Here is a 115,343-nt window from a genome sequence, read left to right on the forward strand (position 1 = left end):
TGAACTCGGTGTTCGCGTCGTGCACCTGGCCGGGCCGGCTGAACGGCTCGCCCTGCCCCAGGTCGCCCACCGACCGCTGGTGGCGGGCCTCCGGCGCGGTGCCGTCCACCGCGTTCTGCGGGTGGCCGGCCGCGTCGGTGGTGAACTCCTGGTGCAGCGGGCCTCGGTCGATGTTGTAGTTCGCGCCGCCGACCGGGTGCGTGACCTCGGGGTTGCGGGTGTCGCCGAGGTGGTCCGGTGCGGCGATCCACTTCGGCCGGCCGTCCGCGTCGGTCTGCACCGTGCCGCGGTAGTCGCCGGCCGTGTCGTAGACCTCCAGCCGGGTGTCCGGCGGCAGGTCCGCGCGGGCGGTGAACGCCTCCCCCGGCCTCGGGGCCAGCGGGTGGCCCCGGTCGACCACGACGCGGCCGTTCGCCGGGGTCGGCGGCGTCTCGACGAGCACGGTCCGCTGGATCGGGACCTCCCGGCCACCGACCCTGATCGTGTCGCCGGTGGTCTGCCGGGTGCCGTCGGCGTTGGCCACGAACGCGTCCTGCCGGTGGCCGGTCTCCACGCGGTAGTGGGCGTCCGGCGCGGGGTGCCGGACCTCCGGGTTGTCGCCGTGCCGGGTGTTCGGCGCGATCGCGTCGACGTGGACCCCGCCGTCCGCGTCGACGTGCACGACCGTGCGGACCTCGCCGTGCGGGTCCCGCACCTCGATGCGGGTGTCGCGGGGCAGCTCGCGGCCGTCGAACAGCGACTGGTCCGCGCCCAGCCGCACGGTCTCGCGGTGCCGCGTCTCCGGCTCCTGCCACGGGGTCTGCACCTGCGGTTCGACGTCCTGCCGACCGCGGTGCGCCTGGTCGTCGGTCACCAGGTCGCCCTTCGGCTCGTGGCCGGGCGGCATGCCGTGCTCGCCGGCCGGCGCGCTGGTGCCGTCCGGGTCGAACGTGTGCCAGCCGCCGTCCGGCGGGATCCTCGGGCCGCCGGTTCCGGTCGGCGAGCTCGCGTAGAGGTTGCCGTGCCGGTCGGACCAGGCCAGGGTGTCCGGCGCGGTCACCGGCTGACCGGTCTCCCGGGCCACGTAGGAGGCCAGGCTGTCCGCGCCGCCCGCGCCCGCGTCGCAGCCGACGAACGTGATCGGCCGGTTCGCGAGGTCCGGGTGGTTGTCGATCAGGTCGACCAGCTCGGCCCGCGTGTAGTGGGTGTCGCCGATCCGGACGCCGTCGCCGTCGGTGTGGACGTCGAGCAGCGCGTGCCCGTCCGTGCCCGGGATGCGGCCGGACAGGTCGCGCAACCGGTCCTCGGTGTGCAGGGCCACGCCCGCGTCCGTGACCTGGCTGTTCCGGATCGCCTGGTCGACCCGCTGGGACACCTCGCCCAGCGGGACCGGACCCTGGTGGGAGACCGGGCCGAGGTCCGGGTTCGGGGTGTGCGACGCCGGGCCGTCGGCCGGGGTGTAGTCGTCGAACGCACCGCGCCGGGCGTCCGCGACGGTCGCCGCGTCGGGGCGCAGGACGTTGCCGTCGCGGTCGAACGTGCCGAAGTCCGGGGCGAGCACGCGGCCGTCCGCCGGGGGCACGTCCACCTCGTGCAGCACGCCCAGGTCGAGCAGGCGTTGCACGCTCATCTGACCGGTGGCGGGGTCGATCAGCGACGGGTCCACGACGGGCTGGAGCTGGCGCGCGCCGCCGGGCTGGTCGAACGCCGGGGCGACCTGCGCGAGCTCGACGGTGAGCGGGGCGTCCAGGACGTAGACGTGGTAGCCCTTGCCCAGGCTGTCGGGGAGGATCGCGCGCTCCCCGAAGCCGTACGGCCGACCGTCCGGGCGCAGCGGCGAGAGGAAGTCGCCGTTCGGGCTGCCGAACCGGTCCAGGACCGTGCCGGCGGGGAGTTCCACGACCACGCGGGGACCGTCCGCGCCCTGGTTCACGGGCCACGCGATCGAGCCGTCCGGGTGGGAGTGGGCGTCGATGAACGGCTGGTAGCTGCCGTGCGGGCCGTAGGGCTGGTAGGTCGGCTCGATGATCGCGGCGGCGCGCTGGTCGTAGGTGCCGACCTCGCGGTCCGCCGGGCCGGTGCTGTCGTGGACGGAGTGGAACGGGCCGTCGTGGGAGAAGCCCGGCACGACACCGGCCGGGTTGCCCCAGACCCCCTTGTGCGGGAACGGGTCCGTGGCGGGGGCCGGGGTGGTGGCGGGGGCCGGGTCGGTGTCGGCGGGCCACTCGTGGCTGGAGGCGGGCGAATGCTCGTCACCGGGCGCGCCGACCGTGTCCGGGGTGGGGCTGTCGGGGTTGGAGCTGTCCGGGGTGGCGTCGGGGGTGGGGCTGTCCGGTGCCGTGGCCTGGGTGTCGGTTGCCGGGGTGTCGGTGACCGGGGACGTTTCGGGCGTCGGGGCCGGGCGGTCGGTGGTCGGCGTGGTGTCGGTCGGAGGCGTGTCGGTGCCGCGCGAGGCGGGGGCTTCCGGGCCGCGCGAAGCCGGCGAGTCGGTGCCGCGCGAGGCGGGTGCGTCGGTGCGCGGGGCGGTGCCCAGGTCTGCGCGCGGGGTCGTCGGGGCGGACCCCGGCGCGGGGCGCTGTGCCGGTGCGGAGGCGTCGGGGCGGGCCGGTGGCGCGCCCGCGCCGGGCTGCGGAGGTGCGCCCGCACCCGGCTGGGGACCGGTGGGGCCGAAGCCGCCCGGCTGGGGACCGAAACCACCGGGCTGGGGACCGAACCCCCCGGCGGGCGGTCCGGACGGGCCGCGCTGTTCGGGCATGACCGGCGCGCTGTGCTGCGGCGCGGGGCCGGTCTCGCGGAACGGCTGGACCGGCGCTCCGGTCATCGAGCTGGCGCTGACCGCGTCCGTGCCGTGCACGGTCTGGTCGTGGCCGCCGGGGTTCGGGTCCGAGAAGAAGCCGGACGACGTCGGCGCGGAAGGTCCGCGCCCACCGCCACCGCCTGCCCCGCCACCTGCGGGAGGAGGCGCGAAGCCGGCACCACCGGCCATGGGCGCACCCATGCCGGCCGCCGAGCCCACACCCGGACCGGCCGGAGCCGGACCGGACGTACCCGGCCCACCGGGCACGGGACCGCCGGCCGCCCCGCCTGCGGGAGGAGCCAGCGGAGCCACGCCGCTGGTCGGAGCCGCCCCGGGAGTCGGACCACCGGTGATACCGGGAACCGGACCGGTACCAGGCACCGAGCCACCAGGCACCGGGCCACCAGGCACCGAGCCACCGGGAACCGGGCCGGCACCGGGCACCGCGCCGCCGGGAGTGGTGGGGATGCCAGGGGTCGCGGGAGCGCCGGGAACCTGTCCGCCGGGAGTGGCACCGCCTGGCGCGCCGGGGGTTGTCCCGCCGGGTGCCGGAGTCGTGCCACCCGGAGTCGAGCCTCCGGGAGTCGTGCTCAGGCCCGAACCGCCGGGAGTGCTGTGGCCGGGGGTGGAGCCGGGGTTGAACGACGAGCCTCCGGGCACGCCCGTGCCGCCGGGCAGTCCGCCCGGGAGTCCGCCGGGAACGCGTCCCCCGGCCGTACTGCCAGGAGACGTGCCCGGAGCCGTGCCGTGCGCCGTGCTGCCCGGCGCGCCGGGGGTCGCGCCGCCGGGGGTCGCGCCGAGGCCCGGACCGCCGGGGGTGAGGTGCGGGGTCGCGCCGGGAACACCTGCGGCACCGGGGAGGCGGGGCGTGCCGCCGGGCGCACCACCACCAGGAGCGGCACCTCCGGGAGCGGCACCTCCGGGCGTCGCGCCGGCGGGGGTGGGGCCGCCGGCTCCCAGGCGGTTGCTGATCGAGGGTGTGCCGCCGGTGCCGGGCGCGGTGGGCAGGGAACCGCCGCCGGGGCGGGAGATCGGGGCGGTCGCCGGCGCTCCGGAGAAGCCGGCCGGGGTGGACGTGCCGCCGGGGGCGGGTGCGGTGTCGCCGCCGATCCTGGGCGGTGCGCCCACCGTCGCCGCCGGCGCGGGCGGGGCCGTCACGGACGACGCGGTCGTCGAGTCGCCGCCGGCGGGGCGGTTCAGGCCGTCGCGGTTCACGGTCGGGCCGCCCGGCGTGCCACCGGGTGCGCCGCCGGGGGTCGGTGCGCCGCCGGGGGTGGCCGAGGGGTTGCCGATCGTGGGCGGCGGGGACACCGGGCCCAGGTCGGGCGGGCCGCCCGGACCGCCGGGCTGCACCCTCGGCGCTTCCACGGTGATGCCATCCTTGGCACCGCCGATCCCGCCCGAGACCGCACCGGCCGACGCGCCCATCAGCACGTCGCGGGCGCTGATGTCCTGGCCCAGCACGGCGGCGGTGCCGACCGTGGACACCGCGCCCTCGACCGCGCCGCGCGTCGCCCCGGCCGCCACCTGGCCGGGCAGGCCGCCGCCCTCGAACTTGAGCCCGCCGGACACGCCGCCGACCAGGCCGGAGACCGCGCCGGACACGGCGGCCTCGCCGGTCTTGCCCCAGTCCCAGTTCTCGCGGTCGCCGTTGAGCACCTGGATGCCCTGGATGGCCGCGTCGATGCCGACCGAGATCGCGACCTCCTTGAGGATCGCGAGGATGAGCTGGCGGAAGGTGAACTGCACGATCAGGCGGGTCGCCTGCTGGGCGATGGGGATGCCCGCCGTGGTCGCGCCGAACGTGCCGAACGCGGCGGCGACGAGGGCGGCGATCTCGATGGCCAGCGCGATCAGCGACGCGATGATCGAGAGCTTGGTGTACTCGACTTCGAGCGCGGTGTTGTCGCAGCTCTCCGCGAGCTGCTCGCAGATCTTCTGCAACTTCGGGAGGTAGGACTCGTCGCCGTCGGCGAACTTCTTCCAGTACTCCTCGAACCGCTGGACGGCTTCGCCGGTCTGGCTGCCCATCACCGTCGACGCCGCGCCGTTCGCCTCGTCGATCACCGACTTCACGCCCTGTGCGGCGGTGCGGTAGGCGTCGGCCATGCGCCGCAACGCCGTCTCGTCACCCTCCGGCCAGCTCTGCCCGACCACGATCGGGAAGAGCCAGGTGACCTCGCTCGGGATCTCGATGCCCACCGCAGTGCCCCTCAGTAAGTCCGTCAGTAGGTCCGGGAGATCCCGGTCGCGTTGCCCTGGTCGACGCCCTCGTAGGTGTCGGCCGACTGGTCGACACCCGTCCGGATGTCCTGCAACGCCTTCGCGAGGTTCTTGAACGCGTCGAGCGTGGCCGTCGAGTTGGGCACGTAGTTCTTGGCGAAGGCCTGCCCCGACTCGTCACCGCCCCAGCACTGCCCCTCGGCCCGCAACGCGCCGTCGAGCTGCTGGAACACGCTGTCGAGCGAGTCACCCGACCCGCTGAACTGGGCCGCGCCCCGGCGCATCCCGGGAACGTCGACCTGGAATCCGCCGCCGGTCACCAGCCACTCCTGTCCATGAAGCTGTCGCCGTCCTCGTCGTCCGGCTGCTGCGCGGGCTGTTCCTGGCGGTCCAAGGCCGGCTCAACGGGCAGCTCGGGTACGAGTTCGGTGACGGCGTGCTCGCGGCGCTCGTGTCGTTCGTCGGCGGGCTGGTGCTGCTGCTGGCCGTGGTGCCCGCGACGCGCGCCGGCCGGGTGGGGCTGGTGCGGCTGCGCGACGTGCTGCGGCAGGGCGGTATCCGCTGGTGGCAGTGCCTCGGCGGGGCGTGCGGGGCGTTCTTCGTGTCCACCCAGGGGTTCACCGTCCCGGTGCTGGGCGTCGCGACGTTCACCGTGGCCGTGGTCGCGGCGCAGGTGGTGAGCAGCCTCCTGGTCGACCGGGCGGGGCTGGGGCCCGCCGGGGTGCGGCGGTTCACCGCGCCCCGGGTCTTCGGCGCGGCGCTCGCGGTGGTCGCGGTCGGGGTCTCGGTGGCCGAGGAGTTCGGTCGGCCGGAGGCGCTGTGGCCCGCGCTGCTGCCCGCGCTGGCCGGGTTCGGGCTCGGCTGGCAGCAGGCGGTGAACGGGCTGGTGCGGGAGGCCGCGCGGAGCACGCGGGTGACGACGCTGGTCAACTTCGCCACCGGCACGGCGGTGCTGGTCGTCGTGTGCGCGGTGGACGTCGCGGTGCGCGGCCTGCCCGCCGCCGCGCCGGCCGAGCCGTGGCTGTACGCGGGTGGCGCGCTGGGGATCGTGGTCATCGGCACGGCGGTGCTCGCGGTGCGCTGGAGCGGGGTGCTGCTGGTCGGCCTGGGTCAGGTGGCCGGGCAACTGGTGGGCGCGCTCGCGGTGGACGCGGTGGTGCCGACGGGGGTGTCGTTGTCCGTGACGACGGTCGTCGGCACGGCGTTGACGCTGGTGGCGGTCGGCATCGCCGCGCTGCCGGCCCGGCGGCGCGACCGGGCGCGGGCGGGGGTGGGAGGATGGGGCACGTGACGGCGACGATCCTCAACGGCAGGACCACCCGGGACTCGATCTTCGAAGACCTCCGCGCGCGGGTCGCGGCGCTGGCCGAGCGGGGGGTGACGCCGGGGTTGGCCACCGTGCTGGTCGGCGACGACCCCGGATCGCACTCGTACGTCAAGGGCAAGCACACCGCGTGCGCGAAGGTCGGCATCACGTCGATCCGCCGCGACCTGCCCGCCGACACCACGCAGGAGCGGCTGGAAGCCGTCATCGACGAGCTCAACGCCGACCCGGCCTGCACCGCCTACATCGTGCAGCTCCCGCTGCCGAAGCACCTGGACGCGAACGCGGTCCTGGAGCGCATCGACCCGCGCAAGGACGGCGACGGCCTGCACCCGGTCAACCTGGGCAAGCTGGTGCTCGGCGACGAGGCCCCGCTCCCCGCCACGCCGCGCGGCGTGGTCGAGCTGCTGCGCCGGTACGAGGTGCCGATCGCGGGCGCGAACGTGACCGTCGTGGGTCGCGGCGTGACGGTCGGCCGGCCGATCGGCCTGCTGCTGACCCGGCGCAGCGAGAACGCCACGGTCACCCTGTGCCACACCGGCACGAAGGACCTGGCGGCCGAGGTGCGGCGGGCGGACATCGTGGTGGCGGGCGCGGGCAGCCCCGGACTGATCACCGCGGACATGGTCAAGCCCGGCGCGGCCGTGGTCGACGTCGGCATCACCCGCACCGAGTCGGGCCTGGTCGGCGACGTGCACCCGGACGTGGCCGAGGTCGCCGGGTTCCTCGCGCCGATCCCCGGTGGCGCGGGACCCATGACCATCGCCATGCTGTTGACCAACACGGTCGAGGCCGCGGAGCGCGACCTCGTGACGGGCTGAGGGCGGAAGCGGTGGAGCTCATGCCGGAGCAGCGCTGGCGGTCCGCGGCGGGGCAGCACCTGCCGTTCGCGCTGGTGCTGGGCGTGGTCGGGCTGGGGCTCCTGCGGGTGGTGCAGTACCACTGGCGGCAGGGCGCGGTGCTGATCGGCGTGGCGCTGCTGCTCGCGGCGCTGCTGCGGGTCCTGGTGACCGACGAGCAGGCGGGCCTGATCGCGATCCGCGGTCGGGGCGTGGACGCGCTGCTGTACTCGGGCCTGGGCATCGCGGTGATCGGTGTCGCGATGACCATCATCGGCGGCCCGCTGAGCCGCTAGTCCGCTTGCGGCCCGTCGCGGGGCTGGAGCCGGTCGACCAGCGCGCCGATCAGGTCGTCCAGGGTGTCCGGCGGCAGGATGTCGGGCAGGGTCAGGTGTTCGACCACGAGACCCGTCATCGCCAGGTAGAGCGCGACGACGGTGGTCCGGTCGCCCGGCAGGCCCAGTTCGTGGTGGTGGCGGAGGTTGTCCTCCAGGTCGCGGCTGATCGTGGCGGTCAGCTCCGCCCTCAAGCCGGGCCGCCGGGTCGCCTCCAGGCGCAGTTCCAGCAGGGCCAGGTAGCCCGCGCGGTCGTGGGAGAGCCGGGCGAGGACGTCCTTCATCAGCTCGACCACCAGCGCCTTGTCCCGGTGCCCCCGCAGGGTGGCGGCGAGCCGCTCGGGGTCGGGCCGGAGCCGGACGTGGATGTGCTCGCCGGCCTGGCGCAGCAGGTCGTCCCGGTTGGCGAAGTAGTTGGACGCGGTACCGGCCGGCACGCCCGCCGCCGCGTCCACGGCGCGGAACGTCAAGCCCCGCGCACCCTCCAGCGCCAGCACCCCGATCGCCGCGTCGACCAGCGCCGTCCGCCGGGCCGCGTTCCTGACCACGTCTCCTCCTTGACAACCACTACAGACAGAGTACTACAGTCGGAGTGGTTAGGAGAGGGAGCACATGCGAAACCTGATCTACCTGGTCGCCACCACCCTCGACGGTTTCATCGCCGCCGAGGACGGGGGCTTCGGCGACTTCCTGTTCGAGGGCGACCACATGGCGGCGCTGGTCGAGGAGCACCCGGACGCCCTGCCCGCCCAGCTCCGCGAGGCGCTCGGCATCGACGTGCCGAACCCGAACTTCGACACCGTGCTCCTGGGCCGGTCCACCTACCAGGTGCCGGGCGGACTGCCCAGCCCGTACCCGCACCTGCGGCAGTACGTCGTGTCCACCACGCTCCGCGACACGCCGCCCGACGTCGAGGTCGTGTCCGGCGACGTGCTCGCGAAGGTCCGCGAGCTCAAGGCCGAGGACGGGCTGGACATCTGGCTGTGCGGCGGCGGCAAGCTGGCCGCCGCGCTGCTGCCGGAGATCGACCGGCTGGTGCTCAAGGTCCACCCCGTCGTCCTCGGACGCGGCATCCCGCTGTTCGACGGCGGGTTCCCGGCGGCGCGGTTCGCCCTGACCGGCACGCGGTCGTTCGCCTCCGGCGTCCTGTTCACGACCTACGCGGCGGCGTAACCACACAGGACGTGCGATTGGCAAGGCCGGCGGACTGTGACGGTGGACGCCCCCGGACGGCGGTAGGAGTTCCACCGCGCGCCGGCCATCCTCAAGAGGTCCAGACCAATCTCGCAATGGGGGCATTGTGCGGAAATCCATCGGCAAGAGCGTCGTCCGGACCGTCGCGGCGGTGGCCGTGGCGGCCGGCGCGCTCACCGCCTCGACCGGCACCTCGGTCGCGGCCACCGGCACCGCGACCGCGTTGTCCGGCTGCACCACCACGAACATCTCGATCAACCCTTCGGCGCGCTCCGCCGACTGGACGGTCGACTGCACCGACACCCGGTACGTGTACGTCGACGTCACCGTGTTCGCGGGCAGCGTGGCGGACAGCAACCCCTGGGAGGCCCGGTGGGTCGACGGCGGGGACACCTGGCAGGACTTCAACGTCTACCCGCAGACCACCCCGGCCATCGACCACATCTGCGTGCACATCGTCACCTACGTCGACCCCACCGACCCGCTGGAGCAGCCGCAGGTGATCGGGCACTCCTGCGTGTGACCCGGTGACCGCCGGCGTGGCCCGGCGAAGGGGCCGCGCTCCGCAGAACACCGCGTCGCGGTCGTCCCGGTGGGCCCGCCGGGACGACCGCGCCGCCGTCGGCGGCCGACCGCCTACCGCTCCAGCCACCCCACCAGCGCCCGGTTCGTCTCCTCCGGCTTCTCCTGCTGGATCCAATGACCGCAATCGAGGCTGACCACCTCCACGTCGGGCACGAACTCGGCCAGGTTGTCCGCCCGCGCGACCACGTCCCGGTCGCCGTAGATCATGAGCGTGGGCTGCCGGACGATCGGGTCCACGTCCGCCAACAAGCGCCAGTTGCGGTCGAGGTTCCGGTACCAGTTGATACCGCCGGTGAACCCCGAGGATTCGAAAGCGGAGACGAAGACGGCCAGTTCGCGGTCGCTCATCACCGGCTCGCCGAGGGGGGTTTCCGCTTTGGCCAGGTCGAGCAACCACATACCCGGCTTCGGCTCGGCCGGGGACTCGTTCTTCCGGTACAGGTTGCGCAGGAAGCGGGCGGTGTTCTGGTCGAGCACGGCATCCGCGACGCCCGGCTGCCGGTTGAAGTGGACGAAGTAGAAGTCGTCGCCGAGCACGTCCTCCATCACCTCGACCCACGGCCTCTCCCCGCGTTCGAGGTAGGGCAGGCTCAGGTTGACCACCTTGTCCACCCGGCTCGGGTGCAGCAGGGTCATTCCCCAGACGACCATCGCACCCCAGTCGTGACCGACGAAAGTCGCATCCTCGTATCTGTGGTGATCGAGGAGTGCGACCAGATCACCCGTCAGGTGCTCGATGTCGTAATCGGTCACCTCGGTCGGCCGGGACGAGTTCCCGTAGCCCCGCTGGTTCGGGACGATGACGTGGTAGCCCGCGGCGACCAGGGCAGGTACCTGGTGACGCCAGGAAAAGGCGAGCTCCGGCCAGCCGTGGCAGAGCACGACGGGTTTTCCGGCGTTGTGCCGGCCGGCCTCGAAGACTTCGAGTTCCACCCCGTTGACGGGCACGGTGGTGGGCTCGGGAAAATCGGCTGGATCGAACATCGAATTTTTCTCCTCGGCTGTCGGGCCGCACCGGCGAACGCCGGAATCGAGTCCTGCGGCGGATCACCGAGTGGGGTGCGGCCCGATCGGTTGACGGCACCGTAGGACGAATCGCGGACAAGACCGGCCCTCGGCAGGCGGCGCACCGGAAAAAGCGGAGACATTTCCTCCGGGACGCCGACGCGGTGCGCGCCGACCTGCGCGGGGACGTGCCGGACCGCTCAGCGGAAGTCCCGCGAGCGCGAGGGAATCCGCAGGGCCAAGGCCTGCAAGCGCTCGGCCCGCAAGCTGACCACGCCCTCCACGTTCTCCAGCACGCCCCGGACCAGCAGCGCCGCGCTGGACCGGGCGATCCGGCGGTACCGGGCCCACAGGCCGGCGGTGCACACCACGTTGACCATGCCGGTCTCGTCCTCCAGGTTCAGGAACGTGACGCCGCCGGCGGTCGCCGGGCGCTGGCGGTGCGTCACGGCCCCGCCCACCAGGACCCGGGCCCGGTCCGGCGCGTCCGCCAGCGCGGCGGTCGTCAGCGCGCCCAGACCGGTCAGGTGCTCCCGGACGAACTGGGTCGGGAAGCTGTCCGGGGACAGGTTCATCGCCCACACGTCGGCCACCGCCAGCTCCACCTCGTCCATGCCGGGCAGCGGCGGGGCCTCGGTGCCCACGGTGGTGCCCGGCAGCCGGTCGGGGCGGATGCCGGCGATCGCGCCCGCCGCCCACAGCGCCGACCGCCGGTCCAGGTCGAAGCACCCGAACGCGCCCGCGGTGGCCAGCGCCTCGGCCTGCGGCGCGGACAGCCGGACCCGGCCGCCGAAGTCCGCCACGTCCCGGTACGGCCCGGCCCGGCGCTCCGCGACGATCGACTCGGCCACCCGCTGCCCCACCGTGCGGACGCCGGCCAGGCCGATGCGGACGGCCTGCTCCCCGTCGACGCGCTCCAGCGCGGCGTGCGGGAGGCTCGCGTTCACGTCCGGGCCGAGCACCCGGACGCCGTGCCGCCGGGCGTCCGCGACCAGTGACTGCGGCGAGTAGAACCCCATCGGCTGCGCCCGGAGCAGCGCCGCGCAGAACGCCGCCGGGTGGTAGAGCTTGAACCACGCGCTGACGAACACCAGGTGCGCGAAGCTCAGCGCGTGGCTCTCCGGGAAGCCGAAGTCGGCGAACGCCACCAGCTTCGCGTAGATCCGGTCGGCCAGTTCCGCGTCCAGGCCGTTCGCCCGCGCACCCCGGTGGAACCGCTCGCGCAGGCGTTCCATCCGGTGCGTGGAGCGCTTCGCGCCCATCGCCCGGCGCAGCTCGTCGGCTTCCGCCGGGGTGAAGTCCGCGACGTCCACCGCGATCTGCATGAGCTGCTCCTGGAACAGCGGCACGCCGAGGGTCTTCTCCAGCGCGTTGGCCAGCAGCGGGTGGTCGTGCTCCCACTCCTCGACCCCGTTGCGGCGGCGGATGTAGGGGTGCACCGAGCCGCCCTGGATGGGCCCCGGCCGGATCAGCGCCACCTCGACCACCAGGTCGTAGAACTCCCGGGGCTTGAGCCGGGGCAGGGTGGCCATCTGGGCGCGGCTCTCGACCTGGAACACGCCGACGGCATCGGCGCGCCGCAGCATCCGGTAGACGTTCTGGTCCGCCAGGTCCAGCCCGCCCACGTCGACCTCGACGCCCTCGTTCTCGCGCACCAGGTCGATCGCGTGGTGCAGCGCCGACAGCATCCCCAGGCCCAGCAGGTCGAACTTCACCAGGCCGATGGACGCGCAGTCGTCCTTGTCCCACTGCAACACCGTGCGGTCCGCCAGCCGGCCGCGCTCGACCGGGCACACCTCGCTCACCGGGCGGTCGCAGATCACCATCCCGCCGGAGTGGATGCCCAGGTGGCGCGGGACGTTCTCCAGTTGCGCGGCCAGCTCCAGCACCGGACCGGGGACACCGCCCCCCTCCACGGCGGTCCGCAGCGGCCCCCACCGGTCGACCTGCCCGCTCCACGCGTCCTGCTGCCCCGCCGAGTGGCCCAACGCCCGTGCCACGTCCCGGATCGCCGAGCGCGCGCGGTAGCTGATGACGTTCGCGACCTGCGCGGCGTGCCGGCGGCCGTACTTCCGGTAGACGTACTGGATCGCCTCCTCGCGGCGGCCGGACTCGATGTCCAGGTCGATGTCCGGCGGGCCGTCGCGGGCCGGGGCGAGGAAGCGCTCGAAGAGCAGGTCGAAGCGGACCGCGTCGACGTTGGTGATGCCCAGGGCGTAGCAGACGGCGGAGTTCGCCGCCGAACCCCGGCCCTGGCAGAGGATGTCGTGCTCCCGGCAGAACCGGACGATGTCGTGCACCACCAGGAAGTAGCCCGGGAAGCCCAGCTCCTCGATGATCCGGAGCTCGTGCTCCACCTGCCGGTACGCCTTCGGGTTCCGCTCGGGCGAGCCGTAGCGGCGGGCCGCGCCCGCGTACGCGAGCGCGCGCAGGTGGCTGTTCTCGTCCTCGCCCGCCGGCACGTCGAACGGCGGCAGCTCCGGCGCGATCAGCTTCAGGTCGAACTGGCACCGCAACCCCAGCACGGCGGCGCGGTGCACCGCGCCGGGGAACCGGGCGAACCGGCGGGCCATCTCCTCGCCCGACCGCAGGCACGCCGTGCGCCCCGGCGGCAGCCAGCCCGCGATCTCGTCCAGGCTCCGCCGCGCCCGCACCGCCGCCATCACCGCCGCCAGCCGCCCGCGCGCGGGCACCGCGTAGTGCACGGCGTTCGTCGCCACGGTCGGCAACCCCAGTTCGTGCGCCATCCCCCACAGCAGGTCGTTGCGCGGCCCGTCCTCGGGGTAGCCGTGGTCGGTCAGCTCCACGAAAACCCGGTCCGCGCCGTACAGCCCGACCAGCCGGCGCAACTGCCCGTACGCCGCCTCCGGCCCGTCTTCGGCCAGCGCCCGGCGCACCGCGCCCTTGCGGCACCCGGTGAGCACCACGCACTCGTCGCGGGTGTCCGCGACGACCTCCTCCAGCGAGTAGACCGGGCGGCCCTTCTCGCCGCCCTCCGCGAGGTGGCCGGTGGTGATGGTGCGGCACAGCGCGTGGTAGCCGTCCCGACCGGTCGCCAGCAGCAGGAGGTGTTCGCCCTCCGGGTCCGGGACGCCGTTCTGCGGCGCGGAGAGCCCCAGGCTCAGCTCGGTGCCGAACACGGTCCGCACGCCGAGCTCCCGGGCCGCCTCGGCGAACCGCACCACGCCGTACAAGCCGTCGTGGTCGGTGATCGCGATGCCGTCCAGGCCGAGCTGCTGCGCCGCCTCCACCAGCTCCTCGGGGTGGCTCGCGCCGTCCAGGAAGCTGAAGTTGGAGTGGCAGTGCAGCTCCACGTACGGCACGCGAGGCCGGGTCGCGCCCAGCTCGTCGACCTTGACCGCGAACTCCGGCGGGGCCTCGTACCGCTCCCGCCGGCGCGTCCACGCCGGGCCGTCGCCGCCGTCCGGCCGTTGGCGGGGCGTGCCGGACGGTGCGCGTTCCAGCTCCGGCCGGCGGACCGGCGGGTTGTTCCGGCCCACCTCAGAACAGCTCGTCGGGCGCGCGGCGCGGCAGCGGCACCAGCGGCGGCCGGCCGAAGCCCGCCGGGCCGGCGGGTTCACCCGCCTCGGGCCGGCCGGGTTCGCCGCCGTGCAGCAGCCAGTCCGCCAGGCCCCGGTAGTCGTCGGGAAGATCTCCGGACATCAGTCGTACACCCCTTCCACCGCCCACTTCCCGCCCGTGCGGATCAGCAGGAACGCCAGCTCTGCCCCGTCCGGCGCGGCACCGAGCACCTGGAGCCGGGCCGCGCGCACCGCGTGCTCGTCGTCCCACCACCGCTCGTCCACCGGCCACGGTCCCGCCCACGCCACGACCTTCCGCGCCCGGCCGCCGTGCACCAGGCGGTGCGGCCGGACGACCAGCTCGGCGTAGCCGGTGACCACGACGTCCGCGCCGGCCTCGTCCACCAGCGTCACCGGCTCCGGGGAGGCGAAGACAGTGGCCGGTGCCGGTGCGGGCAACTGCCCCGGCCACGGCCGGGCCGGATCGGTCGCGGGCACGCGCTCGTCACCCCACGGCACCAGCCGGATCCGCTCCACCGGGCCGCGACCCCCTTGCGGCACGGGGGTGACCACGGCGTCCGGCCCGAGCAGCCCCTGGACGTGGACCATGGCGCGGGCGGCCCGCTCGGCGGCCTCCCCCTGGTCCCGGCCCGCGCCCGACCACAGGCCGAGCTGGAGCGCGTCGGCGTCCACGACCTCCTCCGGGTCGAGCCGGAGGAGGTGCAGGCCGGAGGTGAGCCGCTCGTGGGACAGCCAGCCGTCGAGCTGCCAGCGCACCCGGTCCGCGATGCCCTGCGGCGTCAGGGGTTCCGCGCACCGCCACACCCGGCGCAACCGCTCGCCGGTCTCGGTGACGGCCTGGATGCCGAGCCGGGTGCAGGCCAGCCCGCGATCGGCCAGCACCCGGTGCAGGCGCTCGGCGAGGGCCTTCGCGGCGAACGCGGCGGCGTCGACCCGCTCGACCGGCGGGTCCAGCTCCCGGGTGACGGACAGCTCGGCGGGCGGGCGGCGGCGGACCCTCGGGCGTTCCACCACGCCCGCCGCCAACCGGTGCGCCCGCACGGCGGGCCTGCCGAACCGGCTCGCCACGGCGCGTTCCGGCACGGCGGCGAACGCGCCCAGCGTGCGCAGGCCGAGCCGGCGCAGCAGGTCGACCAGCTCGGCGCGGTCCGCACGGCGCTCGGCGACCGGGTCGAGCTCGCGGATGTCCAGCGGGGCCAGGAAGTCCGGCGTGCCACCGGGCGGCACGACCAGGCCGCGCCGGGCGGCGATCGTCGCGGCGAACAGGCCGTCGGCCAAGCCCACCTGCGCCTCGACGCCCGCGTGCCCGGCGATGTGGTCGACGAGCCGCTCCGCCGCCCGTTCCGGCGATCCGCAGTACCCCACCGGGCCCTGGGCGGCGACCGTGACCAGGCCGGGGCGGACCACCTCGATGCCCGGCGCGAACTCCTCGACGGCCGCCGCGACCGGTTCGAACAACCGGGCGTCGCGGGCGTCGTCGTGGTCGAAGACCACCAGGTCGGGGCACTCGCCCTGGGCGGTGCGCCTGCGCCGACCGCGCCGCACGCCGGCCGCGCGGGCCACCGCCGAGCACGCCACCACCTCATTCGCCCGGACCACGGCGGCCGGGACGTGCGGCGGCAGGGCGGCGTCCGCCGACGCCGCCACCACCGGCCAGTCCGGGCACCACACAGCGAGCGTGTACACGGCCGTCACCTCGTTCCTCGGGTCTGGGTTCGGGGATCGGCCGCGCTCACGAGGGCGGGGCACAGCGGGACCAGGCGCGGTGAGGCCGGGCGTGGTGAGGCCGGGCGCACCGGGTCAGTCCACCGGGACGCCACGGGGCCAGTTGCGGGGCCGGGTCCGGATGCGGGGCGCGGAGCCAGGAGAGGAGCGCGGTCAGCACCCGGCCACCACCGCCGGAACCGGGCGGAGGACCGGACGCGGCGCAGAGGTCGGCCGGCCCGGCAGGGGCAGGGTCGTCGTCCTCTCCCGCGCGGCAGCGCCGCGTCCGGTGGCGTGCACGGTCACCGTGCGGCCGGCGAGCAGCCCGTGACCTTCGGCCAGGCCCTGCCACGGGCCGCAGGAGACCCGCAGCTCGACGTCCGCCCCGGGCCACGGGCCGCCGAACGGCAGCAGGACCGCTTTGCGGTGCCGGGCGCGGGCGGAGAGCTTGCGCGCGGTCGCGGGCGTCACCGGAGTCGCCAGCGACACCACGTCGAACCCGTCCAGCAGGGCCGCGACGGTCCGTTCGACCTCGTTCCGGTCCCCGCCGGGGCGGGGGACGAGGGCGAGGCGGTGGACGGCCACCCCCAACTCGGCCGCCGCGAGTGCCCCACACCGCGGCAGACCGGCAACGGCCGCCCAACACCCTTCCGCTGTCGCCTGGGCCATCAGCGTGAGCAGCAACGATGTTGATTCGCGCACCAACACCGTGCTGCCCCGCCGCAGGCCGCCCCACGGGAGGACGTCCGCCAGTTCCCCGTGAACCGGCAGGACTCCGGCCGGTGCCGTGGCCGACTCGCCTGCCGCGCCTACCCCGAGCGCGACCGACGTCGCCGTTGCCGACCTGGACACCAACCCTCCTCCCACTGATCCGCGCGCACCCCTGTGCGCGGACCGCCGTGGGAAGCCGGCGACCTGTCTGTCGAACAAACGTTCGAACGACACGGTGATCTTATCCCCTCCCGACCACCCGGTGTCAATGGGCACGACCGGGTGACTGGCACACTGCTCGGCGCAGCTTTCCGCGACGCACGGGGGGAACCGTGAACGCCCGACAGAACTGGCCGCACCAGCCCGGTCGAACAGGCCCCGGGCCGACACCGCCGCCCGGACCGCCGGGCTACGGGCCACCTGGACACGGTGCGCCCCAAGGACCTCCGGGGTACGGACCGCCGCCGGGCGCGCCGGGCCACGGACCGCCCGGCGGGTACGGGCCGCCGCCGAAGAAGAAGCGCACCGGCCTGGTCGTCGGACTGGCGGTGGGGGCCGTCGTGCTGATCGTGGGCGGCGTGTTCGGCAAGTTGTACCTGGACTACAGCGGGGAACCCGGCGGCGGACCCGGCGAGCAGCCGATCGCCGGCTGCGAGCTGAGCGCGGAGCTGCGGTCGGCGGCGCACGTGAGCAGCTTCCGGCTGGTGCAGGCCCCGCACGAGGGCGAGAAGGGCCTGAAGCAGACGCACTGCGCGTGGGAGCAGACCAAGGGCCGGGACGGGCGCGACCCGCGCGTGCTGAGCTTCCTGGTCTACGACTTCGCCAAGTTCTCCGACAAGCAGGACCGGAACCTGGAGCAGGCCAAGGGCAACTACTCCGGTTTCACCGGCTACGCCTCCGGCCAGCAGGCCAAGCCGGTGCCCGACCTCGGTGACGAGGCGATCCTAGTCGCGCCGTCCGCGAAGGCGGACCTGACCGAGGTGAACCTGGTGGTGCGCAAGGGCGCGGTGGTGTGGAACATCCGCTACTCGGGACGGGACAAGGGTTTCTTCAGCGACACCGGGTTCCCGGTCGAGGACGCCGAAGCCGTCGTCCGCAAGACCGGCGAGGAGCTCACCCGGCGCTGACCCGGCGGCGGGGGCCGAACACGGCGGTGTGGGGCCCTCCCGGCGAACCGGGAGGGCCCCACCGCGAAGCACGTCAGTGCGCGAAGTGCCGCGTGCCGGTCAGGTACACGGTCGCGCCGGCCGCCTCGGCCGCCGCGATCACCTCCGCGTCCCGCACCGAGCCGCCGGGCTGCACGACGGCCCGCACGCCGGCCGCCAGCAGCACCTCCAGCCCGTCCGGGAACGGGAAGAACGCGTCCGACGCGGCCACCGCGCCGCGCGCCCGGTCACCGGCCCGGGTGACCGCGAGCCGCGCCGCGTCCACCCGGTTGACCTGGCCCATGCCCGCACCGACGGTGGCACCGCCGGACGCCAGCAGGATCGCGTTCGACTTCACCGCGCGGCACGCCCGCCACGCGAAAGCCAGGTCCGCCAGGCCCTCGGCGTCCAGCGCGGTGCCGCAGGCCAACGTCCAGGCGGCCGGGTCGTCGCCCTCCGCCTCGATGGTGTCCACGGTCTGCACCAGCAGCCCGCCGGACACCGCGCGCGCCTCGGTGCCGCCCCGGCTCGGCTCGTCGGCCACCAGGATGCGCACGTTCTTCTTGCGCGACAGCACGTCCAGCGCGCCGTCCGCGTAGGACGGCGCGACGATCACCTCGGTGAAGATCTCCGCGACCTGCTCGGCCAGCTCCACGGTCACCTCGCGGTTGGCCGCGATCACGCCGCCGAACGCGGACACCGGGTCGCACGCGTGCGCCTTGCGGTGCGCGTCCGCGATCGCACCCGGACCGTCCACCGAGGACACCGCGATGCCGCACGGGTTGGCGTGCTTGATGATCGCGACGCACGGCAGCTCGTGGTCCCACGCCGCGCGCCACGCCGCGTCGGAGTCGACGAAGTTGTTGTAGGACATCTCCTTGCCGTGCAACTGCCGCGCGGTCGCCAGGCCGGTCAGCCCGTCGCCCCGGGTGTACAGCGCCGCCCGCTGGTGCGGGTTCTCGCCGTAGCGCAGCACCTGCCGGCGGTTCCAGGTCGCGCCGACCCAGCCGGGGAAGCCGGAGCCCTCGTCGTCGGGGGCGAGCGCGCCGCCCATCCAGGACGCCACGGCCACGTCGTAGGACGCGGTGTGCCGGAACGCCGACGCCGCCAGCGACTGCCGGTCGGCCAGGGTGAAACCGCCCGCCGCGACCTGCTCCAGCACCCACCCGTAGCGCGCCGGGTCCACCACGACGGCGACGCTCGCGTGGTTCTTCGCCGACGCCCGCACCATCGCCGGGCCGCCGATGTCGATCTGCTCGACGCACTCCTCCGGCGACGCGCCCGAGGCCACGGTCCGCGCGAACGGGTAGAGGTTCACCACCAGCAGGTCGAACGGCGCGATGCCCAGCTCGGCCAGCTTCGCCACGTGCTCCGGCCGCCGGGTGTCCGCCAGCAGACCCGCGTGCACGCCGGGGTGCAGCGTCTTGACCCGACCGTCCAGCACCTCCGGGAACCCGGTCACGTCCTCCACCGGGGTCACCGGCACACCGGCGTCGGCCAGCGCCTTCGCGGTGCCGCCGGTGGAGACGATCTCGACTCCGGCCGCGTTCAGGCCGGTGGCCAGTTCCAGCAGCCCCGACTTGTCGGACACCCCGATCAGGGCCCGACGAACCGGTCGCCTCTCGGCAGGAGTGGTCACGGGATGCTCACCTTTCGTCCGTTCACGGTGCAGCCCTCGCGGGCCAGTCGGGCGACCACGTCCACCAGCAGTCGCCGCTCCACCACCTTGATGCGCTCGTGCAGGCTGTCGGCGTCGTCACCGTCACCGACGACGACGGCCTCCTGGGCCAGGATCGGCCCGGTGTCCACACCGCCGTCCACCAGGTGCACGGTCGCGCCGGTGACCTTGACGCCGTAGTCGACGGCGTCGCGGACGCCGTGCGCACCGGGGAAGGCGGGCAGCAGCGCGGGGTGGGTGTTGACCATCCGGCCGCCGAAGCGGGCCAGGAAGGCGGGTCCGAGGATCTTCATGAACCCGGCGGAGACCACCAGGTCGGGCTCGTGCGCGGCGACGGCGGCGGCCAGCGCGGCGTCCCACTCGTCACGGGACGGGTGGTCGCGCAGCTTCACCGCGAAACCGGGCACGCCGGCGCGCTCGGCGCGGGCGAGACCTTCGATGCCGGTCCGGTCCGCACCGACCGCCACCACCCGCACGGGGTAACCGGGGTCGGTCGCGGCATCCAGCAGCGCCTGCAAGAGGGTGCCGGAACCGGAGACCAGGACGACTACTCGCGCGGGGTCCGGAAGCCGGAGTGTGGTCGCGGCGCTCAGCGTGCTTCTCCTTGCTGGGGACTGTCACAGCAGCTCAGGAGCAGCCTAGGCGTTGCCTAGTCGCGCTTGTCGGTCAGGTCCTGGTCGTCGTCCCGGCCGCCGTCCCGGTCACCGTCCGGACCGGGCCCGGACTCGTCGTCGTCCTCGGCCTCCTCGGCTTCCGCCTCGGCCTCGTCCAGCTCGTCCAGGTACTCGGCGTCGTCGTCCTCGTCCTCGAATTCCTCGTCCTCGCCGTCTTCCTCGTCGTCGGCGTCGTACTCGTCCTCTTCGTCGTAGCCCTCGTCGGGCTCGACGTCCTCGTCGGCCCGCACCTCGTCGGCGGGGCCGGTGTCGTCGCCGGCGGCGTCCGGCTCGTCCGGCGCGGTCACCGGCACCCGCACCGGGCGGGCTCCGGCGAACCAGGCCACGATCCCGCCGGGCAGGGCGATCCAGCCGAACGTGAGCACCGCCAGCAACCCGGCCGGGACGGTCACCGGGTCGAACACGCCGTTGCCCAGGCTGCCGCCCGCGATCGCGGCCAGCACCAGCGTGCCCACCGCGCCGGTCACCGCCGCCACCAGCACCGCCCGCAGCCGCGCGCGCGGCGTCTCGGCGGCGTTGCGCAGCGACAGCCCCACCAGCACGCCGATCGCGCCGGGCAGGATCAGCACCAGCGGCAGGGCCGCCGACTGCTCCTCGGGCAGCGCGGCCAGCAGCGGCACCGCCGGCACCGGGCCGGCGGTGAACGCGGTCGGCGCGATGGTCACCGCGCCGATGGAGAACCCGGAGCCCACCACGTACGACATCGCGCCGATCACCGCGTTGGGCAGGTAGGCCAGGCACATCAGCCAGATCCCCAGCCCGCTGCCCAGGGTGCCGCCGCCCTGGCCGAACAGGTCGCTGGTCACCGACCACGACACGACCAGGCCGAACGCCAGCAGCGAAGCGCCCGCCGCGGTCAGCGCGAACAGGCCCATCGCACCCGACTGGAGACCGCGCCGGGCCACCGGGTCGATCCGCTCGAACACCACCTCGACCAGGCCGCAGCGCTGCGCCACCCCGGCCACGGCCGCGACGCCGGACACCGCCGCGCAGCCGAAGAACGCCACGGCGGGCGTCGCGCGCACCACGCCGTCGTCGCCCATCAGGAACGCCACCACGCCGCCGACCACGGCGTGCGCGCCGGCGATGCTGAACACCACGCCGCGCGCCTGCAACGGCTCGAACAGCCCCAACCGGTCCGCCGCCCCGGCAGCGGCCCGCGACACCAGCAGCATCAGCAGCACGGTCGGCAGCAGCGGGAGGACGCCGAGCTGCCCGCCGTCGAACCGCAGCGGCACGTGGTGCGCGACCAGCCAGGCGGGCGCGGACGCGGACAGCACGCCGGTGGTGGAGAACTGGGCGTGGGCGGCGGTGGACGACACCAGGGCGAGCAGGGCCGCCACGGCGGCGTAGCTGACCACCACGGAGCCGGCGGCCGTCGTGGCGAGCACCCGGGCCTGTTCGGCGCGGGAGAACTCGGGTGGGCGCACGGAGTCCGTCACGGCACCGTGCGAAGACGATTGCAGCACCGGCATCTTTCCACTGTCTCAGGAGGTGTCGGCCGTTCGGGTGAGGCACGCCGCGCACGCGAAAAGGGGTGGTGCCGACACGTCGGCACCACCCCTCGCGCGACCCGATCAGCCCTGCTGCTGGCCGCCGAACCCACTGGGCGGCGTGCCGGGCTGCTGCTGCTGCGGCTGTTGCTGCGGCTGCTGCTGGCCGGGCTGGTTGAACTGGCCGGGCTGCGGCATGTACGAGGTCGGCTGCGGCGCGCCACCGGGCTGCTGCGGCTGCACCGGGGCCCCGAACTGGCCGGACGGCGGGCCGTACTGGCCGGGCTGCTGCTGGCCCTGCTGCGGGAACGCACCCGACTGCGGGTTCCAGCCACCCGGCTGCGCCCCGTACGGGTTGGCCGGCTTCGGCTCGAACTTCACGATCCCGGCGTCGAGGAGCAGGCTGAGCACGATCGCCGCGGTCTCCAGCAGCGCGATGATCAGCAGGACGATCGCCATGCCCTTGACGCTGTTGCTGCTCTTGATGATCCCCTGGAGGAGGAGCAGCGTCGGCACGGCCGACAGGACCGCCGCCGCGGGCAGCAGGTTCGGTGCCTTGGGCAGCACGGTCAGGCCCGCCAGCACGGCGGCGGCGAGCAGGTACTCCACAGAGCCGGACGACACGTCGTCGGCGAAGGCGAGCAGGTAGGCGATCAGCCCGAGGCCGGCCGCGACCAGCGGGAGGATGAGGTTCAAGTTGACCCCCACCGCCGGCTGTTGCGCCGGACCCGGCTGCTGCTGAGGGGCGCCGTACGGCACGGACATGGTGAGGTCTCCTCCTCCACCGAAGGACGCTGGCGACGACTGAACGCTAGCCGATGCACACTCTCCGACGACGACCGGACCGGCCTGGTTCCCCCGGATGTGCGCATTGACTCAGGTCGGAATGCCGCACAGGCCACCTCTGCGTCAGGGGTGGCCTGTGCGAACGGGTGAGTATCAGCCGATCGACTGCATGATCTCCCGCATGAGCGCGGCGGTCTCGGACGGCGTCTTGCCGACCTTCACACCGGCCGCTTCCAGGGCTTCCTTCTTGGCCTGGGCGGTGCCGGCGGAACCGGACACGATCGCGCCCGCGTGGCCCATGGTCTTGCCCTCGGGCGCGGTGAAGCCCGCCACGTAGCCGACGACCGGCTTGGTGACGTTCTCCTTGATGTAGGCCGCGGCCCGCTCCTCGGCGTCGCCGCCGATCTCGCCGATCATCACGATCGCCGCGGTGTCCGGGTCGGCCTCGAAGGCCGCCAGGGCGTCGATGTGCGTGGTGCCGATGATCGGGTCGCCGCCGATGCCGATGGCGGTGGAGAAGCCGAAGTCCCGCAGCTCGTACATCATCTGGTAGGTCAGGGTGCCCGACTTGGACACCAGGCCGACCTTGCCCGCGCCGGAGATGTTCGCCGGGATGATGCCCGCGTTGGACTGCCCGGGGCTGATCAGGCCGGGGCAGTTCGGGCCGATGATCCGGGTCTTGTTGCCGGTGGCCACGGCGTGCGCCCAGAACGCGGCGGTGTCGTGCACCGGGATGCCCTCGGTGATCACCACGGCCAGGCCGATGCCCGAGTCGACGGCCTCGACCACGGCGGCCTTGGCGAAGGCCGGCGGGACGAAGATCACGGTGACGTCCGCGCCGGTGGCCTCGACGGCCTCGGCGACGGAGCCGAACACCGGCAGCACGGTGCCGTCGAAGTCGACCTTCTCGCCGGCCTTGCGCGGGTTCACCCCGCCCACGATGTTCGTACCCGAAGCGAGCATCCGCTTCGTGTGCTTGGTGCCCTCGGCCCCGGTCATGCCCTGGACGATGACCTTGCTGTCCTTGGTGATGAAGATAGCCATCGTCAGACCCCCGCAGCCGCGAGCTCGGCGGCCTTGTCGGCCGCGTTGTCCATCGTGTCGACAACGGTCACCAGCGGGTGGGCGGCCTCCGCGAGGATGCGGCGGCCCTCCTCCACGTTGTTGCCGTCCAGGCGGACCACCAGCGGCTTGGTGGCCTGGTCGCCCAGGATGCCCAGCGCCGCGACGATGCCGTTGGCCACCGCGTCGCAGGAGGTGATGCCGCCGAACACGTTCACGAAGACGCTGCGCACGTCCGGGTCGTGCAGGATGATGTCCAGCCCGTTGGCCATCACCTCGGCGGACGCGCCGCCGCCGATGTCCAGGAAGTTCGCCGGCTTGACGCCCCGGTGCTTCTCGCCCGCGTAGGCGACGACGTCCAGCGTGGACATGACGAGGCCCGCACCGTTGCCGATGATGCCGACCTGGCCGTCCAGCTTGACGTAGTTGAGGCCCTTCTCCTTGGCCTTGGCCTCCAGCGGGTCCTCCGCCTGCTTGTCCACCAGCGCCTCGTGGGCGGGGTGGCGGAAGGAGGCGTTCTCGTCCAGCGTGACCTTGCCGTCGAGGGCGACGATCCGGCCTTCGGGGTCGCGGACCAGCGGGTTCACCTCGACCAGCGTGGCGTCCTCGGAGACGAAGGTCTCCCAGAGCTTCACGATCACGTCGGCGACCTGGTCGGCCACCTCGGCGGGGAACTTCGCGGCGGCGACGATCTCGTCGGCCTTGGCCCGGTCGACGCCCTTGACCGCGTCCACCGGCACCTTCGCCAGTGCCTCGGGCTTGGTCGCGGCGACCTCTTCGATGTCCATGCCGCCCTCGACGGACGCCATCGCCAGGAAGGTGCGGTTGGCGCGGTCCAGGAGGAAGGAGAAGTAGTACTCCTCGGCGATGTCGGACGCGGGGGTCACCAGCACGCGGTGAACGACGTGCCCCTTGATGTCCAGGCCGAGGATCGCGCCGGCCTTGGCTTCGGTCTCGTCCGGGGTCTCGGCGAGCTTGACGCCGCCCGCCTTGCCCCGGCCACCCGTCTTGACCTGGGCCTTGACCACGACGGTCTGACCGAAGCGCTCGGCGATGGCCTTGGCCTCGGCGGGGGTGCTCGCCACATCGCCCGGCAGAACCGGGACATCGTGGGCGGCGAAGAGGTCCTTCGCCTGGTACTCGTACAGGTCCACTCGGGTCTCCTGCGACGTCGGTGTCGGACGCCGCGTCCTGGTGCGGTCCTCGATAGGTCCGGCGCTCCAGGCCGGGGCCTGGTTGCCCACACGTACCAGGCATCACCTGGAACGCCGGCACAGCCGTGGGGGGACCGGCTCGACGCGGCTGCGCAGAACACTATCGACCGGGGCGGACCAGTCCGCACCCCATACCCGTGAGGTCGGTCATAAAGGTGGTGAGGTCGATCACCACACCGATTCAGCATCACCCGTTCCAGCGATAACCGCACCCACCCGGGTGATCATCGGACGATGGGACCGCCGCCCTTCCGGCGCTGCTGGCGACACCGGGTGGAGCGGGCCGCCGGTCGGCGGGACTACGAGCGCGCGGCGCTCAGGGTCGCGGCGATCAGCAGGGCGAGGGTCGTGGCCAGGGCCAGCCACAGGGCCGGGCCGGGCGCGGTGCCGGCCACCCGGGACTCGCTCAGCGGGTACTCCAGGGCCCGGGTCGCGGTCACGCAGGCCGCGCCGAACAGCAGCGCCGCGCCCCTGGCCGGGCGGGAGACCAGGGCCAGCCAGACCGCCCCGAGCACCGCCACCAGCGCGATCAGCAGCCCCCACGAGCCGACCCGCAGCCCGAACGCGGTGATCGGCACGTAGCCGGGGGCCTCCAGCACCGGCAGGGCGAACGCGCCGAACGCGAGGAGCGCGGCCACCAGGCCCACCGCGAGCAGCGGCAACGGCGGGGGCACGCGTTCCGCGCCCTCCTCGTCCCGCTCCACGGCACCCGCCAGCGCGGCGGTGATCGCCGCCGCCGCCGCGAGCACCACGGCCAGCGCGGTGAACCAGACGCCGGCGGCGGGTTCGACGGACGGGACGCGGGTCGCGTTGAACGCGGCGTCGAGCGCGAGCCCGGCGGCCAGCGGCACGGTCGCGGTGGCCGCGATGAACGCCGGCCGGGCCTTCGGGAGCAGCGCGAGCAGCGCCACGGCGACCGCCGCCGGCCACAGCAGGCGGGCGGCGTAGTCGGTGGGCGCGGCGACGCCCGGCACGTGCAGGTGGTCGGTCAGCGCGCCGAGTGCGGCGGCGGCACCGGCCGCGACGCCCAGCGCGGCGGTGATCAGGTGCAACCGGCGGCGGCCGGGCAGTTCGAGGGCGTGCTCCGTCGTCTCCGCCGTCGACCGCACGAGCGCGGCGGCGGCGGCCAGCACCAGGAACGGGCCGGGCGTCACGTCCACCTCGTCCACGGCGAGCGCCGTCACGAGGCCGGGCGCGGCGACCGCGACCAGCACCGCGGCGAGGCCGAGCAGACCGCCCCGGCGCGCGTCGGCGTCGGCGGAACTCGCCGCGAGCACCGCGAGCACCGGCACGGCCAGCAGCACCAGCAGACCGCCGACCAGCGGCAGCGGCGGCGCGTCCAGCGGGCCGGCGGCCGGGATGAAGGCGTCGGAGGAGGAGTAAGGAGCGGTGAACAGGCCGACGGCCGCGACGACGCCCGCCGTGGCGGGCAGCCCGAACCGCTGGGACCGGTCGCCGTCCTGGTCCGCGCCGGTGGCCGCGAGTACTCCCGCGACGAGCGTCAGCACGTGCCCGGCGAGCAGCAGCCACGCGCCGGCCGTCGGGGTCGGCGGGATCAGGCTGTCCGGGCGGAACAGCTCGGGGCGGGCGGCGATCAGCGGGTCGGCGACGACCTGGAGGTCGGCCAGGAACCGGCCGACCGCGAACACGCCCGCCGGCACCAGCACGGCGGCGGCGGTGACCTCCTGCCCGCGACGCAGGAAGTAGCCGGACACCCCCGCCGGGAGCAGCGCCAGCACCGCCAGCAGGGGCCACGCGGGGTAGGCGGGTGGAGCACTGCCGTCCACCACGGAGATCGCGGGTCCGATCGCGCCGCACAGACCGCCCGCCGCGGCGAGCCCGACCACGAGCCGGATCTTGGTGTGCGCCGGGGACGTCAGGTCAGCGGTTCGCGTCATCGGGGGCGACGCTAGCAGGGCGCGCACCGGGCACCGGGAGTGTCCGGGGTCGGCGGTGGGTAGTCCCCGCCCGTGCCCGACTCGCCTGCCACCAGCCCCCTGGACGACGTCGGTGCGCGGCCGTCCGGGTGGGCGGGAGCGGGCTTGGACGCGGTCCGGGCCGTGGCGGGCACGGGCGCGGTGCTGCGGAACGTGACCGGGGGCGCGGGTGACGCCTTGCGGAACGTGACGGGGCTGGTCGGCGGCGCGGTCGACGTGCTGCGGGGCGTCGCGGAGACCGGGGCCGGAATGGCCGGTGGCGTGGCCGGGTTCGCGCGGGCGGCGGTGACGCCGGGCGGCGCGCGCGGGGTCGCGGTCGAGGCGGCCTGGTGGGCCGCGCGCACGGCCCTCTACCCCTGGGGCGCGGTCGGGCGGCGGCTCCAGCCCGACGGGCACCTGAGGCACCACCGGACCGACCGGCTGCCTCCCCGGAGGCGCGGCCTGGTTGTTTCGGCCCTGGAAACGGCGGGCACCCCGATCGTGTTGGTGCACGGCATCGGGGACAACCGATCCGCCTTCGCAGTGCTGTCGGGGGCGCTGCGAAGGCGCGGGTTCGGAGTGGTGCACGCCGTGAACTACGGCGTGCTGACGGCGTTGACCGGCGACGTCCGGCGCTCGGCCGCCCTGCTGGGCGAGCACGTGGAGCGGATCTGCGAGCAGACCGGGTCCGACCGGGTGCACGTGATCGGCCACTCGCTGGGCGGCCTGATCGCCCGCTACTACGTGCAGCGGCTCGACGGCGACGCCCGCGTCAAGACGCTGGTCACGCTGGGCACCCCGCACGGCGGGACGCTCGCCGCCTACCTCTTCCCCACACCGCTGACCCGCCAGCTCCGTCCCGGTTCGGAGCTCTTGTCCGAATTGGCCGGACCGTGCCGTCCGTGCGGCACGCATTTCGCGGTGGTGTGGAGCGAGATGGACCAAGTGGTGGTCCCCCCTCGGCACGCCCGGTTGGAGCACCCCTCGTTGCGCGTGGAGGAGTACCGGATACGTGATTCAGGTCACCTTTCGCTCCTGGTTGACCCTCGCGTTGTGCAGGCGGTCGTGACTGCCGTCACCCGAACGGACGACGCTACAAGCCACCCCATCGTGCCTGTACGTGAGGGGTTTAGTAGCTCTGATGTGACTTAGGGTCACCACTCCCACGGCCGGTCCGAGCGCCCGGCGCAATTCGGTAGACAACGTCGCCGGGGATTGCCTTCGAGTCTTCCGCCCCGTTACTGTCCCCCGGTCCGTTGTCACGGTCTGGTCACAAGCGAAATAACGAGCCGGTTCCCCCGATTGGCTCAACCCGGGATCCCCCGCCCGGCGTCGACCAGACTCCCCGAAGACGGAAGGCCAGGTTTTGTCTTCTCGACACCGCTCCCCCGGCGGCCAAAGCAGTACCGACGTGCTCGAAACCGCGGTTGCCCGCACCGCCACACGTGATGTGGCAGCGCACCGGCTACCACCGCCGCCCTCGGCGCTGCGCGGCCGGATCGTGGTCGCCGCGGTCGCGGTCGGCGCGTTCGCCGCCGCAGGCGCGGGGCAGACGCTGCACGCGCTGGGCTCCGGCTCGGACGCTCCCGCCACCGACGAGGTGACGCCGCTCGCGGCGGCCTCCGAAGGCGCTGCGGCGTTCGGCATCGGTGGCTCCGGCCCCGCCGCTCCCCACGTCCTGCCGGTTTCCAAGAACGCGGACCCCGCGGCCGAGGCCCAGAAGCTCACCAAGAGCGCCCGGATCTCCGAGGACCGCGAGGCGGCCGAGGCCGAGGCCAAGCGCCCCAAGTACTCCCGGCCCGCCAACGGCGACTTCACCTCCGGTTTCGGCGGTCGCTGGGGCACGATGCACAACGGCATCGACATCGCAGGCCCGATCGGCACGCCGATCCTGGCCGCCGCCGACGGCGTCGTGATCGAGGCGGGCCAGGCCAGCGGCTTCGGCCTCTGGGTGCGGGTCGAGCACCCGGACGGCACGATCACCGTCTACGGCCACGTGGACACCTACTCGGTCCGCCAGGGCCAGCGCGTCCAGGCCGGCGAGCAGATCGCCCGGATGGGCAACCGCGGCTTCTCCACCGGCCCCCACCTGCACTTCGAGGTCTGGAACCCGGGCGGCATGAAGATCAACCCGCTCGGCTGGCTGAACGCCAAGGGCATCAGCGTCTGATCCCGGCCCCGATCCAGGCCCGCAGCGGGCCTGATCCCGGTCTGACGCCGGTCCGGTCTGCGCCGTGCGCGCCCCTGCCTCCGCAAGGCGAGCGCGCTCCACACGGCGAACCCGGCACGCGGCGGACACGAGCACGCGGACACGAGCACAGAGAAAGGCCGGGTCGCTTCCGCGACCCGGCCTTTGCACTACCCCCTTGACCGCCCCCGCGGCGTTCCCCTCGCGCTTCCACCGCCCCCGACGCGGCTTCCACGTGGTGTCCGCAAGCGGCTCTCCCTGCCCGGAACACCCCGAATGCCCCGGTCATCCCGCTTGTGACATCCCTTAAGACGCCCGTGGCCCGTCCTGGTTGCGCAGGAGTTCCGGATCACCGCGAAAGGGTGAACTTCAGGCCGCCCCGGTCCGTGCGTCGTACGCCTCGCGCGCTGCCCGCACCTCGTGCTCGTGCTCGTCCGCCCAGGTCACGAGGCCGCGCAGGGTCACGTGCAGGGTCACGCCGAGCGGCGTCAGCGCGTAGTCCACTCGTGGCGGCACGGTCGGGTGCACGGTGCGCAGCACCAGCCCGTCCCGCTCCAGTTGCCGCAGTGTGACGGTGAGCACACGGCGGCTCACGCCGTCGATCTCGCGCCACAGCTCGGCGAACCGGTGCCCGCGCTCGGCGAGGTAGGCCAGGACGAGCACGGACCACTTGTCCGCGACCCGGTCCAGGACCCGGCGGACCGCGCAGTCCGAGCGGGTGTCCCACTGGCGCGGGTCGTCGCCGGTTTCCCCGGAGTAACCCGGTGACTTGAAAGTGCCGTCTTCCACGGTTCCCGATCCTCCCGCAGGGTTGCATGCACATGCAAGGACAAAGGGGGAGCTGTGGCGACAACGCAACCGGCGACCAGGTCGATCGGTCGCGAGTGGGGTCTCCTGCTGGTGCTGTGCGGCGCGATCTTCCTGGAGGGCGTCGACGTCTCGATGATGGGCGTGACGCTGCCGTCCATCCAGGAGGAGCTGGACCTGTCCGCCGGCGCGCTCCAGTGGGTGGTGAGCGCGTACGTGCTCGGCTACGGCGGCTTCATGCTGCTCGGCGGGCGGGCGGCGGACCTGCTCGGCCGGCGGCGGGTGTTCCTGTTCTGGCTGGCGGTGTTCGTGGTCTTCTCCGGGCTCGGCGGACTGGCCCAGGACGGCTGGGTGCTGATCACCGCCCGCTTCGTGACGGGCCTCAGCGCCGCGTTCCTCACACCGACGGGTCTGTCCATCATCACCACCACGTTCGCCGGCCCACGCCGCGATCAGGCCCTCCTGGTGTACGGCGCGGCCGGTGCGGCCGGCTTCTCGCTCGGCATGGTCGTCGGCGGCCTGCTCACGGCGGTGGGCTGGCGGTGGGTCTTCTTCGCGCCCGTCGTGCTGGCGCTGCTGCTCCTGGTGGTCGCGGTGCAGGTCCTCCCCCCGAGCGCGGAGCGGGTGCGCGGGCGGTTCGACGTGGCCGGCGCGGTGACCGCCACCGGCGGCGGGGTGCTGCTGGTGCTGGCCATCGCCGAGGGCGTCTGGCCCGCCCTGGTCGGCGGGGTGGCGCTGCTCGCGGCGTTCGTGGTGATCGAGCGGCGGACGGCGGAACCGCTGGTGCGACTGGGCATCCTGCGCTCGGGCGACCTGCTCCGGGCCAACGTCTCCGCGCTGCTGTTCGCGGCGGCGTTCTTCGGGTTCCAGCTCGTCGCCGTGCTGTACCTCCAGCACGTCCTCGGCTGGTCCGCGCTGGAGACCGGCCTGGCCCTGCTGGTGGTGGGCGTCGACTCGGTGCTCGCGCCGACCCTCACGCCCCGCCTGGTCGCCCGGTTCGGCCTGCCCCGGGTGATCACCGCGGGGCTGCTGCTGGCCGCCGCCGGGTTCGGGCTGTTCCTGCGGCTCGACCACGGCTGGGGCTACTGGGAGCTGTTCCCGACCGCGCTGCTGCTCGGCCTCGCCTTCGCGTTGGCCTACGGGCCGCTGACGATCGTTGCCACGGACGGCGTCGCGGACGCCGAGCAGGGCCTCGCGGGCGGGCTGCTCAACACGTCGTTCCAGTTCGGCGCGGCGCTCGGCGTCGCCGGCGTGACGGCCATCGCCGCCCTCGGCGGCACACCGCTGGAGGGCTACCGGCTGGCCGCGCTGTTCCCGGTGGCGGCGGCGCTGCTGGCCGCCGTCACAGCTTCACGAGGGGTACCCCGCCGATCAGCATGAGCCGGACCTTCCCCGCGCTGCCGAAGTCGATCGTGGCGGTGGCGCGGGGACCCGAGCCGTCCACCGCGACGACGCTGCCCAGCCCGTACTTGTCGTGGGTGACCCGGTCGCCCACGTCGAGCTTGAGCGCGGGCGTGTCCTTCCACTGGCTGCTCGCCGGCGCGGGCCGCGCGGGGCCGTCCGAGCGGCGGCCCCACGTGGTCGCGGTGGACGGCGCGGAGCGCTTCGGCTCCACCCGCCGCCACTCGACCAGGTCGGCCGGGATCTCGTCCAGGAACCGGGACGCCGGGTTGGCCGACGGCTGGCCCCAGGCCGAGCGCACCAGCGCCCGCGACAGGTAGAGCCGCTGCCGCGCGCGGGTGATGCCGACGTACGCGAGCCGGCGCTCCTCGGCCAGCTCGGTCGGGTCGCCCAGCGCCCGCAGGTGCGGGAAGACGCCGTCCTCCCAGCCGGTGCCGAACACCACCGGGTACTCCAGGCCCTTCGCGGTGTGCAGCGTCATCAGCGTGACCACGCCGTCGGACTCCGCGTCCGGCACCTGGTCGGCGTCCGCCACCAGCGACACCCGCTCCAGGAACGCGGCCAGCGAACCCGCCGCCGGCAGGCCCTCGTCCTCGTCCTCGGCCGGGGCGTCCGCCGCCGCGCCCAGGTCGGTGAACTCGCGGGCCACCGTGACCAGCTCGTTCAGGTTCTCGACCCGGGTGTGGTCCTGCGGGTCCTCGCTGCCCTCCAGCTCCGCGAGGTAGGCGGTGCGGTCCAGCACGGCCTCCAGCACGTCGGCCACGTCGTCGCCGCGCCCCACCAGCTCGCCCAGCTCGTCCATCAGCTCGACGAAACCGGAGATCGCCTTCTGCGAGCGGGGGTTGAGCAGCGGCACCTTGCCGCGCACGGCCTCCCGCAGCGCCGCCGCGAAGCTGATCCGCTCCCGCTCGGCGTGGGTCGAGACGCACGCCTCGGCGCGGTCGCCGATGCCGCGCCTGGGCACGTTGAGGATGCGCCGCAGCGACACCGTGTCGTCCGGGTTCGCCAGCGCGCGCAGGTACGCCAGCGCGTCCCGCACCTCGCGCCGCTCGTAGAACCGGACGCCGCCGACCACCCGGTACGGCAGGCCGAGCCGGATGAAGATCTCCTCGAACACGCGGGACTGGTTGTTGGTGCGGTAGAACACCGCGATCTCGCCGTTGGTCGCGTCGCCGCCGTCGACCAGCCGGTCGATCTCGCGCGCCACGAACGCGGCCTCGTCGTGCTCGTTGTCCGCGACGTAGCCGACGATCTTCTCGCCGTCGCCCAGGTCGCTCCACAGCCGCTTGTCCCGGCGGTCCGGGTTGCGCGAGATGACCGCGTTCGCGGCGGTCAGGATGCGCTGCGTAGAGCGGTAGTTCTGCTCCAGCAGGATGGTCGTCGCCTGCGGGTAGTCGCGCTCGAACTCCACGATGTTGCGGATCGTCGCGCCGCGGAAGGCGTAGATCGACTGGTCGGCGTCGCCCACCACGCACAGCTCGGCGGGCGGGATGCCGCCCGCGCCGGTGCCGACCAGCTCGCGGACCAGCGTGTACTGCGCGTGGTTGGTGTCCTGGTACTCGTCGACCAGCACGTGCCGGAAGCGCCGGCGGTAGTGCTCGGCGACGTCCGGGAAGTTCTGGAGCAGCTCGACCGTGCGCATGATCAGGTCGTCGAAGTCCAGCGAGTTCGACTCGGACAGCCGGCGCTGGTAGCTCTCGTAGACCTCGGCGACGCGGCGCTCCAGGTCGTTGGCCGCCCGGGCCTTCGCCGTCTCGACGTCCACCAGTTCGTTCTTGAGGTTCGAGAGGTGGATGGCGAGGGTGCGGGCCGGGTAGCGCTTCGGGTCCAGGTCGAGGTCGCGCGCGACCAGCGTGATGAGCCGCCGGGTGTCGTCGGAGTCGTAGATGGAGAAGCTCGACGACAGGCCGAGGGTCTTCGCCTCGCGGCGCATCACCCGGACGCACATGGAGTGGAACGTCGACACCCACATCGACCGGGCGCGCGCGCCCACCAGGTCGGCGACCCGCTCCTTCATCTCGGCGGCGGCCTTGTTGGTGAAGGTGATCGCCATGATCTCGCCGGGGTGCACCCCGCGCTCCCCGAGCAGGTGCGCGATCCGGCGGGTGAGCACGCGGGTCTTGCCCGAGCCCGCGCCCGCGACGACCAGCAGCGGCGAACCGGCGTGCTCGACCGCCCGGCGCTGGGCCGGGTTGAGGTCGTCCAGCAGCCGGGAGGACCGGGAATCGGGGGGACTTGGCGGCAAGTCGAACAAGGCGCTCATCGTGGATCCACGTTACCCGCTACCCCCGACAGGACTCCGCGCGATCCGCCGGCTGTGGCATGATGGGTCCATGCGCTCGGTCAACTTCGAGTTTTTCTACGGGACCCGGACTCCGGCTCCCGTGGACCGCTAGCGCGCCAAGCACCCACGAAGCCCCGGAGTCCTCGGATTCCGGGGCTTCGTCGCTTCCGGGCCGGGACTCCCCGCACAGAGTCGAGAGGTCACCCCGATGAACAGCACCGACACCGCACCCTCGAACGAGGACATCGACGTCCTGCGCCAAGAGATCGACTCCCTCGACGCGGAGATCCTGCGCCTGGTCAAGCGGCGGTTGGACGTGTCCCGGACGATCGGCGCGGCGCGGATGGCCGCCGGCGGCACGAGGATCGTGCACAACCGGGAGATCGACGTCCTCAACCGCTACCGGGAACTCGGCCAGGAGGGTCGCGACCTGGCGATGATCCTGCTCAAGCTGGGCCGCGGGCCGCTCGGCCGCTAGCCGCCCGCGCCAGGTCGCGGTCCACGAGCTGCACGTCGTCGGGCAGGTACGCGAGGGGGTCGTCCACCAACGGCCCGGCCCCCACCAGCCCCTCCACCAGCGCGTGGAGGCACAGCGCGGCGTAACCGCGCAGGTAGCCGCCCTCCTGGGTGAGGACGGTCGGCAGGTCCAGCGCCGCCACCCGCCGGCCGATGTCCCGGTACCCGGCGGCGGTCAGGTTGTGCCTGCCGTTCGGGTCGAACGCCGAGCCGTCGAACCCGGACGCGCAGACCAGGAGGTCCGCGCCGTGCTCGCGGATCGCGGGCAGCGCGAGTTCGTCCAGCGCCCGGCGGTAGGCGGTGTCGCCCGCGCCCAGCGAGAGCTCGACGTTGAGGTTGCCCGGGTCGCTCTCCTCCGGACCGCCGGTCTGGGTGTGGTTCGCGCCCCACGGGCCGTGCCGCATGTGCACGGAGATTGTCAGCACCTCGTCCACGCCCCGGAACACCTCCTGGGTGCCGTTGCCGTGGTGCACGTCCCAGTCCAGCACCGCGACCCGCCGGCCGGCCCGCCGGGCCGTCTCGGCGACCAGGGCGGCGTTGTTGACCAGGCAGTAGCCGTCCGCCAGGTCCTTCTGGGCGTGGTGGCCGGGTGGCCTGACCAGCGCGTACGCCAGGCGGGTCGAGCCGTCCGCGACGGCTTGGTACGCGGCCAGCGCGGTGCCGGCGGCGGCCCGGATCGCGTCCCACGAGCCCGGACCGACGACGGTGTTGGTCTCCATCGACACCCGCGTGCCCCCGTGGCACGCCTTGTACAAGGCCGACAGGTACGCGGGCGTGTGGACGCGCGCCAGCTCCTCCCCGGTGGCGAACCGGCCCTCGGACCACGTGAGGTGCGGAGCGACCGGACCGCGGGTCAGGGCGTGCCGGAACGTGCGCAGGCGCGCGGCGTTCTCGGGGTGCGCCTCGGGCACGTCCAGCCACGCCCAGTCGCCGGGCAGCTCCCACAGGCCCTCGCCGGTGTCGTGCGCCAGGCAGGCGTCGTGCCAGAAAAACTCCACCCCGGGTGGATATCAGGGCGATCACCCATGGGCCAAACCGAATAATCGCAGGCACACTGGACGCATGGGAGTCATCGGCATCATCACGGGTCTCATCGCGATCCTCGGCGTGCTCGCCACGCTCGCGCACGACGGCTACCTGGCCATGCTGGGCTCGGCCGCCAAGTCCAAGCGGGCGGCGGGAACGCCGATCGCGCAGTACGTGCGCAGCCGGTGGACGGTCGCCGGCGTGACGACGGTCGTGGCACTGGTCGGCCTGCTGATCACCTCGGGCGGCAACTACGCCAGTGACATCATCGGCGCGCTGGTCGCCGGTGGTGCGGGCCTGGCTGCCACGAACGCGTTGCAGAGCAGTCGCAAGAAGCTCAACAGCGGCGGCTGAAGTTCACACGGTCAGGTGCGACTGCGCACCGGCAGGCTGACCTGTCGAGCCACCACCCGCCCCTGCCCCTAACCTGTGGTCGGCGCAGGGTTTTCGACGTCCCACCCCCATCTTCCCTGCCCCTGAACAGGTGAACCGCGGCCCGACTCGCGTCAGGCCCGGGGGTGGGAGGGATCACAACAGGTATGGACATCGGGCAACCGGAACGGTCTGGCAGGCACCGGGTGGAGCACGAGGGCGGGGCCGTCGCCCTGTCGCCGGGCGGGAGGCGCGAGCACGCCCCCGGTCCGCACGCGACGCGGGTGGTCCGGCCGGACGCGTTCCCGGTGCAGCGCACCCGTGACCCGCTGGTCGACACCGACGCGGTCGGCCTGCGCAAGTTCAACATCGGGCTGGTACCGGCTTCGGTGACGCCGCCGCGCACCTGGAAGCGGGCCGCCTGGTTCGCCGTCGCGTCGTCGGCCGCCGTGCTGGTGGGCCTGGCGTACGCGGCGGCCAAGCTGGTCGGCGCGGACTCGCCCGACGAGCGGATCGGGATGCCCGGCTACCCGACCACGAGCCCGCTGATCACCGGGTTCGGCACCACCACCGCCGCCCCGCCGGCGCTCGGCGAGGACTGGCCGGACCAGCGCCCGGCACCGCGACCGGACCAGTGGTCGGTCGACCAGACCGCGGCGCTCCGGGCCGCCGCCGACGACGACGACCGCGCCGGCACCCCGGGCACGATCACCGGGACGGCGTCCCCCGACGCGCCAGCGGGCGCGCCCGCCGGCGACGACGCACCCCCCGAGGGCCGGCCGGCCACCGCGCTCGGCCGGCCGTCGAGCGGGCCCGGCCCGAGCACCTCGCCGACCGTGACCACCGTGCCGAGCGAGGCGAAACCGCTGGTGGACGGCGCTGCGATCGCGTTCCGCACGGAGCGGTTCTTCGAGGAGGCGGTGGCCGACGCGACGGCGGCGCTGGCGATGGTCGCCGACGTGTTCCGGACCGACGCCGAGGCGCTGCTGGAGCAGCGCTTCGCGGACGTGGCGGCGATCGAGGTCACCGCGATCACGGTCGACCCGACGTCCGGGGCCACGGTCAGCACCCTCCAGATGACGAAGAAGGACGGCAGCACCACCACGGAGCGGCGCGAGCTGGTCTTCACCACCGAGGGCGAGCCGCTGATCAACGCCGAGCGCCTAATCGGCACCCCGTAGCCGCCCGGGAACCGGTCCGGCGCGGGTCGGGAACCGCCCGGGAGCCGGGTCCGGAACCGGCTGCGGAGGGCGACGCCGAGCGGCTCCCCGGCGACGGCCAACGGTCGTTCGCAAACGTACAGCCCTCGGCCCCTCCGCACTTGATCGCCTGATCGAGGGACAGCGGCCGACCGCTGACCGCCACGAAAGGGTGAACCCGCCACCAGTGCTGGCTTTCCGCTGGTGGGGCGCGGTACGAGTTCTCGCTGACGACACAGGTGCGAGGGAGTCGCCAGTGCAGCGCCCTACGACGAGCGGTCGCCGGCACAGCCGCGCGGGGTCGGTCTCGGTCGCCGACCTCATCCGCAAGCAGCGCGTCCCGTCACGCGGTCCGTCCCGGGAGCGGGCCGACGCGCGCGGCCCGGTCGCCGGCCCGCTCGGGGAACCCGCGCACCAGGCCCGGCCGTCCCGCCGCACGCGCCGGATCGCGGGGCTGTCGGCCGGCGCGTTCGTGCTGCTGGTGTCGGTCGTGACGGCCTCGGTCCTGGTGGCCGACCGGGACCCCGGTCCCCGCCCGCCCGCGATCGCCCCGCCCGCCGAGATCACCGGGTCCTCGGCGCTGCGCCCGGACGTGCTGGTGGCGGAGCTGGCCGGGCCGCGCGACGTGCCGCCGGTACCGACCGCGCCCGTGCTGCCGGTCGCCGACCTGCCGATGGAGCCGGCGAGCCCCGTGGTGCCGCCCCGGGAGGCCGCTCCCCGGTCCAAGCCCCAGGTTGACGTGGTGCGCCACTTCTACGAGCTGCTGCCCGCCAGGCCCGCCGACGCGGCGCTGCTGCTGACCTCGGACCTGGTCGGCGGGAGCGCGCGGGACTTCGTGGCGTCGTGGGCCGCGATCCAGGCCATCACGATCGAGTCGACCACCCTGCGGCCGGACGGCACGGTGCACGCGGCGGTGTCGATGCAGGAGCGGTCGGGGCGGTGGGTGCGGGTCGAGCACCGGTTCTGGCTGACCGACACCAGCCCGCCGCGCATCAGCGGGTCCGAGGTCAGGTCGGCCCAGCGCAGTTGACGCTGGGTGGCGATCTTGAGCCGAGATATCACTCAGCGTTGATAAGTGCAGTCCTTGACTGCGAAACTTCCCCCAAAGGGGTTACGAATTCGGTCACGATTCGGTATCCATGATCCCGGTTGGTAGCTCAACGCACACTTCCGGGAAAGGTGACCTCCGGTGTCGAACGACGACAACCGCCGTCGACAGGATGGCTCGACGGCCAAGCTGTCCGTCGCCGACCTGATCGCCCGGCGCGAGGCGGAGACCCAGCCGATCCCGCGCATCACCGGCGAGGAGACCGTGCGGTTCGCGCGGGCCAACCTCTCGGGCCACGAGCTGCACATCACCGAGCTGCTGCGCCGCGAAGGCCGCGCCGGTGAGGAAGAGCGCGGTGGCGGGGGCTTCTCCGTGCCGAAGCTGGTCGCGATGGCCAGTGGCGGCGTGGTGCTGGCCGGCGCGGTCGCGTTCACCGCCACCAGCCTGCTGTCCTCGCCCGACGAGCGCCCGCTGGCCGAGGTCCGGTACGACAACCGCCCGGCGGCCCGGAGCACCAACACCGTCGGCAACGACCTGGCCGCCGCCGCGAAGGCGCAGCAGGCCCAGCCCGTGCAGCAGGAGGAGACCGCCGCGCCGACGACGACCGCCGCGCCGGTCCGGACGACCACGCAGCGCGCGCGGGCCACCCAGCAGCCGGTCCCCGCGCCCACCACGACGACCGAGCAGGCCCCGCCGCCGGTCGAGCAGCCGCCCACCACGACGGTCCCACCGTCCACCGAGGTGCCGCCGCCGCCCACCACGACGACCGCGCCGCCCTCGCCGTCCGCCGCACCGCCGCCCACCGGCAGCACCACCCCGGCCCCGTCCTCGGGCGTGAGCACCCCGCCGCCCCCCTCCGCGCCGCCCACCTCCGCGCCCGGTTCCGCCGTGCCCACCTCCACGGCCCCCGTCGTGGCCTACGGCGTCGACCTCGGCCCCGTCATCGACCCGCTCGGCGGGTTCGACTTCTTCTCGCCCGCCGCGTAATCGCGACCGGCGAGCGTCCACCGGCCCGGCGTCGGCCCCTCGGCCGCGCTGCGGGACCTGCTGCGGAGCTGCCGCGAGACGTGCCGCGGGGTGTGCCGGAACGCGAGCGACGCCCGGCGTGCCAGGATTGGGCCGTTCGGACCCAAATGACGCGATCTTCACCCGAACAGGTGGCTTCCGCCGGCGGATTCGGGTATCCCTTCCCGATCCGGACGTGGCTCGCGTGACCTGCGCAACGGTCGGAAAGCCGTTGTCACCGCCGAGGTAGGCTGTCCGCGCACCGATCCGCACGACGAGGAGCCCGAGCGTGAGACCTGCTGCCCTTGCCGCGGTCCCGCAGCGCCCCAGCGAGGTGGTCCGGTGAGCTCCGAAGAGCGGCTGATCGCCGAGCGCTACCGCTTCCTGGACCGGATCGGCAGCGGTGCGATGGGCATCGTCTGGCGGGCCCAGGACGAGCGCCTCGGCCGGATCGTCGCGATCAAGGAGCTGCTGCTCCAGCCCAGCCTCGACAACACCGAGCGGGACGAGGCGATCCAGCGCGCCATGCGCGAGGGCCGGATCGCGGCCAAGCTGCACCACCCCAACGCCATCGCGGTGTACGACGTGGTGGAGGAGAACGGCGCTCCGTGCCTGGTCATGGAGTACCTGCCGTCCAGCAGCCTGGCCGACACGATGGCCGAGCACGGCCCGCTCGAACCGGTGGAGGTCGCGCAGATCGGCGCGCAGGCCGCCGCCGCGCTGGCCGCCGCCCACACGGCGGGGATCGTGCACCGGGACGTGAAACCGGGCAACGTGCTGCTGGCGGACAACGGCCTGGTCAAGATCACCGACTTCGGCATCTCCCGGGCCAGCGACGACGTCACGGTCACCAAGACCGGCCTGATCGCGGGCACGCCCGCCTACCTCGCGCCGGAGATCGCGCGCGGCCAGGACCCGACGCCCGCGTCGGACGTGTTCTCCCTGGGCTCGACGCTGTTCGCGGCGGCCGAGGGCGAGCCGCCGTTCGGGTTGAGCGAGAACACCCTGGGCGTGCTGCACGCCGTCGCGGCCGGTCGGATCAACCCGCCGACCGTCGACGGCCCGCTGGCCGACGTCCTGCTGGTGCTGCTCAACTACGACCCGGCGGACCGGCCAACCATGGCCCAGGCCCGCGACATGCTCAACGCGGTGGCCCACGGCCGCACCCCCGGCCTCGGCGGTGCCGTGCCGGTGCCGGCGGGCGGGACCGCCGTGATGGACGCCGACCGCACCCACCTGGTGCGGCCCGCGCCGCGCACGGCCGGCCCGCGCACGGTGGGTCCCACGACCCCGGTGACCGCCCCGCCCACGTCGAACAACACCCGCGCGCTGGTGATCGCCGCCGTGGTGCTGGGCTGCCTGCTGCTGATCGGCCTGCTGCTGGTCCTCCAGGGCGCGTTCAACGCCAAGGAGCCGGTGGCACCGGCGGTCACCACCAGCACGTCCACCACGCCGCCGGCAGCGACGACCACGACGCCTCCTGTGACCACCACCACAGAGGTGCTGCGCACGACTACCGAAGAACCGCAGCCCACCACCACGACCACCACCACCACGACGACCACGACGACCACCACGACGCCGCCGCCGACCACGACGCCGAAACCGACGACGGCGCAGCCGACCACCACGCCGCCGGCAGCGACGACTACGAGCGTGCTGCCCCAGGAGGGGTAGCAAACCTCGTAAGGTGGGCGACGAACCCGATCGGGTGACGAAACGTCCCTGTCCTGGCGGCGTTGTCACCGGTGTTCGCCCCTGACCAGCCCGAGCTAGCTTTGGAGCACCTGTGACCGACGACGGCCGCCTGGTTGCCGGCCGCTACCGACTGGGCCACCGGATCGGCAGCGGAGCGATGGGCATCGTCTGGCAGGCGCACGACGAGCGCCTCCACCGCACCGTCGCGGTCAAGCAGCTACTGCTCCAGCCCGGCCTGGCCGAGGCGGACACCGACGAGGCCAAGCGGCGGGCGATGCGCGAGGGCCGGATCGCGGCCCGGCTCCAGCACCCGCACGCGATCGCGGTCTACGACGTGGCCGAGGACGACGGCCAGCCGTGGCTGGTGATGGAGTACCTGCCGTCCAAGAGCCTGTCCACGGTGCTGTCCGAGCGCGGCACGCTGTCGCCCCGCGACGTGGCGTCGATCGGCTCCCAGGTCGCCTCGGCGCTGGCCGCCGCGCACATCGCGGGCATCGTGCACCGGGACATCAAGCCCGGCAACGTGCTGCTGGGCAACGAGGGCACCGTCAAGATCACCGACTTCGGCATCTCCCGGGCGACCGGCGACGTCACGGTGACCGCCACCGGGATGCTCGCGGGCACGCCCGCGTACCTGGCCCCGGAGGTCGCGAAGGGCTACGACCCCGGTCCGCCCTCGGACGTGTTCTCGCTGGGCTCCACGCTGTACGCGGCGATCGAGGGGATGCCCCCGTTCGGCCTGAACGAGAACACCATCGCGCTGCTGCACCAGGTCGCGTCGGGCAAGGTCACGCCGCCCAAGCAGGCCGGTCCGCTGACCGCGCTGCTGATGCGCCTGCTGCGCGCCGAACCGGAGGACCGGCCGACCATGGCCGAGGCCAAGGAGGCGCTCGCGGCGGTGGCCGCCGGGCGGGCCGCGCCGGAGTTCCCGGTGGCGCTGCCGCAGACGCACCCGCCGTCGTGGCGGGGCGTGCCCGTGCAGCCGCAGCCGCCGCAGGCCGCGCCGACCCGCGCGATGGCCCCCGCGCAGCCCGCGCCGTCCGCGACCCGGGTGGCCCCGGTGCCGACCCCGCCGCGCCCGGCACCCGCGCTGTCCCCGCCGCCGCCCCGGCGACCGGCCGCCGCGCCGCGCCAGGAGCCGAAGCCGGCGGGTCGCGGGCCGGTGAAGAGCAAGCGCTCGACCGTCGTCACCGCGCTGGCCATCGCCGCCGCCGCCGTGGTGGGCATCCTGCTGGCGAGCATGCTGTCGCGCGGTGACGCCGAGAACCAGGCCACCCCGAACACCTCGACCACGCAGCCCGCGGCCGGCGGCGAGCCGCCGGTCTCGACCACGAAGAAGACGGCCGCCCCGCCACCGAAGATCACCACGGACCCGACCCCCGCCCAGCAGGAACAGGCGATTCGCGACTACTTCGGGTTGATGCCCACGAACGTGGAAGACGGCTTCAACCGCCTCACCGCGGAGATGAAGAGCGGCAACGGCGGGTTCGAGGGCTACAAGACCTGGTGGAGCCAGGTCCAGTCGGTCGAGCTGACCAGCGTGAAGCTCAACGAGCCCTACGCGTACGAGGTCGACGTCGCGTACACGATGAAGACCAACTCGGTGTCCCGCGAGCGCAAGCTGATCGTGCTCAAGTGGGAGAACCAGGGTCTGTTCATCTCCCGGGACCAGCTCCTCGGGAAGTCCTAGCCCGAGCGGTCCGGGCGGGTCCTGAGCCCCGCCCCCGGGCGGCTGCGCGTCCCGCTCGGCCGACGTCGCGGCCGGGCGGCGGGTGTGACCCCGCGCGACCAGCCGGGTACCGGCCGCCTACCGCCCCCAGGGACCCCCGTCGTGCCTGGGAGGGGGTAAGCGACCGGGTCAGTTGGTGGAGACCAGCTTCGCCAGCTCGCGGTCGAAGTCGATCCACAGGTCCTCTTCACCGGGCTGGACCACGTCGTAGGTGAGGTCCAGGAACTCGGCGATGTCCTCGGCCTGGGCCGACAGGATCGCGAAGCCCGTCGGGGCGTTCAGCTCCAGCAGGACCCGCTCCGGGTCGTCGGCGGCCGGCCGGACCAGGATGTCCCCCTCGCCGGACGGCGTCAGCAGCCCGTCGGCCAGCAGGTCGCGGGCGAAGATCCACTCGACCTTGCCCTGCCCGGTGTGGAACAGCACGGCGACCGCGTAGGGGTCTTCCGGCTCGTAGTGCAGCTCGGCTTCCACCGGTGCGGGCGCGACCCCCGGAACCAGGAGGTGGAACGTGGTGCTCGCGGTGATGCTCTCGGCGCTCATGGTGGTGGAGTCCTTCCCGTGTTCATCCCTCTCTATGGAGAGGAGACGTCCGAGAAGGCCGATCGGGACGTGGTTCGGGCCAATACCACGCTATCGGGGGAGACCTGGGTCTCAGGTCCACCCATTTGCCCAGTTCGGTTGTCTCGTTTGGCCTATACCGACGAGTAACCCAGCGTTATCGCAGGTCACTTGAGCGTAGTCACCGGGACCGCGTCGGTCGGGATGATCGCCGTCGCGGGCTGCCGGCGGGTCAGCGCGACCCCCACGAGGACCACCACCATGCCCACCACGACCCGCGCGTTGAGGTCTTCGCCGAGGAACGCCGCGCCCAGCAGCACGGACACCACGGGCAGCAGGTAGCCGACCGTCGTGGCGTTCGTGGGGCCCTCGTCCTCGATCAGCCGGTAGTTGAGGACGAACGCCGCCCCGGTGCCGAAGACGCCCAGGACACCCACCGCCACCAGTGCCTGCCAGGTCAGGTGGGTCTCCTCCAGGCCGCCGACCGGCAGCACCAGCACGGTCAGGCCGGTCGCGGTGACGAGCTGCGCGGAGGAGAGCTGGATCGAGGACAGGCCGCGCCCGGAGATCGTGCGGCCGATGTAGGTGTAGCTGACCGCGTACGAGGCGGCGGCGGCCAGGCACGCCACCGCGCCCCAGCTCGCCAGGCCGGCCTTCTCCCACGGCGCGAAGATCAGCAGGGTGCCCGCGAAGCCCAGCCCGAGGCCGACCAGGCGGGCGGTGTTGCGCCGGCGCTCGAAGCCCAGCAGCAGGCCGAGGGCGAGCGCCCACAGCGGCGTGGTGGCGTTCAGCACGCCCGCGACGCCCGAGTCGACGGTCTGCTCCCCCACCGCGAACAGCACGAACGGGATGACGTTGCCGAAGACCGCGGCGACCGCCAGGTGCCCCCAGAGGCCCTTGCCCGACGGCAGGCGCTGCCCCCGCGTGAAGCCCAGCACGACCAGCACCACCGCGCCGAGCAGCGTGCGCACCAGGGCGATCTGGACCGGCGACAACCCGGTGAGGGCGATCTTGATCCACAGGAAGCTGGAACCCCAGAGGAGGGCGAGGACGCCCATCCTGACCACCGTGCCCGGTCTGTTCACCACCACACCTTGCGATACGGAAAGCAACAGGACAAGTGAAGAGAACTGCACAACCTTTAAGCTGAGCTGTACGATCGGGGCATGTTGGACGTGCGACGCATGCAGGTGCTCCGGGCCGTGGTCACCACCGGTTCCATCACCGCCGCCGCGGTGAACCTCGGCTACACCCCGTCCGCGATCAGCCAGCAGGTCGCGGCGCTGGAGAAACAGGCCGGCCTGCCGCTGCTGGACCGGGTGGGGCGGGGTGTGCGGCCCACCGTCGCGGGTCGGGTGCTCACCGAGCACGCGGCCCACATCACCGACCGCCTGGTGGAGGCGGAAGCCGCGCTGGCGGACCTCCGGGAGGGGCGCACCGGGCGGTTGCGGGTTCGGTACTTCGCCACGGCGGGCGCGGCCCTGGTGCCCCCGGCCGTGGCCGCGTTCAAGGCCCGGCACGCCGACGTGCAACTGGACCTGAAGCTCACCGAGCCCGACGACCCGATGGTCGAGGTCGAGGCGGGGCGCGCGGACGTGGCGCTGTCGGTGTTCCCCCGGGTGGCCGAGGTGCCGCGCGGGGTGCACGTCGTGCACCTGCTCGACGACCCGTACCTGGCGGTCCTGCCGCGCGGGCACGAGCTGGCGCGCAAGCGGGTGCTCGACCTGGCGGACCTGGCCGACGAACCGTGGGTGGACGCGGTGAACCCGCCGGGACCGTGCCGGGACATCGTGCTGAACGGCTGCGCGGCAGCCGGGTTCGCGCCGAACTTCGTGCTGGAGTCCGACGACTACCCCACCGCGCAGGGGTTCGTGGCGGCCGGCCTGGGCGTGACCATCGTGCCGAAGCTGGGCCTGGGCGTGATCCACCCCGGCGTGATCGTCCGCAAGCTCCGCCACCCGGAGCCGACCCGCACCATCTGCGCCGCGATCCGCGAGGACAGCATCGACTCGCCGACGGTGCGGACCCTGCTCGACGCCCTCAAGGCCGCCGTCGCCTGAGCGCACCGGCCCGGTGCTCCGGGGCGTCGTGCCCGGTCCGGCCGGAGCTCAGACCAGCCGGCGGTCGGAGGCCCAGCGGGAGAGTTCGTAGCGGTTGGAGAGCTGGGTCTTGCGGAGCACGCTCGACACGTGCGTCTCGACCGTCTTGACCGAGATGAACAGCTCGGACGCGATCTCCTTGTACGCGTACCCGCGCGCCAGCAGCCGCAGCACGTCCCGCTCGCGGGGCGTCAGCAGGTCGAGCTCGGGATCGCTGATCGGGGCCGCGCCCGGCCGGTCCGCGAACGCGTCCAGCACGAACCCGGCCAGCCGGGGGCTGAACACCGCGTCGCCGTCGGAGACCCGGACCACCGCGCGCACCAGCTCCTGGCTGGAGATGGTCTTGGTGACGTACCCGCGCGCGCCCGCCCGGATGACCGCGATCACGTCCTCCGCCGCGTCCGACACCGACAGCGCCAGGAACACCACGTCGGGCAGCGCCGTGCGGACCTGCCGCAGCACCTCCGCGCCGCCGCCGTCGGGCATGTGCACGTCCAGCAGCACCACGTCGGGCCGCACGTGCCCGATGCCGACGACCGCCTCGCCGACCGACCCCGCCTCGCCGACCACGTCGACCTCGTCGGTGATCGAGTCGAGCTCGGCCCGCACCCCCGCGCGGAACAGGGCGTGGTCGTCCACCAGGAACACCCGCACCGCCGCCTTCTCGGTTGTCACGTCCTGGCCTCCGTCTTCTGGTTACCGGCGGTCTTCCTCGGCATGTGCAACTGCACCTCGGTCCCCTCGCCGGGCGTGGTGCGCAGCCGCACTTCCCCGCCGTGCCGGTCCATCCTCCCCCGGATGGAGTCGGCCAGGCCATGCCGGTCCTCCGGAACCAGCGCCGGGTCGAAGCCCGTGCCCCGGTCGCGCACGAACACGGTCACCTGCTCGGGCTCGACCTCGCCGTACACGCTGATCTCGCCGACGCCCGCGTGCTTGGCCGCGTTGACCATCGCCTCGCGGGCCGCCTGGACCATCGCCAGCAGGTTGTGGTCCAGCTCGCAATCCCCCACCACGACCTGCTGGACGGCGATCGCGAACCGGTCCTCGACCTCGCCGGACACCTCGGCGATCGCGGCGGACACCGTGGCCGGCCGGCCGTCCTCGGCCATCGCGGTCCCGTACAGCCAGTCCCGCAACTGCCGCTCCTGGCCGCGCGCCAGCCGCTTGACCTCGCGCGGCCGGTCCGACTGCTTCTGGATCAGCGCCAACGTCTGGAGCACGGAGTCGTGCAGGTGGGCGGCGATCTCGGCGCGCTCCTCGGTGCGGATGCGGACCCGGCGCTCCTCGCCCAGGTCGTTGATCAGCTTGATCCACAGCGGCACGGTGAGCACCGCGACGCCGCCCAGCGTGGCCACCACGGCGAGCAGCGCGAACCGGAGCTGGTCGATGCCGTAGCTGCTGATCAGCAGCACGCCGATGCCGATCGCGACCAGCGCCACCCCGGACAGCACCCGGACCAGGGCGGCCCGGCCGGTGCCGAACAGCCCGGACTTCGCGCCGTCGCGCCACCGCCTGCGCTGCGCCTCGTCGGCCTCCCGCCACACCACGGCCGCGCCGACCAGGGCGACCGCGAGCGGACCCACGATCCAGCCGCTGACCGGCCCGGACAGCAGCCCGCCGATCACCGCCGCGCCGATGCCCAGCGCCACCAGGCCGAGCGCCTGCTGGCGCTCCTGGGGCTTCGGGGGCTTCTCCGGGGTGTCCACCGAGCGCTGCGGCACGAACAGCCACAGCAGGCCGTAGGCGACGACCCCCACGCCGTTGAGGGCGGTCAGCGCGGCGAACACCGCGCGCACCCAGAACACCTCGACCCCGAGGTGGTCGGCGACACCGCCCGCCACGCCCGCGACGACCCGGCCGGTGCGCCGCCTGCGCACCGGCTCGTGCCCGCGACCCGCCTTGCCCGGTGCGCCCGGCTTGGCCGCCACCGGGATCGGCGCGGTCGCGCGGGACGCCACCAGGTCGGGTGCCGCCAGGTCGGGCGCGGTCGGGTGCGGCGCGGTCGGGTGCGGCGCGGTCCGGTCGGGCACGCCCGGGTCGGGCGTGGCCGGTTGGGGCGCGGAATCCACCTGCGAGCTCACCTCCTGATGGTCACACGGGCCGTTCCCCGTTCCATCAGGGTTCCACCCGATGCCCGGTTCAGGGTGGGTCCCCGATGTGCGCGGCCCTCCGGACAACCATGCTCGTCATCGTGAGCGGGAACCTGAGCACGGCCGGCGTCGAAGAGACGCTGAAGGACTTCTGGGTCAGCCGACCCAGGCGGCCACACCAGGGGCGGAAGATCGCCGGTGTCGCCGCCGGTATCGCCGAGCGGTACCAGATCGATCCGGTCATCGTCCGCGTCGCGTTCGTGGCCATGGCCCTGTGCAACGGCGCGGGGTTCCTGATCTACCTGCTGGGCTGGCTGTGGCTGGCGCAGGCCGACGACGAGGTGTCCGCCGCCGAGGCGCTGATCGGCCGGGGCCGCAGCTCCACGCCGGTGCCGCTGACGATCCTGCTCGGCCTCGCGGTGTTCCCCGCGACCGGCTTCTTCGTGGACGGCGGCTTCACCATGGTGGCCGGCGTGCTGCTGTCCGTCGGCTCGATCTACCTGCTGCACCGCAGTCGGGGTTCGCTCAACCGCCCGCCCTCCGCGCCCGAGGTGACACCCGTGGACACCGCCGAGTCGCCGACCGCCCGGGTGACGCCGCCGGCCTGGGACCCGCTGGGTGCCGCCCCGTTCGCGTGGGACCTGCCCGAGCCGACGCCCACGAGCGCGGTGCCGGTCGTGCAGCCGGCCCGGCCGCTGCGACACCGGCGCAAGTCCCGGGTGGGCGTCGCGACGTTCGGGTTGTCGCTGGTCGTGCTGGCCGGAGGGCTGGTGGCGTCCTCGTACAGCACCTGGTTCAGCGCACCGCACGTCATGGGCCTGGTCACGGCGACCCTCGGCCTGGGCCTGCTGGTGGGCGCGTTCCGGGGCGGTGGTCGCGGGCTGATCGGCCTGGTGCTCCCGCTGAGCCTCGCGGGCGTGGTGCTGACCAGCGCGGACTTCACCTCGTTCGACGGTTCGGAGCACGTGGGCGACGTGACCGCCCGGCCGGTGACGCTCGACCAGGTGGAGCCGCGCTACGACACGAAGGCGGGCAGCGTCGACCTGGACCTGACCGGCCTGCCCGCCACCGGCTCGGTGAAGACCGAGGTCGAGGTGGCGGTCGGCAGCGCCCACATCCGGGTGCCCGCCGACGCGGACGTGGTCGCGACCTGCCGCGCCGGCCTCGGGTCGGTGCGGTGCCTCGGCCCGGAGCGTGGCGGCCGGAACACCACCTCGACGGTGGACGACGAGGGAGCCGGCAAGGGCGGGCTGGTCGTGGAGCTGGACATTCGCGCGGGAGTGGGAGAGGTGGTGGTGAGCCGTGGCTGACCAGGAGTCGATCGAGAAGCGGGGCGTGGACGTCGTGGGCCTGGTGTTCGGGGCCGCCGCCCTGGTCGCCGCCGCCTACATGCTGTCCGACGGGACGTCGTGGCCGGCCTTCCTGGACCTGAGGTGGGTCCTGGCGGGTGGCGCGATGCTGATCGGCCTGGGCCTGCTCGCGGGCTCGGCCCGGCGCAGGCGCTAGCCGGAGGGCGGCGCGGGAGCGCCGACCGGGGAGGCGCAGGAGAACCTGGGGGAGGAAGGGCCGGCTCGCGAAACCGCGAGCCGGCCCTTCCGTCTGAGCCGTCGGTTCAGGCCGGTCGTCCGCCCGGTGCGGCTCGGGGGGTCACTCCCACTCGATGGTGCCCGGCGGCTTGCTCGTCACGTCGAGGACCACCCGGTTGACCTCCGCCACCTCGTTGGTGATCCGGGTCGAGATGCGCTCCAGCACGTCGTAGGGCAGGCGGGTCCAGTCGGCGGTCATCGCGTCCTCGCTGGACACCGGGCGCAGCACCACCGGGTGGCCGTAGGTCCGGCCGTCGCCCTGCACGCCCACGCTGCGCACGTCGGCCAGCAGCACCACCGGGCACTGCCAGATCGTCCGGTCCAGCCCCGCGCTGGTCAGCTCCTCGCGGGCGATGGCGTCGGCCTTGCGCAGGATCTCCAGGCGCTCCGCGTCGACCGCGCCGATGATCCGGATGCCGAGGCCCGGCCCGGGGAACGGCTGGCGCTGCACGATCGTCTCCGGGAGGCCCAGCTCGGTGCCGACCCGGCGCACCTCGTCCTTGAACAGCGCCCGCAGCGGCTCGACCAGGGTGAACTGGAGGTCGTCCGGCAGGCCGCCGACGTTGTGGTGGCTCTTGATGTTCGCGGTGCCCGCGCCGCCGCCGGACTCGACCACGTCCGGGTACAGCGTGCCCTGCACGAGGAACCGGTAGTCGCCCTCGGCCTTGAGGTCGCGCTCGGCCTGCTCGAAGACCCGGATGAACTCCCGGCCGATGATCTTGCGCTTCTGCTCCGGGTCGGTGACGCCCGCCAGCGCGCCGAGGAACCGCTCGCGCGCGTCCACGGTCACCAGGCGCACGCCCGTCGCCGCCACGTAGTCCCGCTCGACCTGGGCGCGCTCGCCCGCGCGCAACAGCCCGTGGTCGACGAACACGCAGGTCAGCCGGTCGCCGATGGCCCGCTGCACGAGGGCCGCCGCGACCGCCGAGTCGACGCCGCCGGACAGCCCGCAGATGGCCTTGCCGTCGCCGACCTGCTCGCGGATCAGCCTGACCTGCTCGTCCACGATGGACGACGTGGTCCACTGCGGCCGGATGCCGGCGATCTCGTGCAGGAACCGCCGCAGCACCTCCTGGCCGTGCGGCGAGTGGCCGACCTCGGGGTGGTACTGGACGCCCGCGAACCGGCGCTCGCGGTTCTCGAACGCGGCCACCGGCGCGCCGTCGCTGGACGCGGTCACGGTGAAGCCCTCGGGCGCGGCGGTGACGCAGTCGCCGTGGCTCATCCACACCGGGTGGGTGCCGGGCAGCTCCTCGTGCAGCAGGCCGGCACCGGCCACGTCGAGCTCGGTGCGGCCGTACTCGCGGGTGCCGGTGTGCTCCACCGTGCCGCCGAGCGCGCCGGCCATCGCCTGGAAGCCGTAGCAGATGCCGAACACCGGCACGCCGAGCTCGAAGAGCTTCGGGTCGACCTGGGGCGCGCCCGGCTCGTACACGCTCGACGGCCCGCCGGAGAGCACGATGGCCGCCGGTTCCCGCTCCGACAGCTCCGCCACGGACGTGGTGTGCGGCACGACCTCGGAGTACACCTGCGCCTCGCGGACCCGGCGCGCGATCAACTGCGCGTACTGCGCGCCGAAGTCGACTACCAGAACTGGGCGGTTGCTGCTCTCAGACACGGCGGACATCGTCTCAGACCTGCACCGGGTCCACGGAACGGCCTAGGTTGGGCGCATGGACGCGACCATTCCGCAGCCACGTCCCTGCTGGATCGCCGGACACGCCGAGCAGGGCACGCAGGCCATCACCGTGCACCACCCGTTCGACGGCACGGAGGTGGCCTCGGTCGCCGTGCCGGACCCCGACCAGGTGGAACGCGCGATCGCAGCGGCGGCATCGGTCGCCAAGGAGTTCCGCCGCACACCCGCCCACGTGCGCGCGGAGGCGCTGCTGGCGGTGTCCCGGGCGCTGGCGGACCGCGCCGAGGAGATCGCCGAGACCATCACCGCCGAGAACGGCAAACCGCTCAAGTGGGCGAACATCGAGGTCACCCGAGCGGTGAACACGTTCCGGTTCGCCGCCGAGGAGGCCCGGCGGTTCACCGGCGACCTCCAGCGCCTGGACACCGACGCGGGCGGCGAGGGCAGGCTGGCGCTGGTGCGCCGGGTGCCGCGCGGTCCGGTGCTGGCCGTCGCGCCGTTCAACTTCCCGCTGAACCTGGTCGCGCACAAGGTGGCCCCGGCGCTCGCGGTCGGCGCGCCGGTGATCGTCAAGCCCGCTTCCGCGACGCCGCTGTCGGCGCTGCTGCTGGGCGAGCTGCTCGCCGAGACCGACCTCCCCGAGGGCGCGTTCTCCGTGCTGCCGGTGCGTGGCGCGGACATGAAGTCGCTGGTCGAGGACGAGCGGCTGCCGGTGATCTCGTTCACCGGGTCGAGCTCGGTCGGCTGGTCGCTGACCGACTCCGCACCGCGCAAGCACGTGCTGATGGAACTCGGCTCGAACTCGGCCGCGATCGTCTGCCCGGACTGGCCGGACCTGGACTGGGCGGCGTCCCGGATCGCCACGTTCGGCAACTACCAGGCCGGGCAGTCGTGCATCGCGGTGCAGCGGGTGCTGGTGCACCGGGACGTGGCGGAGGCGTTCGTGCCCAAGCTGGTCGCCGCCGTGCGGGCGCTCAAGACCGGCGACCCGCACGACCCGGAGGTCGAGGTCGGGCCGCTGATCGACGAGGACAACGCGCGCCGCGTCGAGGAGTGGGTGGCCGAGGCGGTCGACGCCGGGGCGACGCTGCACCTGGGCGGCGGGCGGGACGGCACGTCGGTGGAGCCGACCGTCGTCCAGGACGTGCCCGCGTCGGCGCACCTGTGGCGCGACGAGGTGTTCGGGCCGGTGCTGGTGGTGTCCGTGGTCGGGTCCACCGCCGAGGCGTTCGAGCTGGCCAACGCCACCGACTACGGGTTGCAGGCCGGGGTCTTCACCCGGGACGTGACCGTGGCGTTCCAGGCGGCGGCCGAGCTGGAGGTGGGCGGCGTGATCATCGGCGACGTGCCGTCGTACCGGGCGGACCAGATGCCCTACGGCGGCGTGAAGGGCTCGGGCACGGGCCGCGAGGGCATCAGGTCGGCGATGGAGGACTTCACCGAGGAGCGCACCATGGTGCTCACCGGCATAGCCCTGTGAGCGGAGCCGGCGCGGCGGGCTCCCCCACCTCGCGCCCTTCCGCCCCGGCTCACGCCGGGACGGTGGCGAAGCCCTTGGCCCGGCGCAGGGCGGCGTGCGGGTCGGTCGGTGCGACCGCCGCCAGGTGGCCGTCCGGGCGGATCAGGAGGCCGTCGCGCACGGTGAAGTCCGGGCCGAGGCGGGCGCTGTCCGGCACCAGTTCGCCGGTGCAGCCGGGACTGGTCAGCGGCGAGTCGCGGTAGGCGAACGGCTCGAACAGCCGGCCCGAGTCGATCTCCGCGGTGCGGCCCCGCTCCAGCACCTCCCGGCGGCGGGCGTGCTCCGCCTCGGTGCGCGGCACCAGGAACCGCATGGTGTCGCCGGTGACCCGGAGGTTCTCGTCGGCCGCCGCCGCGCGTTCCCGCTCGTAGGACGGCAGCAGGTCCGGGCCGGCCTCGCCGCGCCGGTCCAGCACGACCTTCCACACCGCGTTGTCCGCGTCGCAGATCCCGGAGTTCAGGCCGCGCGCGCCGAACGGGCTCATCACGTGCGCCGCGTCGCCCACCAGCAGCACCCGGCCGTCCCGGAACGCCGTGGCCCGGCGCTGGTGGAAGCGGTAGGTGGACTGCCAGCGCACCTCGTACGGGCGGTCGCCGGTGATCTCCCGGATGTGCTCCTCGCCCAGCCGGAAACCCTCCGGCACCTGCCAGTCGACCCGGTAGACGCCCCCGGGCTGCGGGTGCAGCAGCACCTGGCGGCCGGGGTTCCAGTCCGGGTCGAAGTAGAACAGCCGCTCGGGTTCCGGGTGCCCCAAGTCGACGGCGATGTCGGCGATGACGAACAGGTCGTCGAACGAGTGGCCGGGGAACCCGATGCCGAGCAGGGCCCGGACGGTGGAGCGGGCCCCGTCCGCCGCCAGGCAGTGCGTGCCGCGGACGGTGCCGGTGTCCGTGGTCAGCTCGACGTGGTCGCCCTGCGCGACGGCCACCACCCGCTGCCCGCGCCGGAGGTCGATCAGCGGCTCCCGCCGGACCCGGGCCTCCAGGATGCGCTCCACCTCGGTCTGCGGCGTGTTCACGAAGGGCGGGAAACCCCGGCGGCGCGGCAGTTCCAGGGTCGCGACCTCGCGACCTCGGTAGAACGTCCGGCCGCGGTACCAGGTCACGCCGGCGGCCACGACCGCCCGGCCCGCGCCGACCCGCTCCAGGATGTCGAGCACGTCGGCCTGGAGGCAGATGGCCCGGCTGCCCACCGGGACCCGCTCGTCGGCCGCCTCCAGCACCACGCTCGGCACACCGGCCCGCGCGAGCAGCAGCGCGGCCGTCATCCCGACCGGTCCCGCGCCCACCACCAGCACCGGGTCCTCGCCGCCCGCCCGGTCCGGCCGCCGGGACGTCGCCGGGCGGACCGCGCCGAGCACCGGCTCCGGGCCCGCCGCCGGGGCGGACCGGGCCGGCGGGCCGGCGGCCGGCCGGCCGCCGGGGGCCCGGACCGAGGTGACCTCGCCGCCGATGGGAGCGGGGCTCACTGGAGCGCCGCCCACACCTCGCGGTCCCGTTCGGCCGTCCACACCCTCGGCCAGTCCAGGCCGGAGCACTCGTCCCAGTACCGCTGGACGTCGAACGGCAGGCAGTGCTCGAAGATCGGCCAGCGCCCGTAGCGCGGGGCCAGCGCCCGGTGCGCGGCCTCGAACGCCTGCGCCACCGTGCCGCCGCCGACGTGCACGGACCCGACCGTGCGGCGCAGCTCGTCCAGGAAGTGCCGGGACTGCGCGATGGCCGCCGCCACCTCGGCCCGGTCCCGCGCCACCGCGCCCCGCCCGCCGACGAGCTGCTCCGCGCCGAGCGCGCCGACGTTGTCCAGGGTGGACGTCGCCCACTCGTCGTGGAAGGCGTCGCCGGTGTACAGCGCGGCCTGCGACTCGACCAGGTCGCCCGCGAACAGGATCCGCTGGTGCGGCAGCCACGCCACGATGTCGCCGGCGGTGTGCCCGCGCCCGCAGTACCGCAGCTCCAGGTCGCCCCGGTCGCCGCCGAGCGGGATGGTGAGCCGGTCGGAGAAGGTGAGCGTCGGCCAGGTCAGGCCGGGGATCGACGCGGGTTCCTCGAACAGCCGGGGCATCCGCCCGTACTCGCTGGCCCAGTCCTGCTCGCCGCGTTCGGCGATGAGGGTCCTGGTGAGCTCGTGCGCGACGATCTCGTCCGCGCCGAACGCGCTCGCGCCCAGCGTGCGGACCGCGTGGTAGTGGCTCAGGACCAGGTAGCGGACGGGTTTGTCGGTGCGCTCGCGGAGCAGGCCCAGCCAGCGCCGGGCGGCCACCGGGGTGGCCCTGGCCTCGATGCAGACCAGGAAGTCCTCGCCCTCGACGGCGGCCACGTTCGGGTCGCCCTCCGCGGTCAGCGCGTACACGCCCTCCGCGAGCTCGATGAAGACCTCGTCCTTCGGAGCGAGGTCGGCACTGGACGCAAACGGCTTCGCTGCCACGTCACCCACCATAGGACCGGTGCGGCGGGAGCGCGCCCATGAGCTTTTGACCTCAACACCTATCGGCGCTGCGAGCTCTTCACCTCCACGATCGGCAGCCGCAGCGCGCCCGGCGCGGACGGCGGCACGGCGGGCTTCACCGGTGGCACCGCCGGCACCCGCCGGTACCCCGCGCCCGGCTCCGGCCGACCGTCCGGCTCGCCCTTGTTGGGCCACGACGAGAAGGCCCGTTCCGCTTGCGCGGTGATGGTCAGCGACGGGTTCACGCCGAGGTTCGCCGAGATCGCCGACCCGTCCACCACCGACAGGCCCGGGTACCCGTGCACCCGGTGGTACGGGTCGATCACCCCCGACGCGGCGTCCGCGCCGATCGGGCAGCCGCCGATGAAGTGCGCGGTCAGCGGGATGTCGAACAGCTCGCCCCAGGTGCCGCCGGCCACACCGCCGATGTGCTCGGCCGCCAGCAGGTTCGCCCGGTGCCCGGCCGGGATGAACGTCGGGTTCGGCTCGCCGTGGCCCTGCGCCGAGGACAGCGTCCGCCCGAACAGGCCCCTGCGGCCGACCGTGGTGATCGAGTTGTCCAGGCTCTGCATCACCAGCAGGATCACCGTCCGCTCGCTCCACCGGCGCACCGACAGGACCCGGGCGAACCGGACCGGGTGGCGCACCGCCTGGGCCAGGAACTGGAGCGCCCTCGGCGTGCTCTTCGCGCCGTCCGTGGCCAGGGTCTGGAGCAGGCCCATGGCGTTGCTGCCCTTGCCGTAGCGCACCGGCTCGACGTGGGTCCGCTCGTCGGGGTGGATGGACGAGGTGATCGCCACGCCCCGGCTGAAGTCGCGGTCCTCGTCCACGGTGAGCCGGGACGCGCCGATGATCGCCTCCGAGTTCGTCCGGGTCAGCTCGCCGAGCCTCGCCGACAGCCGGGGCAACGCGCCCTCGGCCTTCATCCGGTGCAGCAGCCGCTGGGTGCCCCAGGTGCCGGCGGCCAGCACGACCCGGCCGGCGGTGATGGTGCGCCGGCCCCGGCGCAGCAGGCCGCCGGTGCGCCGGGTGCCCACCGCCCAGGTGCCGTCCGAGGCCTGCCGCAGGTCGGTGACGGTGGTCAGCGGCAGGACCTCCGCACCGTGCCGCTCGGCCAGGTACAGGTAGTTCTTGACCAGGGTGTTCTTCGCGCCGACCCGGCAGCCGGTCATGCACTCGCCGCACTCCACGCACCCGGTGCGACGCGGTCCCGCGCCACCGAAGTACGGGTCCTCGGCGGTCTCGCCGGGCTCGCCGAAGAACACGCCGACCGGCGTCGGGTGGTAGGAGTCGGCGACGCCCATGTCCTCCGCGACCTGCCGCAGGACGTGGTCGGACGGCGTGGTCGTGGGGTTCTCCACCACGCCCAGCATCCGGCTCGCCTGGTCGTAGAACGGCGCGAGCTCGGCCTCCCAGTCGGTGATGTGCGCCCACTGCCGGTCGCGGTAGAACGCCGGGAGCGGCCGGTACAGGGTGTTCGCGTAGACCAGCGACCCACCGCCGACACCCGCGCCGGCCAGGATCATCACGTTGCGCAGGGCGTGAACGCGCTGGATGCCGTAGCAGCCCAGCGCCGGGGCCCACAGGTAGCGCCGCAGGTCCCACGAGGTCCTGGCGAACTCGTCGTCGGCGAACCGGCGACCCGCCTCGACCACGGCGACGCGGTAGCCCTTCTCGGTGAGCCGAAGGGCCGCAACGCTGCCGCCAAAGCCAGAACCGACGACCACGACGTCGTAATCGGCCCCGTCGCCCACAAGTCCACCCATGCCACCAAGGCTAGGACCCCCAACAACCAGCCCCAGCCCAAACACCCTCACCCCACACGCCTTCACCCCACACGCGAGGCCACGTCAACCTGTCACGTCAAGGCACCCCACACGCGAGGCCACGTCAACCTGTCGCCCCCACACGCGAGGCCGCGTCGGTCTGTCGCGTCGCCTTTCTCTCCGATCACGCCCTTCGATCGGAGAGAAACGCGGCGCGACGGACCGACTTCAGGCGGCCGAGCCCGCCGCGACGAAGTCGCGGCAATTTAATACAGCCTCGCTCAGCCCCGCACGGTCAGGCCGACCTTCTGGAACTCCTTGATGTCCGAGTAGCCGGTCTTGGCCATCGCCCGGCGCAGCGACCCGAACAGGTTCGTCACGCCGCGCGGGTCCACCGACGGGCCGAAGAGCAGGCTGCGCAGGTCCACCACCTGGTCCACGCCGGTCGACACGTGGCTGCGGGGCACCGACGGGTGCGCCGCCGACGACGTCCAGTACAACCCCTGCGCCGGTGCCTCGGACGCGGCGGCCAGCGGTTCGCCCAGCATCACCGCGTCCGCGCCGCAGGCGATCGACTTCGCCACGTCGCCGCTGGTCAGCACACCGCCGTCGGCGATGACGTGCACGTACCGGCCGCCGGTCTCGTCCAGGTAGTCCCGGCGGGCCGCTGCGGCGTCCGAGATCGCCGTGGCCATCGGCACGCCGATGCCCAGCACCGAGTCCGTGGTGGTGACGCCCGGCGTGTAGCCGTAGCCGACGATCACGCCCGCCGCGCCGGTGCGCATCAGGTGCATCGCCGTGCGGTAGTCGCCGACACCGCCCGCGATGACCGGGATGTCCAGGTCCGCGATGAACGACTTCAGGTTCAGCGGCTCGCCGTCGCGCGACACGTGCTCGGCGGAGATGATCGTGCCCTGCACGACCAGGATCTCCACGCCCGCCGCGATCAGGTCCGGGGCCAGTTCGGCGGCCCGCTGCGGGCTGACCCGCACGGCCACCGTGACGCCCGACTCGCGCACCTGCTTGATCGCCTCGGCGACCAGGTCCAGCCGGACCGGCGCGGAGTGCAGCTCCTGGAGCACCTTGACCGGCGCGGCCGGGTCGTCGGTGTCCTCCACCGACTGGACCAGCCGGAACAGCGCGTCGTCCACGTCGGTGTGGCGCGCCCACAGGCCCTCGGCGTTCAGCACGCCCAGCCCGCCGAGCTCGCCGACCGCCACCGCCGTGCCGGGCGACACGATCGCGTCCGTCGGGTGGGTGATCAGCGGGATCTCGAAGCGGTAGGCGTCGATCTGCCACGCCGTCGAGACGTCCTTGGACGACCGGGTCCTCCGGGACGGGATGATCTCGACGTCGTCCAGCTCGTAGGCCCGCCTCGCGGTCCGGCCCATGCCGATCTCGACCAGATCGCGCACCTTTGTTCGTCCTCTCGTGGGGCGGGCGTACCGGGGGACCCTAGCTCAGCGCGTGGTGTAGTTCGGCGCTTCCACGGTCATCGTGATGTCGTGCGGGTGGCTTTCCTTGAGGCCGGCTGCGGTGATCCGCACCAGTTGCCTGAGCTGGAGGTCGGAGATCGACTTCGACCCGGTGTAGCCCATGGCCGCGCGCAGGCCGCCGACGAGCTGGTGCACCACCGACGACAGCGGGCCCCGGAACGGCGTGCGGCCCTCGATGCCCTCGGGCACGAGCTTGTCCTCGGACAGCACGTCGTCCTGGAAGTAGCGGTCCTTGGAGTACGACTTGGCCTCGCCCCGGCCCTGCAACGCGGCCAGCGACCCCATGCCCCGGTAGGTCTTGAACTGCTTGCCGTTGACCAGGACCAGCTCGCCGGGGGCCTCGGCGGTGCCCGCGAGCAGGCTGCCGAGCATGACCGCGCTCGCACCGGCCGCGATCGCCTTCGCGATGTCGCCGGAGTACTGGATGCCGCCGTCGCCGATCACCGGCACGCCCGCCGGCCCGCACGCCAGGGACGCCTCGTAGATCGCCGAGATCTGCGGCACGCCGACGCCCGCGACCACGCGCGTGGTGCAGATCGAGCCGGGGCCCACGCCCACCTTCACGCCGTCCGCGCCCGCGTCCACCAGCGCCTGCGCGCCGGCCCGGGTCGCGATGTTGCCGCCGACCACGTCGACCTCGTCGCCGAGCTCCTTCTTCACCCGGGCGACCATCTCCAGCACGTTGCGCTGGTGGCCGTGCGCGGTGTCGACCATGATCACGTCGATGCCCGCGTCGGCCAGCGCCATCGCGCGGCTGAAGCTGTCCTCGCCGACGCCGATCGCGGCGGCGCACAGCAGCCGGCCGTCCGGGTCCTTGGAGGCGTTCGGGTACTGCTCGGTCTTGACGAAGTCCTTGACCGTGATCAGCCCGCGCAGCTTGTTGTCGCCGTCCACGATCGGCAGCTTCTCGATCTTGTGCCGGCGCAGCAGGCCGAGCGCCGCGTCGGCGGAGACGCCGACCTGGGCGGTCACCAGCGGGCCCTTGGTCATGACCTCGCTGACCTTGCGGGAGTGGTCCACCTCGAACCGCATGTCGCGGTTGGTGATGATGCCGACGAGCTTGCCCTGGGCGTCGGTCACCGGCACGCCGGAGATCCGGAAGCGGGCGCACAGGTCGTCCACGTGCTTGATGGTGTCGTCCGGGGTGCACGTCACCGGGTCGCTCACCATGCCCGCCTCGGACCGCTTCACGGTTTCCGCCTGGCGGGCCTGCTCGTCGACCGACAGGTTGCGGTGCAGGACGCCGATGCCGCCCTGGCGGGCCATCGAGATGGCCATCCGGCCCTCGGTCACGGTGTCCATCGCGGCGGACGCCAGCGGGACCCGGAGGGTGGTGTTGCGGGAGATCCTGGTGCTGGTGTCGACGCCGCTGGGCACGATCTCGGATTCGGCGGGCAGCAGCAGGACGTCGTCGAAGGTCAGTCCCAGCATGGCGAACTTGGGCGGGACTCCGTCAGCGTTGAGCTCGCTGGTCATGGCGGCTGGCTTGCCTTCCGTCGTGCGGTGATCCCGCCGCGCGCGGAGGGGGTTTCCCGCAGGCGGCGATGGGTTCAGCCCATGGTATCTGGACGTGGTCGGGGGTCTGCCCGGTACCGTGCGTGGTCGTGCCGCACGACGCGTTGCCACCAGACCCGTTCGCGGGCGACCCCGAGGACCCGGCGCGGAACCTCGGGGAGCCCGACGACGACCACGACCACCCGCCGATGGACGACGTCGAGCGGGGGGAGCTGGTCGGCGACCTGAGCGACCTCGCCGTCTACCAGGCGCTGCTGGAACCTCGCGGGGTCAGGGGGATCGTGGTGGACTGCGGCGAGTGCCAGGAGCCGCACTACCACGACTGGGTGCTGCTGCGGTCGAGCCTGGAGCAGCTCCTGTCGGACGGGCGGATGCGCCCGCACGAACCGGCCTACGACCCCGATCCGACCTCGTACGTGAGCTGGGAGTACTGCCGGGGCTACGCCGACGGCGTGACCGCGACCGAGAGCGCCCGCTGATCCCGCTGCCCGGGGTGTGACGGATCACTCGTCACACCCGTCGCGCGGAACCGGACGCACCGCCCACTCCGGGCACCGGTTCACCCGAGGCGGCAAGCACTCCCGGGAACGGCGGATGCCCGCCGCCTCGGGTGAGGTGACGGGCATCCGGTGCGGTTCCGAGGTCAGGTGTCGTCAGTTGTCGTCGGTCGCCACAGGGCTGCTGCCGGGCTCGGTGCCGGGTCGGCCCTCGTTGCCGGGTTCGCCCCGGGTCTCGCCGTTGCCGGGCGACTCCCCCGTCGGCGGGGGCACGACCGAGCCGTCCGTGGTCGGCGGTGCCGTGGTCGTCGTGGTCGGCTCGACGGTCGTGGTCGGCGCGACGGTCGTCGTCGGTTGCGTGGTCGTCGGCTGGACCGACGGCGTGGTCGGCTGCACGGTGGTCGACGGCGGCGGGGCGGCGGCCGACGTGCTCGGCGGGGGCGGCGTGGTGCTGGTCAGCTCGCGCAGCAGCGTGTCGTGCCGCTCCTTGAGGTCGGCCTTGCCGTCGTCCACCGAGATGGAGGGCAGCGCCTCGCCCGCGCGGGTGAGCAGGTCCCGGGCTTCGCCGTAGCGGCCGGCGCTGAGCGCGGCGCGGGCGGTCTCCAGGTCGGTGCGGACCGTCACGGCGGCTTCCACCGACCGGGCGTGGTCCGAGTAGAGCACCCTGGTCAGACCCCAGAGTGCGTCGCCCGGCTGGGCGTCGCGGGCGACCAGGCTGACCCCGGTGAACGCGATGGCCAGCACGGCCGCGGCACTCGCCAGGGGGATCAGGAAGCGGTGTCGCCCCCGCTGTTGGGGGCGGGCCGCGGCGATCGTCGCCACGGCGGTGTCGGTGTCGACCAGCTCACCCATGGGACGACTGTCGACTTCGCGCCGCCACGCCAGCAGCAGCGCGTTCAGCTCGTCGTCGACCAACGCGTCGGTCTGCCCTCGTCCGCCCAGGGCGTCCAGCAACGCGTCGTCCGCCCGGATGCCCGCGAGGTCGTCGCCGGGTTCCACCAGGGGGTCATCCGAGGTGAGCGGGGTTCTCTCGTCTCGTCCGCGCACGACTTGTCCATCGCCCTTCTCGTGCTGGTCGGCCACTCAGACCACCTCCTCCGCTGCCAAGGTCTTGCGGAGGCGGGCCAGAGCGCGGTGTTGTGCCACCCGTACCGCGCCCGGCGTGGAGCCGACCGCGTCGGCGGTCTCCTCGGCCGACAGGCCGACGACCACTCGGAGCAGCAGGATTTCCCGCTGCTTCTCCGGAAGGATCTTCAGGAGTTGGGCCATCCGGCTCGACAGCTCGCCCTGCATGGCGCGCTGCTCGGGTCCGGCTTCCGTCTCCGGGGCGTCGGGCACCTCCGGGACCGGTTCGGACCGGTTCCGGGCGGCTGAGCGATGCGCGTCGGCGACCTTGTGCGCTGCGATTCCGTAGACGAACGCCAAGAACGGCCGACCCTGGTCGCGATAGCTGGGCAGGGCCGTCAGCACCGCGAGACACACCTCCTGGGCCACGTCGTCCGCCGAAGCGAAAGACCTCTCCTGCCTTCCGACTCGGGCGCGGCAGTACCGCACCACCAGGGGACGTATGGATGCCAGCAGTCGCTCGATCGCGTGGCGGTCGCCATCGACGGCTGCGCCCACTTCGGCGTCCAGTCCGTCCCCCAAGTTGGTCATCGCAGACAACAGCCCTGGTGTTACGTGTAGGCGTACCGACAACGAACGGCACGGGACGATCGACGTCGCCCGTACCGGTGACACTCACCGTACCGGTACGCGGACCGGATGTGCGCGAAAGGGGGTCCAAAGACCCCCTCCCACCTGCCGGCCCGCCGGGAACGACGAACCAGCCCGGCGACGGGTGCGTCACCGGGCTGACCGGAGGAAGGAGTACCGGTGGGTGTGACCGGCCTTACGACACGAGGCCGCGCCTGAAGCCGTGCGCGACGGCCTGGGCGCGGTCACGAACGCCGAGCTTGCGGAACAGCCGGCGGGCGTGGGTCTTGACGGTGTCCTCCGACAGGTAGAGCTCGCGCCCGATCTGCCCGTTGCTCTTGCCCTGGCTCATACCGCGGAGCACCTGGAGTTCCCGCTCCGTGAGCTGGACGCCCGGATCGGACGGCTGGCGCGGTGCGGGGACCGAGGTGCTGGCCAACGTGTGCGCGAGCGCGGCCACCAGTTCGGGGCGCGAGGCGTCCCAACGGAGGTACCCCCGCGCGCCGCCGGCGATCGCGGCGGCGATGCTGCCCGCGTCGTCCGGTGCGCCGAACACGATGACGTTTGCCTGCGGGTTGGCCGAGACGAGTCGCCGGGTCGCTTCGACCCCGGTCGGGACGGCGCGCTGGGTTCCCACCAGCACCACGTCGACCGGCTGCCGAGAGAAGCGGGCCAACAACTCGTCACCGTGCGCTACGCAGTCGATGCGGCTGACCCCTGGGACAGCCGACATCACGCGGGTGAGACCCTCCCGCACACTGCGCCGGTCGTCGCAAATAAGGACCGTGGTCACGGGGACTCCTTCCTGCAGCCGAGTGACGTTCCACTTCCCCTATCGGACGCTAGGGGCCGAACCTTGACACGATCCGGTGCTTAATCCGTCAAGAAGTTCGTCTGAGCGTCTGCGTTCGGGGGTTCCCCGGAACGGAGCAGCGCCGTCGGTATCCACGGAGAGTTGACCGCGAGTCGTCGGCTGATCGGATCAGCTCTGCGTAACACGCAGCTCAGAGCGTTGAGGGCGGATTTCCGGACCTGCTCCGTCTCCGCATGATTGCGGACAACGGGGCTGGTCAGGAGCACGAGTGCCGTCGGCCAGGACAACGAGAAAAGGCCGTGGCGGTCAGTGTGATTTAGGTCACAGCATAGCAGGCGAGTGCCCCGTTCGACGCTTTCGGGTGTCCCCCACACCACTGATGCGGCCCCCAGGACCAGTCTGGATTTGAGGACGTGCCGCGTCGCGCCTGCCTCCTCCGCGAGCCGCAGCGCCCGTTCGGCGGGCGCGACCGCTCGCTCCGCGTGACCGGCGGCGAGCTCGATCTCGGCGGCCACCCACAGCTCGCGGACGGTGGTGCGCCAGCTCTCCGCGACGACCCGCGCGTGCAGCCGGCGGGCCTCCCCGAGCCGGCCCAGGCCCAGCGCGTCGGCCGCCAGGCCCAGCAGGGCGTCCGCCCGCGCCCCCGCCGCGTCCACCCCGTCGCGGTCCGGTGCGGAGGTGTCCGGCGCGGCGGCGAGGGCCACCGCGTCGAAGCGCCGGGCGGTGGCGTGCGAGCCGAGCTGGCGGCGGTGCGAGGCGAGCGTGGACGCGGCCAGCGACGCCACCGGGCGATCACCGGACCGGACGAGCGGGAGCAGCAGCGTCGCGGCGGCGGCGTAGTGGCCCTGGCCGCCCAGCGCGACCGCCGCCATCCAGCGCTCCCGGGGCGGACCCGCCGCCGCGCGCCGGACGTCGGCCCCAGGTCGGTCGCCGAACGCCGCCGCGCGCGCTGAGTCCACCCGGCCATTGTCCGCCGGTCCGGGCGGTGGTCAGCAGACGGCGCGCTCGATCGCGTCCGCCGCGGTGGCCAGGTCGTTGATGCGCTCGGCGGGCGGGGGCACGACGCCGCGCGCCCAGCCCGGCCCCCCGACGAACACCCGCACCTGCTGGCGGGTGCGGGGCAGGGCCGACACCGCGCCCGGATCGGCGTAGCGCGGGAGCTGCGCCCACAGCACCACGGCGGCCGGCGCGGTCCGGCGGACGGCGGCGGCCAGGGCGTCCAGCGGGAGCGCCGCGCCGAGCTGCCGGATGCCGACCCCGCGCCGCGCGAGCTCCGCCGCCAACGGGTACAGCGCCAGGTTGTGCCGTTCCTCCGGCATGCACGCCAGCAGCACGGGCCGGTGGTTGCGCGGCTCGGCGACGACCGGCGTGGCCCGCACCATCGCGGCCAGCACGCACTCGTCCAGCAGGTGCGACACCTCGACGCCCGCGCCGGAGTGCTCCCAGCGCGTGGCGATGCCGGCGAGCACCGGGCGGACCACGTCGTCCCAGGTGGCGACCACGCCGTCGTGCGCGATCGAGTCGGCCAGCAGCAGTTGGACGGCGGCCGAGTCCATCGCCAGCGCGGCCCGCCCCACCCCGCGCGCCGACCGGCTCGCGCCCGGCAGCTTCAGCCCGCGCCCGCCCGAGGGCGGTGCCGAGGCGTCGAACTCGCCCCCGGTGAGCACCGGGGGCCGGGAGGGCACGGCGCTGATCAAGCGGGGCGGCGGGACGGGGGCGGCGAGCGCGTACTTGGCCGCCTCGGCGCTCGACGCGCCGCGCAGCAGCGCCCGCTGCATCAGTTCGAGGCGGGCGACGTCCTTCGGGGCGTACTTCCGGTGTCGCCCGGTGGTGTGATCACTGGGTCCGAGGCCGTAGCGGCGGTCCCACGTGCGCAAAGTGGCGGGCGCGACGCCCAGCCGGCGGGCGACCGCGGCTACCGACAAGGTCACCGAATGCGCAGGATCATCTTCTGCCGCAACGGTTTCCCGCTCGCCTTCCGGCGTCGCCGCGGTGTGCTCGGGGGGCGTCATCACGCTGACATCGTCCGTTCACGAGACGTTACCGGCAACTCCTGGAGTGCCCTCCGCTGATCACCCATCGAATGAATTGGCGGCTTTCTGCCGCCGACCCCCTTGAACAAGTTTTGGCGCGGTTCTACGGTGGATCATCGTTAGGCCGAATGGAGCAGTTCACGTCAGTGGGCCAAGGAGGCGGTCTCGATGGCGGACACCCGAAGGCTCCCCGGTCCCAACGCCGATCTGTGGGACTGGCAGATGCGCGGCTCGTGCCGCGGGATGGACAGTGCGTTCTTCTTCCACCCGGACGGAGAGCGAGGACCTGCGCGGGCGAGGCGGGAGGCACGGGCAAAAGCCGTGTGCCTGTCCTGTCCCGTGCTGGAGATGTGCCGGCGGCACGCGCTGGCGGTGCAGGAGCCGTACGGAATCTGGGGCGGGCTCTCGGAATCCGAACGCGACAGCATCATCAAGGCCCGCAAACGACAGCCGGTGCTGACCTGACCCGAGGCGCTCTCGGGCAGTTCGGCGGAAGGGGCGGCATCCGCAGGTGCCGCCCCTTCGCCGTGCTCCGGCCCTGGTCAGGGCCCTGCTGCCCGGCCCGGCGGGAGCGCTGTGGAGCGGTCCCGCCGAGGTCCCGGAACGCGGACAGGGGCGGTGCCGGGTGGCACCGCCCCTGTCCGGAGCACGTCGGCGCGCAGCCGCGCGGGCTCGACCTCAGTGACCGTGGCCGTGGCCGTGACCGGCAGCGGCGGAGTCGTCTTCCTTCTTCTCCACGATGGCGCTCTCCGTGGTGAGCACCATGCGGGCGATCGACGCGGCGTTCGCGACCGCCGAGCGGGTGACCTTGACCGGGTCGATGATCCCGGCTTCGAGCAGGTCGCCGTAGACCAGCGTGGCCGCGTTGAGGCCGAAGCCCCACTCGCCCTCGCGGACCTTGTTGACCACGACCGCGCCTTCCAGACCCGCGTTCGCGGCGATCCAGAACAGCGCCGAGCCGAGGGCCTCGCGGACGATCCCGACGCCGGTCGCCTCGTCACCGGTCAGGCCCAGGCCGCCGTCGAGCACCTTGGCCGCGTGCACCAGCGCCGAACCGCCGCCGGGCACGATGCCCTCCTCGACCGCGGCCTTGGTGGCGGCGACCGCGTCCTCGATGCGGTGCTTGCGCTCCTTCAGCTCGGTCTCGGTGGCCGCGCCGACCTTGATCACCGCGATGCCGCCGGAGAGCTTCGCCAGCCGCTCCTGGAGCTTCTCGCGGTCCCAGTCGGAGTCGGTGGCCTCGATCTCGCGGCGCAACTGCTCCGCGCGACCCGCCACGTCGGCCTTCGCGCCGCCGCCGTCGACGATGGTCGTGTTGTCCTTCGACACCACGATCCGCCGCGCCGAACCCAGCACGTCCAGACCGGCCTCGGACAGCTTCAGGCCCACCTCGGCGGCGATGACCTGGGCACCCGTGACGACAGCCAGGTCGTCCAGGAACGCCTTGCGGCGGTCGCCGAAGTAGGGGGCCTTGACCGCGACGACGCGCAGCGTCTTGCGCAGGGCGTTGACCACCAGGGTGGACAGCGCCTCGCCCTCGACGTCCTCGGCGATGACGACCAGCGGCTTGCCGGACTCGGCGACCTTCTCCAGCAGCGGGAGCAGGTCGGCCAGGGCGCTGATCTTCTCGCGGTGCAGCAGGATGCGGGCGTCCTCGAAGACCGTCTCCTGGGCTTCCAGGTCGGTCGCGAAGTGCGCCGAGATGTAGCCCTTGTCGAACTGCACGCCCTCGGTGATCTGGAGCTCGGTGGCCAGCGTCGAGGACTCCTCGACGGTGATCACACCGTCCTCGCCGACCTTCTCGATGGCCTCGCCGAGCAGCGCGCCGATGGACTCGTCCCGGGACGAGACGGTGCCGACCTGCGCGATGTTGTCGCGGCCCTTGACCGGGGTGGCCTTGCCCTTGAGGGCGTCCACGACGGCGTCGGAGGCGGCCTGGATGCCCCGGCCGAGCGACGTCGGGTTGGCACCCGCGGCGACGTTGCGCAGACCGACCCGCACCATGGCCTGGGCCAGCACGGTCGCGGTCGTGGTGCCGTCGCCGGCCACGTCGTTGGTCTTGGTCGCGACGCTCTTGGCGAGCTGCGCGCCCAGGTTCTCGAAAGCGTCTTCCAGCTCGATCTCGCGGGCGATGGTCACACCGTCGTTGGTGACCGTCGGACCGCCGAACTTCTTGTCGAGCACGACGTGCCGGCCGCGCGGACCGAGGGTCACCTTGACCGTGTCCGCCAGCTTGTTCACACCGCGCTCAAGGGCCCGACGAGCGTCCTCGTCGAAGCTGATCTGCTTGGGCATTGCCTGAGCCTCTCCTCATGATGCGCGAAACGCCCCGGAACCCCCGGTGTCGGTGGGTTCGCCGGGGCGTCTTGCGTGTCGGCCGAAAGTCAGTTGATGACGGCCAGCACGTCGCGGGCGGAGAGGATCAGGTACTCCTCGCCGTTGTACTTGACCTCGGTGCCGCCGTACTTGGAGTAGATGACGACATCGCCGGCAGCCACGTCCACGGGGATGCGGTTGCCCTTGTCGTCGATCCGGCCGGGGCCGACCGCGATGACCTTGCCCTCTTGGGGCTTCTCCTTCGCGGTGTCCGGGATCACGAGGCCGGAAGCCGTCGTGGTCTCGGCCTCGCTGGCCTGGACGACGATCTTGTCCTCGAGCGGCTTGATGTTCACGCTCACCGGGCTGACCTCCACGGTCGTCGAAAGCGTTGGCAGGTTGCGTTTACGGCTCCTGCCACCCCGCCGTCGCGGGGGTCGGGGCGGTTGCTGGTGCCGTGCGACTAGCACTCTACCCATGCGAGTGCCAACGCTTCAACGAACCCCCACCAGAACGCCCCGACGGTGGGCCGCGCCACCTCCGGACGGCCGGGGGAGCGCCACCCCCAGGCGCGCTCCCCCGGCGCGGAACCGCACCTCAGGGGCCTCGTGACCACCTCGCGGCGCGGTCTTCGCGGGCACCGTCCCCGCGCGCACCGCCGGCCGGTCCGGCACCGCCGCCGCACCGGCACCGTCCCAGCATCCGGACGGGGCCGGCAGCCCCCGCACCCCGCGACCTACCCGGCGGGTTTGATCACCTCGTAGAGCGCGGTCCAGCTATCCCGCCCGTACCCGGCCTCGATCCCGCGCCGGTACAGGTCCTGGACGGCCTTCGGCAGCCCGGCGTCCACCCCGGCGGCCTCGCTCGCCCCCACGACGTGGTCCGCGGTCGCGCCCATCATCACGATGTTCGCCAGGTCGCCGGGGTGCTCGCCGCGGTCGACGGCGGTGATCGTCTCCTCCAGGTACACCCACATCGACCCGGCCAGTTCCTTGAGGTACGGCGCGAACCGGGCGGCGGTCACGCCCGCGCTGCGGACCAGGGCGACGCTGTGCAGCGCGGCGGCCAGCGTGGTCAGGAAGTAGTCGAGCTGCGCCTGGTAGAAGAGCTGGGCCAGGGAGTGGTCCTCGCCGAGGTACTCGGTGCGGCCGATCACCCGCAGCACGTCGGCGTGCTCCTCGAACACCGCGGTCGGACCGCTGTAGAAGACGTACGCGTCATCAGTCCCGACCAGCGGCGCGGGCACCATCACCCCACCCACCAGCAGTTCCGCCCCGCGTTCGGCGAGCCATGCGGCGGCCTCCAGGGTCTTGCCCGGGGTGTCGGAGCTGAGGTTGACGACCGTCTTCCCGGCCAGCTCGACGTCGCCCAGCACGTCGTGCATGGCCTGGTAGTCGGTCAGGCTCAGCACGACCAGCCGGTTGGCCTCGACGGCGGCGCGCGGCGTGGCGGCCCGGTGCGCGCCCCGGGCCACCAGGTCGTCGGCGCGGCTCGCGGTCCGGTTCCACACGGTGACGGGGTGGCCGAGCTCCAGGTACTTCGCGACCATGGCCTGCCCCATCGGGCCCAGGCCGATCAACGTCAGCGGCGTGCTCATCAGTGGTGTCCCGCTCTCCTCGGTAGGTGGGACCGAGGGTGCCGGTGGCCGCTGCGGGTCCGCTGCGGGTCCGCTGCGGACCTGGCTAACGTCGTGGTGTGCGATTCGGCGTGTTGGGGCCCTTGGCGGTGTGGGCGGCGGACGGGACCCCGGTCCGGGTGCCGGAGGCGAAGGTCCGGGCGCTGCTGGCCCACCTGCTGGTCGCCGAGGGCAGGCCGGTGCCGGTGGCGCGGCTCGGCGCGGCGCTGTGGGGCGACCGGCCGCCGGGCAACCCCGGGAACACGTTGCAGACCAAGGTGTCCGCGCTGCGCCGGGTGCTCGGCCGGGACGCGGTGACCTGGGAGCCGCCCGGGTACGCGCTGCGGGTCGGCGCGGGGTCGTCGGACCTGCTGGACTTCCGGGCCCGGGTCGCGGCGGGCGACCACGCCGGCGCGCTCGCGCTGTGGCGCGGGGAGCCGCTGGCGGAGTTCGCCGACGAGCCGTTCGCGGTGGGGTTCGCGCGCCGGCTCGACGAGGAGCGGCTCACCGTCCTGGAGGACTGGGCCCGAGCCCGGCTCGCCGCCGGGCTCCCGGTGGAGCTGGCCGACGAGGTGGCCCGGCACCCGCTGCGGGAGCGGCTGCGCGGCCTGCACATGCGGGCGCTGTTCCTGGCCGGGCGGCAGGTGGAGGCGCTGGAGAGCTACGCCGCGCTGCGCCGGCGGCTCGCCGACGAGCAGGGGCTGGAGCCCGGACCGGACCTGGTCGCCGTGCACCGCGAGGTGCTCGACCACGAGGTGGCGCGCCCGCGCACGAACCTGCCCGCGCCGGTGACCGAGCTGGTCGGGCGGGCCGACGCGGTGCGCGAGGTCCGGGCGCTGCTCGACACGTCCCGGCTGGTCACGCTCACCGGACCGGGCGGGGTCGGCAAGACCCGGCTGGCCGTGGCGACCGCCCGCGCGGTGTCCGCCGCCGACTGCGTGTGGCTGGTGGAGCTGGCCGGCCTGGACCGCGCCGACCGGCCGGGACCGGCGGCGGTCGCGGACGCGATCGCCCTCGTGCTCGGGATGCGCGAGGACGCGGTGGACGAGCCCGCCGACCGCCTGGTGGCCGCCGTGCGGGGCCGGGACGTCCTGCTGGTGCTGGACAACTGCGAGCGGCTGGTGGAGCCGGTGGCCCGGCTGGTGGCCGACCTGCTGCGCGCCGCGCCGGACCTCCGGGTGCTGGCCACCAGCCGGGAACCGCTGGGGCTGGCCGCCGAGACCGTGTGGTCCGTGCCGCCGCTGGACCTGCCCGACGCGGTCCGCCTGTTCGCCGCCCGTGCCGGGGCCGCCGCGCCCGGTTTCGCGCTGACCCCGGCCAACGCCGGGACGGTCGCGGCCGTCTGCCGGCGGCTCGACGGGCTCCCGCTCGCGCTGGAGCTGGCGGCCACCCGGGTCCGCGCGCTCGGCGTCGACGCCCTGCTGACCCGCCTGGACGACCGCTTCCGGCTGCTCGCCGCCGGGCACCGGGACGCGCCGGTCCGGCAGCGCACGCTGCGCGCCGTGATCGACTGGAGCTGGGAGCTGCTCACCGCCGCCGAGCGGACCGTGCTGCGCCGGCTGGCCGTCACGGTCGAGGGCTGCGACCTGGCCGCCGCCGAGGCGGTCTGCGGCGGCGGCGGCGTGCCGGCGCGGGACGTCGCGGACGTGCTCGCGAGCCTGGTCAACCGCTCGCTCGTGGTGGCCCCCGACCAGTTCGGCCCGCCCCGCTACCGGCTGCTCGAATCGGTGTCGGACTACGGCCGGGAACGCCTGCGCGAGGCCGGCGAGCTCGCCGAGGTCCGCCGCCGGCACGCGGCCCACTACCGGTCGCTGGCCGAGCGCGCCGACCCGGAGCTGCGCGGGCACGACCAGCTCGGGTGGCTGGCCCGGCTGGACGCGGACACCGCGAACCTGCGCGCCGCGCTCGACCTCGACCCCGGCCTGGCACAACACCTGGCGTGGTACTGGTTCCTGCGCGGGCGGATCCAGGAGGCCCGGCGGCACCTGACCGGGGCGTGGCTGGCCGGGTTCACCGTGCTGGCGGGTGACGCGGCCGAGCGGGTGGACCTCGCCGAGCCGGTGGACGTCGCCGACGACCCGCGCGCCGGGTGGTTCCTCGGGTACGTGCTGTCCACGGTCGGCGACATGGCGACCGGCGAGCGGTACACCGAACGCGCCCACGCCGAGTTCCTGGCGCGCGGCGACCGGTGGGGCGTGGCGGCGGCGCTCAGCGACCGGTTCAGCCAGGCCGTGCACCGGGGCGACCTGGACCGGGCGCGGGACGCCGCCGAGCGAGCCGACGAGCTGTTCACCGCGCTCGGCGACCGGTGGGGCCGGCTCCAGTCGGCGTTCGCCCTGGGCACCTACGCGCAACTGGTCGGCGACTACCCGAGGGCGACCCTGGTGCACACCGAGGGGCTGCGGCTGGCCGAGGAGCTCCAGTCGTGGCCCGAGGTGTCGTTCACGCTGTCCTGGCTGGGCCGGGTCGCGCTGCTGACCAAGGACTTCGCGGCGGCGCGGGCGTACCACGAGAGGGCCCGCCGGCTCGCCGCCGACCACGGCTTCTCCCCCGGCGAGATGTACGCGGAGACCGGGCTCGCGCTCGGCGCGCGCCAGGAGGGCGACCTGGACGAGGCGGACCGGCTCCTGCCGCGCATCCAGGAGTGGCACCGGCGGGTCGGGTTCGAGGCCGCCTCGTCACTCGTGCTGGCCGAACGCGGGTTCGTCGCCGAACTCCGGGGCGACGTCGAGGCCGCGCTGAAGCTCCAGGAGGAGGGCCTGCACCTGGCCCGGCAGACGCACGACCCCCGGGCCGTCGCACTCGGCCAGGAAGGTCTGGCGGGCGCGCGGGCGCTGGCGGGCGACCACGGCGAAGCCGCCCGCCTGCTCGGCCGGGCCGCCGCGAACCGCCTCTCGGTCGGCGTCCCGCTGCCGCCCGCGCAGCGGTACGACGTGGACCGGATCACCGCCGCGACCCGCGCCGCGCTGGGCGACGAGCACTTCGAGCGGGCGTTCGCCGAAGGCCGGGCGGACCGCTCCTGACCGGGTGCGCCCTCAGCCGACCTGGATCGTGCCCACGGGCAGGCCGGGCGTCGTGGACAGGTCCATCCGGGACGGTTCCGCGCCCGCCGCCACCAGGTGCGCGCCCAGCGCCGCGATCATCGCGCCGTTGTCCGTGCACAGCCGGGGCTTCGGCACCCGCAGCCCGATCCCCGCCTCGGCGCACCGCTGGGCCGCCAGCCCGGACAGCCGCGAGTTCGCCGCCACCCCGCCGGAGATCACCATCGTGTCCACGCCGAGGTCCTGGCACGCCCGGACCGCCTTCGCGGTCAGCACGTCCGCCACCGCCTCCTGGAACGACGCGGCCACGTCCGCCAGCGGGACCTCCTCGCCGGCGCGCTCCCGGCGCTCCACCCACCGGGCGACCGACGTCTTCAGGCCGGAGAACGAGAAGTCGTACTTCGAGTCCCGGGGCCCGGTCAGCCCGCGCGGGAACGCGATCGCGCACCCGTTGCCCCGCTTGGCGAGCGCGTCGATCGGCGGGCCGCCGGGGTACGGGAGGTCCAGCAGCCGGGCCACCTTGTCGTACGCCTCGCCCGCCGCGTCGTCCACGGTGGACCCGATCTCGGTGATCTTGTCCGCCAGGCCCTCGACCAGCAGGAGCTGCGAGTGCCCGCCGGACACCAGCAGCGCCACGCACCGCTCGGGCAGCGGACCGTGCTGGAGGGTGGACGCCGCCACGTGCCCGGCGAGGTGGTTCACGCCGTAGAGCGGCTTGCCCAGCGCCGCCGCGTACGCCTTGGCCGCCGACACGCCGACCAGCAGCGCGCCCGCGAGCCCCGGACCGGCGGTGACCGCGATGGAGTGGACGTCGGACAGCTCGATCCCGGCCTGCTCCGCGGCCCGGCGCACGGTCGGCACCATGGCCTCCAGGTGGGCCCGCGACGCCACCTCGGGCACCACGCCGCCGAACCGGGCGTGCTCCTCGACGCTGGAGGCGACCTCGTCGGCGAGCAGTTCCAGGGCACCGTCCGGACCGAGCCGGACGATGCCGACGCCCGTCTCGTCGCACGAGCTCTCGATACCGAGGATGAGCCGGTCAGTCACGGTTCGCGGGCCTTCCCATCGTGTACGCGTCGGCACCCGACGGCTGGTAGTAGCGGCGGCGCAGGCCGAGGCGCTCGAAGCCGTGCGCCAGGTAGAGCGCGATCGCGGGCGCGTTGTCCGTGCGGACCTCCAGGAACACCGGCAGGCCCAGTTCGTCGGCCTTGGCCAGCAGGGTCCGCAGCAGGGTCCGGCCCACCCCGCCGCGCTGGCGGTCCGCGACCACGGCGAGGGTGTGCACGCTCGACTCGAAGTCGGTCAGGCCCAGCCCGGCGTAGCCGATCAGCTCGCCGTCGACGTGCGCGCCGAGGTAGAAGTTGCCGCCGGCGAGCTCGCCGCGGAACGCGTCCTCGCTCCACGGGTCGTCACCGGGGAACAGGTCGTGCTCGATCTCGGCGCAGCGCGCGGCGTCCTCGGGCCGCAGCGGCCCGATGGTCAGCTCGCCCTGCCTCACCGGGTCACCCGCTTGCGCCCGGTGGGCTCCACGGCGTCCGGGCGGCGCAGGTAGAGCGGGGTGAGCGCGGCCGGGCGGGCACCGGCCAGCAGCTCCTCGGCGGCCACCGCGACCAGGGACACCGGCGACGGGTGCAGCGCGTCCACCAGCGGCAGGCCCAGCACGTCGGCGTAGATCCGCGCGCCCTCGCCGGCGGCGCGCTGGGGCGTCTGCCGGAGCTTCGCCGGCACCTCGGCGGGGCGGTCGACGTGCGGACCGTCGGTCCGCCGGCCGGCGGCGTCGTAGGTGGCCCAGTAGACCTCCTTGCGGCGGGCGTCCGTGGCGACCAGCAGCGGAGCCCCGGTGCACGCGTCCAGGGCGATGGCGTCCGGCGTCGCCACCGGGTAGACCGGCCGGTTCAGGGCCTGGCCGAGCGCGGCGGCGGTCACCAGGCCGACCCGCAGACCGGTGAACGGCCCGGGTCCCGCGCCGCAGACCACCGCGTCCAGTTCGGACAGCGCGCGGCCGGCTTCGGCCATGGCCTCCTGGACGTGGGGCGTCAGCAGCTCACCGTGGGCCTTCGCGTTCACCGTCACCCGCTGGGCGAGCAGGCGCGGGGGCGACCCGGCGGTCAGTTCGACCACCCCGGCGGTCACGGCGGGCGTGGCGGTGTCCAAAGCGAGCACGAGCACAATCGCCAAGGGTACGGGTGCGGCCGGTCACACTGGACTTGACGTCGGCGTCAAGTCGGAGGATCTGCCTCGTGCGCATCGGTGAACTGGCTCAGCGGGGTGGGACGACCACCCGGGCGCTGCGCTACTACGAGTCCCTGGGCCTGCTCACCGCGCGGCGGACCTCCAACGGTCAGCGCGAGTACGACGAGGACGACGTGCGCCTGGTCGCCGAGATCCGCTCGCTGGCCGACATCGGGTTCGCGCTGGAGGACACCCGGCCGTTCGTCGAGTGCCTCCGCGACGGTCACACCAGCGGCGACGCGTGCCCCGCCTCGGTGGCGGTGTACCGGCGCAAGCTGGCCGAGCTGGACGAGTGCATCGCCCGGCTGGAGGCCGCCCGCGGTCGCGTGCGCACGCAACTGGAACTGGCCGAGCAGAGGAGACGCCCGTGCGCACGCTGACCGACGACACGTTCACCGAGGGGGTCCGCGCCGGAGCGGTGCTGGTCGAGTTCACCGCGAGCTGGTGCCCGCCGTGCCGGATGATCGAACCGGTGCTGGCCGAGCTGGACCGGGAGCTCGACGCGGTGGACTTCGCCAAGATCGACACCGACGACAACCCGCGCACGGCCCGCGACCTGGGCGTGCTGGGGATGCCGACGCTCCAGCTCTACCGGGACGGCGAACTGGTCGCCCAGCTCGTCGGCGCGCGGCCGAAGGCGCAGCTCATGGCGTGGCTCGAACCACACTTGTGATGCGCGTCGCGGCGGGTGCGGCCATGGTGGGCGGATGCTGCTGCCCGCCCTGGCGACCCCGCCCGCGAAAGTGGCCCTGCGCTTCCCGGGCCACGAGCTGACCTACGCCGAGCTGGCCGACCGGGCCCGCGCCGTCGCCGCCGGCCTGGTCGGCCGGCGGCGGATCGCGGTGTGGGCGCGGCCGGACGTGCGCACGTGCGTGACCATCGTGGGCGCGCTGCTCGCGGGGGTGCCGGTGGTGCCGCTCAACCCGAAGCTCGGGGAGCGCGAGCTGGCGCACGTCCTCGCCGACAGCGCGCCCGACCTCGTGGTCGACGACGTGCTGCCGTCCGGTCCGGCGGTGGACCTGCCCGAGCCCGACGGCGAAGCGCCCGCGCTGATCGTCTACACCTCGGGCACCACCGGGCCGCCGAAGGGCGTCGTGCTGCCGCGCCGCGCGCTGGCGTCGAACCTGGACGCGCTGGCGGCGGCCTGGGAGTGGACCGCCGACGACGTGGTGGTGCACGGTTTGCCGCTGTTCCACGTGCACGGCCTGGGCGTGGGCGTGATCGGTCCGCTGCGGCGCGGCGGCACGGTGCACCACCTCGGGTCGTTCAGCGTGGCGGCGGCGGCCGAGGCGCTGGACACCGCCGGCACCGTGCTGTTCGGCGTCCCGACCATGTACCACCGGATCGCCGCCGCGCCCGAGCACGCGCCGGCGTTCGCCAGGGCCCGGCTGCTGGTGTCGGGTTCCGCACCGCTGCCGGTGATCGTGCACGCGCGGCTGGAGGAGCTGACCGGGCAGCGGGTGGTCGAGCGGTACGGCATGACCGAGACCCTGATGAACACCAGCGTCCGCGCGTCCGGCGACCGCCGCCCCGGCACGGTGGGCCCGCCGCTGGACGGCGTCGAGGTCCGGGTGGTGGGCGACGAGCCGGGCGAGATCGAGGTGCGCGGGCCGAACCTGTTCCTGGAGTACCTGAACCTCCCGGACGCGACCCGCGAGGCGTTCGTGGACGGCGGGTGGTTCCGCACCGGCGACCTGGCCGTGGTGGAGCCGGACGGCGCGCTGCGGATCGTCGGCCGGCGGGCCACCGACCTGATCAAGAGCGGCGGCTACAAGATCGGCGCGGGCGAGGTCGAGAACGCCTTGCTGGAACACCCCGGCGTGGCCGAGGTGGCGGTGACCGGTGAACCCGACGAGGACCTGGGCGAGCGGATCGTGGCGTGGGTGGTGCCGACCGGGGCCCCGGTCGCGGAGGGGGAGCTGGCCGACCACGTGGCCCGCCTGCTCACCCCGCACAAGCGCCCCCGGGTGGTGCGCTTCCTGGACGCGTTGCCGCGCAACGAGATGGGCAAGGTGCTCAAGCGGGAACTGGGATGACCCCCGCCGCCCGGCGACCACCCCGCCGCCGCCCGGCGACCACCGCGCGGGTAGCGGTCGGTCAGCCGGGCAGCTCCCGTTCCGCCCACGTCCCGTGCGGCTGGAGGCGGGCGGTGCGCACGTCGTCGTCGTGCCGTTCCAGGGTGATCAGCAGGTGGTCGTCGGACAACCGCTCCGCGACGCCCTCGCCCCACTCCACCGCCACCACCGCGTCCACCAGGTCGGTGTCCAGGTCGAGGTCGTCCAACTCGTCCAGGTCGCCGCCCAGCCGGTAGGCGTCGACGTGCACCAGCGGCACACCCCGACCGCCGGGCGCGGGGTCGTGCACGCGCGCGATCACGAACGTCGGCGAGCTCACCCGCCCGGCCACGCCCAGGCCGGCCGCCAGGCCGCGCACCAGGGCCGTCTTCCCGGCACCCAGCGGGCCGGCCAGCAGCAGCAGGTCCCCGCCGCGCACCAGCCCGCCCAGCCTGCGCCCGAACTCCTCGGTGTCCTCCACCTTCGGGAGGGTCACGCTCGTCGCCACCACCGCCGCCTGTTCTCCGTCCGTTCCACGGCACTGCGCCGGATCAGGGCCACCAGGTGCCCGGTCACCACGTCCGGCTGCTCCAACATCACCATGTGCCCCGCGCCGGGCACCCGGACCAGCTCGCCGTGCGGCATCTCCTCGGCCATCCGCTCGGCGTGCGAGAACGGCGTCAGCTTGTCCGCGTCGCCGCCGACCACCAGCACCTCGCAGTGCCGCAGCCCGACCAGCGCCTTGTAGCGGTCGTGCGTGCCGAGCGTCTCCAGGAACTCGGTGAGCACCTGCACGGACGTCCTGCTGATCATCTGCTCCATCAGGTCGACCAGCGACGCGCTGACGTTCCGGTCGCCGAACGCGAACGCCCGGATGCCGCTCCACGTCACCGTGCCCGCCCGTCGCCGCACCCACTCCACGAGACCCGGCTGGAGGCCGGCGAGCCGGCCGACGCCCAGGGTGACCGGGTTGTACCGGGACAGCACCGACCTGGGCAACCCCGCGCCGCCGACCGCGCCCGCCGCCGTGCCGACCAGCGCGACACCCCACACCCGGTCGGCGAACAGCTCCGGCTGGAGCTCGGCCAGCGCCATGATCGTCATGCCGCCCATCGAGTGCCCGACCAGCACGAGCGGCCCGTCCGGCACGACGGCCCGGAGCACCGAGGCCAGGTCGTGCGCGAGCTGCTCGATCGTGCCGGCCCCGGCCGTCGACCGGCCGGACCGCCCGTGACCGCGCTGGTCGTAGAGCACCTGGCGGACCCTCGGCCCGGTCAGCCCGGCCAGGTCCCGCCGCTGGAAGTGCCAGCACCGCCGGTCCAGCGCGAAGCCGTGCACCAGCACGACGGTCAGGTCGGGCTCGCCGCCGCCGTCCGGGTCGACCTCCTCGACCGACAGCGGCGTGCCGTCGTCGGCGGCCACCGTCGACTCGCGGCTGGGCGTCAGCCTGCCCAGCGGCTCGTCCGCCAGCGGGTCGTCCGCCAACCGGTCGTGGGACACCTTCTTCTGGTTCGCGGCCACGCCGACCGCGACGCCGGTGACCGCCGCGCCGAGGATGCCGCCGGCCCAGCCGACGGCCTTCCACACCGTGTTCACCGGTAGGTCCTGGTCACCCGGGGCCGGTACATGCCGGTGACGATCTCGTAGTCGATGGTCCCGGTGGTGTCGGCCCACTCGCGGGCGGTCGGCTCGCCGTGCGCGCCGGTGCCGAACAGCACCACCTCGTCGCCCTCGGCCACCGGGTCGTCGCCGCAGTCCACGACCACCTGGTCCATGCACACCCGGCCGACCACGGGCCGCCGCCGGCCCGCGAGCCACACGTGCATCCGGTGGGACAGGGAGCGCGGCACGCCGTCGGCGTACCCGACCGGCACCAGGGCCACGGTCGTCTCGCTCTTCGCGGTCCAGCTCATCCCGTAGGACACCGACTCGCCGACCGGGATGCGCTTGGCGAGCGCCACCGACGAGCGGAACGTCATCACCGGCCGCAGGTCGAAGGGCTCCGGCACCGGGTTGAGCCCGTACACCGCGATGCCCGGCCGGACCAGGTCGAAGTGCAGGTCGGGACGGGTCAGCAGGGCCGCCGAGTTGGCCAGGTGCCGGATCGGGTCCAGCCCGGCCGCGACCGCCTCGCGGTAGGCGTCGTCGAACCGCCCGGCCTGCGCGTCGGTCGCCGGGTGCCCGATCTCGTCGGCGACGGCGAGGTGGGACCACACCGCGTGCACCAGGACCTCCGGCGTGGCCGCGGCCTCCGCCACCAGCGCGGCCCACCCGTCGGGCCGGGACCCGTTGCGGGACAGCCCGGTGTCGATCTTCAGGTGGATCCGGGCCCGCCGGCCGACCGCCCGCGCCGCCCCGGCCACGGCGGCGAGCTGCCGCACCGACGACACCGAGAGGTCCACACCGGCCTCGACGCCCGGCGCGTAGTCCGTGCCCGGCGGGTCCAGCCACGCCAGCACGGGCGCGTCGATCCCGGCGGCGCGCAGCGCCAGCGCCTCGGCGAGCGAGCACGAGCCGAGCCAGGTCGCGCCCGCCTCCAGCGCCGCCCTGGCGACCCGCGCGGCACCGTGCCCGTACCCGTCCGCCTTCACCACGACCATCGTCTCGGCGCGGCCGGCCGTGCGGTCCAGGTACTCGACGTTGTGCCGGAGGTTGTCGAGGTCGATCACGACCTCAGCGCGAGGAGCAGCCATAACACCGTTCATGGTGACACAGGGGTCGGTCGGCGGCCGTGGCCGGGCGCGGGCTACGACACCTCCCGGCGCACGGCCCGGACCGCGTCCGGCACGGCCGCCAGCAGCGCCGTGGCCGGGATCGGCGCGCCGTCCGCCGCGAGGTCGGCCGCCAGGACGTGCAGCCGGACGGCGCAACCGGCGGCGAGCAGCGGGTCCAGCCCGGCCGCGAGCAGCGAGCCGATCAACCCGGACAGCACGTCGCCGGAACCGGCGGTGGCCGCCCACGACGTGCGGGCCCGGTTGACCAGGACCCGGCCGTCCGGTCCCGCGACGACCGTGGCGTGGCCCTTGAGCAGCACGACCGCCCCGAACCTCGCGGCGGCGCGCTGGGCCGCCGCGACCCGGTCCGGGCCGACCTCGCCGGCCAGCCGCTCGTACTCCCGGTCGTGCGGGGTGAGCACGACCGGGGTGTCCGGGTCGCGGGCGTCCCACAGGTCCGGGTTGTTGGCGAGCACGGTGATGGCGTCGGCGTCCGCGCACACCGGGACCCCGGCCTCCAGCACCGCGCGCACCACGTCCTCCGCGCCGAGCCCGGTGCCCAGGCCGGGCCCGACCACCCAGGACTGCACGCGCCCCGCGTCGGTGATCGACCCGGTGCAGATCGCCTCCGGCCAGCGCGCCCGGACGTCCTCGGCCGCCGCTCCCGCGTACCGCACCATCCCGGAGGTCGCGAGCAGCGCCGACCCGGTCGCCAGCACGGCCGCGCCGGGGTAGGTCGCCGAGCCGGCGGCGACGCCCGTCACGCCCTGGGTGTACTTGTCGTCGTCCGGACCGGGCACGGGCCAGGCCGCGCCGACGTCCACGAGGTCGAGCTCGACCAGGTCCGGGCCGCCGAGCTCCGGCCCCAGCCCGAGGTCCACCAGCCGCACGTCACCGCAGTCCGCCAGCACGTGCACGGGCTTCAGGCAGCCGAACGTGACGGTCACCGCGGCCCGCACGGCGGGCCCGTCGACCGCCCCGGTGTCCGGGTCGACGCCGCTGGGCAGGTCGACGGCGAGCACCGGCGCGTCGAGGTGGGCGACGTGCTCGGCGGCGGCGGGCCGCAGCGGGCCGCGCCCGGACAGCCCGACGATCCCGTCCACCACCAGGTCGACGTCGCGGAGCCGGTCCACCACCCGCCCGCCGGCCCGCCGGAACGCGGCGAGCCCCTCGGCGTGCGCCCGAGCCGGGTCGAGCAGCACCGCCGACACCGCGATCCCGCGCCGCCGCAGGTAGTACCCCGCCCACAGCGCGTCGCCGCCGTTGTTGCCCGCGCCGACCAGCAGCCCGACCCGCCCACGCCCGCCGAGCACGTCGACCGCCGCGACGGCCACGCCGAACGCCGCCCGCCGCATCAGCGACCCGGCGGGCACCCGCGCCAGGACGCGCTCCTCGGCCGCCCGAACCCGATCAGTGGTCCACAGTCCCCGCATAGCGCGCCAGCCTGCCCTCTCGCCGCGTTCCCCGCACCGCCGGGTGGCGGCTCACTCGACGGTCACCGACTTGGCCAGGTTGCGCGGCTTGTCCACGTCGTAGCCCCGGCTGCGGGCGATCTCGGCGGCCAGCACCTGGAGCGGCACGGTGGAGATCAGCGGCTGGAGGAGCGTGGGCACCGCGGGCACCTCGATCAGGTGGTCGGCGAACGGCCGGACCGTCTCGTCGCCCTCCTCGGCGATCACGATCGTCCGCGCGCCGCGCGCCTGGATCTCGCTGATGTTGGACACCAGCTTCGAGTGCAGCACCGCGCGGCCCTTGGGCGACGGCATGATCACGACGACCGGCAGGCCCTCTTCGATCAGCGCGATCGGCCCGTGCTTGAGCTCGCCCGCCGCGAAGCCCTCGGCGTGCATGTAGGCCAGTTCCTTCAGCTTCAGCGCGCCCTCCAGCGCCACCGGGTAGCCGACGTGCCTGCCCAGGAACAGCACGGCCTTCGAGTCGGCCAGCTCCCGGCCGAGCGCGCGCACCTGGTCGACGGTGCCCAGCACCCGCTCGACGGCGCGCGGCATGGCCTCCAGCTCGTGGAACTCGCGGGCCACCTCGTCCGGGTACTTGGTGCCGCGCGCCTGCGCCAGCGCCAGGCCGACCAGGTAGTTGGCCGCGATCTGGGCGAGGAACGCCTTGGTCGACGCGACGCCGATCTCCGGACCCGCGTGGGTGTAGAGCACCGCGTCGGACTCGCGCGGGATCTGCGCGCCGTTGGTGTTGCACACCGCCAGCACGCGCGCCTTCTGCGCGCGGGCGTGCCGCACGGCCTCCAGCGTGTCGGCGGTCTCGCCGGACTGGGACACCGCGACGACCAGCGTGTCCCGGTCCAGCACCGGGTCCCGGTAGCGGAACTCGGAGGCCAGCTCGACCTCGACGGGCAGGCGGGTCCAGTGCTCGATCGCGTACTTGGCGACCAGGCCCGAGTGGTAGGCCGAGCCGCAGGCCACCACGAACACCTTGTCGACGTCCCGCAGGTCCTGGTCGGACAGGCGCTGCTCGTCCAGCACGATCCGGCCGGCGCGGAAGTGGCCGCGCAGCGTGTTCGCGAGGGCTTCGGGCTGCTCCTCGATCTCCTTGAGCATGAAGTACTCGTGGCCGCCCTTCTCGGCGGCCGAGAGGTCCCAGTTGACCGTGAAGGGCTTGGCCTCGGCGGGCTCGCCGTCGAAGTCGGTGACGGTGTAGCCGGACCGGTCGACGACGACGACCTGGTCCTGCCCCAGCTCCACCGCCTCGCGGGTGTGCTCGATGAACGCCGACACGTCCGAGGCGACGAACGTCTCACCCTCGCCGACGCCCACCACGAGGGGGGACGAGCGGCGGGCCGCGATCACCAGGTCCGGCTCGTCGGCGTGGGTCACCACGAGGGTGAAGGCACCCTCCAGGCGGCGGACCACGGCGCGCACCGACGCGGCCAGGTCGCCCTTGGTGTCGCCCTCGTCGTAGGCGAACGCCACCAGGTGGGCGGTGGTCTCGGTGTCGGTGTCGCTGGTCATCTCGACGCCGCGCGCTTCGAGCTCGGCGCGCAGGGCGGCGAAGTTCTCGATGATGCCGTTGTGCACCACGGCGACCCGGCCGGTCGCGTCGCGGTGCGGGTGGGAGTTGCGGTCGATCGGCGCGCCGTGCGTCGCCCACCGGGTGTGGCCCATGCCGGCGGTGCCCGCGAAACCGGCGCGTCCCACCTCGTCCAGCCGGGCCTCCAGGTTGGCCAGCCGACCCGCCTTGCGCTCCACGGCCAAGCCGCCCGCGCCGTCCAGCACGGCGACGCCGGCCGAGTCGTAGCCCCGGTACTCCAGCCGACGAAGCCCGTCCAGCACCACGTCCAACGCCGAGCGGTGGCCCACGTATCCCACGATTCCGCACACGCTGACAGCGTAACCAGACCAGGGTTATCACCCGAAAGGGCCACTTCAGGACGTTCGTGCAGGTCAGAGCGTTGAGTGGTGTAGACCAATCGAGGCGTGCGGTGCGGGTGCGCGATCGACTACCGTTCAGCCGGTGAGCGGCTACTCGGCGAAGCAGGTGCTCGACCAGCTCGGCAGGCCCGGTGAGCACCCGGTCCTGCGCGGCGACCTGGCCCTGGTGGGGCTGCCCGGCCTGGTCTACACCCCGGCGGCGGGCCTCGGCCTGCCCGCGGTGGCGTTCGGCCACGGCTGGTTGCAGCCGGTGGAGCGGTACCGGGCGCTGCTGCGGCACCTGGCGTCGTGGGGCGTCGTCGCCGCCGCGCCGGGCACCCAGCGCGGGCCGCTGATGTCGTCCCGGCTGCTCGCCGGGAACCTGCGGACCACGCTGGACGTCTGCGCCGGGGTCCGGCTGGGCGAGGGCGACATCAGCGTCGACCCGGAGCGGCTCGCGGTCGCCGGGCACTCGACGGGCGGCGGCGCGGCCGTGCTCGCGGCGGCCGAGGACGAGCGGGTGCGGGCCGTGGTGACGTTCGCCGCATCCGACACCCGGCCGTCGGCGCTCGACGCGGCGCGCGGCGTGTCGGTGCCCGGGTTGCACCTGGCGGCGGCCGACGACCGGATCGCACCGCCGGTCGGGCACGCGGAGGCGATCGCCGAGGCGTGGGCGGGGCCGGTGCAGTTGCGGGTGCTGCCGAAGACCAGCCACCTCGGGTTCGCCGAGGGCCGGCACTGGAGCGAACTGCTGCTCGACGGCAAGGGCGAGCGGGCGGCGCAGAAGTTCGCGAGGGCGCTGACCACGGCGTTCCTGCTGCGCGTGCTCAAGGGCGACCGGCGGTGGGACGCCCTGCTGGACAACGACGTCAAGGGCGCGCCGCTGACCCGTCAACGCGGTGCCACGCCCCGGGGCGGCGCGGTACCCGCCCGCCGCTGATCGCGGGCACCGACCACCTGCCGCAGGCTCACGCGGCCCCGGACGCACCTCGGCCCCGGCCCGGGAGTCCGGGGCGGGGCCGAGGTCCGTCGAGGGTGCTCAGGTCAGCCAGCTCTGGCCGCCGAAGTCGTCATCGTCGTCGGCCGGCGCGCGACGGCGGGGTGCGGGCCGGACCGGTGCCGGGGCCGGTGGTGCCGGGGCGACCGGCGGGGCCGCCGGCGCGGCGGGCGGCGGGCCCGGGACCCAGCCCGTGCCGGGGGCCGGGGTCTGGTAGGTCGGCTCGTCGTCCTCGGTGCCGAAGGTGAACTCGCCGTTCTTCTTCTCCGTCGCCGCCGCGGTGCCCCAGCCGCCGGCCGCCTTTTGGCGCTTGCCGGCCTCCTGGATGCGCTCGATGGTCTTCTCGGCCACCGCGGCCTGCTTGTCGAGGCTGGCCCCCGCCTTGTCCCGGGCCTCCCGGGAACGGCGTTCGCGCAGCTCGCGACGGTCCGCGTGCTCCCTGGAGATCTGGTCCATGCGGCTCTTCGCCGCCGCCAGCCGATCGGACGCGACGCTCATCGGCCCTCCTCACCCAGCACGCCCTGCACGCGGCTGAGGCTCACGTCGTCGTCGAACAACGACCCGGTGGTGCGCCACTGCCCGGGGCTGCGCTCGCTGTCGCCGCCCTGCTGGCCGCCGCCCGCCATGCCACCGCCCATCATCCCGCCGCCCATCATGCCGCCACCCATCGGGGACGACGTGGCCTGACCGTGCGGGTCCTGCATGGACGGCAGCGTCGCCGAACCGGCCTGGCCGGCGTCGGACGCGGTGGTGTCGGCGTTCAACCCCTGGTCGGCGCTGCCGGAGGGGCTGCTCCACGTGCTGTCCGAACCCGGCGAACCGCTGCCGAGCACGGAGTCCGCGCCGGTGAAGCCGCCCGAGCCGCCGAACACCGACGCGCCGGACGCGCTGGTCGTGCCGCCGGAGTCGTGCGCCGGGGCGAAGCCCTGGTCGACCGGGCCGAACTGCGACCCGCCGAACTGGCCACCGTACTGCTGGCCGCCGTACTGCTGACCGCTGAACTGCTGGCCGCCGTACTGCTGGCCGCCGTACTGCTGGCCGCCGTACTGCTGGCCGCCGTACTGCTGACCGCTGAACTGCTGGCCGCCGTACTGCTGGCCGCCGTACTGCTGGCCGCTGAACTGCTGGCCGGGCTGCGCGGGCTGGCCGTGCGGGGGCGTCAACGCGCTGCTGTCGTGCGCGGACGCGGTGGTGAACCCGGATTCGACCGGACCGCCGGCCATCCCGACACCCACGCCGACCGGCGGCGCACCGCCGCCGGCGGGCTCGGTGAAGCCACCCGGAGCAGCGGCGACAGGCTCGGTGAACCCACCCGCGACCGCGCCGGCGGGCTCGGTGGCACCGGGGGCGAAGCCCGGGTCGGCAGCCACCGCGCCGGGAACGGCGGCAGGGGGTTCGGTGAAGCCGGGAGTGTCAGCGCCGACCGCGACCGGCTCGGTGAAGCCGACGTCGGCACCGCCCAGGTCGCCGAGACCGCCGCCGGTCGACCCCTCGACCGGCCCGAAGTCCGGGTCGAGGCCGATCGGCGGTTCGGCCGGGGCGGGCATCGTGGTGACCGGCTCGTCCCGACCGGGCAGCGGCGGCAGCTCGTCCGCCGCCGAGTCCTCGCCGAACTCGACGCCGTACTCCTGCGGGGTGCCGTCGCCGTTGTCGACGGTGAGGTTGATCTCACCGGTCAGCGGGTCGACCTCGGCGGTGATGGCCAGGCCGTCCAGCTCGATCAGCGCCTTGCCGTCCGCGCCGGCCTCGATCGGGATCGCGCCGTCCACGCCGCCGTCACCTCCCGTGACCGCCGCGCCGGGAGCGCCCGGGGTGGCACCGGAGGTCGTCGGAGCGCCCGGCGTCGCGGTCGCGCCGGCCAGCGCCGAGGCCAGTGCCGCGCCGCCGTTCTGGCCGGTGAGGGCCTTGAGCGCGTCCGGGTTGTCGCTGAAGTCGACGTCGTAGGTCTTCGGCTCGCTGGTCGGCGTGTCGACGGTGATCAGCACGTGGCCGTTCTCGTCCGGCTCCGTGATCTTGATCTCGTTGTCGCCGCTCTTGATGGTGACGGTCTCGGGCTCCTCGTCGCCCTTCAGGCCGTCGGGCTTGCCCTCCCCGTCCGGCTTGCCGTCGCCGTCGAGGTCGTCCGGCTTGCCGTCGCCGTCCAGGTCGTCGGGCTTGCCGTCGCCGTCCAGGTCGTCCGGCTTGCCGTCACCGTCGGTGTCACCGGGGATCTGGAGGTCGTCGGGCTTGCCGTCGCCGTCCTTGTCCAGCGGGTTCTCCGGCTTCGGGATCTCCGGGACGGGCGGCGTGCCGCCGCCACCGCCGGAGCCGGACCCGGAACCGCCGCCGGAACCCGAACCGGGACCGCCGCCGTTGCCGCTCCCGCTCCCGCTCCCGTTGCCGTTCCCATTGCCGTTGCCGTTGCCGTTCCCGTCGCCCTCCTCGCCGCCCTTGTCGTCGGCGGGCGCGGGGAACGGGTTCTCGAACTCGGCCATGTAGGACGCCAGGGTCTCCCACTGGGCGTCCACCGAGGTCTTGGTGTCCGAGCAGCAGGTCTTGAACTGCTCGTACAGGCCCCAGAACTCGACGTTGAACGACTGCTGGATCCACCGCTTGCACTGGTTGATCGCGAACTCTTTGTTCTCGTCGTTCAGGCTGCAATCGTCGTCGTTGAGGCGTTCGGCGATGTTGCTGCCGGGCACCGCCGAGTCGACCCAGCCGGCGATCTCGCGGACCCGGTCCTTGCCGTAGTCGCCCTCGCCGCGGGCGAAGGAGACGACCTTCTCGGCCATGTACGTGTCGGCCTTGGCGACCTGTTCCCGGTACATCTCCAGGACCTCGTCGGCCTTGCCCTTGCACAGCTCGTACACGCCGCCGACGGCGGTGCGGGTCAGGTCGGCCGCGCCGGTCAACCCGTCACCCAGTTCGGTGATCTTCGGGACGATCTGGTCGCTGTAGTGCTCGTACGACCTGGTGGCGGCCTTGCCCTCCCACTCGCCGTAGAGCGCCTTCAGCCGCCCGTCGACGTCGGTCTTCATCTCGTCGATCTTCGACCTGGCGGTGCTGAACTCGTCGGCCTCGGCGAGGAACTTCTGGAAGTTGATGCCGCGCTGCTCGTCGTACGGCGTCTGGATGTGCTGGCCGAAGTCCAGGTTGGACGTGTTGCCGAGGCAGTCGCCGGGCCGGTTGTTCCAGATCGGGAGGAACTTCTCGAAGACCTTCAGGCCGGCCTGACCAGCGTCGAACAGCTCGTCGGAGGTCTTGGTGCCCGAACCGGACGCGGTCGGCGGCCGCTTGCCGTCCAGCGCCGTCTGGCCCTGCTCCACGGCCTTGGTCTGCTCGCGGCTGTTGTAGCCCTTGGTGTCGCTCTCGGCCTTGGCCTCGTCGAGGCGGTCCTGGAGGTTGTCGCCGCGACCCGCGTGGTCGCCCCAGTTCCAGAAGCTGGAGGTGTCGTAGCGGTCCTTGTACGTGTCCGCGCCGTCCGGGATGTCCCAGGGCGGCGTCGACGACACGTAGGCGTGCATCAGGTCCTGCTTCTTGTCCTCCGACACGTTCGGGTCGTCGAGGACCGCCTTGACGTCGTCCCAGCTCGGCCCGGCCATCAGTACTGGCTCCCCACGTTGCTCGCGTTGGTGGCCTCGACGTCACCGTACGTCGCGGCACCCGAGGCGATCTTGCCCGCGAATCCCCCGAGGGTGCCCGCCATGTAGGTGATGCCCTTGCCGAAATTCTCGATCCCGGACTTGTACTTGGCGAAGTGCTGTTTGTGCGCCCGGCCGAATTCACCCTCGACGGTTTCGGTCTGGCCGACCTTCTGGAGATCGTCCGCCGTGTCCTTCGCGGCGTCGGAAATGCCCTTCGAGGCTTTTTGCATGGCCTCGGTGCTGGTGCCGTAACCGGCCACGGCGCTCCACTCCCCTCCGTGGCGCGACGGCCACGACCCTCAACCGAACTCGTCCGCTGTGACGCGACGGTTCGGCGTGTGGTTCCCATCGTCGCAGCCCGCGCGGATGTCCGACGGCATTTCGGGGCTGTTCCTCGCAGGTGTGAACGCCGATCGGCGAGGGGTCAGCCCTGTCGGGGCGGTCGGCCGGGTCCGGGCGGCGGCTGGGGCGCGCCGTGGGGGGCCTGACCGTGGGGGGCCTGGCCGGGAGGGGCCTGGCCGAACCCGGGCGCGGGCGGACCGTAGGGGTTCTGACCCGGCGGGACCTGACCAGGCCCGCCGTAGGGGTTCTGGCCGGGTGGAACCTGGCCGTGGGGGTTCTGGCTGTACGGGTTCTGGGCGTACGGGTTCTGGCCGGGTGGCAGCGCGTGGGACTTGCTCTTCTTCACCAGCACGACGATCACCACCACGACCGCGGCGACGAGCAGGACGATCCCGATCAACGGGATGAACCCGATACCCATTCCAGCACCCCCGGACAGTCGGCCCTCAGCCCACCGAGGAAACCACACCCGCCAGGCGGCGCGCCGCCGACTCGGCCAGTTCGTGGGTGGACGCCTCCACCATCACGCGCACGAGCTGCTCGGTGCCCGACGGCCGGAGCAGCACGCGGCCGGTGTCGCCGAGCTCCTCGGTCACCGCGGCCACGGCCTCGCTCACCGCCGCGTCCCGCGCCACCGCCGCCTTGTCGCCCACGACCACGTTGATCAGCACCTGCGGCAGGCGGCGCATCACGCCGGCCAGCTCGGCCAGGGACTTGCCGGTCTCGGCCATCCGGGACATCAGCCGCAGCGCGACCAGCAGGCCGTCGCCGGTGGTGGCGTGCGCGGGCAGCACCACGTGCCCGGACTGCTCGCCGCCGAGCGCGAACCCGCCCGCGTGCAGCTCCTCCAGCACGTACCGGTCACCCACGGCGGTGGTGCGCAAGATCACGTCGTGCTCGCGCATCGCCAGGTGCAGGCCCAGGTTGCTCATCACGGTCGCGACGAGGGTGCCGTCGGTCAGCTCGCCGGAGTCCTTCATGCCGAGCGCGAGGACCGCCATGATCTGGTCGCCGTCCACGTCGTTGCCGTCCGCGTCCACGGCCAGGCAGCGGTCGGCGTCGCCGTCGTGCGCGATGCCCAGGTCGGCACCGTGCTCCACGACGGCCGCGCGGACCACGTCGAGGTGCGTGGAGCCGCAGCCGTCGTTGATGTTCAGCCCGTCCGGGAGGGCCTGGATCTCCACGACCTCGGCCCCGGCCCGGCGGTAGGCGTCCGGCGCGGCGGTGGACGCGGCACCGTTCGCGCAGTCCACGACGACCTTGATGCCGTCCAGGCGGTGCGGGGTCACCTTCACCAGGTGCTGGACGTACTGGCCCTCGGCGTCCTCGATGTCGCGCACCCGGCCGATGCCCGCGCCGGTGGGCCGGTGGGCGGCCTCGCCCATCTTGCGCTCGATCTCGTCCTCGACCGCGTCGGGCAGCTTGTGCCCGCCGGAGCCGAACAGCTTCACGCCGTTGTCGGGCATCGGGTTGTGCGAGGCGGAGATCATCACGCCCATGTCCGCGCCCAGCGCGGAGACCAGGTGCGCCACGGCCGGCGTGGGCAGGACGCCCGCGCGCAGCACGTCCGCGCCGGCGGCGGTCAGGCCCGCGACCACGGCGGCTTCCAGCATCTCGCCGCTGGCCCGGGGATCGCGGCCGACCACGGCGACCGGGCGGTGCGAGCGGTCGTGCTCGGCGAGCACCCGGGCGGCCGAGGCGGCCACCGAGAGCGCGAGTTCCGGAGTCAGGTCGGCGTTCGCCAGACCACGTACGCCGTCAGTGCCGAACAGCCGACCCATGATCGCCATGACCTCCGTGATGAACCGCACAACACCGGGCGAAAAGCACTGCGGGAGCAGCAGTTCGACGAAGAACTGGCTGCTCCCGCAGGGGTGGAACCGGAAATCTCGACCGTGAGGTCAGCGCTTGCTGTACTGAGGTGCCTTGCGGGCCTTCTTCAGGCCGTACTTCTTGCGCTCCTTGACCCGGGGGTCACGGGTGAGGAAGCCGGCCTTCTTCAGCACCGGGCGGTCCTCGGAGTCCACGGCGATCAGCGCGCGGGCGATGGCCAGGCGCAGCGCACCGGCCTGGCCGGTGGTGCCGCCGCCGCCCAGGGTCGCGATGACGTCGAACGTCTCCGGCTTCTCCGTGGTCACCAGGGGCTCGCGGATGAGCTGCTGGTGCACCTTGTTCGGGAAGTACGCTTCGAGCGACTTCCCGTTCAGGGTGAACTTGCCGGTGCCGGGCAGCAGGCGCACCCGGACGATGGCCTGCTTGCGGCGGCCGACGGTCTGCGCCAGGTGGTGCGCGCCCGCGCTGAGCACGGGGCGGACGACGGGAGCGGGGGCCGGCTCGGCCTCGTCGCCCTCGGCGTCGGTGGCCTCGACGGCGGTGGTCTCGACGGCGTCCGCCGACTCGGCGACCTCGGTGTCGGCGACCTCGGCGTCAGCGGCCTCGGGAGCGTCGGCTTCGGTGGTCTCGGCCTCGGGGGCCTCGGTCACCTCCGCGTCGGCGGTCTCGGTGGCCTCGACGTCGGCGGTCTCGACAGCGTCGACCTCGGCCTCGGGGGTGGTCACGGCGTTTTCCTCGGTCACTGGGAGACCTTCTTGATCTCGAACGGCTGCGGCTGCTGCGCCGTGTGCGGGTGGCTCGGGCCCGTGTAGACCTTGAGCTTGCCGGCGATCACGCGGCCGAGGCGGTTCTTGGGCAGCATGCCCTTGATCGCCTTCTCGACCAGCCGGTCGGCACGGGTGTCGAGCACCTCGCCGAACGACCGCTGGCGGAGGCCGCCGGGGTGGCCGGAGTGGCGGTACACGAACTCCTGGTCGCGCTTCTTGCCGGTCAACGCCACCTTGTCCGCGTTGATGATGATGACGAAGTCACCAGTGTCAACGTGGGGGGCGTAAGTAGGCTTGTGCTTGCCGCGCAGCAGCGTCGCGGCCTGGGTGGCGAGCCGACCGAGCACCAGGTCCTGGGCGTCGATCACGTGCCAGGCTCGGGTCACCTCGCCGGGCTTCGGGCTGTACGTGCGCACGGGTCTACCTCGTCGTCACTTGCGTCTGGGGTCATTGCGGCGGCTGCTCAGGCCAGACACCCCAGGTGGGCAAGTGGACCAGAACGAGGCACGCGAGTGCGCACCGGATACCGCACAACAACGTAGGAAGATACCGGTTGGGTCGTGGCCGGGTCAAAACGACCCCCGCCAACCGGGTCGGAGCCCTCGTCGCCGAGACGACTTGGACACCGGACGGGAGGACCCGTCAGAACGCCCGTAACGCGACGTTCAGGTCCCCGAGAGTACGCACCCCCGTCGGACGGGCCGCACCCGGGGAACATCCGGGGGGCGGAACGCGCCGGCGGAACACGTACGCGGGCCCCGGATGCCTGGTGAGGCTCCGGGGCCCGCGGGGGTCACGCGGTGACGCGGTTCACCAACGCGCGGTGTTCTTCTGCTCCGCGGCGGAGTAGGCGTCGTTGGCCGAGGCGACGGCGGTGCCGATCGCGGCCAGGACCTGCTGGAGGTCGGCGGCGGAGGTGTCCCACTTGTTCTGGACCTCCTGGTAGGCACCGGAGGTGGCACCTTCCCACTGCGCGATGACCGGGCCGATGCGGCCCTTCAGGTCTTCGAGCTGCTGCTGGACCTGGTTGGCCTGGCCCTGGATGTCGCCGGCGGCCGAACCGAGAGCGCCGAAGTCGATCTTGATCTCGTCGTTCATGATCTCCCCTTGGAGGTGAATTCACAATGAGCAGGAAGGTAATTCAAGAAAAACTGTGGAGCGGGCGACAGCGAATTCGCTGTCACGCACCGCCGCCGAGGCGACCGAGGATGGTCGACATCTCGGAGGACTGCTCCTCTTCCTGCTGGACGTAGGTCTGCACGGAGCCGGTGATCTGCTCGGCGATCGCGACCAGGGCCTCCTGGAGCTTCGCGGCGTCGTCGTTGAAGCGGTTCATCAGGTTGGTGAACGCGTCCGCGGCGGAGCCCTTCCACGCCGGGGCCAGGCCGTCGATGGTGTTCCGCAGGTTGTTCAGAATGCCCTGAACGTTACCGTTGGTGTCCATGATGTCCTTGGCAGCGGTTTCCAGCGCCGGAACTCCGGTTGCGTAACCAGCCATTGGGTAAGACCCCCTATGTCGGCGAGACCAGGCGTGCTTGCCTTCTCGGTTCGTACAGCACTTCTGACGCAGACCCTCCCACGGTCGGTTCCGCGCTGTCGCGACTTCCCCGGAAGTAGTTGCGCTAGTAAACGGACCGGCACCCCGGCCGGGGGTCAGTAGAGGATTCGCGCTTGCGAAAAGTCCTCGTCATCGGCCACTTCGGCGGGCAGCCGGCCGCTCGGACCGGCCACCGGGCGGGACCCGTCGGAAGTCCGCCGGGATGCGGTATTTGCATTCGCGTCCGTTTGCTCATGCGATTTTTCGGGTGCCGGCGCGAGCAGTTCCCCACCGGAGGGCAACCGCTCCACCGGAAGACCCCGGTGCGCCCGGAACCCGGCGGCGACCCGGCGCACGTCACCGGAGGTCGGCTCGTGCCCCTCCGGGCGCACCGCGCGGGTCCTGGCCCGGTCGGCGAGCTCCCGGTTGCGCTCGCGCTGGGCGGCGGTCTTCGCGCCCGCGTCGGCGGCGGCCCGACGACCTCTGGTCACGGCGGCGTCGAGGTCCGAGCGGAACCGGGCGAAGGACTCCGGGGTACCGGTCATCGTTGTGTCCCCACTCACGACTTCAGTCGGTCACGGTCAGCGTGCGCACGACCTGCTCGCACGCCCGGCGGACGCGGTCCTCACCGGACGCCGGGTACTGGCACCCCACGCTCACCTGGACGTCGCCCTGGAAGAGCACGTACCAGTCGACCGTCGCGGTCCCCGCGCGCTCCCGGTAGTAAACGGCATCCTTGCCCCCGAAGCGGCGGGAAGTGTCGAAACCGGACAGCTCGCGACCCCGGTCGTACTCGGTCCGCAACTCGCGCTCGGCCCGCGCCCGGTCCTCCGACGAGTCGTAGGTGAGCTTCCGCTCGGTCACCGTGATCACGTCGTCCGGGGACTCCGCCGGCTGCGGCTTCAGGAACACCTGCCGGGTCTCCGCGACCCCGCCGGTCTGGTCCCAGCCGGCCGGCGCGACGAACCGGTAGTCGTACTGGGCGATGGTCTTGCCCGGGTCGCCGCTCGACGTCGTCGGCCCGGCCCCCTCGTCGCCGCGCACGGTCAGCGCGTACGCGACCGACCCGCCGACCACCACGGCCAGCCCGAGCGACACCCCGACGACCAGCGGCGCGCGGCGGCGCGGTCGCGCCGGCGGTGGCGGCGGCTGCCGCGGGAAGTACGGCGGCCGGGGGAAGCCCGCCGGCGGGGACGGCGCGCCGGCGGTGATCCGCCGGGTGAGCTTGCGGGTGGAGTCGTCGGTGATCTTGTGCGTCGCGCCGGGGTCGGGCAGCGCCCCGGTGCGCATCGGGTCCGCGCTCACCGCGCGCAGCGCGCCGCGCGCCACCACGGTCTCCGGCTGGTCGATGCTGGTCGGCACCACGCCGGTCTGCTCCAGCACCAGGCGGGCGACCAGCGGAATCCGGCTGGAGCCGCCGACCAGGAACACCCCGGCCAGCCCGCGCGGGTCCAGCCCGGCGTCCCGCACCGCGCCGGCCAGCAGCCCCGCCGCCCGGGTCAGCGGCGGCCCGATCAGGCGTTCCAGGTCGGTGCGGGTCACGTGGGCGTCGGGGAACGGCGGCGGCATCGGCACGTCGGTGTAGGAGTGCCGGGACAGCGTCTCCTTCGCGCCGCGCACGTCCTGGCGCAGCACCCGGCGCTTGCGCCGGTCGGCCATCCCGCGCCCCTCCACGAGCTCCCGCCACGCCTCCGGGTCGCCCGGCGACACCAGCGAGCCGACGTGGTCGAGCAGGAGCTGGTCGACGTCCGCGCCGCCGAAGGTCGGATCGCCCTTGGTGGCCAGCACCCGGAACGTGCCGCCCCGCCGGATGACCACGCCGGCGTCCACCGTGCCGCCGCCGAGGTCCAGCACGGCCACCACCGCACCGTCCTTGATGGCGTGCGAGGCCGAGTGGAAGACCGCGGCGGCCACCGGCTCCGGCACCAGCCGCAACTCCTGGCCCAGCCCTCGGCCCGCGTCGACCAGCACCCTGGTCCGGATCGCGCCCCAGTCCGCCGGGTGGGTCAGCACCAGCACGTCCACCGGCGCGCCGCCGGCCACGTGCCGGGCCTCGTCGACCACCCGGCTGAGCACCGCGCGCACCACGTCCACGACCCGGAGCACGCTGGTGCCCAGCAGCAGTTCGACCTCGTCCACCCGGCGTTTCGGGTGGGGCTCGTAGCGGGAGGGGTCCACCGCGGCCTGGCGCTCGGCCTCCTGCCCGACGAACAGCGCGCCGTCCGCCGCGGCGAACACGGCGGAGGGCAGGATCGGCTGGCCGTCGACCACGACCACCTGCGGCTCCCGGCCGTCGACCGAGATGGCCACGCAGGTGCTCGACGTCCCGAAGTCGACCGCCACGCGCAAGCTCATCGGGCACCCCCTCGTCACCGGCTGCCTGGAGGGTATCCGGGACCGGCGGCGGGGACGGCCGATCCGGGGTCGGCCGGGACCGCCGGCCCGGGGCGGGGCGGGCACCGTGAGACCGGTCACCCGATCCCGTCCGGGTGACGGCGGTGTGCGCCCCGGCCCGCCCGGGTAACCGCCGGTCGCGGCCCGGACCACCCCCGCGGGTCGGCCCACGCGCCCGAGACCCGGTCGCACCCGTCCCGCCTCCGCACGACCGATCCCACGCCGCCCCGTCACCACGTTAGGTCACGCATGGTGAGCACAGTGTGACAGAGGTGTGAGCGCCCCCGGCCAACCTCGTCTCCGGAGGGGCCCGCGCCGGCCTCCTCCGTCACACGACGACCCGATGCGGGGGTGGTCTATTGCCGGCAGTTCACATAATGGACTGAACGATGCCCGGAGGCGGGGCGCGGCGAACCCCTGAGCCTCCTCCCGCCTCCCGGGCCGAACGGAGCGACCATGTCCGCGATCGAGGTGTTACCCGGCCCGCACGCGCTGACCGGCGAGAGCGCCCTCCGGCACGCCGCCCGGTGGACCGACGCGCTGCGCGACGTGGCTTCCGTGCGCCACCTGCCCGTGCCCGACACGCCCGCCGACCACGACCTGCGACTGCTGGCCGGGATGCTCGGCGGTGACCGGCTGCTGGACCTGCCGGTGCCGCTGCCGGTGCCCGACACCACCGCGATCCGCGCCGACGCCGACCGCATGCTGGACCGCTACGGCCGCGACGGCGACGGCGCGCGGTACGCCCACATCGGCGACGGCACCCTGACCGAGGTCCGGGGCTGGGACCTGCCCGCGCTGGTCGCGGCCACCACGGGCCTGCGGGTCAGCCCCCGGTTGCGGCTGTACTTCGCCCGCGACGACGTCGAGGGCGTCGGGTTCCGGCTCGACTCCCGCCGGTTCGGCGACCTGCGCCTGGTGGTGCCGCTGGACCCGGCGGGCACCACCCTCATCGCCGGACCGGGCGGCGTGCGGGGCTACCGCGGCCCCGTGCTGTTCGACGGCGTGTGCGTCCCGCACGGCCGGGCACCCGACACCTCCGCCCGTTCCCTCAACATCGGTCTCCGCCGACTCGGCTCTCACCGCTCCGCCGACTCCGCCAGCCTGTCCCGGATGCGCTGCGCCTCCTCGTAGTCCAACCGCTCGGCGATCTCCAGGGCCCTCCGCAGGCTCCGCGACTCGTGGTCGGGCTCGCCGAAGTGCCGGTGCGCGTCGGCCAGCCCGAGCAGCGCCTGGACCACCGACCGCCGGTCCGCCTGGACCTCGCCGAGCTCCACGACCCGCCGGAACGTCTCCCGCGCGGCGGCGTGGTCACCGGACCGCAGTTGGATCCGGCCGAGCGTCTCGCGCATCGCGCCGACGTGCGTCTGGTCACCCGTGCGGGTCACCAGGTCGATCGCCGCCCGGCAGTCGGCCAGCGCCTCGGCGTACCGGCCGCTGCGACCCAGGGTGAGCGCGCGGTTGTTCAGCGCGGTCGCCTCCCCCGTGCCGCCGTGCACCCGGCGCAGCGCCACCACCCGGTCGTGCAGCTCCAGCGCCTCGTCCAGCCGTCCCAGCCGCGACAGCACGTTCGCGGTCTCGTCCAGCGTGGTGGCCACGCCCGGGGTGTGGCCGATGCGCTCCCGGATGCGCAGCGCCTCGCCCAGGTGCTCCAGGGCGTCCACCAGGTCGCCGCGGAACTTGCGGATGCTGCCCAGGGTGTTCACCGACAGCGCCTCGCCGTAGGGGTCCGCGCAGCGCCGGGCCGCCGCCAGCGCGATCCGGCTCAGCCGCTCCCACTCCACCAGGTTGCCGCGCAGCACCAGCACGCCCCACATCGCGGTCGGAAGCTGCCAGGCGTGCGCGCACAGCCCGTGCTCGACCGCCAGGTCGACCAGCGCGACCAGCCCGGTGAACTCCTCGTCGAACCACGCCAGCCCGGCCCGCCGGTCGGCGAAGGCGGGCAGGTCCGGCGGGAACGACGGCTCGACCAGCGGCAGCGCGGGCCGGTCCGCGGTCATCGCGCGGTACGCGCGGTCGGCGGCGTGCAGGAAGTGGTCCAGCAGCCGGCGCACGGCCCGGTCCCGCTCGGCCCGGCTGTCCTCGGCCTCGCACCGCTCGCGGGCGTGCAGCCGCAGCAGGTCGTGGCACGTGTAGCGGCCCGCCCGGCGTTCCAGCAGGTGCGCGGCGGCGAGCCGGTTCAGCAGCCGGCCCGCCTCGGCCGGCGGCAGGCCCGCGACGGCGGCGGCGGCAGCCGGGCCGTGGTCCTCGCCGGGGATCAGCGACAGCAGTCGGAACAGCCGTTGCGCGGCCGGGTCCAGGCGGTCGTAGGACAGCCCGAACGTGACCCGCACGGCGGCCCGGCGGTCGCCGTCGATGGCCAGCTCGGTCAGCCGGTCCCCGGTGCGCAGCGCCGCCACGTACCCGGCGATCGTGCTGTCGTGGTCGATGTTCGCGGCGGCCACCCGCAGGGCCAGCGGCAGGTACGCGCACAGCCCGGCGAGCTCGGCCAGCGCCGCCGGCTCGACCGCGCAGCGCGTCCCGACCAACCGGGTGAGCAGGTCGCCCGCCTCGCCGGGGGCCAGCACGCCGAGCCGGGTCGGCACGGCGTCGTCCAGCGCGGTCAGCCCGCGCAGCTCGTCGCGGGACGTGACCACCGTCACGCACCCCGGCGCGGCGGGCAGCAGCGGCCGGACCTGCTCGGTGGAGCTCGCGTTGTCCAGCACCACCAGCATCCGGCGGCCCGAGGACAGCGAGCGGTAGCGGGCGACCTGCTCCTCGGGGGTGTCCGGCGAGTCGGAGCCGAGCGCGCGCAGGAGCAGCGGCAGCACCTGCGCGGGCCCCAGGGGCGACCGCTCGTCGAAGCCCCGCAGGTCCACGAAGAGCTGGCCGTCCGGGTAGGAGGCCGCCACCCGGTGCGCCCAGTGCACCGCGAGCGAGGTCTTGCCGACCCCGGCGGTGCCGGAGACCACCGCCACCACCGGCCCGTCCCGGCCCGCCAGCTCGTCCAGCCGGGCCAGGTCGGCCGCGCGCCCGGTGAACGTGCCGACGTCCGGCGGCAGTTGGCGCGGCACCACGTCCGGACCGCGCCGCACCACCCGCACGGCGTCCCGCTGGGCCACGATCCCCTCGTGGACCTCACGCAGCCGGCGGCCGGGGTCGACCCCCATCTCCTCCGCGAGCAGCGCCCGGACCTCCCCGTACGCGGCCAGCGCCTCGGCCTGCCGGTCCGCGCGGTACAGCGCGGTCATCAACTGCCCCCAGAACCGCTCCCGCGTCGGGTACCGGTCCACCAGCTTCCGCAGCTCGCCCACCAGCGACTCCGCCTCGCCGGCCGCCAGGTCCGCGTCCACCCGGCGCTCCAGGGCGGCCGACCACTCCTCCTCCAGCGGCGCGACGTGGTCGCGGTGCAGCAGGTCGGACCGGACGTCGGCCAGCGGCGCGCCCCGCCACAGCGCCAACCCTTCGGAGAACCGCCCCTCGCGCACCAGTTCGCGGAACACGTGCAGGTCCAACTGGCCCGGCTCGACCCGGGCCAGGTAGCCGCGCCCGGCGGTGCGCACCACGTCCACGCCGGCCAGCGACTGCCGCAGCCGGGTGACCACCATCTGGAGGGTCGCCTTGGCCCGCCCCGGGGTCGGCGGACCGCCGTCCCACAGCAGCTCGACCAGCACGTCCACCGGTACGACCCGGTCGGCGTTGAGCAGCAGCGCCGCGAGCAGCACCCGCGCCCGGCCCGACGGCAGCCGCACCGGCCCGTTCCGGTCCCAGACCTCCAGCGGCCCGAGAACTCTGAACTCAGCCATGACCGATTCCCCCCGGAGAACGTGGATCACCACCCAACCGCGTCCGGGCGGTTCGCTCAATCGAATGAGAGCCCGGTGTGAGCCGAGTGTGAGCGGGCCGCGCCAGGCTGGGTCCCGCCCACCGTGTTCCCCAGGGCCCGGGAGGTCACGAGGCGGTCGGCACCGAGGGGGGTGCCGCGGTCCGCCCGGGTCAGGTCGAGGCGCGTCGTACCCAGGGGGGTGACGCGCCCCAGCACCGCCGCGGTGAGCACCCCGGCTCGCGGATGTCGAACTCTCCCCCGTTCGGACATCCGCGAGCCACCGCCGGGTCCCGCGCCGAACCACTCGCGGACCCCGGACGTGCGGAAGGCCCCGCCGGGCGGGCGGGGCCTGCCACGCGTCCGGGGGTCAGTCCGGCTGGATCCAGGCGACCTGGATGCGCTGCTGGCCGGACTTGCGGGTGACCAGCGTGCCCCGGCCGGGCGGCTGCGGCGACGGCTTGAGGTTGCCCACGATCGCGCCCTCCTCCTTCGAGCCGGAGCCGACCATGATCGGGGCCGAGATCTCCTTGAGCTTGCCCAGGATCGGGTCGTACATGGCGCGCGACGCGCCACCCATCCGGCGGACCGCGATGACGTGCAGGCCCACGTCCTTGGCCTGCGGGATGAACTCGGCCAGCGGTTGCAGCGGGTTCTGCGCGCCCTGCGGGGCGACCAGGTCGTAGTCGTCCACGATGACGAACAGCTCGGGGCCCTTCCACCAGGAGCGGTTCTTCAACTGCTCCTGGGTGACGTCCGGGCCGGGCAGCCGGCCGGTCATCGAGCCGCGCACGTCCTTGACCATGTCGGTGAGCTGCGCCGACGACACCGCGTAGGCCAGCAGGTGGTCGGAGTCGATGAAGCCGAGCATGGTGCGCCGGTAGTCGACCAGCATGATCAGCGCCTCGGAGGAGGTGTAGCCGGTCATGATCCCGCGCACGATCGTGCGCAGCAGGTTGGTCTTGCCCGACTCGCCGTCGGCCAGGCACATGAAGTGCGGGTCGGCGTCGAAGTCCAGGTAGACCGGTGCCAGCTCGTCCTCGTTGACGCCGACCGGCACCAGGTGCCCCCGGTTGGGCTTGAACTGCTGGACCTGGCCCATGAAGTCGCCGTACTGGAGCAGGTCGGGCAGCAGCCTGACCTGCGGGGCGCGCCGGCCGCGCCACGCGGCGGACACCTTGGCGATCATGTCCTGCACGCCCGCCGCCGCCGACTCCGGGTCCGAGGACGCGTCGATGCGCGGCAGCGCGGTGAGGAAGTGCAGCTTCTGCGGCGACAGGCCGCGACCCGGCCGGCCGGCCGGGATGTTGATCGCGACCTTGCGGTCCACGTCGGACTCCGACGGGTCGCCCAGCCGCAGCTCGAACCGGGTGCCGAGCAGGTCCTTCATCGCGGGCCGGATCTCCGCCCAGCGGTTGGCGGCCACGATCACGTGCACGCCGTAGGACAGGCCCTGCGCCGCCAGCGCCTGGACCTGCGGCTCCAGCACCTCGAACTCCTGCCGGAAGTTCATCCAGCCGTCGACCACCAGGAACGCGTCACCGAAGTCGTCGTCCCGGATCTCGCCGCGCCGCCGCCGGTTGCGGAACTCCACCATCGAGTCGATGCCCTGCGCCCGGAACCGGAGCTCGCGCTCCGCGATCAGACCGCTCAGCTCGGCCACCATCCGGCGCGCCTTGTCCACGTCCAACCGCGACGCGAAGCCACCCACGTGCGGCAGCTTCTCCAGCGACGCGAGCGTGCCGCCACCGAGGTCCAGGCAGTAGAACTGCACCTCTTCGGGGGTGTGCGTCAGCGCCATCGACGTGATCATGCTCCGCAGCATCATCGACTTGCCCGACTGCGGACCGCCCACGATCGCACCGTGGCCGGCCGCACCGGAGAAGTCCGCCCACAGCAGGTCGCGGCGCTGCTCGAACGGCTTGTCGACCACGCCCAGCGGGACCTGGAGCTTGCCGTTGGAGAAGAACCCCGGCGAGGTCAGCCCCCGGTCCTCGGTCGGCTGGAGCGGCGGCAGCAGCGTGTCCAGCGACGGCGGCTCGTTCAGCGGCGGCAGCCACACCTCGTGCGCCGGGGGCCCCTGGCCCACCAGCCGCTCGACGATGACCTCCAGCTCGCTGGGCTCGTTGCTGTCCTGCTTCTCCGGCTTCTCCTGCTTGGTCGGCTCGACCGGCTTCACCGGCTCCTTGGGGACCTCGACGTAGTCCGGCACGAAGAAGCGCGGTCGCTTGTCGCTGGACACCACGGCCGACGGGCCGGCCACCTGGATGCCGGCGGGCCGGTACGGACCGGACACGTACAGCGCCTTGAACCGGGTCAGCGGCGAACCCTGCACGCCCAGGTACCCCGAACCCGGGATGGGCGGCAGCTCGTACGCGTCCGGCACGCCGATCGCGGCCCGCGACTCGGCGGCGGAGAACGTCTTCAGACCGATCCGGTAGGACAGGAAGGTGTCCAGACCGCGCAACTTGCCCTCTTCGAGGCGCTGCGAGGCGAGCAGCATGTGCATCTGGAGCGACCGGCCGACGCGGCCGATCTGGAGGAAGATGTCGATGAAGTCCGGCTTGGCCGTCAGCATCTCGGAGAACTCGTCGATGCAGATGAACAGCGCCGGCAGCGGGTCGAGGTCGGCCCCGTTCTCGCGGGCCTTCTCGTAGTCCCAGACGTTCTTGTAGTTGCCCTTGGCGAGCACCTCCTGGCGGCGCGACACCTCGCCCGCGATGGCGTCCTTCATCCGGTCGACCAGGGTCAGGTCGCCCGCCAGGTTGGTGATGGTCGCGGCGACGTGCGGGGCCTTGTCCAGGCCGAGGAACGTCGCACCGCCCTTGAAGTCGACCAGGATCATGTTCAGCGACGTCGAGGAGTGCGTGGCCAGCAGGCCCAGCACCAGCGTGCGCAGGAACTCCGACTTGCCGGAGCCGGTCGCGCCGATGCACAGGCCGTGCGGGCCCATGCCCTCCATGGCCGCTTCCTTGATGTCCAGCTCGACCTGCTGGCCGAACTCGCCGATGCCGAAGGGCACCCGGTAGCGGTCGCGCACCGGCCGGGGCCGCCACGCCTGCTGCACGTCGAAGGTCAGCGGGTCGCCCTGGAGGCCCAGGAACTCGACCAGCGGCGGGTTGTTGGACATCGACAGCGGGTCCTCGTCGCTGCCGCCCGCGTCCACGCCACCGACCCGGTACGGCGCGATCCGCCGGGCCAGCGCCTCCGCCTCGACGACGCTGAGCCAGTCCGGCCCGCCGAACCACTCGACGCCGCCGGCGCTGCGCGCGCCCAGCTTGCCGTCCTCGATGACCAGCCGCAGGCCGCGCCGCGCGGTCAGGTTGCCCAGCGACTCGGACAGGTCCAGCAGCGTGACGCCGACCAGGCCCTCCTCCAGGATGATCTGCTCTTCCCGGGTGACGTCGCCGTCGTCGATCACGATCACGATGTGCGGCTGGTCGGCGGGCGGCGGCGCGTTGCGGGTGAACCGCTGCCGGTCGCGCAACTGCTCGTCGAGCATCTGCTCGACCTCGGTCAGCGAGCCGGCCATCATCCGCATCTGGCCGATGCCGTCCACGATGTTCGGGTGCTGCACGTGCGGCAGCCACTTCAGCCACTCCCACTGGGCCTTGGTGCGGCCGGTCGTGACGACCGCGATCAGCAGGTCGTCCGGGGAGTGGAAGGTGGCCATCTGCGCCAGCAGCGCGCGGGCCAGGCCGCGCTTGACCTCGATCTCGCCGAGCAGGCCGACGGCGGCGAAGCCGCGCAGCGCGATCGAGATCGGCAGTTCGGGGACCAGCGAGTGGGCGCGCACGAACCGGCGCAGCGCCAGCGTCGCGATGGGCTCCAGCTCCTCCACCGGGCCGGTCTGCGGCGGCACCAGGCGGGTGGCCAGCCGCTGCGAGCCCCGGCCCGCGCGCAGGTGGCAGAAGTCCGGGTCGTTCTGCCGGCGTTCCCACATCCGGCGGGTGGTGGCCAGCGACCACAGCATCTGCGGGTCCGGGTGCACCCACTCGCGCTCGGCGCGCTGCTCGTTGGCCGCCTCGCGGGCGCGGTCCCGCATCTGGCCGAGGTACCGCAGGTAGTCCTTGCGGTCCTCGTTCATCTCGGCCTTCTTCTGGCCCTTCCCGGAACCCATGCCGCCCGCCATCATGCCGATGGTGGAGATCATCATCATGCCCGGCATGATCATCGCGGCGGGGTTCTTGTTGCTGTAGCTGAACATCAAGACCATCATCCCGACGGATGACACGATCATGACGGCCGGCATCGCCTTCATCATCACGTTGCCGGGGATGACCCGGGGCACCTCGGGCGGCGGTTCGAGGTGGACCTCGCCGCCCGGCGGACGGGGAGCGGCGAGGCGTGCCGTGCGCTTGAACTGCAACGTGCTCACCTGACAGGCACCTCTTCACACTCTCGAACCAACGCACGCGGGGGTGCGCCCACCAGTCGCAACCGACACTATGGCGCATCGCCGGAACCGGCGGCGGTGGGTCCGGGAAAATCGTCGTGGGACGTGTTCTGCCGAACCGCCCTGCCGGAACACCCGTTGCGTCCATAATTGGGGCCGCCCGGTGGGCCCCCGCGCGGACGAATAAGGTCGACGCGGCCCACAAGCACACGAGCAACAGGACCTAGGGGGCGCTGGTGGCGACCGGTACGACGGTGTTCAGCCGGGTGACGGTGGTTGCGCCGCGAACGCGTATCGACGTCGCGTTGCCGGCCGACGTCGCGGTGGCCGACCTGCTGCCGATGCTGCTGGACATGGCCAAGGAGGCCACTCCGGACGGCGGCGTGCGGCACGGCGGCTGGACGTTGGCGAAGCTGGGCGACAGCCCGCTCGACCCGAGCCGCACGCTGGCCTCGCTGGGCGTGGTGGACGGCGAGCTGCTCCAGCTCCGCAAGCGGAACGAGAACCCGCCGCCCCCGCTCTACGACGACGTGGTGGACGCGATCGCGGAGTCCGATCCGGACAGCTTCCGCCCGTGGACGAAGGACACCGCCCGCCGCTACGGCCACCTCGCCGGCGCGTTGGCCCTGATCACGGCCGCCGTGGCGGTCCTGCTCTCCGGTCCGCTGGTCGGCGGCAGCGGCCTGTGGCCGGCGATCTGCGCGGGCGCGACGGCCGTCGTGGCGCTGGCGGCCGGCGCGGTCATCGCGCGGTCCTACGACGCGACCGGCACGGGCGTGCTGATCGCCGCGGCGGGCGGCCTGCCGATGGCCTACGTGGCCGGCCTCTACACCGTGCCGGGCGAGATCGGGCGGCCGAACCTGCTGCTGGCCAGCGTGCTGGTGCTGATCTTCGCGTCCGCCGCGATCCTGCTCATCGGGCGCGGCATCACGGTGTTCATCGCGGCGGCCACGGCGGGCGCGCTGAGCGGCCTGGCGTTCCTGATCGGGATCTTCGTCGACCACCCGGTGGTCGGGATCGCGGCGGCGACCGCGGCGGTGTCGCTGGCGATGCTCTCCGCGCTGCCCCGGCTCACCATCCAGTTGGCGAAGCTGCCGCTGCCGACCGTGCCGGGCAGTGCCGAGGACCTCAAGGAGGACACCGGCTTCCCGGAGTACGCGGTGATCGAGCGGCGCACCGCGAACGCCCACGAGTACCTGACGGGCATGATCATCGGCTGCGGCGGCATCGCCGCGGTGTTCTCGGTGATCGCCGCCGGCGACGGCACCGTCTTCGGCCCGATCCTGGCGGTCGTGGTGGCCCTGGTGCTGCTGCTGCGCGGCCGGGCCTACGCCAACGGCGCGCAGGCCGTGGCGCTGCTGGTGTCCGGCATGGTGGCCGGCACGGGCGTGCTGATCGGCTGGCTGGTCGAGTCGAGCGCCGCGAACCGGCTGCTGTTCGTGTTCGGCACCCTCGTGGTGGTCGGCGCGGGCGCGCTGGTGCTCGGCGTGATCTTCCCCAACCAGAAGTTCTCGCCGGTGCTGCGCCGCACGGTGGACGTGCTGGAGGCCATCCTGATCGCCGCGGTGCTGCCGCTGGCGCTCGCCGTGATGGACCTCTACGTCGCCATGCGCCAGTTGATCCCGGCCTGACCGCCGTGGACCGCACCGCACGCGCCCTCGCCGCCGCGGCAGCCGTCGCGCTGGTCCTGGTGTCCGCGCCCGGCGCGTACGCCCAGCAGCCGACGTCCACCGCGCCGGCGCGGCCGAACTCGGTCCCGCCGCCGGTCGACCTCGGCAAGTACCTCAAGCCGTTCAAGGCACCGGCCGAGGACGTGAACTACACGCCGAGCAAGCTCTGCTTCCAGTCCAACACCGGCAACCAGCCGATCCCGAACAAGCCGTGGGGCCAGATGCAGTTGCGCCTGGAGGAGGCGCACCGCTTCGCCACCGGCGCGGGCGTGAAGCTGGCCGTCATCGACACCGGAGTCAACGCCGAGCACCCCCGGCTCAAGGGCCGGGTGACCGCCGGCGGCGACTACGTGGAGACGGAGAAGCGCGGCACCACCGACTGCGACGGCCACGGCACCGAGGTGGCGGGCGTGGCGGCGGCCAGCCGGGACGAGCAGACCGGGTTCATCGGCGCGGCACCCGAGGCGGAGATCATCGCCTACCGCCAGACCAGCGACCACTTCAAGTACGAAGACCCGGCCAAGGTGGACAACCGGTCCTCGGCGGGCAAGGTGCGCACCCTGGCGGAGGCCATCGTGGCCGCCGCGACGGCCGGGGCCCAGGTCATCAACATCTCGCTGACCTCCTGCGAGCAGCCGCACGAGCCGAGCGAGCAGGAGCGCGAGCTCCAGGCCGCGATCCACTGGGCGGTGAACGAGAAGGACGCCGTGATCGTGACGGCGGCGGGCAACATGGGCACCGACGGCAAGGGTTGCAGCATCCAGAACGACAACCAGGACACCGACGCGGTCAACGTCGTCGCGTCGCCGCCCTGGTACGCGGACAACGTGCTGTCGGTGGCGTCGATGAGCCAGAACGGCGTCGTCTCGAACTTCTCGGTGTGGGGCCCGTGGATCAGCGTGGCCGCGCCGGGCGAGGAGATCACCACGCTGGACCCGGCCGGTCAGGGACTGGCCAACGTCCACGTCGACGAGCGCGGCACGCCCAGCCGCATCCAGGGCACCAGCTACGCGTCGCCGTACGTGGCCGGGGTGGTGGCCCTGGTCCGCCAGCGCTTCCCCGACCTCGACGCGCGCCAGGTGATGGACCGGATCAAGGCCACCGCGCAGCACCCCGGCAACCCGGGCGGCCGGGACCACAAGGTCGGCGCGGGCATGATCAACCCGGTGGCCGCGCTCACCGCGGAGCTGCCCTCCGAGGAGGGCCGCCGGCAGGACACCCCGCCCCAGCTCATGACCGACCTCGGCCCGATGGACCCGCCGGACCACACGCCGCTGATCGTGGCGCTGTCCGGGACGGGCGCGGGCGTGACCCTGCTGCTGCTCACGCTGTTCACCGTCCACACGGTCAACCGCAACCGGGCCCGCCGGGCGACGCCGGTCAAGCGCGGCATCGGCTGAGCCGACGCGGGACGGGCCGAGCTCAGTCCTCGCCGACGACCTGGGGCGCGGTCTTCTTGGGCTTGCCGAACAGCTCCTCGGCGGAGCCGGCGATGCGGACCTTGGACTTGTGCTCCTTGTCCCCGCCCTGCTGGCCGCCGGCACCGGCCATGCCGCCGCCCATCATCCCGCCGCCCACCATCCCGCCACCGGCCGCGCCGGACGCCGGACCGCCGCCGCCCGCCGCGACGGGCCTGGACGCGGCCTCGGACGGGCGGGGCTCCTGGACCATGGCGGCCCCGCCGGGAGCGAGCTGCGGCTCGGGCGTCGAGCTCGCGGGCACACTCCCGCCGCCCCCGACACCACCGCCTCCGACACCGCCCCCACCAGGGGTTCCGCCACCGCCACCGGGGGTTCCACCACCGCCGCCACCGGGAATTCCACCGCCGCCACCGCCACCGGCGGCGGGCTTGGGCGCGTCTCCGGGCTTGGGTGCGTCGCCGCCACCACCACCGCCACCGCTCGTGACCGCCGCCGGCGCGCCGGCGGCCTGAGGCTCGGTGAACGACCAGTTCCGCTCCGGGTACCGGTGCTCCATCGTGACCTCGGCGAAGTCCGCCGACCCGGACACGCCGTCGCACAGCTTGAGGAACGCCTCCAGGACGTCCCGGACGGACTCGTAGAGCTCCTTCGCCGGGCCCCGCAGCTCGTCCAGCGCCTCGATCACCCGCCGGTCGCCGTCCAGCGGCAGCGCCGCCGCGCTCGACACGGTGTCGGCGGCCTCGGCGAACACCCGCGACATGTCCGAGACGATGTCCCGGATGCCGTCGGCGGTCAGGTCCAGCGCGTCGCCCATGGCGTGCATCGCGTCGGACATGTCGTGCCCGGCCAGTCCCACGGTCTGCATGTGCGCCACGAACGAGTCCGCGTCCCTGCCCTGCCACGCCGAGTCCAGCTTCCCCAGCGGCTTGGTCAGGTCGCGCGTCACGTGCTCGGCGACCAGGCCCGCCGCGCGCCACCGCTCGGCCTCGTCGTGCAGGTCGTTCCACGACCCGACGACCGGCGTGAAGTACTCCTCGACCAGGTCCAGCACGCCGAGCCGGCGGCTGATCCCGGACAGGTAGTCCAGTTCCGGCCCGACCTCGGCGGCGATCTGCCGCCCGTCCCTGCCCCGCACCACGCCCCCTACCGCCGGTCCGCGTTCTTGATCAGCGCGACGGCCTCGTCCTCCTGGGAGCCGTAGTGCTCGGCCACCGCGTGCAGCCCGTGCGCCGCCGAGGTCAGCACCTCGCAGGCCCGGTCCAACTGCTGGTTGAGCAGCGCGGCGGCGCGGCCGTAGGACTCCGCGCTGCGCAGCGCGCGGCCGAGCTCGCCGAAGCTCTGCGGGCGCACGGGCTCGACCCGCAGCCCGGTGCGGGCGCGGGCCAGCTCCTCGGCCGCCTCGTCCACCCGCTTCGCGTACAGCTCGACCCAGCGCGCGTCGACCGCGATCCGGCCGGTCCGCGCCGGGGTGGACGGTCGTGACACCTCGTTCACCCGGACACCTCCTCCCGTTCGGACGGCGTCCGGGTCGCGGCGGTTCCGCCGGACGGGCGACTCAGCCGCCGGCAGCCTTCTTCTCCTGGGCCTCGGGCAACTGGCCGAGGTCCTTCGGCACCGGGATGGAGTCCCAGCTCCGCACCGCGTCGGTCCGGTTGAGCTGCGGGCCGTTGGGCAGCAGCCGCAGGATCGACTCGGGTCCCGGGGTGAACTGGTCGCCCAGCCCGAGCGCCCCGCTGACCACCGTGTCCGGGATGCCGTACTTCACACCCCGCCCGGAGATCAGGTGGATGGGTCCGCTGCGGAAGTCCTGGGTGGACGTCGCCGACCGCACCACGGCCGACTTCCCGGACGCCATCATGAACTTGCCGACCACCTCGCCGGTCGCGCCGACCTGGTTGATGTCCACCGCGACCGCGTCACCGGGCACCGGCAGCGCGGGCGCGATGGTCACCTGCGTGTGCTGGGACCGGTTGTCCGCGTTGGGGTTCTCGGCACGCCAGTTCAGGCACACCACCCGGTTGTTCTGGTTGGGCTCCAGCACGTCCGGGACCTCGGTCGGGTAGTCGAGGAAGTCCAGCGGCTGCGCGGGCTTGCGGGTGTCGATGCGGGCGATGTCGACCCGCTTCGCGTCCGCGCCCTGCGCGTAGGCGGCGCGGATCAGGTCGCCGGCCGCGCGGCTGATCTCCTGCAACGCGTCCTTGAGCGCCACGTAGAACACCGGGTCGGCACCCGTGCGGACGACCTCGATGACGTCGCCGACCTCCAGGTTCACCCCGCTCAGGTAGGTGACCGGCTCGCCGAGGCCGGGGATTTCCGGCGCGCGCAGCGGCTTCGCCTCGGGGATCGCGTTGAGCAGGCCGGAGCTGATCGCGCGGACCGTCTTGCCGCGCAGGTTCAGCGCGGTCTGCACGTCCGCCTTGGTCAGGTCCACCTTGGCCCGCACGGTCGAGGTCGAGGTGATCTTCGAGTTCACCGGGGCCTTGTAGATCAGGTACGCCTGCTTGTCGTCGGTGCCGGTGCGGACCAGCAGCGCCTTGTTGCCGTCCAGCAGCCGGCCGCCGCTCATGCCCGCGAGCACCGTGGTCTCGAACTTGCCCTTGGCGGTGGGGTTGTTCAGCGTCTCGTCCAGGTCGAGCGTGTCGCACACCGACCACTCCGGACCGATCCGGTCCTCGGTCTTGGCGGGCAGCACGTCCGGGCCGTCCGGGATGCCGGTCAACCGGCCCTTGGGCAGCTTCGCGAGGGCCTTCTCGCTGACCAGCTTCGGCTCGCCGCCCGCGACCTGCGGCCCGGCGTCGACCGCACCGGCCTGCGCGTCGCCGCCGCCCACCGCGCCCTGCGCCTTGTCCGGGTTCTGCCGGTTGAGGATCAGCAGCCGCGCCGAGGCCAGGTTCGTCATCGGGATCAACTGCTGGGGGTCCTGGCGGACCACGTAGACCTGCCCGGTCTCCTTGCTGATCGCGATCTGCGTGTCGCCGTCGATCCTCGGGTCCGGCGAGAAGAAGCCGAACACCAGGAAGCCGATCAGGCCGATCACCCCGAGGATGACGCCCACCGCCGTCGCCCGCGAGTGCGTGCGCATGGGGTCGTGCAGCATCACCGCGTCCCGGCGCACCAGGGCGGATTGCATCCGGCGCAGCACGAAGCGGTACGCCTGGACCTGTGACTTGGTGGTGGGTGTTGATGCCATTCGAGGCTCGCTGCTCTCCCAGTCGCGGTACGGTCTGCACGATAGCCGGACGGCGGGTGGCGCGTGTGCGGGTTGGTCAGACCCGGGTCGGTCCGCCCGCCGAACGCCGACGGAAAGAGAACCAGATCGGATGTCCGTGACCACCCCACATCCGGGCCCGCCCAACCCCGCCCCCGCACGCGCGCAAGCCTCCGGGGGCGCGGTGCGCGCCGCGCTGCTCCGGGCGCGCCGCCGCGCCACCGGGGCCGGCATCGGCTCGCTGCCGGTCGCCAACCTGGTGGTCCTGGAGGTCGGCGTCGCGGTCGGCCTGATCCTGATCGCGATCGGGACGACCGGCGACGTGGTCGCCCCCGCCCTGCTCTACACGGCGGGCGGGATCGTGCTGATCTCGCTGATCCTGGCGTTCACCCGGTCTCGCGGCCGGTGGCTGACCCAGTGGATCGGCCTGATCGTCCGCTACAACCTGCGCGGCCACACCCGCAGCGCCCAGCGCTCCGGACCGGTGGAGATGAAGCCGCCGTCCGAGGAGGAGACCTCGGTCATCGGACCGGACGACCCGCGCGTGGCGCTGCTGCGGCTGGCCGTGCCGGACCTGGTGGTGGCCAAGGGCGTGGACCACGAGCACCGCCCGCTGGGCATGGCCTGGCACCAGGGCGCGTGGACCGCCGTGCTGCTGGTCGACCCCGCGCCCGGCCTGATCACCGCGGTGGGCAGCGCGCCCGCGCTGCCGCTGGGCGCGCTCGCGCCGACCCTGGAGGACCGGGGCGTGGTGCTGGACGCGATCTCGGTGATCTGGCACTGCTACCCGGGCAGCGCGGCGCTGCCCGCGAACTCCCCGGCGCTCAACTCCTACATGGAGGTGCTCGGCCCGCTGCCCGCCGCGTCCCGGCGCACCACGTGGATCGCGGTCCGGCTGGACCCGAAGCGCTGCGCGGCGGCGATCCGGGAGCGCGGCGGCGGCGTCGTCGGCGCGCACCGGGCGCTGATCGGCGCGCTGTCCCGGGTGCGCAACGCGCTGGAGTCGGCGGGCGTGTCGATCCGGCCGCTGGACTCCGACGAGCTGATCCGCGCGGGCATCTCGGCCGCCGAGCTGACCTCGGTGGCGGGCTCGAACAACTCGGTGTCCCTGCGGGAGAAGTGGTCCGGGGTGACGGCGGGCGGGGTCGGGCACGCGTCCTACGCGATCACCGGCTGGCCCGCCAAGGGCATGCGCAACAACCTGAACGCGCTGACCGGCGTCCGGGCGCTGTCCTCCACGCTGTCCATGACCATCTCGCCGAGCAGCGAGCAGGGCCAGGTCGGCCTGCGCGGCCTGGTCCGGGTGTCCGCCCGCACGCCGTCCGAACTGGACCGCGCGGACGACCGGCTCAAGGCGCTGTCGGGCAAGCTGGACATCACGCTCACCCCGTTGAACGGCCTCCAGGTCGCGGGCCTGGCCGCCACCCTGCCGCTGGGAGGTGTCGCGTGACGAACTCGCGGCTGCTGGACACCCGGGGCCAGGGCCGGGGCGTGGCCCCGGAGTTCCTGGTCTCGCCGCAACTGCTGGACGTGGTGTCGCCGTCCGGCGACCGGGGCGGCATGGTGCTCGGCTCGGGCCTCAAGGGCGAACCGCTCACCATCTCCGTGCTGCGGTCCGCGCCGACCCGCATGGTCGTGGTCGGCGGGCTGTACCTGGCCCGCCAGATCGCGCTGCGGGCCATGGCGACCGGCGCGTGGATCACCATCGCGACCGGCCGGCCGCAGGCGTGGCAGCCCGTGGTGCGCGCGGCGGGCGCGGGCCAGGACGGCCGCCCCTCGCCACTGGTGCAGCTCCGCCGGCTGAGCCCGGTGGAGCTGCCGAGGCCGTCCGAGGACAGCCCGCTGCTGGTCGTGCACGACGGCGGCCACGTGCCGCAGGAGCTGTTCCCGCCGCGTTCGCCGTGGCAGACCACGATGTACGTGCTGCCGTACCTGCACCCGCAGGCGGCCACCACCGCGAACACCGCGGACCTGGTGCTGCTGCAACGGCTGCCGGTCGGCCAGGCCCAGTTGGCGAGCCAGATCTGGCGGCTGCCGCCGCAGATGGCGCACCAGTTGACCACGTTGAAGGACGACCAGGTGATCGCGCTCGGCGCGAACCTGTGGCGGCCCCTGCGCCTGGTGACCACGCCCGGCGAGCAGCAGATCCTGGGTGCCGTGCGACGCGGCGACTGACCCACCCGACCCGCACCGACCCCGTGCCCCGGACCCCTCGGTCCGGGGCACGGTCGTCCGCGTCCGTCCAGTCACCCTCCGCAGCTATTCATTCACAGCGCGAATAAATTCTGTGGAGAGGCCATTCGTCGCATGTTCCCGGCGGATTCTTGCGCGGGTACCTCGGGGCGAACTAGGAAGTTACTCACCGTGTCCGACCGGTTTCGGGGGACGAACCCGGTGGGCGCACACCCCGGTGAAGAGGAGACCCCCTGCCATGGGAGACGTGCACACGTCCAGGACGAGACGGGCGGCCGGTGTCGCACTGGCCACCGGCACCGCACTCGCGGTGACCGCCGCGCTCACCGGCTTCACGGCCACCGCCCAGGGCGACATCCGCGGCCTCGGTGCCGAGAACGCCGTGCCGGACAGCTACATCGTGGTGTTGAAGGACGTCGGCGCGCACATCGCGCCCACCGTCGACGCGCTCAGCGCCAAGTACCAGGCGAAGGTCGGGCACACCTACACCAGCGCGCTCCGTGGTTTCTCCGCGACCATGTCCGAAGCGCGGGCCCGCGCACTCGCCGCCGACCCGGCGGTCTCGTACGTGCGGCAGGACGCCGTGGTCACGATCGCCGGCACCCAGTCGCCCACTCCGTCCTGGGGCCTGGACCGGATCGACCAGGCGGCGCTGCCGCTGGACAACTCCTACACCTACCCGAACGGGGGCGAGGGCGTCACCGCCTACGTCATCGACACGGGCATCCGCTTCTCGCACACCGACTTCGCCGGCCGCGCCACCTCCGGGCGCGACACCGTCGACAACGACAACGACGCCACCGACTGCAACGGCCACGGCACGCACGTCGCCGGCACCGTCGGGGGCACCAGGCACGGCGTGGCCAAGAAGGTCAGTCTCGTCGGCGTGCGGGTGCTCGACTGCACCGGCTCCGGCACCTACGCCGGGGTCATCGCGGGCATCGACTGGGTCACCGCGAACGCCGTCAAGCCGGCCGTCGCGAACATGTCCCTCGGCGGCGGCGCGGACGCCACCGTCGACCAGGCGGTCCGCAACTCCATCGCGGCGGGCGTGACCTACGGCCTCGCGGCGGGCAACGACAGCGGCGCGAACGCGTGCAACACATCGCCGGCCCGCACCACCGAGGCCATCACGGTCGGCTCGACGACCAACGCGGACGCGCGCTCGTCGTTCTCGAACATCGGCACGTGCCTGGACATCTTCGCGCCGGGCTCGAACATCACGTCGTCCTGGTACACCGACGACAACGCCACCAACACGATCAGCGGCACCTCGATGGCGACCCCGCACGTCGTCGGCGCGGCGGCCGTGCACCTGTCGGCGAACCCCGCCGCGACCCCGCAGCAGGTGCGCGACGCGCTGGTGAACGGTGCGACGAACGGCGTCGTGGGCAACCCCGGTGCCGGCTCGCCGAACAAGCTCCTGCGCGTCGTCGGCGACACCACCCCGCCGCCCACGGGCTGCCCGGCGAAGACCAACGCGACCGACGTGACCGTGCCCGACCAGGGCGTCGGCACCAGCACCATCGCGATCGCGGACTGCGCGGGCAAGGCCGGCGCGCTGGTGACCGTCGAGGTGCACGTCAAGCACGGCTACCGGGGCGACCTGTCGGTCGACCTGGTCACGCCCAGCGGTGCGGTCAAGCAGTTCAAGGTGCAGAGCGGCACGGACGGAGCGGACAACCTCGACGCCACCTACACGGCGAACTTCGCGACCGAGAACGCCAACGGCACCTGGCAGTTGAGGGTCCGCGACTGGTACGCCCAGGACACCGGCTTCATCGATAGCTGGACGATCGACCTGTAACCCCGCCGGACCGACTCCGCGCACCGGCGGCCCCTCACCCCGTTACCCGGCGGTGAGGGGCCGCCGCGCACAAGCCGTTCGTGGACGGTCGTCCACCGCCGAAGGCGGATCGGTCAACCACGGCCACCAGACCGGTCGGTCAACGGCTCCAGGGCACCACCTAGACCGCGGGCGTGCGGCACTGCGCCTTGTCCGCGCACGCGCGCAACGCCTCCAACACCTTGGGCCACGTGCAATTCGGCTCGGTCTCCAGGTTGTGCGCCGCGATCCGCCGCCGCTCCTCGTGGTCGCCCGCCAGCCGCACCACCCCGCCCACGAGGTCGTCCGTCAGCACGCCCTCGACCCCGTCCCGCACGAAGTCCGCGACCCCGGTCCCCGGCCGGGCCACCACCGGCACCCCGGCGGTCCGCGCCTCCAGCGTCGCCAGCCCGAACGCCTCGGCCACCGTCGGGTTGACGAACACGTCCGCCCCGGCCAGCAGCCGGGAGATCCCGGCCCGGTCCAACCGGCCCGGCAGCGACACCCAGTCCATCCCGTGCCGCCGCAGGTAGCGCAGCATCGGGCGCATCTCCGGGCCGTCGCCGGCGATCGTGGCGCGCAGGTTCCCGACCTGTTCCTGGGCCTCCCGCAGCACTTCCAGCAACCGCATCGGGTGCTTCCGGGACGCCAACCGCCCGACCGACACGACGTGCACCGTCCCGTCGGTCCGCCGCTCCGCACCGCCGCGCCACTGCACGGGCGTGATCCCGTTGGGCACCACCGACACCTCGACCCCCGGCAGCGCCGCGCGCATCCGGTCGGCCGCCGCCGTGCTCACCGCGCCCAGCACGAGCGGGGTCCGGGTCCAGCCGCCCACGCGGTCGAGCCAGCGGTAGGCGCGCCGCACCGACGGGTCCCACATGCTGTGCACCACCGCGACCGTCGGCAGCCCGAGCCGCAGCGCCGAGCGGATGCCCGACCACGCGAACGGTGAGATCGCGCCCACGTGCGCGTATACGACGTCCGGCCGCACTTCGGACAGGATTCGATCAATGTGCTTGCCCGCGCGGGGATGCACTGGCAGGTTCCACGGCAAGCGCATGGCGACCCGGTGCACCCGGTACCCGGGTGGCTGTTCGGCCAGCCGGGTGGCCGTCACGACGTGCACCTGTTCGCCGGCCCCGCGCTGCGCGCCGGCGAGGCCGGCGACCTGCACCTCGATCCCGCCCAACCGCGGGAGGAAGCAGTCGGTGACGTGGATGATCGACACATGGACTCCCGTCAAGCCGCCGAACAGACCAACTGACACTCTTGCACCTGTGAGCCGTACCTGTGTGTTCTTCCACGCCCACCCGGACGACGAAGCCCTGCTGACCGGCGGGACCATGGCCCGCCTCGCGGCGGAAGGCCACCGGGTCGTGCTCGTCGTGGCCACCGCGGGGGAACGCGGACTGGCGTCGGACCGGCACGACCTGGGCGCGGTCAGGACGCAGGAGGCCCACGTCTCGGCGAAAGCCCTGGGTTGCTCACGCGTCGAGTTTCTCGGCTACGAGGACTCCGGTCTGGACGGTTCCGCGGGATTCGCCCGTGCGGACGTGTCGGAAGCGGCCGGACGCCTCGCGGAACTGCTCCACGAGGAGAAGGCCGACCTGCTCACGACGTACGACCCGACCGGAGGATACGGGCACCCCGATCACGTCCAGGTGCACCGGGTCGGCGCGCTCGCCGCGGAGCTGGCAGGCACACTGAGGGTGTGGGAGGCGACGGTCGACCGGACTCTGCTGCTGCGCGGGCTGCGCCTGGCGCGGCTGGTGCGCGACTTCGACCTGACTCCGTTCAAGTCGGCTTACACGCCGCGCGAGGAGATCACCCACAGGGTCAACGTACGCCGTTACCTGGACCAGAAGCGGGCCGCGCTGGCCGCGCACGCGACGCAGACCACGGGCGGCGAGGACCCGCGCACCCTGACGGCCCTGCTGAGCCTGCCGAAACCGTTGTTCCGGCTGGTGATGGGCACGGAGTGGTACGTGGAACGCAAGCGCTTGCGAGCTCGGTGACCACTGCCGCGGAGGCCGACGTGCCCGCCCGTCCGACCGGCTCGCGGTGGCGCACCTGGCTGCGGCTGGGCGCGTCGGTCGCGTCCCTCGCCCTCGCCGCCTGGCTCGTGGTGGAGATCGTGCCGACCGTGGGCGGCGTCGACTGGGCCACCATCGGCGACCGGATGTCCGACGTCGGCCCGCTCGCCCTGCTGGGCCTCACCGCGCTGTGGCTGGCGGGCCTGTGGGCGTACACCTACGTGCTGACCGGTTCGCTGCCCGGACTGCGCAACAGCCAGGCGTTCAGCCTCAACGCGGCGGGCAGCGCGGTCAGCAACCTGCTGCCGTTCGGCGGCGCGGCGGGCGTGGCCGTGACGGCGGTGATGGCGGCGAGCTGGGGCCACTCGGTGCGCGCGATCGCCTCCTCCACCATCGTCAGCGGCCTGTGGAACGCCCTGGGCCGGGTCGCCCTGCCGCTGGTGGCGCTGGCCATCCAGGGCGCGGCGGTGTTCGGCCAGGGCGTCCTGGCGGCCACGCTGGGCACCGCTGCGGTCCTCACGGCGGTGGTGATCGCCCTGACGCGCCTGCGGTGGCTCAGCGGCGTGCTCAGGGGCCGCGCACGGCGGTTCGTGGTGCGGTTGCGGCGGCAGAACGCGGCCGTCGTCCGGAACGGCTGGTCGAAGATGACCCTGGGGCTGCTCGCCTACCTGGTGCTGCAAGCCCTGCTGCTGTGGTGCTGCCTGGCCGTGACCGGCACGGAACTGCCGCTGCCCGCGCTGATCGCGGCGTTCGCGGTGAGCCGGCTGCTGACCCTCGCGGTGATCACGCCGGGCGGGTTCGGGGTGAGCGAGAACGGCACGATCGCGTTGCTGGTGGCGCTGGGCACGCCCGCCGCGCCGGCCGTGGCCGGCGTGCTGCTGTTCGCGGTCTTCACGTTCCTCGCCGAGATCCCGCTGGGCGGTGCGGCGTGGCTCACCTGGTCGGTGCGACGCGCACGTTCCGGGTGACCAGCGCGCGTTCCGCGAGCCGGGCGTCCTCCGGGTAGTCGACCCGCACCAGCGACAAGCCGTGCGGCGGCGCGACCGCGACCTCGCTGGACCGGGCCGTCAGCGCCAGCAGCGACGCCGGCCACCCGACGGGCTTGCGCCCCTCCCCGACCGCCAGCAGGGCACCGACCAGGCTGCGCACCATCGAGTGGCAGAACGCGTCGGCCGAGACGAACGCCGTCAGCACGTCCCCGGAGCGCTCCCACGTCAGCCGTTGCAGCTCGCGGATCGTCGTAGCGCCCTCGCGCCGCTTGCAGAACGCGCAGAAGTCCTTCTCCCCCAGCAACAACGCCGAAGCGGCGTTCAGCGCGCCCAGGTCCAGCGGACGCGGCCACGCCAGGGTGTCCAACCGCCGCAACGGGTGCGCGCCGGAAGGGGCGTCCGTCACGCGGTACTCGTAGTGCCGCCGCAGCGCGGCGAACCGGGCGTCGAAGGCGGCCGGCACCACCCGCGCGGCGAACACCCGGACGTCCGGGGGCAGCGCGCGGGCCAGCCGCCGGGGCAGCCCGGCCACGTCCACACCGGACGGCAGGTCGACGTGCGCCACCTGGCCCGCCGCGTGCACGCCGGCGTCCGTGCGGCCCGCCACGGTGAGGTGCACGTCCTCGCGCAGCACGGTGGACAGCGTGTCCTCCAGCACCCCGCACACCGTGCGCCGCTCCGGCTGCCGCGCCCAACCGGAGAACCCGGTCCCGTCGTAGGCCAGGTCCAGGCGCACACGAACGAGCCCGTCGCCCCCAACGGGGACGACGGGCTCGTCTGCGGAAAAGTCCGTCAGGACTCGTCCTTCTTCTTGCTCTCGGCCTTCGGCGCGTCCTCGGACGCGTCGGTGGCGGGCTCCTCGGCCTCGGTCGCCTCGGCGGCCTCGTCCGCGGTCTGCTCGTCCGCGGTCTCGGCGTCGTCCTCGACCTCGTCGACCTCGGTGGCCCGGGGGGCCTGGTCCTTCGCGAACTTGGTCTTGCGGGCGCGCTCCGCCTCGGAGGTGACGGTCTGCTCCTGCACCAGCTCGATCACGGCCATGGGGGCGTTGTCGCCCTTGCGCGCCAGCGTCTTGGTGATGCGGGTGTAGCCGCCCGGGCGGTCCACGAACTGCGGGCCGATCTCGGCGAACAGCTTGTGCACGATGTCCTTGTCACGAATGACCTTGAGGATCTCGCGACGGTTGTGCAGGTCGCCGACCTTCGCCTTGCTGATCAGCTTCTCGGCGTAGGGGCGCAGGCGCTTGGCCTTCGCCTCCGTGGTCGTGATCCGGCCGTGCGTGAACAGCGACGTGGCCAGGTTGGCCAGCATGAGCCGCTCGTGGGCCGGGGAGCCCCCGAGACGGGGTCCCTTGGTGGGGGTAGGCATCGTATTGCTCCTCGGATTACTTGCTGATCCTCTGCTCCGGCCCGGCCGTCAAGCGGCCTCAGAGCTGCTCGGTCTCCGCGTAGTCCTGACCGTCGTCGTGGCTGTCCACGGTCGTGTCCGCGCCCCAACCCTCGGCGGGGTAGTCGGACGCGGCGGCCGAGGGGTCGAACCCAGGGGGGCTGTCCTTCAGCGCGAGGCCGAGACCGACGAGCTTCATCTTGACCTCGTCGATCGACTTCGCACCGAAGTTGCGGATGTCCAGCAGGTCCGCCTCGCTGCGCGAGACCAGCTCGCCCACCGTGTGGATGCCCTCGCGCTTGAGGCAGTTGTAGGACCGGACGGTGAGGTCCAGGTCCTCGATCGGC

At 73.5% G+C, this 115,343-nt stretch carries 99 protein-coding genes (2 of these 99 cut by a window edge); 35 read left to right on the plus strand and 64 right to left on the minus strand.

Features of this window, described 5'->3' with window-relative positions; genetic code table 11:
• Positions 1–4,978, minus strand: the 5' portion of a protein-coding gene (locus AB0G01_RS06955; protein WP_360940563.1) for a glycohydrolase toxin TNT-related protein. 1,019 nt of this gene lie to the left of the window's left edge; the window shows 4,978 of its 5,997 coding nt (coding positions 1–4,978); it begins with the start codon at positions 4,976–4,978; the stop codon falls past the left edge of the window.
• Between the two features lie 23 nt (positions 4,979–5,001).
• Positions 5,002–5,319: a WXG100 family type VII secretion target gene (locus AB0G01_RS06960; protein ID WP_360940565.1), complete on the minus strand. Its 318-nt coding sequence runs from the start codon at positions 5,317–5,319 to the stop codon at positions 5,002–5,004.
• Positions 5,320–5,381: 62 nt separating this feature from the next.
• Here AB0G01_RS06960 and AB0G01_RS06965 point away from each other — a divergent pair, with 62 nt between their 5' ends.
• The 3 genes from AB0G01_RS06965 to AB0G01_RS06975 are packed head-to-tail and all read left to right on the plus strand — an operon-like array spanning position 5,382 to position 7,458.
• Complete coding sequence (locus AB0G01_RS06965; RefSeq protein WP_360941256.1) at positions 5,382–6,290, plus strand: DMT family transporter; 909 nt, start codon at positions 5,382–5,384, stop codon at positions 6,288–6,290.
• Entirely contained in the window at positions 6,287–7,144 is an 858-nt protein-coding gene (locus AB0G01_RS06970) for a bifunctional methylenetetrahydrofolate dehydrogenase/methenyltetrahydrofolate cyclohydrolase (protein WP_360940567.1), read from the plus strand. Before AB0G01_RS06965 ends, AB0G01_RS06970 begins: the two co-directional genes overlap by 4 nt.
• A 20-nt stretch (positions 7,145–7,164) precedes the next feature.
• Positions 7,165–7,458: a DUF3017 domain-containing protein gene (locus AB0G01_RS06975; protein WP_360941259.1), complete on the plus strand. Its 294-nt coding sequence runs from the start codon at positions 7,165–7,167 to the stop codon at positions 7,456–7,458.
• Here AB0G01_RS06975 and AB0G01_RS06980 read toward each other — a convergent pair.
• A complete protein-coding gene (locus tag AB0G01_RS06980) occupies positions 7,455–8,045 on the minus strand; it encodes a TetR family transcriptional regulator (protein ID WP_360940569.1) in 591 nt (196 codons plus the stop codon). The genes AB0G01_RS06975 and AB0G01_RS06980 overlap by 4 nt on opposite strands.
• Before the next feature lie 64 nt (positions 8,046–8,109).
• On the opposite strand from AB0G01_RS06980, the gene AB0G01_RS06985 reads away from it, so the two are divergent.
• Positions 8,110–8,670, plus strand: a complete 561-nt coding sequence (locus tag AB0G01_RS06985; protein WP_360940571.1) for a dihydrofolate reductase family protein — start codon at positions 8,110–8,112, stop codon at positions 8,668–8,670.
• Between the two features lie 127 nt (positions 8,671–8,797).
• Positions 8,798–9,214 carry a hypothetical protein gene (locus tag AB0G01_RS06990; protein WP_360940573.1) on the plus strand — a complete coding sequence of 139 codons (417 nt, stop codon included), beginning with the start codon at positions 8,798–8,800 and terminating at the stop codon, positions 9,212–9,214.
• Between the two features lie 113 nt (positions 9,215–9,327).
• On the opposite strand, the gene AB0G01_RS06995 is transcribed toward AB0G01_RS06990, so the two are convergent.
• From AB0G01_RS06995 to AB0G01_RS07015, 5 genes are all read right to left on the minus strand, one after another.
• Positions 9,328–10,260, minus strand: coding sequence for an alpha/beta hydrolase (locus AB0G01_RS06995; RefSeq protein ID WP_360940575.1), 933 nt, complete (start codon positions 10,258–10,260; stop codon positions 9,328–9,330).
• Positions 10,261–10,481: 221 nt separating this feature from the next.
• Positions 10,482–13,781 carry an error-prone DNA polymerase gene (locus tag AB0G01_RS07000; RefSeq protein WP_360940577.1) on the minus strand — a complete coding sequence of 1,100 codons (3,300 nt, stop codon included), beginning with the start codon at positions 13,779–13,781 and terminating at the stop codon, positions 10,482–10,484.
• Between the two features lies 1 nt (position 13,782).
• Complete coding sequence (locus AB0G01_RS07005) at positions 13,783–13,944, minus strand: hypothetical protein (protein ID WP_360940579.1); 162 nt, start codon at positions 13,942–13,944, stop codon at positions 13,783–13,785.
• The gene (locus tag AB0G01_RS07010; protein ID WP_360940581.1) at positions 13,944–15,518 is read right to left on the minus strand and encodes a DNA polymerase Y family protein; all 1,575 of its coding nucleotides are present in this window, start codon (positions 15,516–15,518) and stop codon (positions 13,944–13,946) included. Before AB0G01_RS07010 ends, AB0G01_RS07005 begins: the two co-directional genes overlap by 1 nt.
• A 183-nt stretch (positions 15,519–15,701) precedes the next feature.
• Positions 15,702–16,379, minus strand: a complete 678-nt coding sequence (locus AB0G01_RS07015; RefSeq protein ID WP_360940583.1) for a hypothetical protein — start codon at positions 16,377–16,379, stop codon at positions 15,702–15,704.
• A gap of 191 nt (positions 16,380–16,570) precedes the next feature.
• Here AB0G01_RS07015 and AB0G01_RS07020 point away from each other — a divergent pair, with 191 nt between their 5' ends.
• Positions 16,571–17,365 carry a hypothetical protein gene (locus AB0G01_RS07020; RefSeq protein ID WP_360940585.1) on the plus strand — a complete coding sequence of 265 codons (795 nt, stop codon included), beginning with the start codon at positions 16,571–16,573 and terminating at the stop codon, positions 17,363–17,365.
• A gap of 73 nt (positions 17,366–17,438) precedes the next feature.
• Here the strand turns inward: AB0G01_RS07020 and purH are convergent, their stop codons facing one another.
• The 7 genes from purH to AB0G01_RS07055 form a co-directional block, all read right to left on the minus strand.
• On the minus strand, positions 17,439–19,022 hold the full coding sequence (gene purH / locus AB0G01_RS07025) for a bifunctional phosphoribosylaminoimidazolecarboxamide formyltransferase/IMP cyclohydrolase (protein ID WP_360940587.1): 1,584 nt from the start codon (positions 19,020–19,022) through the stop codon (positions 17,439–17,441).
• Positions 19,019–19,654, minus strand: coding sequence for a phosphoribosylglycinamide formyltransferase (gene purN / locus AB0G01_RS07030; RefSeq protein ID WP_360941262.1), 636 nt, complete (start codon positions 19,652–19,654; stop codon positions 19,019–19,021). Before purN ends, purH begins: the two co-directional genes overlap by 4 nt.
• A gap of 56 nt (positions 19,655–19,710) precedes the next feature.
• The gene (locus AB0G01_RS07035) at positions 19,711–21,177 is read right to left on the minus strand and encodes a DUF6350 family protein (protein ID WP_360940589.1); all 1,467 of its coding nucleotides are present in this window, start codon (positions 21,175–21,177) and stop codon (positions 19,711–19,713) included.
• Between the two features lie 135 nt (positions 21,178–21,312).
• Positions 21,313–21,993: a DUF5336 domain-containing protein gene (locus tag AB0G01_RS07040; RefSeq protein ID WP_360940591.1), complete on the minus strand. Its 681-nt coding sequence runs from the start codon at positions 21,991–21,993 to the stop codon at positions 21,313–21,315.
• A 174-nt stretch (positions 21,994–22,167) separates the two neighbouring features.
• Positions 22,168–23,058: a succinate--CoA ligase subunit alpha gene (sucD, locus tag AB0G01_RS07045; RefSeq protein ID WP_360940593.1), complete on the minus strand. Its 891-nt coding sequence runs from the start codon at positions 23,056–23,058 to the stop codon at positions 22,168–22,170.
• A gap of 2 nt (positions 23,059–23,060) precedes the next feature.
• Positions 23,061–24,230: an ADP-forming succinate--CoA ligase subunit beta gene (gene sucC / locus AB0G01_RS07050; RefSeq protein ID WP_360940595.1), complete on the minus strand. Its 1,170-nt coding sequence runs from the start codon at positions 24,228–24,230 to the stop codon at positions 23,061–23,063.
• A gap of 359 nt (positions 24,231–24,589) precedes the next feature.
• Entirely contained in the window at positions 24,590–26,188 is a 1,599-nt protein-coding gene (locus AB0G01_RS07055) for a hypothetical protein (protein ID WP_360940597.1), read from the minus strand.
• 72 nt (positions 26,189–26,260) lie between these two features.
• On the opposite strand from AB0G01_RS07055, the gene AB0G01_RS07060 reads away from it, so the two are divergent.
• Both AB0G01_RS07060 and AB0G01_RS07065 read left to right on the plus strand, forming a co-directional pair.
• Positions 26,261–27,358 (plus strand): alpha/beta fold hydrolase, encoded by a 1,098-nt coding sequence (locus tag AB0G01_RS07060; protein ID WP_360940599.1) that lies wholly within the window; start codon positions 26,261–26,263, stop codon positions 27,356–27,358.
• 259 nt (positions 27,359–27,617) lie between these two features.
• A complete protein-coding gene (locus AB0G01_RS07065) occupies positions 27,618–28,376 on the plus strand; it encodes a M23 family metallopeptidase (protein WP_360940601.1) in 759 nt (252 codons plus the stop codon).
• Between the two features lie 387 nt (positions 28,377–28,763).
• On the opposite strand, the gene AB0G01_RS07070 is transcribed toward AB0G01_RS07065, so the two are convergent.
• The gene (locus AB0G01_RS07070) at positions 28,764–29,183 is read right to left on the minus strand and encodes a helix-turn-helix domain-containing protein (RefSeq protein ID WP_360940603.1); all 420 of its coding nucleotides are present in this window, start codon (positions 29,181–29,183) and stop codon (positions 28,764–28,766) included.
• Between the two features lie 54 nt (positions 29,184–29,237).
• On the opposite strand from AB0G01_RS07070, the gene AB0G01_RS07075 reads away from it, so the two are divergent.
• A complete protein-coding gene (locus tag AB0G01_RS07075; protein ID WP_360940605.1) occupies positions 29,238–30,581 on the plus strand; it encodes an MFS transporter in 1,344 nt (447 codons plus the stop codon).
• Here AB0G01_RS07075 and pcrA read toward each other — a convergent pair.
• Entirely contained in the window at positions 30,544–32,865 is a 2,322-nt protein-coding gene (pcrA, locus tag AB0G01_RS07080) for a DNA helicase PcrA (protein ID WP_360940607.1), read from the minus strand. The two genes, AB0G01_RS07075 and pcrA, sit on opposite strands and share 38 nt — an antisense overlap.
• Before the next feature lie 229 nt (positions 32,866–33,094).
• Here pcrA and AB0G01_RS07085 point away from each other — a divergent pair, with 229 nt between their 5' ends.
• On the plus strand, positions 33,095–33,364 hold the full coding sequence (locus AB0G01_RS07085) for a chorismate mutase (protein WP_360940609.1): 270 nt from the start codon (positions 33,095–33,097) through the stop codon (positions 33,362–33,364).
• On the opposite strand, the gene AB0G01_RS07090 is transcribed toward AB0G01_RS07085, so the two are convergent.
• Entirely contained in the window at positions 33,333–34,400 is a 1,068-nt protein-coding gene (locus AB0G01_RS07090) for a histone deacetylase (RefSeq protein WP_360940611.1), read from the minus strand. The two genes, AB0G01_RS07085 and AB0G01_RS07090, sit on opposite strands and share 32 nt — an antisense overlap.
• 64 nt (positions 34,401–34,464) lie before the next feature.
• On the opposite strand from AB0G01_RS07090, the gene AB0G01_RS07095 reads away from it, so the two are divergent.
• From AB0G01_RS07095 to AB0G01_RS07120, 6 genes are all read left to right on the plus strand, one after another.
• The gene (locus AB0G01_RS07095; protein WP_360940613.1) at positions 34,465–34,782 is read left to right on the plus strand and encodes a hypothetical protein; all 318 of its coding nucleotides are present in this window, start codon (positions 34,465–34,467) and stop codon (positions 34,780–34,782) included.
• A gap of 185 nt (positions 34,783–34,967) precedes the next feature.
• Positions 34,968–35,981, plus strand: coding sequence for a hypothetical protein (locus AB0G01_RS07100; protein WP_360940615.1), 1,014 nt, complete (start codon positions 34,968–34,970; stop codon positions 35,979–35,981).
• A 274-nt stretch (positions 35,982–36,255) separates the two neighbouring features.
• The gene (locus AB0G01_RS07105) at positions 36,256–37,029 is read left to right on the plus strand and encodes a hypothetical protein (protein WP_360940617.1); all 774 of its coding nucleotides are present in this window, start codon (positions 36,256–36,258) and stop codon (positions 37,027–37,029) included.
• A gap of 159 nt (positions 37,030–37,188) precedes the next feature.
• Positions 37,189–38,034, plus strand: a complete 846-nt coding sequence (locus AB0G01_RS07110; protein WP_360940619.1) for a hypothetical protein — start codon at positions 37,189–37,191, stop codon at positions 38,032–38,034.
• Positions 38,035–38,394: 360 nt separating this feature from the next.
• The gene (locus tag AB0G01_RS07115) at positions 38,395–39,729 is read left to right on the plus strand and encodes a serine/threonine-protein kinase (protein WP_360940621.1); all 1,335 of its coding nucleotides are present in this window, start codon (positions 38,395–38,397) and stop codon (positions 39,727–39,729) included.
• 112 nt (positions 39,730–39,841) lie between these two features.
• Positions 39,842–41,440 (plus strand): serine/threonine-protein kinase, encoded by a 1,599-nt coding sequence (locus tag AB0G01_RS07120; protein WP_360940623.1) that lies wholly within the window; start codon positions 39,842–39,844, stop codon positions 41,438–41,440.
• Between the two features lie 168 nt (positions 41,441–41,608).
• Here AB0G01_RS07120 and AB0G01_RS07125 read toward each other — a convergent pair whose 3' ends face one another.
• Both AB0G01_RS07125 and AB0G01_RS07130 read right to left on the minus strand, forming a co-directional pair.
• Entirely contained in the window at positions 41,609–42,019 is a 411-nt protein-coding gene (locus AB0G01_RS07125; RefSeq protein WP_015105167.1) for an SsgA family sporulation/cell division regulator, read from the minus strand.
• Positions 42,020–42,204: 185 nt separating this feature from the next.
• Entirely contained in the window at positions 42,205–43,128 is a 924-nt protein-coding gene (locus AB0G01_RS07130) for a DMT family transporter (RefSeq protein WP_360940625.1), read from the minus strand.
• Positions 43,129–43,203: 75 nt separating this feature from the next.
• On the opposite strand from AB0G01_RS07130, the gene AB0G01_RS07135 reads away from it, so the two are divergent.
• Positions 43,204–44,097 (plus strand): LysR family transcriptional regulator, encoded by an 894-nt coding sequence (locus AB0G01_RS07135; protein ID WP_360940627.1) that lies wholly within the window; start codon positions 43,204–43,206, stop codon positions 44,095–44,097.
• A 48-nt stretch (positions 44,098–44,145) separates the two neighbouring features.
• Here AB0G01_RS07135 and AB0G01_RS07140 read toward each other — a convergent pair whose 3' ends face one another.
• Positions 44,146–44,811, minus strand: coding sequence for a response regulator transcription factor (locus AB0G01_RS07140; RefSeq protein ID WP_360940629.1), 666 nt, complete (start codon positions 44,809–44,811; stop codon positions 44,146–44,148).
• On the minus strand, positions 44,808–46,217 hold the full coding sequence (locus AB0G01_RS07145) for a PspC domain-containing protein (protein ID WP_360940631.1): 1,410 nt from the start codon (positions 46,215–46,217) through the stop codon (positions 44,808–44,810). Before AB0G01_RS07145 ends, AB0G01_RS07140 begins: the two co-directional genes overlap by 4 nt.
• 110 nt (positions 46,218–46,327) lie before the next feature.
• Between AB0G01_RS07145 and AB0G01_RS07150 the strand changes: the two genes are divergently transcribed.
• Positions 46,328–47,536, plus strand: a complete 1,209-nt coding sequence (locus AB0G01_RS07150; RefSeq protein ID WP_360940633.1) for a PspC domain-containing protein — start codon at positions 46,328–46,330, stop codon at positions 47,534–47,536.
• On the plus strand, positions 47,529–47,732 hold the full coding sequence (locus tag AB0G01_RS07155; RefSeq protein ID WP_360940635.1) for a hypothetical protein: 204 nt from the start codon (positions 47,529–47,531) through the stop codon (positions 47,730–47,732). The genes AB0G01_RS07150 and AB0G01_RS07155 overlap by 8 nt, the downstream gene beginning before the upstream one ends.
• Before the next feature lie 141 nt (positions 47,733–47,873).
• On the opposite strand, the gene guaA is transcribed toward AB0G01_RS07155, so the two are convergent.
• Positions 47,874–49,439: a glutamine-hydrolyzing GMP synthase gene (gene guaA / locus AB0G01_RS07160; protein ID WP_360940637.1), complete on the minus strand. Its 1,566-nt coding sequence runs from the start codon at positions 49,437–49,439 to the stop codon at positions 47,874–47,876.
• 46 nt (positions 49,440–49,485) lie between these two features.
• Here guaA and AB0G01_RS07165 point away from each other — a divergent pair, with 46 nt between their 5' ends.
• Positions 49,486–50,931: an aldehyde dehydrogenase family protein gene (locus AB0G01_RS07165; protein ID WP_360940639.1), complete on the plus strand. Its 1,446-nt coding sequence runs from the start codon at positions 49,486–49,488 to the stop codon at positions 50,929–50,931.
• A 49-nt stretch (positions 50,932–50,980) separates the two neighbouring features.
• Here AB0G01_RS07165 and AB0G01_RS07170 read toward each other — a convergent pair whose 3' ends face one another.
• From AB0G01_RS07170 to guaB, 5 genes are all read right to left on the minus strand, one after another.
• Positions 50,981–52,438 (minus strand): FAD-dependent monooxygenase, encoded by a 1,458-nt coding sequence (locus tag AB0G01_RS07170; protein WP_360940641.1) that lies wholly within the window; start codon positions 52,436–52,438, stop codon positions 50,981–50,983.
• Positions 52,435–53,394, minus strand: coding sequence for an MBL fold metallo-hydrolase (locus AB0G01_RS07175; protein ID WP_360940643.1), 960 nt, complete (start codon positions 53,392–53,394; stop codon positions 52,435–52,437). Before AB0G01_RS07175 ends, AB0G01_RS07170 begins: the two co-directional genes overlap by 4 nt.
• A 59-nt stretch (positions 53,395–53,453) precedes the next feature.
• Positions 53,454–55,181, minus strand: coding sequence for a GMC family oxidoreductase (locus AB0G01_RS07180; protein WP_360940645.1), 1,728 nt, complete (start codon positions 55,179–55,181; stop codon positions 53,454–53,456).
• 281 nt (positions 55,182–55,462) lie between these two features.
• Positions 55,463–56,596 carry a GuaB3 family IMP dehydrogenase-related protein gene (locus AB0G01_RS07185; RefSeq protein WP_360940647.1) on the minus strand — a complete coding sequence of 378 codons (1,134 nt, stop codon included), beginning with the start codon at positions 56,594–56,596 and terminating at the stop codon, positions 55,463–55,465.
• A 45-nt stretch (positions 56,597–56,641) separates the two neighbouring features.
• Complete coding sequence (gene guaB / locus AB0G01_RS07190; protein WP_360940649.1) at positions 56,642–58,153, minus strand: IMP dehydrogenase; 1,512 nt, start codon at positions 58,151–58,153, stop codon at positions 56,642–56,644.
• Between the two features lie 68 nt (positions 58,154–58,221).
• Here guaB and AB0G01_RS07195 point away from each other — a divergent pair, with 68 nt between their 5' ends.
• A complete protein-coding gene (locus AB0G01_RS07195) occupies positions 58,222–58,671 on the plus strand; it encodes a DUF5319 domain-containing protein (RefSeq protein WP_360940651.1) in 450 nt (149 codons plus the stop codon).
• A 174-nt stretch (positions 58,672–58,845) separates the two neighbouring features.
• On the opposite strand, the gene AB0G01_RS07200 is transcribed toward AB0G01_RS07195, so the two are convergent.
• The 5 genes from AB0G01_RS07200 to AB0G01_RS07220 form a co-directional block, all read right to left on the minus strand.
• Entirely contained in the window at positions 58,846–59,772 is a 927-nt protein-coding gene (locus AB0G01_RS07200; protein WP_360940653.1) for an anti-sigma-D factor RsdA, read from the minus strand.
• Positions 59,773–60,345 (minus strand): sigma-70 family RNA polymerase sigma factor, encoded by a 573-nt coding sequence (locus tag AB0G01_RS07205; RefSeq protein WP_360940655.1) that lies wholly within the window; start codon positions 60,343–60,345, stop codon positions 59,773–59,775.
• Positions 60,346–60,580: 235 nt separating this feature from the next.
• On the minus strand, positions 60,581–61,177 hold the full coding sequence (locus tag AB0G01_RS07210) for a response regulator transcription factor (RefSeq protein ID WP_015805222.1): 597 nt from the start codon (positions 61,175–61,177) through the stop codon (positions 60,581–60,583).
• 80 nt (positions 61,178–61,257) lie between these two features.
• Positions 61,258–62,157, minus strand: a complete 900-nt coding sequence (locus AB0G01_RS07215; RefSeq protein ID WP_360940657.1) for a hypothetical protein — start codon at positions 62,155–62,157, stop codon at positions 61,258–61,260.
• Between the two features lie 30 nt (positions 62,158–62,187).
• Positions 62,188–63,210: a MerR family transcriptional regulator gene (locus tag AB0G01_RS07220; RefSeq protein WP_360941265.1), complete on the minus strand. Its 1,023-nt coding sequence runs from the start codon at positions 63,208–63,210 to the stop codon at positions 62,188–62,190.
• 189 nt (positions 63,211–63,399) lie between these two features.
• On the opposite strand from AB0G01_RS07220, the gene AB0G01_RS07225 reads away from it, so the two are divergent.
• Entirely contained in the window at positions 63,400–63,696 is a 297-nt protein-coding gene (locus AB0G01_RS07225; RefSeq protein ID WP_360940659.1) for a WhiB family transcriptional regulator, read from the plus strand.
• A gap of 213 nt (positions 63,697–63,909) precedes the next feature.
• Here AB0G01_RS07225 and groL read toward each other — a convergent pair whose 3' ends face one another.
• The 3 genes from groL to AB0G01_RS07240 all read right to left on the minus strand — a co-directional run bounded on the left by groL (position 63,910) and on the right by AB0G01_RS07240 (position 67,144).
• Positions 63,910–65,526, minus strand: a complete 1,617-nt coding sequence (groL, locus tag AB0G01_RS07230; RefSeq protein ID WP_360940661.1) for a chaperonin GroEL — start codon at positions 65,524–65,526, stop codon at positions 63,910–63,912.
• Positions 65,527–65,615: 89 nt separating this feature from the next.
• Positions 65,616–65,909 carry a co-chaperone GroES gene (groES, locus tag AB0G01_RS07235; RefSeq protein ID WP_360940663.1) on the minus strand — a complete coding sequence of 98 codons (294 nt, stop codon included), beginning with the start codon at positions 65,907–65,909 and terminating at the stop codon, positions 65,616–65,618.
• A 374-nt stretch (positions 65,910–66,283) separates the two neighbouring features.
• Positions 66,284–67,144, minus strand: coding sequence for an NAD(P)-binding domain-containing protein (locus AB0G01_RS07240; protein ID WP_360940665.1), 861 nt, complete (start codon positions 67,142–67,144; stop codon positions 66,284–66,286).
• Between the two features lie 98 nt (positions 67,145–67,242).
• On the opposite strand from AB0G01_RS07240, the gene AB0G01_RS07245 reads away from it, so the two are divergent.
• Positions 67,243–70,185 (plus strand): BTAD domain-containing putative transcriptional regulator, encoded by a 2,943-nt coding sequence (locus AB0G01_RS07245; protein ID WP_360940667.1) that lies wholly within the window; start codon positions 67,243–67,245, stop codon positions 70,183–70,185.
• Positions 70,186–70,197: 12 nt separating this feature from the next.
• Here the strand turns inward: AB0G01_RS07245 and tsaD are convergent, their stop codons facing one another.
• From tsaD to tsaB, 3 genes are read right to left on the minus strand one after another with little or no spacing between them, the layout of a single operon-like run.
• A complete protein-coding gene (tsaD, locus tag AB0G01_RS07250) occupies positions 70,198–71,250 on the minus strand; it encodes a tRNA (adenosine(37)-N6)-threonylcarbamoyltransferase complex transferase subunit TsaD (RefSeq protein WP_360940669.1) in 1,053 nt (350 codons plus the stop codon).
• Positions 71,243–71,686 (minus strand): ribosomal protein S18-alanine N-acetyltransferase, encoded by a 444-nt coding sequence (gene rimI, locus AB0G01_RS07255; RefSeq protein ID WP_360941268.1) that lies wholly within the window; start codon positions 71,684–71,686, stop codon positions 71,243–71,245. The genes tsaD and rimI overlap by 8 nt, the downstream gene beginning before the upstream one ends.
• A gap of 11 nt (positions 71,687–71,697) precedes the next feature.
• On the minus strand, positions 71,698–72,372 hold the full coding sequence (tsaB, locus tag AB0G01_RS07260) for a tRNA (adenosine(37)-N6)-threonylcarbamoyltransferase complex dimerization subunit type 1 TsaB (protein WP_360940671.1): 675 nt from the start codon (positions 72,370–72,372) through the stop codon (positions 71,698–71,700).
• 71 nt (positions 72,373–72,443) lie between these two features.
• Here tsaB and AB0G01_RS07265 point away from each other — a divergent pair, with 71 nt between their 5' ends.
• From AB0G01_RS07265 to AB0G01_RS07275, 3 genes are read left to right on the plus strand one after another with little or no spacing between them, the layout of a single operon-like run.
• Positions 72,444–72,815, plus strand: a complete 372-nt coding sequence (locus AB0G01_RS07265; protein WP_360940673.1) for a MerR family transcriptional regulator — start codon at positions 72,444–72,446, stop codon at positions 72,813–72,815.
• Positions 72,803–73,108 carry a thioredoxin family protein gene (locus AB0G01_RS07270; protein ID WP_360940675.1) on the plus strand — a complete coding sequence of 102 codons (306 nt, stop codon included), beginning with the start codon at positions 72,803–72,805 and terminating at the stop codon, positions 73,106–73,108. The genes AB0G01_RS07265 and AB0G01_RS07270 overlap by 13 nt, the downstream gene beginning before the upstream one ends.
• Before the next feature lie 34 nt (positions 73,109–73,142).
• Positions 73,143–74,471 carry an acyl-CoA synthetase gene (locus AB0G01_RS07275; RefSeq protein ID WP_360940677.1) on the plus strand — a complete coding sequence of 443 codons (1,329 nt, stop codon included), beginning with the start codon at positions 73,143–73,145 and terminating at the stop codon, positions 74,469–74,471.
• 61 nt (positions 74,472–74,532) lie between these two features.
• Here AB0G01_RS07275 and tsaE read toward each other — a convergent pair whose 3' ends face one another.
• From tsaE to glmS, 5 genes are read right to left on the minus strand one after another with little or no spacing between them, the layout of a single operon-like run.
• Complete coding sequence (gene tsaE, locus AB0G01_RS07280) at positions 74,533–75,000, minus strand: tRNA (adenosine(37)-N6)-threonylcarbamoyltransferase complex ATPase subunit type 1 TsaE (RefSeq protein WP_360940679.1); 468 nt, start codon at positions 74,998–75,000, stop codon at positions 74,533–74,535.
• Complete coding sequence (locus AB0G01_RS07285) at positions 74,982–76,076, minus strand: alpha/beta hydrolase (protein WP_360941271.1); 1,095 nt, start codon at positions 76,074–76,076, stop codon at positions 74,982–74,984. Before AB0G01_RS07285 ends, tsaE begins: the two co-directional genes overlap by 19 nt.
• 5 nt (positions 76,077–76,081) lie before the next feature.
• A complete protein-coding gene (gene alr / locus AB0G01_RS07290) occupies positions 76,082–77,182 on the minus strand; it encodes an alanine racemase (protein ID WP_360940681.1) in 1,101 nt (366 codons plus the stop codon).
• Between the two features lie 53 nt (positions 77,183–77,235).
• Positions 77,236–78,636: an NAD(P)H-hydrate dehydratase gene (locus AB0G01_RS07295; protein WP_360940683.1), complete on the minus strand. Its 1,401-nt coding sequence runs from the start codon at positions 78,634–78,636 to the stop codon at positions 77,236–77,238.
• A 51-nt stretch (positions 78,637–78,687) separates the two neighbouring features.
• Positions 78,688–80,550: a glutamine--fructose-6-phosphate transaminase (isomerizing) gene (glmS, locus tag AB0G01_RS07300; RefSeq protein WP_360940685.1), complete on the minus strand. Its 1,863-nt coding sequence runs from the start codon at positions 80,548–80,550 to the stop codon at positions 78,688–78,690.
• A 133-nt stretch (positions 80,551–80,683) separates the two neighbouring features.
• On the opposite strand from glmS, the gene AB0G01_RS07305 reads away from it, so the two are divergent.
• Positions 80,684–81,520: a dienelactone hydrolase family protein gene (locus AB0G01_RS07305; protein ID WP_360940687.1), complete on the plus strand. Its 837-nt coding sequence runs from the start codon at positions 80,684–80,686 to the stop codon at positions 81,518–81,520.
• 99 nt (positions 81,521–81,619) lie between these two features.
• On the opposite strand, the gene AB0G01_RS07310 is transcribed toward AB0G01_RS07305, so the two are convergent.
• The 11 genes from AB0G01_RS07310 to AB0G01_RS07360 all read right to left on the minus strand — a co-directional run bounded on the left by AB0G01_RS07310 (position 81,620) and on the right by AB0G01_RS07360 (position 92,034).
• On the minus strand, positions 81,620–82,075 hold the full coding sequence (locus AB0G01_RS07310) for a hypothetical protein (protein WP_360940689.1): 456 nt from the start codon (positions 82,073–82,075) through the stop codon (positions 81,620–81,622).
• Positions 82,072–85,158 carry a WXG100 family type VII secretion target gene (locus AB0G01_RS07315; RefSeq protein ID WP_360940691.1) on the minus strand — a complete coding sequence of 1,029 codons (3,087 nt, stop codon included), beginning with the start codon at positions 85,156–85,158 and terminating at the stop codon, positions 82,072–82,074. Before AB0G01_RS07315 ends, AB0G01_RS07310 begins: the two co-directional genes overlap by 4 nt.
• A complete protein-coding gene (locus AB0G01_RS07320; protein ID WP_360940693.1) occupies positions 85,158–85,460 on the minus strand; it encodes a hypothetical protein in 303 nt (100 codons plus the stop codon). The genes AB0G01_RS07315 and AB0G01_RS07320 overlap by 1 nt, the downstream gene beginning before the upstream one ends.
• 164 nt (positions 85,461–85,624) lie before the next feature.
• Positions 85,625–85,963: a hypothetical protein gene (locus AB0G01_RS07325; RefSeq protein ID WP_360940695.1), complete on the minus strand. Its 339-nt coding sequence runs from the start codon at positions 85,961–85,963 to the stop codon at positions 85,625–85,627.
• A 25-nt stretch (positions 85,964–85,988) separates the two neighbouring features.
• Positions 85,989–87,323: a phosphoglucosamine mutase gene (glmM, locus tag AB0G01_RS07330; RefSeq protein ID WP_360941274.1), complete on the minus strand. Its 1,335-nt coding sequence runs from the start codon at positions 87,321–87,323 to the stop codon at positions 85,989–85,991.
• A 120-nt stretch (positions 87,324–87,443) separates the two neighbouring features.
• Entirely contained in the window at positions 87,444–88,100 is a 657-nt protein-coding gene (rpsI, locus tag AB0G01_RS07335; protein WP_360940697.1) for a 30S ribosomal protein S9, read from the minus strand.
• A 14-nt stretch (positions 88,101–88,114) separates the two neighbouring features.
• Entirely contained in the window at positions 88,115–88,558 is a 444-nt protein-coding gene (rplM, locus tag AB0G01_RS07340; protein ID WP_360940699.1) for a 50S ribosomal protein L13, read from the minus strand.
• Positions 88,559–88,952: 394 nt separating this feature from the next.
• Positions 88,953–89,240, minus strand: coding sequence for a WXG100 family type VII secretion target (locus AB0G01_RS07345; RefSeq protein WP_360940701.1), 288 nt, complete (start codon positions 89,238–89,240; stop codon positions 88,953–88,955).
• Positions 89,241–89,322: 82 nt separating this feature from the next.
• Complete coding sequence (locus AB0G01_RS07350; RefSeq protein WP_360940703.1) at positions 89,323–89,640, minus strand: WXG100 family type VII secretion target; 318 nt, start codon at positions 89,638–89,640, stop codon at positions 89,323–89,325.
• A gap of 155 nt (positions 89,641–89,795) precedes the next feature.
• Positions 89,796–90,224, minus strand: a complete 429-nt coding sequence (locus AB0G01_RS07355) for a hypothetical protein (protein WP_360940705.1) — start codon at positions 90,222–90,224, stop codon at positions 89,796–89,798.
• Positions 90,225–90,246: 22 nt separating this feature from the next.
• Entirely contained in the window at positions 90,247–92,034 is a 1,788-nt protein-coding gene (locus AB0G01_RS07360; protein WP_360940707.1) for a type VII secretion-associated protein, read from the minus strand.
• Positions 92,035–92,529: 495 nt separating this feature from the next.
• Between AB0G01_RS07360 and AB0G01_RS07365 the strand changes: the two genes are divergently transcribed.
• Positions 92,530–93,207: a hypothetical protein gene (locus AB0G01_RS07365; RefSeq protein ID WP_360940709.1), complete on the plus strand. Its 678-nt coding sequence runs from the start codon at positions 92,530–92,532 to the stop codon at positions 93,205–93,207.
• Here the strand turns inward: AB0G01_RS07365 and AB0G01_RS07370 are convergent.
• Both AB0G01_RS07370 and eccCa read right to left on the minus strand, forming a co-directional pair.
• Positions 93,153–95,858 carry a BTAD domain-containing putative transcriptional regulator gene (locus tag AB0G01_RS07370; RefSeq protein ID WP_360940711.1) on the minus strand — a complete coding sequence of 902 codons (2,706 nt, stop codon included), beginning with the start codon at positions 95,856–95,858 and terminating at the stop codon, positions 93,153–93,155. The genes AB0G01_RS07365 and AB0G01_RS07370 overlap by 55 nt on opposite strands.
• Before the next feature lie 387 nt (positions 95,859–96,245).
• Entirely contained in the window at positions 96,246–100,253 is a 4,008-nt protein-coding gene (gene eccCa / locus AB0G01_RS07375; protein ID WP_360940713.1) for a type VII secretion protein EccCa, read from the minus strand.
• A 254-nt stretch (positions 100,254–100,507) separates the two neighbouring features.
• On the opposite strand from eccCa, the gene eccD reads away from it, so the two are divergent.
• A complete protein-coding gene (eccD, locus tag AB0G01_RS07380) occupies positions 100,508–101,902 on the plus strand; it encodes a type VII secretion integral membrane protein EccD (protein WP_360940715.1) in 1,395 nt (464 codons plus the stop codon).
• 5 nt (positions 101,903–101,907) lie between these two features.
• Entirely contained in the window at positions 101,908–103,341 is a 1,434-nt protein-coding gene (mycP, locus tag AB0G01_RS07385; protein WP_360940717.1) for a type VII secretion-associated serine protease mycosin, read from the plus strand.
• Between the two features lie 22 nt (positions 103,342–103,363).
• On the opposite strand, the gene AB0G01_RS07390 is transcribed toward mycP, so the two are convergent.
• The 3 genes from AB0G01_RS07390 to eccB form a co-directional block, all read right to left on the minus strand.
• The gene (locus AB0G01_RS07390) at positions 103,364–104,500 is read right to left on the minus strand and encodes a hypothetical protein (RefSeq protein ID WP_360940719.1); all 1,137 of its coding nucleotides are present in this window, start codon (positions 104,498–104,500) and stop codon (positions 103,364–103,366) included.
• 5 nt (positions 104,501–104,505) lie between these two features.
• Positions 104,506–104,856, minus strand: coding sequence for a hypothetical protein (locus AB0G01_RS07395; RefSeq protein ID WP_360940721.1), 351 nt, complete (start codon positions 104,854–104,856; stop codon positions 104,506–104,508).
• 61 nt (positions 104,857–104,917) lie between these two features.
• Positions 104,918–106,552, minus strand: a complete 1,635-nt coding sequence (gene eccB / locus AB0G01_RS07400) for a type VII secretion protein EccB (protein WP_360940722.1) — start codon at positions 106,550–106,552, stop codon at positions 104,918–104,920.
• Positions 106,553–106,682: 130 nt separating this feature from the next.
• Here eccB and eccE point away from each other — a divergent pair, with 130 nt between their 5' ends.
• From eccE to AB0G01_RS07415, 3 genes are all read left to right on the plus strand, one after another.
• Entirely contained in the window at positions 106,683–108,020 is a 1,338-nt protein-coding gene (gene eccE / locus AB0G01_RS07405) for a type VII secretion protein EccE (RefSeq protein ID WP_360940724.1), read from the plus strand.
• The gene (locus tag AB0G01_RS07410) at positions 108,017–108,745 is read left to right on the plus strand and encodes a hypothetical protein (RefSeq protein WP_360731309.1); all 729 of its coding nucleotides are present in this window, start codon (positions 108,017–108,019) and stop codon (positions 108,743–108,745) included. Before eccE ends, AB0G01_RS07410 begins: the two co-directional genes overlap by 4 nt.
• Positions 108,746–109,001: 256 nt before the next feature.
• A complete protein-coding gene (locus AB0G01_RS07415; protein ID WP_360940726.1) occupies positions 109,002–110,570 on the plus strand; it encodes a S8 family serine peptidase in 1,569 nt (522 codons plus the stop codon).
• A 160-nt stretch (positions 110,571–110,730) separates the two neighbouring features.
• Here the strand turns inward: AB0G01_RS07415 and AB0G01_RS07420 are convergent, their stop codons facing one another.
• Positions 110,731–111,819, minus strand: a complete 1,089-nt coding sequence (locus AB0G01_RS07420) for a glycosyltransferase family 4 protein (RefSeq protein ID WP_360940728.1) — start codon at positions 111,817–111,819, stop codon at positions 110,731–110,733.
• Between the two features lie 49 nt (positions 111,820–111,868).
• On the opposite strand from AB0G01_RS07420, the gene AB0G01_RS07425 reads away from it, so the two are divergent.
• Entirely contained in the window at positions 111,869–112,606 is a 738-nt protein-coding gene (locus tag AB0G01_RS07425) for a PIG-L family deacetylase (RefSeq protein WP_360940730.1), read from the plus strand.
• Complete coding sequence (locus AB0G01_RS07430) at positions 112,603–113,592, plus strand: lysylphosphatidylglycerol synthase transmembrane domain-containing protein (protein ID WP_360940732.1); 990 nt, start codon at positions 112,603–112,605, stop codon at positions 113,590–113,592. Before AB0G01_RS07425 ends, AB0G01_RS07430 begins: the two co-directional genes overlap by 4 nt.
• On the opposite strand, the gene truA is transcribed toward AB0G01_RS07430, so the two are convergent.
• The 3 genes in view from truA to AB0G01_RS07445 are tightly spaced (at most 58 nt apart) and all read right to left on the minus strand, a layout consistent with a single transcriptional unit that may run on beyond the window.
• Positions 113,558–114,349 (minus strand): tRNA pseudouridine(38-40) synthase TruA, encoded by a 792-nt coding sequence (gene truA / locus AB0G01_RS07435; RefSeq protein ID WP_360940734.1) that lies wholly within the window; start codon positions 114,347–114,349, stop codon positions 113,558–113,560. The genes AB0G01_RS07430 and truA overlap by 35 nt on opposite strands.
• A gap of 56 nt (positions 114,350–114,405) precedes the next feature.
• Complete coding sequence (gene rplQ, locus AB0G01_RS07440; protein ID WP_360940736.1) at positions 114,406–114,978, minus strand: 50S ribosomal protein L17; 573 nt, start codon at positions 114,976–114,978, stop codon at positions 114,406–114,408.
• Between the two features lie 58 nt (positions 114,979–115,036).
• On the minus strand, positions 115,037–115,343 hold the 3' portion of the coding sequence (locus AB0G01_RS07445) for a DNA-directed RNA polymerase subunit alpha (RefSeq protein ID WP_310309938.1). It continues 746 nt past the right edge of the window; the window shows 307 of its 1,053 coding nt (coding positions 747–1,053); the start codon falls outside the window, past its right edge; its stop codon occupies positions 115,037–115,039.

The sequence above is a fragment of the Actinosynnema sp. NPDC023587 genome (genome assembly GCF_040640215.1).
Lineage (GTDB): Bacteria > Actinomycetota > Actinomycetes > Mycobacteriales > Pseudonocardiaceae > Actinosynnema.

Excerpts from the sequence above, each read along its gene's own strand:
- eccB (WP_360940722.1), bottom strand. The coding sequence starts at position 106,552 with ATGGCATCAACACCCACCACCAAGTCACAGGTCCAGGCGTACCGCTTC.
- AB0G01_RS06985 (WP_360940571.1), top strand. The coding sequence starts at position 8,110 with ATGCGAAACCTGATCTACCTGGTCGCCACCACCCTCGACGGTTTCATC.
- AB0G01_RS07085 (WP_360940609.1), top strand. The coding sequence starts at position 33,095 with ATGAACAGCACCGACACCGCACCCTCGAACGAGGACATCGACGTCCTG.
- AB0G01_RS07370 (WP_360940711.1), bottom strand. The coding sequence starts at position 95,858 with ATGGCTGAGTTCAGAGTTCTCGGGCCGCTGGAGGTCTGGGACCGGAAC.
- AB0G01_RS07275 (WP_360940677.1), top strand. The coding sequence starts at position 73,143 with ATGCTGCTGCCCGCCCTGGCGACCCCGCCCGCGAAAGTGGCCCTGCGC.
- AB0G01_RS07295 (WP_360940683.1), bottom strand. The coding sequence starts at position 78,636 with ATGCGGGGACTGTGGACCACTGATCGGGTTCGGGCGGCCGAGGAGCGC.
- guaB (WP_360940649.1), bottom strand. The coding sequence starts at position 58,153 with ATGACCAGCGAGCTCAACGCTGACGGAGTCCCGCCCAAGTTCGCCATG.
- pcrA (WP_360940607.1), bottom strand. The coding sequence starts at position 32,865 with ATGAGCGCCTTGTTCGACTTGCCGCCAAGTCCCCCCGATTCCCGGTCC.
- AB0G01_RS07345 (WP_360940701.1), bottom strand. The coding sequence starts at position 89,240 with ATGAACGACGAGATCAAGATCGACTTCGGCGCTCTCGGTTCGGCCGCC.
- glmM (WP_360941274.1), bottom strand. The coding sequence starts at position 87,323 with ATGGGTCGGCTGTTCGGCACTGACGGCGTACGTGGTCTGGCGAACGCC.
- AB0G01_RS07165 (WP_360940639.1), top strand. The coding sequence starts at position 49,486 with ATGGACGCGACCATTCCGCAGCCACGTCCCTGCTGGATCGCCGGACAC.
- AB0G01_RS07220 (WP_360941265.1), bottom strand. The coding sequence starts at position 63,210 with ATGACGCCCCCCGAGCACACCGCGGCGACGCCGGAAGGCGAGCGGGAA.
- sucD (WP_360940593.1), bottom strand. The coding sequence starts at position 23,058 with ATGGCTATCTTCATCACCAAGGACAGCAAGGTCATCGTCCAGGGCATG.
- AB0G01_RS07135 (WP_360940627.1), top strand. The coding sequence starts at position 43,204 with ATGTTGGACGTGCGACGCATGCAGGTGCTCCGGGCCGTGGTCACCACC.
- AB0G01_RS07055 (WP_360940597.1), bottom strand. The coding sequence starts at position 26,188 with ATGACGCGAACCGCTGACCTGACGTCCCCGGCGCACACCAAGATCCGG.
- AB0G01_RS07095 (WP_360940613.1), top strand. The coding sequence starts at position 34,465 with ATGGGAGTCATCGGCATCATCACGGGTCTCATCGCGATCCTCGGCGTG.
- AB0G01_RS07205 (WP_360940655.1), bottom strand. The coding sequence starts at position 60,345 with ATGACCAACTTGGGGGACGGACTGGACGCCGAAGTGGGCGCAGCCGTC.
- AB0G01_RS07225 (WP_360940659.1), top strand. The coding sequence starts at position 63,400 with ATGGCGGACACCCGAAGGCTCCCCGGTCCCAACGCCGATCTGTGGGAC.
- AB0G01_RS07415 (WP_360940726.1), top strand. The coding sequence starts at position 109,002 with ATGGGAGACGTGCACACGTCCAGGACGAGACGGGCGGCCGGTGTCGCA.
- rplQ (WP_360940736.1), bottom strand. The coding sequence starts at position 114,978 with ATGCCTACCCCCACCAAGGGACCCCGTCTCGGGGGCTCCCCGGCCCAC.
- AB0G01_RS07195 (WP_360940651.1), top strand. The coding sequence starts at position 58,222 with ATGGGTTCAGCCCATGGTATCTGGACGTGGTCGGGGGTCTGCCCGGTA.
- AB0G01_RS07100 (WP_360940615.1), top strand. The coding sequence starts at position 34,968 with ATGGACATCGGGCAACCGGAACGGTCTGGCAGGCACCGGGTGGAGCAC.
- alr (WP_360940681.1), bottom strand. The coding sequence starts at position 77,182 with ATGGCTGCTCCTCGCGCTGAGGTCGTGATCGACCTCGACAACCTCCGG.
- AB0G01_RS07355 (WP_360940705.1), bottom strand. The coding sequence starts at position 90,224 with ATGACCGGTACCCCGGAGTCCTTCGCCCGGTTCCGCTCGGACCTCGAC.
- AB0G01_RS07240 (WP_360940665.1), bottom strand. The coding sequence starts at position 67,144 with ATGAGCACGCCGCTGACGTTGATCGGCCTGGGCCCGATGGGGCAGGCC.
- groL (WP_360940661.1), bottom strand. The coding sequence starts at position 65,526 with ATGCCCAAGCAGATCAGCTTCGACGAGGACGCTCGTCGGGCCCTTGAG.
- AB0G01_RS07005 (WP_360940579.1), bottom strand. The coding sequence starts at position 13,944 with ATGTCCGGAGATCTTCCCGACGACTACCGGGGCCTGGCGGACTGGCTG.
- AB0G01_RS07325 (WP_360940695.1), bottom strand. The coding sequence starts at position 85,963 with ATGGGTATCGGGTTCATCCCGTTGATCGGGATCGTCCTGCTCGTCGCC.
- AB0G01_RS07315 (WP_360940691.1), bottom strand. The coding sequence starts at position 85,158 with ATGGCCGGGCCGAGCTGGGACGACGTCAAGGCGGTCCTCGACGACCCG.
- AB0G01_RS07350 (WP_360940703.1), bottom strand. The coding sequence starts at position 89,640 with ATGGCTGGTTACGCAACCGGAGTTCCGGCGCTGGAAACCGCTGCCAAG.
- AB0G01_RS07365 (WP_360940709.1), top strand. The coding sequence starts at position 92,530 with ATGTCCGCGATCGAGGTGTTACCCGGCCCGCACGCGCTGACCGGCGAG.
- AB0G01_RS07180 (WP_360940645.1), bottom strand. The coding sequence starts at position 55,181 with ATGGGTGGACTTGTGGGCGACGGGGCCGATTACGACGTCGTGGTCGTC.
- AB0G01_RS07360 (WP_360940707.1), bottom strand. The coding sequence starts at position 92,034 with ATGAGCTTGCGCGTGGCGGTCGACTTCGGGACGTCGAGCACCTGCGTG.
- AB0G01_RS06995 (WP_360940575.1), bottom strand. The coding sequence starts at position 10,260 with ATGTTCGATCCAGCCGATTTTCCCGAGCCCACCACCGTGCCCGTCAAC.
- guaA (WP_360940637.1), bottom strand. The coding sequence starts at position 49,439 with ATGTCCGCCGTGTCTGAGAGCAGCAACCGCCCAGTTCTGGTAGTCGAC.
- AB0G01_RS07310 (WP_360940689.1), bottom strand. The coding sequence starts at position 82,075 with ATGAGCGTCGCGTCCGATCGGCTGGCGGCGGCGAAGAGCCGCATGGAC.
- AB0G01_RS07040 (WP_360940591.1), bottom strand. The coding sequence starts at position 21,993 with ATGTCCGTGCCGTACGGCGCCCCTCAGCAGCAGCCGGGTCCGGCGCAA.
- eccE (WP_360940724.1), top strand. The coding sequence starts at position 106,683 with ATGTCCGTGACCACCCCACATCCGGGCCCGCCCAACCCCGCCCCCGCA.
- AB0G01_RS07125 (WP_015105167.1), bottom strand. The coding sequence starts at position 42,019 with ATGAGCGCCGAGAGCATCACCGCGAGCACCACGTTCCACCTCCTGGTT.
- AB0G01_RS06975 (WP_360941259.1), top strand. The coding sequence starts at position 7,165 with ATGCCGGAGCAGCGCTGGCGGTCCGCGGCGGGGCAGCACCTGCCGTTC.